The 112,852-nt window shown below is 33.5% G+C and carries 138 protein-coding genes (2 of these 138 cut by a window edge); 99 read left to right on the top strand and 39 right to left on the bottom strand.

Features of this window, described 5'->3' with window-relative positions:
* Positions 1 to 319 carry the 3' portion of a TetR/AcrR family transcriptional regulator gene (locus BAU23_RS10255; RefSeq protein WP_000108279.1) on the top strand. It extends 224 nt beyond the left edge of the window, so 319 of the gene's 543 nt are visible here — the last part of the coding sequence; its start codon lies off the left edge, out of view; the stop codon is at positions 317 to 319.
* Positions 320 to 386: 67 nt separating this feature from the next.
* Positions 387 to 812 carry a WapI family immunity protein gene (locus tag BAU23_RS10260; protein ID WP_001010971.1) on the top strand — a complete coding sequence of 142 codons (426 nt, stop codon included), beginning with the start codon at positions 387 to 389 and terminating at the stop codon, positions 810 to 812.
* A gap of 44 nt (positions 813 to 856) precedes the next feature.
* Here the strand turns inward: BAU23_RS10260 and BAU23_RS10265 are convergent, their stop codons facing one another.
* A complete protein-coding gene (locus BAU23_RS10265) occupies positions 857 to 1,684 on the bottom strand; it encodes a peptidoglycan-N-acetylglucosamine deacetylase (RefSeq protein ID WP_000551426.1) in 828 nt (275 codons plus the stop codon).
* Between the two features lie 218 nt (positions 1,685 to 1,902).
* On the opposite strand from BAU23_RS10265, the gene BAU23_RS10270 reads away from it, so the two are divergent.
* The 18 genes from BAU23_RS10270 (at position 1,903) to BAU23_RS30560 (ending at position 15,554) form a co-directional block, all read left to right on the top strand.
* Positions 1,903 to 2,559: an aspartate/glutamate racemase family protein gene (locus BAU23_RS10270; RefSeq protein WP_000731639.1), complete on the top strand. Its 657-nt coding sequence runs from the start codon at positions 1,903 to 1,905 to the stop codon at positions 2,557 to 2,559.
* Between the two features lie 148 nt (positions 2,560 to 2,707).
* The gene (locus BAU23_RS10275) at positions 2,708 to 3,391 is read left to right on the top strand and encodes a DNA alkylation repair protein (protein WP_071734338.1); all 684 of its coding nucleotides are present in this window, start codon (positions 2,708 to 2,710) and stop codon (positions 3,389 to 3,391) included.
* A gap of 14 nt (positions 3,392 to 3,405) precedes the next feature.
* Entirely contained in the window at positions 3,406 to 4,107 is a 702-nt protein-coding gene (locus BAU23_RS10280) for a nucleotidyltransferase domain-containing protein (protein WP_071734340.1), read from the top strand.
* Positions 4,108 to 4,122: 15 nt separating this feature from the next.
* Positions 4,123 to 4,668: a GNAT family N-acetyltransferase gene (locus tag BAU23_RS10285; RefSeq protein WP_071734342.1), complete on the top strand. Its 546-nt coding sequence runs from the start codon at positions 4,123 to 4,125 to the stop codon at positions 4,666 to 4,668.
* Positions 4,669 to 4,701: 33 nt separating this feature from the next.
* On the top strand, positions 4,702 to 5,202 hold the full coding sequence (locus BAU23_RS10290) for a GNAT family N-acetyltransferase (protein ID WP_016129715.1): 501 nt from the start codon (positions 4,702 to 4,704) through the stop codon (positions 5,200 to 5,202).
* Between the two features lie 87 nt (positions 5,203 to 5,289).
* A complete protein-coding gene (locus BAU23_RS10295; RefSeq protein WP_071734344.1) occupies positions 5,290 to 6,228 on the top strand; it encodes a DMT family transporter in 939 nt (312 codons plus the stop codon).
* A gap of 61 nt (positions 6,229 to 6,289) precedes the next feature.
* Positions 6,290 to 6,691, top strand: a complete 402-nt coding sequence (locus BAU23_RS10300; protein ID WP_000941880.1) for a GNAT family N-acetyltransferase — start codon at positions 6,290 to 6,292, stop codon at positions 6,689 to 6,691.
* Between the two features lie 248 nt (positions 6,692 to 6,939).
* Positions 6,940 to 7,740: an AAC(3) family N-acetyltransferase gene (locus BAU23_RS10305; protein WP_130783278.1), complete on the top strand. Its 801-nt coding sequence runs from the start codon at positions 6,940 to 6,942 to the stop codon at positions 7,738 to 7,740.
* A gap of 12 nt (positions 7,741 to 7,752) precedes the next feature.
* The gene (locus BAU23_RS10310) at positions 7,753 to 8,442 is read left to right on the top strand and encodes a phosphopantothenoylcysteine decarboxylase domain-containing protein (protein ID WP_000676690.1); all 690 of its coding nucleotides are present in this window, start codon (positions 7,753 to 7,755) and stop codon (positions 8,440 to 8,442) included.
* Between the two features lie 179 nt (positions 8,443 to 8,621).
* Positions 8,622 to 9,095, top strand: a complete 474-nt coding sequence (locus BAU23_RS10315) for a tetratricopeptide repeat protein (protein ID WP_071734346.1) — start codon at positions 8,622 to 8,624, stop codon at positions 9,093 to 9,095.
* Between the two features lie 12 nt (positions 9,096 to 9,107).
* Positions 9,108 to 10,163 (top strand): hypothetical protein, encoded by a 1,056-nt coding sequence (locus BAU23_RS10320; RefSeq protein WP_016129713.1) that lies wholly within the window; start codon positions 9,108 to 9,110, stop codon positions 10,161 to 10,163.
* On the top strand, positions 10,156 to 10,641 hold the full coding sequence (locus BAU23_RS10325; RefSeq protein WP_016129712.1) for an NUDIX hydrolase: 486 nt from the start codon (positions 10,156 to 10,158) through the stop codon (positions 10,639 to 10,641). The genes BAU23_RS10320 and BAU23_RS10325 overlap by 8 nt, the downstream gene beginning before the upstream one ends.
* Positions 10,642 to 10,808: 167 nt before the next feature.
* Positions 10,809 to 11,321, top strand: a complete 513-nt coding sequence (locus BAU23_RS10330) for a ribonuclease FAU-1 family protein (RefSeq protein WP_071734348.1) — start codon at positions 10,809 to 10,811, stop codon at positions 11,319 to 11,321.
* A 181-nt stretch (positions 11,322 to 11,502) separates the two neighbouring features.
* Entirely contained in the window at positions 11,503 to 12,258 is a 756-nt protein-coding gene (locus BAU23_RS10335) for an ABC transporter ATP-binding protein (RefSeq protein ID WP_000218588.1), read from the top strand.
* Between the two features lie 18 nt (positions 12,259 to 12,276).
* Positions 12,277 to 13,263, top strand: coding sequence for an aliphatic sulfonate ABC transporter substrate-binding protein (locus tag BAU23_RS10340; RefSeq protein ID WP_016129710.1), 987 nt, complete (start codon positions 12,277 to 12,279; stop codon positions 13,261 to 13,263).
* Positions 13,264 to 13,279: 16 nt separating this feature from the next.
* The gene (locus BAU23_RS10345; RefSeq protein ID WP_016129709.1) at positions 13,280 to 14,128 is read left to right on the top strand and encodes an ABC transporter permease; all 849 of its coding nucleotides are present in this window, start codon (positions 13,280 to 13,282) and stop codon (positions 14,126 to 14,128) included.
* 76 nt (positions 14,129 to 14,204) lie between these two features.
* Entirely contained in the window at positions 14,205 to 15,317 is a 1,113-nt protein-coding gene (gene ssuD / locus BAU23_RS10350; protein ID WP_016129708.1) for an FMNH2-dependent alkanesulfonate monooxygenase, read from the top strand.
* Positions 15,318 to 15,461: 144 nt separating this feature from the next.
* The gene (locus tag BAU23_RS30560) at positions 15,462 to 15,554 is read left to right on the top strand and encodes a putative holin-like toxin (RefSeq protein ID WP_001289319.1); all 93 of its coding nucleotides are present in this window, start codon (positions 15,462 to 15,464) and stop codon (positions 15,552 to 15,554) included.
* Between the two features lie 228 nt (positions 15,555 to 15,782).
* Here the strand turns inward: BAU23_RS30560 and BAU23_RS10355 are convergent, their stop codons facing one another.
* Positions 15,783 to 16,604 carry an HNH endonuclease gene (locus BAU23_RS10355; protein ID WP_000189681.1) on the bottom strand — a complete coding sequence of 274 codons (822 nt, stop codon included), beginning with the start codon at positions 16,602 to 16,604 and terminating at the stop codon, positions 15,783 to 15,785.
* A 149-nt stretch (positions 16,605 to 16,753) separates the two neighbouring features.
* Here BAU23_RS10355 and BAU23_RS10360 point away from each other — a divergent pair, with 149 nt between their 5' ends.
* Complete coding sequence (locus BAU23_RS10360) at positions 16,754 to 17,839, top strand: AI-2E family transporter (protein ID WP_016129707.1); 1,086 nt, start codon at positions 16,754 to 16,756, stop codon at positions 17,837 to 17,839.
* 232 nt (positions 17,840 to 18,071) lie between these two features.
* On the opposite strand, the gene BAU23_RS10365 is transcribed toward BAU23_RS10360, so the two are convergent.
* From BAU23_RS10365 to BAU23_RS10385, 5 genes are read right to left on the bottom strand one after another with little or no spacing between them, the layout of a single operon-like run.
* Positions 18,072 to 18,212, bottom strand: coding sequence for a YrzI family small protein (locus BAU23_RS10365; protein ID WP_000668492.1), 141 nt, complete (start codon positions 18,210 to 18,212; stop codon positions 18,072 to 18,074).
* A gap of 27 nt (positions 18,213 to 18,239) precedes the next feature.
* Positions 18,240 to 18,380: a YrzI family small protein gene (locus BAU23_RS10370; protein WP_000669808.1), complete on the bottom strand. Its 141-nt coding sequence runs from the start codon at positions 18,378 to 18,380 to the stop codon at positions 18,240 to 18,242.
* 26 nt (positions 18,381 to 18,406) lie between these two features.
* Positions 18,407 to 18,550, bottom strand: coding sequence for a YrzI family small protein (locus tag BAU23_RS10375; RefSeq protein ID WP_016079413.1), 144 nt, complete (start codon positions 18,548 to 18,550; stop codon positions 18,407 to 18,409).
* A 29-nt stretch (positions 18,551 to 18,579) separates the two neighbouring features.
* The gene (locus tag BAU23_RS10380; protein WP_000142722.1) at positions 18,580 to 18,723 is read right to left on the bottom strand and encodes a YrzI family small protein; all 144 of its coding nucleotides are present in this window, start codon (positions 18,721 to 18,723) and stop codon (positions 18,580 to 18,582) included.
* Positions 18,724 to 18,750: 27 nt separating this feature from the next.
* The gene (locus BAU23_RS10385; RefSeq protein WP_000156189.1) at positions 18,751 to 18,891 is read right to left on the bottom strand and encodes a YrzI family small protein; all 141 of its coding nucleotides are present in this window, start codon (positions 18,889 to 18,891) and stop codon (positions 18,751 to 18,753) included.
* Between the two features lie 440 nt (positions 18,892 to 19,331).
* On the opposite strand from BAU23_RS10385, the gene BAU23_RS10390 reads away from it, so the two are divergent.
* From BAU23_RS10390 to BAU23_RS10415, 6 genes are all read left to right on the top strand, one after another.
* Positions 19,332 to 19,925 carry a DUF4825 domain-containing protein gene (locus BAU23_RS10390; protein WP_071734350.1) on the top strand — a complete coding sequence of 198 codons (594 nt, stop codon included), beginning with the start codon at positions 19,332 to 19,334 and terminating at the stop codon, positions 19,923 to 19,925.
* Between the two features lie 169 nt (positions 19,926 to 20,094).
* Positions 20,095 to 20,475: a GntR family transcriptional regulator gene (locus BAU23_RS10395; RefSeq protein ID WP_000805182.1), complete on the top strand. Its 381-nt coding sequence runs from the start codon at positions 20,095 to 20,097 to the stop codon at positions 20,473 to 20,475.
* Entirely contained in the window at positions 20,472 to 21,344 is an 873-nt protein-coding gene (locus BAU23_RS10400; RefSeq protein WP_016129705.1) for an ATP-binding cassette domain-containing protein, read from the top strand. The genes BAU23_RS10395 and BAU23_RS10400 overlap by 4 nt, the downstream gene beginning before the upstream one ends.
* A complete protein-coding gene (locus tag BAU23_RS10405) occupies positions 21,341 to 22,003 on the top strand; it encodes a DUF4052 family protein (protein ID WP_016129704.1) in 663 nt (220 codons plus the stop codon). Before BAU23_RS10400 ends, BAU23_RS10405 begins: the two co-directional genes overlap by 4 nt.
* 45 nt (positions 22,004 to 22,048) lie before the next feature.
* A complete protein-coding gene (locus tag BAU23_RS10410) occupies positions 22,049 to 22,528 on the top strand; it encodes a CcdC family protein (RefSeq protein ID WP_016129703.1) in 480 nt (159 codons plus the stop codon).
* A 119-nt stretch (positions 22,529 to 22,647) separates the two neighbouring features.
* A complete protein-coding gene (locus BAU23_RS10415) occupies positions 22,648 to 23,157 on the top strand; it encodes a 2'-5' RNA ligase family protein (RefSeq protein ID WP_001259216.1) in 510 nt (169 codons plus the stop codon).
* 15 nt (positions 23,158 to 23,172) lie between these two features.
* Here the strand turns inward: BAU23_RS10415 and coaW are convergent, their stop codons facing one another.
* The 8 genes from coaW to BAU23_RS10455 form a co-directional block, all read right to left on the bottom strand.
* Positions 23,173 to 23,994 (bottom strand): type II pantothenate kinase, encoded by an 822-nt coding sequence (gene coaW, locus BAU23_RS10420; protein WP_001246775.1) that lies wholly within the window; start codon positions 23,992 to 23,994, stop codon positions 23,173 to 23,175.
* A 27-nt stretch (positions 23,995 to 24,021) separates the two neighbouring features.
* Positions 24,022 to 24,420, bottom strand: coding sequence for a 3-hydroxyacyl-ACP dehydratase FabZ family protein (locus BAU23_RS10425; RefSeq protein WP_001021823.1), 399 nt, complete (start codon positions 24,418 to 24,420; stop codon positions 24,022 to 24,024).
* A gap of 55 nt (positions 24,421 to 24,475) precedes the next feature.
* On the bottom strand, positions 24,476 to 25,675 hold the full coding sequence (locus BAU23_RS10430) for an LL-diaminopimelate aminotransferase (protein WP_071734352.1): 1,200 nt from the start codon (positions 25,673 to 25,675) through the stop codon (positions 24,476 to 24,478).
* Between the two features lie 175 nt (positions 25,676 to 25,850).
* On the bottom strand, positions 25,851 to 26,219 hold the full coding sequence (locus BAU23_RS10435) for a hypothetical protein (protein WP_000713877.1): 369 nt from the start codon (positions 26,217 to 26,219) through the stop codon (positions 25,851 to 25,853).
* Positions 26,220 to 26,398: 179 nt separating this feature from the next.
* Positions 26,399 to 26,701 (bottom strand): hypothetical protein, encoded by a 303-nt coding sequence (locus tag BAU23_RS10440; RefSeq protein WP_000120186.1) that lies wholly within the window; start codon positions 26,699 to 26,701, stop codon positions 26,399 to 26,401.
* A 164-nt stretch (positions 26,702 to 26,865) separates the two neighbouring features.
* Positions 26,866 to 28,068, bottom strand: coding sequence for an MFS transporter (locus tag BAU23_RS10445; RefSeq protein ID WP_000269256.1), 1,203 nt, complete (start codon positions 28,066 to 28,068; stop codon positions 26,866 to 26,868).
* A gap of 292 nt (positions 28,069 to 28,360) precedes the next feature.
* Complete coding sequence (exsC, locus tag BAU23_RS10450; protein WP_000148815.1) at positions 28,361 to 28,795, bottom strand: exosporium protein ExsC; 435 nt, start codon at positions 28,793 to 28,795, stop codon at positions 28,361 to 28,363.
* Between the two features lie 170 nt (positions 28,796 to 28,965).
* Complete coding sequence (locus tag BAU23_RS10455) at positions 28,966 to 29,118, bottom strand: YqbF domain-containing protein (protein ID WP_071734354.1); 153 nt, start codon at positions 29,116 to 29,118, stop codon at positions 28,966 to 28,968.
* A gap of 484 nt (positions 29,119 to 29,602) precedes the next feature.
* Between BAU23_RS10455 and BAU23_RS10465 the strand changes: the two genes are divergently transcribed.
* From BAU23_RS10465 to BAU23_RS10500, 8 genes are all read left to right on the top strand, one after another.
* Positions 29,603 to 29,971, top strand: coding sequence for a hypothetical protein (locus tag BAU23_RS10465; protein ID WP_071734356.1), 369 nt, complete (start codon positions 29,603 to 29,605; stop codon positions 29,969 to 29,971).
* A 214-nt stretch (positions 29,972 to 30,185) separates the two neighbouring features.
* Positions 30,186 to 30,971 carry a class I SAM-dependent methyltransferase gene (locus BAU23_RS10470; protein WP_000085736.1) on the top strand — a complete coding sequence of 262 codons (786 nt, stop codon included), beginning with the start codon at positions 30,186 to 30,188 and terminating at the stop codon, positions 30,969 to 30,971.
* 69 nt (positions 30,972 to 31,040) lie between these two features.
* Positions 31,041 to 31,229: a DUF3970 family protein gene (locus BAU23_RS10475; protein ID WP_000621876.1), complete on the top strand. Its 189-nt coding sequence runs from the start codon at positions 31,041 to 31,043 to the stop codon at positions 31,227 to 31,229.
* 84 nt (positions 31,230 to 31,313) lie between these two features.
* On the top strand, positions 31,314 to 32,279 hold the full coding sequence (locus tag BAU23_RS10480; protein ID WP_016129696.1) for a nucleoside hydrolase: 966 nt from the start codon (positions 31,314 to 31,316) through the stop codon (positions 32,277 to 32,279).
* A 123-nt stretch (positions 32,280 to 32,402) separates the two neighbouring features.
* The gene (locus BAU23_RS10485; protein WP_000638425.1) at positions 32,403 to 32,645 is read left to right on the top strand and encodes a GlsB/YeaQ/YmgE family stress response membrane protein; all 243 of its coding nucleotides are present in this window, start codon (positions 32,403 to 32,405) and stop codon (positions 32,643 to 32,645) included.
* Between the two features lie 79 nt (positions 32,646 to 32,724).
* The gene (locus tag BAU23_RS10490) at positions 32,725 to 33,120 is read left to right on the top strand and encodes a hypothetical protein (protein WP_000834882.1); all 396 of its coding nucleotides are present in this window, start codon (positions 32,725 to 32,727) and stop codon (positions 33,118 to 33,120) included.
* A gap of 256 nt (positions 33,121 to 33,376) precedes the next feature.
* Positions 33,377 to 34,222: a DUF5700 domain-containing putative Zn-dependent protease gene (locus BAU23_RS10495; RefSeq protein WP_071734358.1), complete on the top strand. Its 846-nt coding sequence runs from the start codon at positions 33,377 to 33,379 to the stop codon at positions 34,220 to 34,222.
* Between the two features lie 27 nt (positions 34,223 to 34,249).
* Positions 34,250 to 34,951, top strand: a complete 702-nt coding sequence (locus BAU23_RS10500; protein WP_071734360.1) for a YjgB family protein — start codon at positions 34,250 to 34,252, stop codon at positions 34,949 to 34,951.
* Between the two features lie 15 nt (positions 34,952 to 34,966).
* Here the strand turns inward: BAU23_RS10500 and BAU23_RS10505 are convergent, their stop codons facing one another.
* Entirely contained in the window at positions 34,967 to 36,172 is a 1,206-nt protein-coding gene (locus BAU23_RS10505) for an MDR family MFS transporter (protein ID WP_071734362.1), read from the bottom strand.
* Between the two features lie 62 nt (positions 36,173 to 36,234).
* Here BAU23_RS10505 and BAU23_RS10510 point away from each other — a divergent pair, with 62 nt between their 5' ends.
* From BAU23_RS10510 to BAU23_RS10530, 5 genes are all read left to right on the top strand, one after another.
* A complete protein-coding gene (locus tag BAU23_RS10510) occupies positions 36,235 to 38,010 on the top strand; it encodes an ABC transporter substrate-binding protein (RefSeq protein ID WP_083583330.1) in 1,776 nt (591 codons plus the stop codon).
* A gap of 159 nt (positions 38,011 to 38,169) precedes the next feature.
* On the top strand, positions 38,170 to 38,793 hold the full coding sequence (locus tag BAU23_RS10515; protein ID WP_016129692.1) for a YhbD family protein: 624 nt from the start codon (positions 38,170 to 38,172) through the stop codon (positions 38,791 to 38,793).
* A 13-nt stretch (positions 38,794 to 38,806) separates the two neighbouring features.
* Positions 38,807 to 39,517 (top strand): bactofilin family protein, encoded by a 711-nt coding sequence (locus BAU23_RS10520; protein ID WP_016129691.1) that lies wholly within the window; start codon positions 38,807 to 38,809, stop codon positions 39,515 to 39,517.
* 18 nt (positions 39,518 to 39,535) lie between these two features.
* The gene (locus tag BAU23_RS10525; RefSeq protein ID WP_000401025.1) at positions 39,536 to 40,243 is read left to right on the top strand and encodes a polymer-forming cytoskeletal protein; all 708 of its coding nucleotides are present in this window, start codon (positions 39,536 to 39,538) and stop codon (positions 40,241 to 40,243) included.
* Between the two features lie 23 nt (positions 40,244 to 40,266).
* Entirely contained in the window at positions 40,267 to 41,802 is a 1,536-nt protein-coding gene (locus BAU23_RS10530; protein WP_071734366.1) for an MDR family MFS transporter, read from the top strand.
* Between the two features lie 55 nt (positions 41,803 to 41,857).
* Here the strand turns inward: BAU23_RS10530 and BAU23_RS10535 are convergent, their stop codons facing one another.
* On the bottom strand, positions 41,858 to 42,178 hold the full coding sequence (locus BAU23_RS10535) for a hypothetical protein (RefSeq protein WP_001062735.1): 321 nt from the start codon (positions 42,176 to 42,178) through the stop codon (positions 41,858 to 41,860).
* A gap of 228 nt (positions 42,179 to 42,406) precedes the next feature.
* On the opposite strand from BAU23_RS10535, the gene BAU23_RS10540 reads away from it, so the two are divergent.
* Positions 42,407 to 43,186, top strand: a complete 780-nt coding sequence (locus BAU23_RS10540; RefSeq protein WP_071734368.1) for a BC_2878 family exosporium-associated protein — start codon at positions 42,407 to 42,409, stop codon at positions 43,184 to 43,186.
* Between the two features lie 366 nt (positions 43,187 to 43,552).
* Here BAU23_RS10540 and ycaC read toward each other — a convergent pair whose 3' ends face one another.
* Entirely contained in the window at positions 43,553 to 44,188 is a 636-nt protein-coding gene (gene ycaC / locus BAU23_RS10545; RefSeq protein WP_016129688.1) for an isochorismate family cysteine hydrolase YcaC, read from the bottom strand.
* A 322-nt stretch (positions 44,189 to 44,510) separates the two neighbouring features.
* Between ycaC and BAU23_RS10550 the strand changes: the two genes are divergently transcribed.
* The 3 genes from BAU23_RS10550 to BAU23_RS10565 all read left to right on the top strand — a co-directional run bounded on the left by BAU23_RS10550 (position 44,511) and on the right by BAU23_RS10565 (position 47,900).
* The gene (locus tag BAU23_RS10550) at positions 44,511 to 45,281 is read left to right on the top strand and encodes a GNAT family N-acetyltransferase (RefSeq protein WP_016129687.1); all 771 of its coding nucleotides are present in this window, start codon (positions 44,511 to 44,513) and stop codon (positions 45,279 to 45,281) included.
* A gap of 626 nt (positions 45,282 to 45,907) precedes the next feature.
* Entirely contained in the window at positions 45,908 to 46,603 is a 696-nt protein-coding gene (locus BAU23_RS10555) for a CsxC family protein (RefSeq protein WP_001295001.1), read from the top strand.
* 142 nt (positions 46,604 to 46,745) lie between these two features.
* Positions 46,746 to 47,900: a BC_2427 family protein gene (locus BAU23_RS10565; protein ID WP_071734370.1), complete on the top strand. Its 1,155-nt coding sequence runs from the start codon at positions 46,746 to 46,748 to the stop codon at positions 47,898 to 47,900.
* 232 nt (positions 47,901 to 48,132) lie between these two features.
* Here the strand turns inward: BAU23_RS10565 and BAU23_RS10570 are convergent, their stop codons facing one another.
* The gene (locus BAU23_RS10570) at positions 48,133 to 48,564 is read right to left on the bottom strand and encodes a GNAT family N-acetyltransferase (protein WP_000027147.1); all 432 of its coding nucleotides are present in this window, start codon (positions 48,562 to 48,564) and stop codon (positions 48,133 to 48,135) included.
* A 224-nt stretch (positions 48,565 to 48,788) separates the two neighbouring features.
* Here BAU23_RS10570 and BAU23_RS10575 point away from each other — a divergent pair, with 224 nt between their 5' ends.
* Positions 48,789 to 49,649 (top strand): DegV family protein, encoded by an 861-nt coding sequence (locus tag BAU23_RS10575; protein ID WP_000538290.1) that lies wholly within the window; start codon positions 48,789 to 48,791, stop codon positions 49,647 to 49,649.
* A gap of 67 nt (positions 49,650 to 49,716) precedes the next feature.
* Here the strand turns inward: BAU23_RS10575 and BAU23_RS10580 are convergent, their stop codons facing one another.
* Positions 49,717 to 49,920: a hypothetical protein gene (locus tag BAU23_RS10580; protein WP_016129684.1), complete on the bottom strand. Its 204-nt coding sequence runs from the start codon at positions 49,918 to 49,920 to the stop codon at positions 49,717 to 49,719.
* A gap of 454 nt (positions 49,921 to 50,374) precedes the next feature.
* Between BAU23_RS10580 and BAU23_RS10585 the strand changes: the two genes are divergently transcribed.
* The 4 genes from BAU23_RS10585 (at position 50,375) to BAU23_RS10600 (ending at position 55,485) form a co-directional block, all read left to right on the top strand.
* On the top strand, positions 50,375 to 51,643 hold the full coding sequence (locus tag BAU23_RS10585) for a helix-turn-helix domain-containing protein (protein WP_071734372.1): 1,269 nt from the start codon (positions 50,375 to 50,377) through the stop codon (positions 51,641 to 51,643).
* Positions 51,644 to 51,937: 294 nt separating this feature from the next.
* A complete protein-coding gene (locus BAU23_RS10590) occupies positions 51,938 to 53,527 on the top strand; it encodes a M3 family metallopeptidase (RefSeq protein WP_071734374.1) in 1,590 nt (529 codons plus the stop codon).
* Positions 53,528 to 53,559: 32 nt separating this feature from the next.
* Positions 53,560 to 54,951, top strand: coding sequence for a 5'-methylthioadenosine/adenosylhomocysteine nucleosidase (locus BAU23_RS10595; RefSeq protein ID WP_071734376.1), 1,392 nt, complete (start codon positions 53,560 to 53,562; stop codon positions 54,949 to 54,951).
* 81 nt (positions 54,952 to 55,032) lie between these two features.
* A complete protein-coding gene (locus BAU23_RS10600; RefSeq protein ID WP_071734378.1) occupies positions 55,033 to 55,485 on the top strand; it encodes a GNAT family N-acetyltransferase in 453 nt (150 codons plus the stop codon).
* Between the two features lie 304 nt (positions 55,486 to 55,789).
* On the opposite strand, the gene BAU23_RS10605 is transcribed toward BAU23_RS10600, so the two are convergent.
* Together BAU23_RS10605 and BAU23_RS10610 are read right to left on the bottom strand one after the other, a co-directional pair.
* Positions 55,790 to 56,113, bottom strand: a complete 324-nt coding sequence (locus BAU23_RS10605; RefSeq protein ID WP_071734380.1) for a hypothetical protein — start codon at positions 56,111 to 56,113, stop codon at positions 55,790 to 55,792.
* 284 nt (positions 56,114 to 56,397) lie between these two features.
* A complete protein-coding gene (locus tag BAU23_RS10610; protein ID WP_071734382.1) occupies positions 56,398 to 56,814 on the bottom strand; it encodes a hypothetical protein in 417 nt (138 codons plus the stop codon).
* A gap of 121 nt (positions 56,815 to 56,935) precedes the next feature.
* On the opposite strand from BAU23_RS10610, the gene BAU23_RS10615 reads away from it, so the two are divergent.
* The 3 genes from BAU23_RS10615 (at position 56,936) to BAU23_RS10625 (ending at position 60,885) form a co-directional block, all read left to right on the top strand.
* Positions 56,936 to 57,583: a response regulator transcription factor gene (locus tag BAU23_RS10615; RefSeq protein ID WP_000865956.1), complete on the top strand. Its 648-nt coding sequence runs from the start codon at positions 56,936 to 56,938 to the stop codon at positions 57,581 to 57,583.
* Entirely contained in the window at positions 57,576 to 58,952 is a 1,377-nt protein-coding gene (locus tag BAU23_RS10620) for a sensor histidine kinase (protein WP_071734384.1), read from the top strand. The genes BAU23_RS10615 and BAU23_RS10620 overlap by 8 nt, the downstream gene beginning before the upstream one ends.
* A gap of 136 nt (positions 58,953 to 59,088) precedes the next feature.
* Positions 59,089 to 60,885: a Xaa-Pro dipeptidyl-peptidase gene (locus tag BAU23_RS10625; RefSeq protein ID WP_071734386.1), complete on the top strand. Its 1,797-nt coding sequence runs from the start codon at positions 59,089 to 59,091 to the stop codon at positions 60,883 to 60,885.
* Positions 60,886 to 60,965: 80 nt separating this feature from the next.
* On the opposite strand, the gene BAU23_RS10630 is transcribed toward BAU23_RS10625, so the two are convergent.
* Complete coding sequence (locus BAU23_RS10630) at positions 60,966 to 61,247, bottom strand: hypothetical protein (RefSeq protein ID WP_071734388.1); 282 nt, start codon at positions 61,245 to 61,247, stop codon at positions 60,966 to 60,968.
* Between the two features lie 200 nt (positions 61,248 to 61,447).
* Between BAU23_RS10630 and BAU23_RS10635 the strand changes: the two genes are divergently transcribed.
* From BAU23_RS10635 to BAU23_RS10655, 5 genes are all read left to right on the top strand, one after another.
* On the top strand, positions 61,448 to 62,209 hold the full coding sequence (locus BAU23_RS10635) for a class I SAM-dependent methyltransferase (protein ID WP_071734390.1): 762 nt from the start codon (positions 61,448 to 61,450) through the stop codon (positions 62,207 to 62,209).
* A 225-nt stretch (positions 62,210 to 62,434) separates the two neighbouring features.
* Positions 62,435 to 62,698 (top strand): hypothetical protein, encoded by a 264-nt coding sequence (locus BAU23_RS10640; protein WP_000426648.1) that lies wholly within the window; start codon positions 62,435 to 62,437, stop codon positions 62,696 to 62,698.
* Between the two features lie 194 nt (positions 62,699 to 62,892).
* Positions 62,893 to 63,108 carry a hypothetical protein gene (locus BAU23_RS10645; RefSeq protein WP_000789309.1) on the top strand — a complete coding sequence of 72 codons (216 nt, stop codon included), beginning with the start codon at positions 62,893 to 62,895 and terminating at the stop codon, positions 63,106 to 63,108.
* 208 nt (positions 63,109 to 63,316) lie between these two features.
* On the top strand, positions 63,317 to 63,808 hold the full coding sequence (locus BAU23_RS10650; protein ID WP_071734392.1) for a transglycosylase SLT domain-containing protein: 492 nt from the start codon (positions 63,317 to 63,319) through the stop codon (positions 63,806 to 63,808).
* A gap of 172 nt (positions 63,809 to 63,980) precedes the next feature.
* Positions 63,981 to 64,211, top strand: a complete 231-nt coding sequence (locus BAU23_RS10655; RefSeq protein ID WP_000789035.1) for a hypothetical protein — start codon at positions 63,981 to 63,983, stop codon at positions 64,209 to 64,211.
* A gap of 254 nt (positions 64,212 to 64,465) precedes the next feature.
* On the opposite strand, the gene BAU23_RS10660 is transcribed toward BAU23_RS10655, so the two are convergent.
* The gene (locus BAU23_RS10660) at positions 64,466 to 64,897 is read right to left on the bottom strand and encodes a cytidine deaminase (RefSeq protein WP_000942287.1); all 432 of its coding nucleotides are present in this window, start codon (positions 64,895 to 64,897) and stop codon (positions 64,466 to 64,468) included.
* 205 nt (positions 64,898 to 65,102) lie between these two features.
* Between BAU23_RS10660 and BAU23_RS10665 the strand changes: the two genes are divergently transcribed.
* Together BAU23_RS10665 and BAU23_RS10670 are read left to right on the top strand one after the other, a co-directional pair.
* Complete coding sequence (locus BAU23_RS10665) at positions 65,103 to 65,594, top strand: ankyrin repeat domain-containing protein (RefSeq protein WP_000681817.1); 492 nt, start codon at positions 65,103 to 65,105, stop codon at positions 65,592 to 65,594.
* Positions 65,591 to 66,187: a DJ-1/PfpI family protein gene (locus tag BAU23_RS10670; protein WP_000607100.1), complete on the top strand. Its 597-nt coding sequence runs from the start codon at positions 65,591 to 65,593 to the stop codon at positions 66,185 to 66,187. The genes BAU23_RS10665 and BAU23_RS10670 overlap by 4 nt, the downstream gene beginning before the upstream one ends.
* A 47-nt stretch (positions 66,188 to 66,234) precedes the next feature.
* Here the strand turns inward: BAU23_RS10670 and BAU23_RS10675 are convergent, their stop codons facing one another.
* The gene (locus BAU23_RS10675) at positions 66,235 to 67,161 is read right to left on the bottom strand and encodes an aldo/keto reductase (RefSeq protein WP_000559366.1); all 927 of its coding nucleotides are present in this window, start codon (positions 67,159 to 67,161) and stop codon (positions 66,235 to 66,237) included.
* Positions 67,162 to 67,449: 288 nt separating this feature from the next.
* Here BAU23_RS10675 and BAU23_RS10680 point away from each other — a divergent pair, with 288 nt between their 5' ends.
* From BAU23_RS10680 to dltD, 7 genes are all read left to right on the top strand, one after another.
* Positions 67,450 to 67,806, top strand: coding sequence for an FtsB family cell division protein (locus BAU23_RS10680; protein WP_001228734.1), 357 nt, complete (start codon positions 67,450 to 67,452; stop codon positions 67,804 to 67,806).
* Positions 67,745 to 68,020, top strand: a complete 276-nt coding sequence (locus BAU23_RS30925; protein ID WP_033656601.1) for a hypothetical protein — start codon at positions 67,745 to 67,747, stop codon at positions 68,018 to 68,020. Before BAU23_RS10680 ends, BAU23_RS30925 begins: the two co-directional genes overlap by 62 nt.
* 88 nt (positions 68,021 to 68,108) lie before the next feature.
* Positions 68,109 to 68,435 carry a DUF3870 domain-containing protein gene (locus BAU23_RS10690; protein WP_071734394.1) on the top strand — a complete coding sequence of 109 codons (327 nt, stop codon included), beginning with the start codon at positions 68,109 to 68,111 and terminating at the stop codon, positions 68,433 to 68,435.
* 68 nt (positions 68,436 to 68,503) lie between these two features.
* Positions 68,504 to 69,550 (top strand): dipeptide epimerase, encoded by a 1,047-nt coding sequence (locus BAU23_RS10695; RefSeq protein ID WP_000704547.1) that lies wholly within the window; start codon positions 68,504 to 68,506, stop codon positions 69,548 to 69,550.
* A 45-nt stretch (positions 69,551 to 69,595) separates the two neighbouring features.
* Entirely contained in the window at positions 69,596 to 70,597 is a 1,002-nt protein-coding gene (locus tag BAU23_RS10700; RefSeq protein ID WP_000755432.1) for a C40 family peptidase, read from the top strand.
* Positions 70,598 to 70,617: 20 nt separating this feature from the next.
* Positions 70,618 to 72,240 (top strand): peptide ABC transporter substrate-binding protein, encoded by a 1,623-nt coding sequence (locus BAU23_RS10705; protein ID WP_071734396.1) that lies wholly within the window; start codon positions 70,618 to 70,620, stop codon positions 72,238 to 72,240.
* 319 nt (positions 72,241 to 72,559) lie between these two features.
* Positions 72,560 to 73,741 (top strand): D-alanyl-lipoteichoic acid biosynthesis protein DltD, encoded by a 1,182-nt coding sequence (gene dltD / locus BAU23_RS10710; protein ID WP_000782284.1) that lies wholly within the window; start codon positions 72,560 to 72,562, stop codon positions 73,739 to 73,741.
* 41 nt (positions 73,742 to 73,782) lie between these two features.
* Here the strand turns inward: dltD and BAU23_RS10715 are convergent, their stop codons facing one another.
* The gene (locus tag BAU23_RS10715; RefSeq protein ID WP_000558714.1) at positions 73,783 to 74,007 is read right to left on the bottom strand and encodes a hypothetical protein; all 225 of its coding nucleotides are present in this window, start codon (positions 74,005 to 74,007) and stop codon (positions 73,783 to 73,785) included.
* Positions 74,008 to 74,156: 149 nt separating this feature from the next.
* Between BAU23_RS10715 and BAU23_RS10720 the strand changes: the two genes are divergently transcribed.
* Complete coding sequence (locus BAU23_RS10720) at positions 74,157 to 74,657, top strand: DinB family protein (protein ID WP_071734399.1); 501 nt, start codon at positions 74,157 to 74,159, stop codon at positions 74,655 to 74,657.
* 26 nt (positions 74,658 to 74,683) lie between these two features.
* On the opposite strand, the gene uptA is transcribed toward BAU23_RS10720, so the two are convergent.
* Complete coding sequence (uptA, locus tag BAU23_RS10725) at positions 74,684 to 75,289, bottom strand: undecaprenyl phosphate transporter UptA (protein WP_000952917.1); 606 nt, start codon at positions 75,287 to 75,289, stop codon at positions 74,684 to 74,686.
* Between the two features lie 307 nt (positions 75,290 to 75,596).
* On the opposite strand from uptA, the gene BAU23_RS10730 reads away from it, so the two are divergent.
* Positions 75,597 to 76,106, top strand: coding sequence for a GrpB family protein (locus tag BAU23_RS10730; protein ID WP_033656760.1), 510 nt, complete (start codon positions 75,597 to 75,599; stop codon positions 76,104 to 76,106).
* 126 nt (positions 76,107 to 76,232) lie between these two features.
* Here BAU23_RS10730 and BAU23_RS10735 read toward each other — a convergent pair whose 3' ends face one another.
* Entirely contained in the window at positions 76,233 to 76,997 is a 765-nt protein-coding gene (locus tag BAU23_RS10735; protein ID WP_000447223.1) for a DUF1836 domain-containing protein, read from the bottom strand.
* 257 nt (positions 76,998 to 77,254) lie between these two features.
* On the opposite strand from BAU23_RS10735, the gene BAU23_RS10740 reads away from it, so the two are divergent.
* Both BAU23_RS10740 and BAU23_RS10745 read left to right on the top strand, forming a co-directional pair.
* Positions 77,255 to 77,704, top strand: coding sequence for a hypothetical protein (locus tag BAU23_RS10740; protein ID WP_000913423.1), 450 nt, complete (start codon positions 77,255 to 77,257; stop codon positions 77,702 to 77,704).
* Entirely contained in the window at positions 77,692 to 78,000 is a 309-nt protein-coding gene (locus BAU23_RS10745) for a YxcD family protein (RefSeq protein ID WP_000447768.1), read from the top strand. Before BAU23_RS10740 ends, BAU23_RS10745 begins: the two co-directional genes overlap by 13 nt.
* A gap of 24 nt (positions 78,001 to 78,024) precedes the next feature.
* Here BAU23_RS10745 and BAU23_RS10750 read toward each other — a convergent pair whose 3' ends face one another.
* The 4 genes from BAU23_RS10750 to BAU23_RS10765 all read right to left on the bottom strand — a co-directional run bounded on the left by BAU23_RS10750 (position 78,025) and on the right by BAU23_RS10765 (position 81,744).
* Entirely contained in the window at positions 78,025 to 79,260 is a 1,236-nt protein-coding gene (locus BAU23_RS10750) for an NAD(P)/FAD-dependent oxidoreductase (RefSeq protein WP_071734401.1), read from the bottom strand.
* Positions 79,257 to 79,589 (bottom strand): (2Fe-2S)-binding protein, encoded by a 333-nt coding sequence (locus BAU23_RS10755; protein ID WP_071734403.1) that lies wholly within the window; start codon positions 79,587 to 79,589, stop codon positions 79,257 to 79,259. Before BAU23_RS10755 ends, BAU23_RS10750 begins: the two co-directional genes overlap by 4 nt.
* Positions 79,586 to 79,858, bottom strand: coding sequence for a (2Fe-2S)-binding protein (locus tag BAU23_RS10760; RefSeq protein ID WP_000182285.1), 273 nt, complete (start codon positions 79,856 to 79,858; stop codon positions 79,586 to 79,588). Before BAU23_RS10760 ends, BAU23_RS10755 begins: the two co-directional genes overlap by 4 nt.
* 224 nt (positions 79,859 to 80,082) lie before the next feature.
* On the bottom strand, positions 80,083 to 81,744 hold the full coding sequence (locus BAU23_RS10765) for a sigma-54 interaction domain-containing protein (protein ID WP_071734405.1): 1,662 nt from the start codon (positions 81,742 to 81,744) through the stop codon (positions 80,083 to 80,085).
* Positions 81,745 to 81,925: 181 nt separating this feature from the next.
* Between BAU23_RS10765 and BAU23_RS10770 the strand changes: the two genes are divergently transcribed.
* The 7 genes from BAU23_RS10770 (at position 81,926) to BAU23_RS10800 (ending at position 89,611) form a co-directional block, all read left to right on the top strand.
* A complete protein-coding gene (locus BAU23_RS10770; RefSeq protein WP_071734407.1) occupies positions 81,926 to 83,101 on the top strand; it encodes an NAD(P)/FAD-dependent oxidoreductase in 1,176 nt (391 codons plus the stop codon).
* Positions 83,098 to 84,135, top strand: a complete 1,038-nt coding sequence (locus BAU23_RS10775; RefSeq protein WP_001257535.1) for a proline racemase family protein — start codon at positions 83,098 to 83,100, stop codon at positions 84,133 to 84,135. The genes BAU23_RS10770 and BAU23_RS10775 overlap by 4 nt, the downstream gene beginning before the upstream one ends.
* The gene (locus BAU23_RS10780; protein WP_071734409.1) at positions 84,132 to 85,073 is read left to right on the top strand and encodes a proline racemase family protein; all 942 of its coding nucleotides are present in this window, start codon (positions 84,132 to 84,134) and stop codon (positions 85,071 to 85,073) included. The genes BAU23_RS10775 and BAU23_RS10780 overlap by 4 nt, the downstream gene beginning before the upstream one ends.
* 22 nt (positions 85,074 to 85,095) lie before the next feature.
* A complete protein-coding gene (gene dapA, locus BAU23_RS10785) occupies positions 85,096 to 85,992 on the top strand; it encodes a 4-hydroxy-tetrahydrodipicolinate synthase (RefSeq protein ID WP_071734411.1) in 897 nt (298 codons plus the stop codon).
* Between the two features lie 18 nt (positions 85,993 to 86,010).
* On the top strand, positions 86,011 to 87,495 hold the full coding sequence (locus tag BAU23_RS10790) for an aldehyde dehydrogenase family protein (RefSeq protein WP_000958344.1): 1,485 nt from the start codon (positions 86,011 to 86,013) through the stop codon (positions 87,493 to 87,495).
* 157 nt (positions 87,496 to 87,652) lie between these two features.
* Positions 87,653 to 89,143 carry an alanine/glycine:cation symporter family protein gene (locus tag BAU23_RS10795; protein ID WP_000437005.1) on the top strand — a complete coding sequence of 497 codons (1,491 nt, stop codon included), beginning with the start codon at positions 87,653 to 87,655 and terminating at the stop codon, positions 89,141 to 89,143.
* 102 nt (positions 89,144 to 89,245) lie between these two features.
* Complete coding sequence (locus tag BAU23_RS10800; protein WP_000399729.1) at positions 89,246 to 89,611, top strand: carboxymuconolactone decarboxylase family protein; 366 nt, start codon at positions 89,246 to 89,248, stop codon at positions 89,609 to 89,611.
* 145 nt (positions 89,612 to 89,756) lie between these two features.
* Here BAU23_RS10800 and BAU23_RS10805 read toward each other — a convergent pair whose 3' ends face one another.
* Positions 89,757 to 90,053 carry a P-loop NTPase family protein gene (locus BAU23_RS10805; RefSeq protein WP_000398781.1) on the bottom strand — a complete coding sequence of 99 codons (297 nt, stop codon included), beginning with the start codon at positions 90,051 to 90,053 and terminating at the stop codon, positions 89,757 to 89,759.
* 107 nt (positions 90,054 to 90,160) lie between these two features.
* Between BAU23_RS10805 and BAU23_RS10810 the strand changes: the two genes are divergently transcribed.
* The 5 genes from BAU23_RS10810 to BAU23_RS10830 all read left to right on the top strand — a co-directional run bounded on the left by BAU23_RS10810 (position 90,161) and on the right by BAU23_RS10830 (position 95,334).
* Positions 90,161 to 90,664, top strand: a complete 504-nt coding sequence (locus BAU23_RS10810) for a GNAT family N-acetyltransferase (protein ID WP_001180588.1) — start codon at positions 90,161 to 90,163, stop codon at positions 90,662 to 90,664.
* 207 nt (positions 90,665 to 90,871) lie between these two features.
* Positions 90,872 to 91,387 carry a DinB family protein gene (locus BAU23_RS10815; protein WP_071734413.1) on the top strand — a complete coding sequence of 172 codons (516 nt, stop codon included), beginning with the start codon at positions 90,872 to 90,874 and terminating at the stop codon, positions 91,385 to 91,387.
* A gap of 437 nt (positions 91,388 to 91,824) precedes the next feature.
* A complete protein-coding gene (locus BAU23_RS10820; RefSeq protein ID WP_071734415.1) occupies positions 91,825 to 92,490 on the top strand; it encodes a lytic polysaccharide monooxygenase in 666 nt (221 codons plus the stop codon).
* 151 nt (positions 92,491 to 92,641) lie between these two features.
* Complete coding sequence (gene ppaC / locus BAU23_RS10825) at positions 92,642 to 93,571, top strand: manganese-dependent inorganic pyrophosphatase (RefSeq protein ID WP_000416870.1); 930 nt, start codon at positions 92,642 to 92,644, stop codon at positions 93,569 to 93,571.
* 107 nt (positions 93,572 to 93,678) lie between these two features.
* Positions 93,679 to 95,334, top strand: a complete 1,656-nt coding sequence (locus BAU23_RS10830; protein WP_000469289.1) for a M3 family oligoendopeptidase — start codon at positions 93,679 to 93,681, stop codon at positions 95,332 to 95,334.
* Between the two features lie 29 nt (positions 95,335 to 95,363).
* Here the strand turns inward: BAU23_RS10830 and BAU23_RS10835 are convergent, their stop codons facing one another.
* Complete coding sequence (locus tag BAU23_RS10835) at positions 95,364 to 95,552, bottom strand: DUF4017 family protein (protein WP_000789862.1); 189 nt, start codon at positions 95,550 to 95,552, stop codon at positions 95,364 to 95,366.
* Between the two features lie 317 nt (positions 95,553 to 95,869).
* Between BAU23_RS10835 and BAU23_RS10840 the strand changes: the two genes are divergently transcribed.
* Both BAU23_RS10840 and BAU23_RS30565 read left to right on the top strand, forming a co-directional pair.
* A complete protein-coding gene (locus BAU23_RS10840) occupies positions 95,870 to 96,319 on the top strand; it encodes a DUF6884 domain-containing protein (protein ID WP_000824889.1) in 450 nt (149 codons plus the stop codon).
* Positions 96,320 to 96,449: 130 nt separating this feature from the next.
* Positions 96,450 to 96,635 (top strand): hypothetical protein, encoded by a 186-nt coding sequence (locus BAU23_RS30565; protein WP_071734417.1) that lies wholly within the window; start codon positions 96,450 to 96,452, stop codon positions 96,633 to 96,635.
* Between the two features lie 53 nt (positions 96,636 to 96,688).
* Here BAU23_RS30565 and BAU23_RS10850 read toward each other — a convergent pair whose 3' ends face one another.
* The 4 genes from BAU23_RS10850 to BAU23_RS30170 form a co-directional block, all read right to left on the bottom strand.
* Positions 96,689 to 97,141: a hypothetical protein gene (locus BAU23_RS10850; protein ID WP_000877564.1), complete on the bottom strand. Its 453-nt coding sequence runs from the start codon at positions 97,139 to 97,141 to the stop codon at positions 96,689 to 96,691.
* 137 nt (positions 97,142 to 97,278) lie between these two features.
* Complete coding sequence (locus BAU23_RS10855) at positions 97,279 to 97,635, bottom strand: hypothetical protein (protein ID WP_000606238.1); 357 nt, start codon at positions 97,633 to 97,635, stop codon at positions 97,279 to 97,281.
* Between the two features lie 128 nt (positions 97,636 to 97,763).
* A complete protein-coding gene (locus BAU23_RS10860) occupies positions 97,764 to 98,387 on the bottom strand; it encodes a hypothetical protein (RefSeq protein WP_000287718.1) in 624 nt (207 codons plus the stop codon).
* A 684-nt stretch (positions 98,388 to 99,071) separates the two neighbouring features.
* Complete coding sequence (locus BAU23_RS30170; RefSeq protein WP_000842437.1) at positions 99,072 to 99,233, bottom strand: hypothetical protein; 162 nt, start codon at positions 99,231 to 99,233, stop codon at positions 99,072 to 99,074.
* A gap of 233 nt (positions 99,234 to 99,466) precedes the next feature.
* Between BAU23_RS30170 and recQ the strand changes: the two genes are divergently transcribed.
* The 9 genes from recQ (at position 99,467) to BAU23_RS10905 (ending at position 108,582) form a co-directional block, all read left to right on the top strand.
* On the top strand, positions 99,467 to 101,584 hold the full coding sequence (recQ, locus tag BAU23_RS10865) for a DNA helicase RecQ (protein WP_000494248.1): 2,118 nt from the start codon (positions 99,467 to 99,469) through the stop codon (positions 101,582 to 101,584).
* Between the two features lie 25 nt (positions 101,585 to 101,609).
* The gene (locus tag BAU23_RS10870; RefSeq protein WP_000274896.1) at positions 101,610 to 101,993 is read left to right on the top strand and encodes a gamma-glutamylcyclotransferase family protein; all 384 of its coding nucleotides are present in this window, start codon (positions 101,610 to 101,612) and stop codon (positions 101,991 to 101,993) included.
* Between the two features lie 193 nt (positions 101,994 to 102,186).
* Positions 102,187 to 102,930: a class I SAM-dependent methyltransferase gene (locus tag BAU23_RS10875; protein ID WP_071734419.1), complete on the top strand. Its 744-nt coding sequence runs from the start codon at positions 102,187 to 102,189 to the stop codon at positions 102,928 to 102,930.
* 117 nt (positions 102,931 to 103,047) lie between these two features.
* Positions 103,048 to 105,117 carry a HelD family protein gene (locus tag BAU23_RS10880; protein WP_000065191.1) on the top strand — a complete coding sequence of 690 codons (2,070 nt, stop codon included), beginning with the start codon at positions 103,048 to 103,050 and terminating at the stop codon, positions 105,115 to 105,117.
* Positions 105,118 to 105,204: 87 nt separating this feature from the next.
* A complete protein-coding gene (locus BAU23_RS10885) occupies positions 105,205 to 105,537 on the top strand; it encodes a DUF952 domain-containing protein (RefSeq protein WP_000629073.1) in 333 nt (110 codons plus the stop codon).
* Between the two features lie 168 nt (positions 105,538 to 105,705).
* On the top strand, positions 105,706 to 106,053 hold the full coding sequence (locus BAU23_RS10890; protein WP_000380299.1) for a PadR family transcriptional regulator: 348 nt from the start codon (positions 105,706 to 105,708) through the stop codon (positions 106,051 to 106,053).
* Positions 106,040 to 107,041: an HAAS signaling domain-containing protein gene (locus BAU23_RS10895; protein WP_071734421.1), complete on the top strand. Its 1,002-nt coding sequence runs from the start codon at positions 106,040 to 106,042 to the stop codon at positions 107,039 to 107,041. The genes BAU23_RS10890 and BAU23_RS10895 overlap by 14 nt, the downstream gene beginning before the upstream one ends.
* Positions 107,042 to 107,119: 78 nt before the next feature.
* The gene (locus BAU23_RS10900) at positions 107,120 to 107,632 is read left to right on the top strand and encodes a GNAT family N-acetyltransferase (protein WP_071734423.1); all 513 of its coding nucleotides are present in this window, start codon (positions 107,120 to 107,122) and stop codon (positions 107,630 to 107,632) included.
* A gap of 164 nt (positions 107,633 to 107,796) precedes the next feature.
* Complete coding sequence (locus tag BAU23_RS10905; protein ID WP_071734425.1) at positions 107,797 to 108,582, top strand: serine hydrolase; 786 nt, start codon at positions 107,797 to 107,799, stop codon at positions 108,580 to 108,582.
* 218 nt (positions 108,583 to 108,800) lie between these two features.
* Here BAU23_RS10905 and BAU23_RS10910 read toward each other — a convergent pair whose 3' ends face one another.
* Complete coding sequence (locus tag BAU23_RS10910; protein WP_071734427.1) at positions 108,801 to 109,523, bottom strand: hypothetical protein; 723 nt, start codon at positions 109,521 to 109,523, stop codon at positions 108,801 to 108,803.
* 306 nt (positions 109,524 to 109,829) lie between these two features.
* On the opposite strand from BAU23_RS10910, the gene BAU23_RS10915 reads away from it, so the two are divergent.
* The 6 genes from BAU23_RS10915 to BAU23_RS10940 all read left to right on the top strand — a co-directional run.
* Positions 109,830 to 110,246 carry a GNAT family N-acetyltransferase gene (locus tag BAU23_RS10915; protein WP_000649735.1) on the top strand — a complete coding sequence of 139 codons (417 nt, stop codon included), beginning with the start codon at positions 109,830 to 109,832 and terminating at the stop codon, positions 110,244 to 110,246.
* 39 nt (positions 110,247 to 110,285) lie between these two features.
* Complete coding sequence (locus BAU23_RS10920) at positions 110,286 to 110,690, top strand: GNAT family N-acetyltransferase (RefSeq protein WP_000288954.1); 405 nt, start codon at positions 110,286 to 110,288, stop codon at positions 110,688 to 110,690.
* A 15-nt stretch (positions 110,691 to 110,705) separates the two neighbouring features.
* Complete coding sequence (locus tag BAU23_RS10925; protein ID WP_000994618.1) at positions 110,706 to 111,059, top strand: MmcQ/YjbR family DNA-binding protein; 354 nt, start codon at positions 110,706 to 110,708, stop codon at positions 111,057 to 111,059.
* 92 nt (positions 111,060 to 111,151) lie between these two features.
* Positions 111,152 to 111,538, top strand: coding sequence for a ribosomal maturation YjgA family protein (locus BAU23_RS10930; RefSeq protein ID WP_001093427.1), 387 nt, complete (start codon positions 111,152 to 111,154; stop codon positions 111,536 to 111,538).
* 26 nt (positions 111,539 to 111,564) lie between these two features.
* On the top strand, positions 111,565 to 112,494 hold the full coding sequence (locus BAU23_RS10935; protein ID WP_071734429.1) for a phosphotransferase enzyme family protein: 930 nt from the start codon (positions 111,565 to 111,567) through the stop codon (positions 112,492 to 112,494).
* Positions 112,491 to 112,852, top strand: the 5' portion of a protein-coding gene (locus BAU23_RS10940) for a DNA topology modulation protein (RefSeq protein WP_000720539.1). 157 nt of this gene lie beyond the right edge of the window; the window shows 362 of its 519 coding nt (coding positions 1–362); the start codon lies at positions 112,491 to 112,493; the stop codon falls past the right edge of the window. Before BAU23_RS10935 ends, BAU23_RS10940 begins: the two co-directional genes overlap by 4 nt.

Raw genomic sequence — 112,852 nt, forward strand, 5'->3', positions numbered from 1 at the left:
TAAAATTGTTGATTTAATACATGCAAAAGATTTATCAGAAAAACAAAAGCTAATACAATTGCTTGATTATTTATATAACCACCGAAATTATTTATTTATATTATTTAAAATGAATCAATTTGAGGAGCAACTATTTTTATTTTTAAAGCAATTAATAGAAACGAGAAGAGAGAATACGAAAAAGGATTTACCAGACGAATATGTTGCAGTTGATATTAAAACAGCTTCATTAGTAGGTATCATCATGTGGTGGATAAGGAATGGACTTCACTTTAGTTCAGATTATATCGCAAATCAAATTTATTTCATGTATAAATAATGATTTTAAGTATCGCAATTAATAAAACTTTATAAAACAAAAGGTTCCGAGAAAGAAGGGGATAGTCATGAATTTTCAAAACGAAAAAATATCATTACATTTAGAGGTTGTAAATTACCAATATAAAGATGCAAAAGAAGAGTGTGATAGAAATTGGTTAAGAGTAAAAGCGAAACTATCAGAAGAAAATAAAGTTTTTGAAACGATGGATCCTTTTTTACAAACATCCGACTTACAGTACATGATAAAATGGTTTCAATCATTACCAAACCCTACATATAACGAACTAGATTTCATCGAGCCGAATTTAGCGTTTGAATTTATGGGGGAAAAATCAGGGGAGTTTAACATTGTTATTCGCTTATCGCTGGAACTTAACCCCGCATGGTGTAAGGAAGAAGAGTACGAATTTTCTATCGGTATAACTCAAGATGATAGGGAGAATATTATTCGTTCTATTGAAGAGCAACAAAGGAAATTCCCAAAACGATAATAAAAAGACTTGATAACCTACTAGAGGAAATCAAGTCTTTTTTATTAAATACGATTATCATGCCAGAAGTTTAATGGGAAGTGTTCGTTCTCATGGTAGGCTTCTAATTCATATCCTCTTTCTTTCAGTCCTTTAATAATTCCAGGTACTGCTTTAACTGATTGTGGATGAATATCGTGCATAAGGATAACTTCTGTTGGATTTGTAGCACCAGCTAGAACGTTTTCTACGATTTTAGCTGAAGCAGCGTCAACTGGCATTTTGTTGTATTTCCAGTCTAATGAATCAATTGTCCAATCCCATACTTTTAAACCATTCTCAACAACTTTGTTTCGAAGAGCTTCATTTAACCCTGGCATTGAGCCGTAAGATGGACGAGTTAATACTGGTGATTTGCCTAGAACTCCAGCGATTAAGCCTTGGTCTTCTTTCATTTCATCAACGTAATGACCTTCTGTGTAAAGTTTCTTGTAGTTATGAGTCATACTGTGCATCCCAACATAGTGGCCTTCAGCATCTTCACGTTTTACAAGATCAGGGAAAGCTTTTACGTTTGAACCAATTAGGAAGAATGTTGCTTTTGCATTTTCACTCTTTAACATATCTAAAAGTTCAGCTGTGTATTTTCCAGGACCATCGTCAAATGTTAAGTAAGCGACTTTTCTAACTTGCCCGTTATATTGCTTTGGAGCTTCTTTTGGTGCAAGGGACGTTTGAATTTCACTTACAAGTTGAACAGATTTCGCTTCATTCTCTGTACTTGCTAGAGCGATATGTGTTGATCCGTAAGCAGCTTCGTATGTAAATAATACCCCAGCGCAAATCAACAGAGCCCTTTTCACTAAAGTTGTCATCCGAATTCCATTGTGCATAATTTTCCTACTCTCTATAAAAGTTCTACTCTACTATATTAGCAATTTTAGAGGGGGAAATGCAAAAAAACTTTTTTACAAGCGCAAAAAAGTTTGTTAAAAAGTATGCAAGATTTTACTGTTTTGCAGGTTTGAAAAAATGAAACAAGAATTAAGTGAATGGAACTGCATGTAAAATGGTTCATTCATGTTTTTTGTTTTAGAAAGGGAGGATAAGTATGAAAAAATTAGCTTGTTTACATGCTCATCATTCAAATATTGAATACATTGACCGAGTGTTGCAATCTTTTGAAATAGAAATACTCCATTTTGTAGATCCAATCTTATCACACAGACTAAAAATAGAACGAGAACAAGCACGAAATAATTTAAAAGATATTATAAAGTATATAGCTGAAAGTGATATAGATACACTTTTAATAACTTGTACAGATTATATCACGTTATTAGATGAGAATTTTAAAATAGACATACCTATATTGAAAATTGATGAGCCATTCTTTAAAATGATTTGTCAGGTTGAAGAGTCACAGACCATACTATTTACAAATAACCGTACTGTTTCAGGAACGATGGAACGTTTAAAACTATACGCTCAGCAGAATAATAAATCCATACAGGTAAAAGTAGAAGTGATAGAGGGGATATTTGAGTTAATTATGCAAGGTCGTAAAGAAGAGCATGATGCTAAATTAGAACAGTATTTATATGAAATTATGAAAGATAGAAACGAAATGCTTTCAGTAGCACAATTATCAATGGTAGACGCTGCTACAAGGGTAGAAAATATAATAGGAAGGAACATAATAAATCCGTTGCATGCGCTAGTGGAATATTGTATACAAAGTGTCAATGAACAACCGTGTGAAAAATAAAGAAGAGGATGTTTTTTGTTTTAAAGAACATCAATAAAAATTTCACATACCGTATTTAAAAAATAAATATAGGAAAACCAAAAAATAATGTAGAATATATCGTACATACATATATGACGTCAACATAAAACATAAAAGAGGTGGGCATATGTTACTTGAAGAAGTAATGCAGCAACTAGAAGAGTATGGGACAGAACAAACTCGTAAGACGTATAGAAACCACGGAGCGAAAGAGCCGTTATTTGGAGTTAGTTTTGCGAATTTAAAATTGTTAAAAAAGAAGATAAAAAAAGATCATGATTTAGCAATTTCATTATGGGAAACAAAAAATATGGATGCAATGACTTTAGCGACAATGATTTTAGATCCGAAGAAACTAACATCAGAACAGCTAAATAGGTGGGTTCAGGATGTTGATTATTATTGTTTAATGGACGTTCTTATGACAGCTATATGTACGTCGCCAATCGCGATAGAAAGAATGGAAGAATGGACAAAGTCTGATGATGAATGGATTGGAAGAGCTGGTTGGTCATTATTAGCGAATATTGCAATAAAAAATAAAACGTTAGACAATGACTTCTTCTTACCGTATTTAGAGGGGATTAAAGTTCATATACATAATGAAAAAAACAGAAAAAGAGAAGCAATGAATAGTGCATTAATTGCAATAGGGATTCGAAATGAAGCTTTAGAGCAACAAGCAATTGAAAGTGCACGTGAAATTGGAAAAGTAGAAGTTGATCATGGTGCAACGTCATGCAAAACTCCAGATGCAGAACCATATATTAAAAAGGCACGAGAAAGAGCTGAAAAAAGGAAAGTAAAATAAGAAGGGGTAAGATTATGAAACCAATTGAAGCGGCACAAAGCATAATTACATCACAATTTTCGAATTGTGATGTTGCTTTACTAGGGGGAAGTAATGCTAGAGGAGAGGCTACGAAAACATCTGACCTTGATATTGTAATATTCGATCAAAGTTTGTCATCTTGTTATAGAGAATCTTTCTATAGTTATGGTTGGCCTGTTGAAGTATTCGTACATAATTTTGAAACGTATAAAACCTTTTTTAAAATGGATTGTGATCGCGGGAGACCTTCGTTACCACAATTAGTTTCAGAGGGGATTGCATTAAAAGGTAAAGATGAAATTATAGCAGAACTAAAAAGAGAAGCGAATGAACTATTAAATAAAGGTCCGGAAAAATGGTCAGAAGAAACGATGAAGCAGAAGCGATATTTTATTACGGATACTTTGGATGATTTCATTGGTGCAACAAAGAGAGAAGAAGAATTATTTATCGCCAATTTATTAGCTGATTTAATACATGAATATGTATTAAGGGTAAATGGACAATGGCTTGGAAATTCAAAATGGTTTATTAGAGTGTTAAAAAGATATGACGAACAATATGCAGACCAATTTGTAGCAGCTTTTGATCATTTTTATAAAACAGGAGATAAAAATGAATTAATTAGTTTTATAGAAAAAACGCTAGATCAGTATGGAGGAAGAGTGTTCGAAGGGTTTTCTATCGGGAAATGAAAAGGGGATAGCAAAATGAATGTACCATTCGTTCAATTAAGAGAATTGACACTAGACGATGTAGAAGACAGATATCAATGGTCATTAGATAAAGAAGTAACAAAACATTTAGTTGTACCAGATCAATATCCACCGTTCACTCGTGAAGATACGAGAAGATGGATTGAAGTATGCATAAGTCGAGAGAATGGTTATGAACAACGAGCTATCGTTACAAAGGAAGGTTTACACATTGGATGGATAGACCTGAAAAACTTTGATCAAACAAATAAAAATGCTGAACTAGGGATTGCCATTGGAAATAAAGAATACTGGGGTAAAGGATATGGAATGGCAGCACTATACAGTATGTTACAAATTGGCTTTTCTGTATTCGAATTAGAAAAAATATGGCTACGAGTAGACGAAGATAATTTACAAGCTAAAAAGAGTTATGAAAAAGCAGGATTTGTTTGTGAAGGAATAATGAGAAATGATAGATTACGTCATGGTAAATTCATTCATCGCTATCGTTATAGTATGTTAAAAGAAGAATATCAATCTTCATTTAATAGTCTATAAAAATATTATGTAAACTTAAAGGGGATGGGAAAAATGATTCGATTACTTACGAAAGAAGATGCAGAAAAATATTGGGGCTTACGTTTACAAGCATTACAAGTAAATCCAGAGGCATTTGTAACAACTTATGAAGAGGCGATTCGCCAGGAAAATCCTATTAAGCGAGTGGAAAGTAATTTAACAGCTACTACTAGTTGTACATTTGGTGCATTTAATGAAGAAAATCATTTAGTTGGAGTTGTCACTTTACTAACAGAAGAGAGAGCGGCGTATAAACATAAAGGTCATATCGTTGCGATGTATGTAGATGCACAAAATAGACGTAATGGACTGGCACGTGAGTTAATTGCAAATGCAATTCAAAGAGCGAGAGAAATAAAACTTGAGCAATTGAACTTAGGTGTTGTATCTACAAACGAACCAGCAAAAAGATTATATGGATCAATGGGCTTTAAAACTTACGGAATTGAAAAGAGAGCTTTAAAGATAAATGGTGTGTATAGTGATGACGAATATATGGTGTTGTTCCTTTAAAGAATACATATATAATAAAAATTTTGAATTTTAATTATATTTATTTTGTTGTATAGTATAACAAGAAACTAAACAAGGGGTTTTATAATGAAAGCTATTGCAGTAGGGATATTGGCATCGTTTTTCTTTGCCTTTACCTTTGTGTTAAACCGGTCGATGGACTTAGGAGGCGGGAGTTGGATTTGGAGTGCATCATTACGGTATTACTTTATGGTTCCAATGCTACTAATTATTGTTCTGTATAGAGGGAACTTAAAACAACTCTTTCAATATATGAAAAGTAATCCGAAAGAATGGTTGTTATGGAGTATTGTTGGATTTGGTCTCTTTTATGCACCGCTTAGTTTCGCGGGTGCGTTTGGACCGGGGTGGCTTGTCGCTTCGACTTGGCAAATTACAATAGTTGCAGGGATTTTGTTAACACCATTTTTTGCGGTAGACCCATTACATAAAAAACTACCAATGAAGGAATTAGTAATGTCAGGCATTATTTTATTCGGTGTTGTTCTTATGCAAGTAGAACACGCTTCTTCTTTAGGGATTCGTGAAACCATTTTATGTGTAGTTCCTGTACTCATTGCTGCGTTTGCATATCCACTTGGAAATAGAAAAATGATGCAAGTATGTAAGGGCGAATTAGATGTCTTCCAACGAGTTCTCGGTATGACATTAGCAAGTTTACCATTTTGGTTTTTACTTTCGGGTTATGAAGCATCTACAAGCGGTTTACCGTCAAGTAGTCAAGTTTTTCAATGTTTTATTGTAGCGATTAGTTCAGGTTTAATTGCTACAGTATTATTCTTCTTTGCGACAGATCTTGTAAAAGATGATCCGCAAAAATTAGCAACAGTCGAGGCGACACAGTCTGGTGAAGTTTTATTTGCATTAGTAGGAGAGCTGATCTGGTTATCGGCTCCAATTCCGTCTTCTTTATCGTGGGTTGGAATGAGTCTTGTAATTGTCGGAATGATACTTCATAGTTATGTAGCTGTAGTTGTGAAAAAAGAAGAGAAAATAACGGCGTAAAAAGATTAGCTCTTTTTCAATAAAGAGCTAATCTTTTTTCATGAGAAAGGATGGAGATAGGATGTTACAACGTGTTGAGCATTTAGAAATAGATCCCATTAAAAAAGTATTAAAGCATGCAATCGGTCCGAGTGAAGCAAGCTTATTTAAAGCAGTTTCAATGTATAAAAATGATCAGGCGGTGCTATATAAATATGGGAATAAGGGTTGCATAGGTATAGTGCTAATTCATACAAATAGAGCGAGAGTGTGTCACATAGCTGTTGATGAAAAATATCGCAATCAAGGAATTGCACTTCAAATGATTAAAGAAATAATTAAGGAATATGAGTTAACATATATTGAGGCTGAGACAGATACAGAGGCAGTCGAATTTTACAAGAAATGTAACTTTAAGATTGAAAGCTTGGGAGAGAAATACCTAGGAGTAGAGAGGTTTTATTGTTATTTAGAGAATGAATAAAATAAATAGCTCATCATTTGTGATGGGATATTTCGTATTAGTATAAATTAAGATTGCTAGATTGAAAGTTTTTCATTGCGTTTACCTTACTATATTTATTTCGAATTAATATACCATAATTTAACTGTTTCCGATATGATAAAAACGATAGACGTATAGTAATCGAAATGATTAAGTTAAAAATTAAGAAAAATATGATAATATATGTATGTATTAGTTTAAAGCAAAATGGGGGAACAATCGTGAAAATGAATGAAATAGTGGCGAGTACACAACTTCCAAATACAATCGAAACAATTACAAATGATTTAAACGCATTAGGGATAGAAAAAGGAATGACAGTTATTGTTCATTCATCATTAAGTTCGATCGGTTGGATATCTGGTGGGGCAGTTGCCGTAGTAGAAGCGTTAATGAAAGTTGTTACAGAAGAAGGAACGATAATTATGCCAACCCAATCTTCGGATTTATCCGATCCAAAACATTGGTCAAGACCACCTGTACCAGAAGAATGGTGGCAAATTATCCGGGATAATGTCCCCGCATTTGACCCACGTATAACACCAACAAGGGCAATGGGAAAAGTAGTTGAATGTTTTCGTACATATCCAAATGTATTGCGCAGTAATCATCCGCTCAGTAGTTTTGCAGCATGGGGGAAACATGCAGAGGAAATTATAGCGAATCATTCACTTTCCATAAGTTTTGGGGAAGAATCGCCCTTACGAAAAATATATGATTTAGATGGATACATATTATTACTTGGTGTCGGATATGACTCCAATACGTCCATACATTTATCTGAGGTACGTACAGGTGCACGGGAGTTAATAAAGGTAGGAGCGCCTATTATAGAAGAAGGTGTAAGAGTATGGAAAGAGTTCGTTGAAATGGATTACGATTCTGACACGTTTGTAGAAATTGGAGTTGAATACGAACGGAAAGGAACAGTTACGCGTGGGAAGATAGGGAATGCGACGTGCCGCTTTATGAGGCAACGTGATGCAGTTGACTTTGGAACAGAGTGGTTTCGTGCGAAAAATCAGTAAGGGATGGTTATGATGAAGGGGAAAAAAGTATTAATTACGAGCGGCGGTTGCCTAGAAAAATGGGATCAAGTACGTGGACATACAAATTTAGCAAAAGGTACGATTGGAAGAATTATTGCAGAAGAGCTAATGACAAAAGGAGCAAATGTAATATATTTGCATGGCTATTTCGCTGAGAAGCCAATGGATGTAAATAACCAATTAGAATTGCATCCATTTGAGGGGATTATTGATTTACAAGATAAGATGAAAAGTATTATTACACATGAAAAAGTTGATGCGGTTATTATGGCTGCTGCTGGCTCAGATTGGGTTGTCGAAAAAATTTGCGATCAAGATGGAAATATTCTTAATATGAACGGAAAGATTTCCAGTGACATCGCTCCAATTATTCATTTTCAAAAAGCACCAAAAGTATTAAAACAAATAAAGAGTTGGGATCCAGAAACGACACTCGTTGGCTTTAAACTGGAAAGTGACGTAAATGAAGCAGAACTCATTGAAAGAGCGAGCAAAAGGATGGAAGATGCGAAAGCGAGTGTAATGGTAGCAAATTCACCACATTCATTATATTCTCGCGGCGCTGTGCACCATGTTATTGGACAAGACGGTAATGTGAAATTATGTAATGGGAAAGATGAAACTGCAAAAGAAATTGTCATTATGTTAGAGCATTTATGTAATCGTATCACTTCTATGTAAATTTAAGCTTTTAGAAAGAGATCCAGTCGCATAGTATGTAATGGAGTTAATATTAAATTAGTGAGGGAACTTCTCCCTTACTGATTATTAAATCGAATCAATGGAATAGGCCATTAGCTGCTCGTAAATGTGTAATACATGTTATATGCATAATGAACATTTTGTGAGGAGTGGATTTTATGGAACATTTATTGAAGCAAGCTATTAAACTTAGAAATGAAAAGAAATATGCACAGTCTAAAGAGATACTTATAGGATTAACAAATTTTACGAGGGATGCAGAAGTACTATATCAATGCGCTTGGATACATGATGTAATGGGTCTTGAAACGGAGGCAGTTCCGTATTATGAACAGGCAATTGCGAACGGACTTGATGGTGAATCCCTTTGCGGTGCATATATCGGTCTTGGCAGTACGTATCGTTGTATAGGAGAATATGATAAAGCGATTACTGTATTAGAAGCAGGGATAAAGAAGTTCCCGGAACATGACGTGATGAAAGTGTTTTTATCACTAGCAAAATATAACGTAAACGATCATGAATCCGCGATGAAATTATTGCTGGAAACGGTCGTAAAAGTAGAGGGAGTAAAAGAATTTGAACGTGCCATTTTATTTTATAAAGACCGTTTAAATGAGGTTTTTGAATAGAGGAGTGAACGTATGAATGTCACCATACCCCGGAAGAGAATAGGTGTTTGGTTTGGGCTTGTATCTCTAATTATGTTGTCAAACTATTTATTGTATACCCTTCCAATTGTAGCAGCTGCTCCGAAAGAAGTAGTGCTTGGTTCGTTATTAGATTTTATGTTTGTAATTCCAGTCATCACATATTTCTTTATTATACGGAAAAGGTATTCATTAACGTATATGTTTCCTGTAGTTATAGCAGGATACGTGTTCGCAAGATTTATAATTCCTAGTGATTATTTACAAGCTTTTTCATTTGTTTCGTATGTAATAGTTGCTGGAGAAATTTTGTTCGTATGCTTTGAACTGTTTCTGATATATAAAATTATTAGAGTTCTACCTAAAATAATAAAACGATATAAAGAATATAGAAGTGAGTATTCTTCATTTTCTTATGCGATTGATCAAGCATTTGATGATACTATGAAAAGAAGTAGGTCAGTAAATATCATTCTTACAGAGTGTAAATTATTATATTATGCTTTTTTATCGTGGCGTGTAAAAGTATCAGAAAGTGAATTCACATACTCATATCATAAAAAGACCGGTGCAATAGGTGTTTATATCATGATTATTCATGCAACTGTAATTGAAAGTATCGGTTTTCATTATTTACTTCATCAATGGAATCCAGTGATAGCTTGGATTTTACTTATCTTAAACATATATGCGATGTTTTATTTTTTAGCTGAAATACAAGCGATGCGTAAAAATCCAATTATCGTTTCAGAAGAAAAAGTAATTATTCAAATTGGATTAGGAAAGAAAATCGTTATACCATTTACACAAATTGATAACATTGCGTTTTATAAAGGCGAACCTTTAAAGAAAGAAGAAGAGAAAGAGGTTCTTGACGCAACTGTTATGGAATTTATAAAGGAACCTCCAACTTTTGAAATAAAGTTAAAGGAGCCAATTAAAGCGCAGTTGTTATATGGATTTTCTAAAACAGTAAGTCGTGTTCACTTAAATGTAGATGATGAACGGAATTTTTATGATGTAGTTAAGGAAAAGTTAAAACATGAGTAAAGCTCTTAAATATCATCGTGTGTTTGGTGTATACGGTATTTGTATCGAAAATAATAGCATATTAGTAATCAATAAAATTAAAGGGCCATACAAAAACCGATATGATTTACCTGGTGGTAGTTTAGAAGATGGGGATTCATTATTATCCGGACTTCATAGAGAAATTGAAGAAGAGACTGGGCTGAAAGTGAAAGTAGTAAAACAAATAGGCACAATTGACTTTCAATTTCCATCAAAATTCAAGGGATACACACATGTACATCATATCGCAGTACTTTACGGCGTTGAAAAATGCGAAAGTGAATTCATAGCACCTGAACAATTTGAAGGACAAGATTCATTAGAAGCGAGATGGTTCCCTATAGAAAGCGTTACAGAAGAGAATTCATCCCCACTTGTGTGTAGTGCTGTTGAGTGGTTAAAAGAACGGGAGTTTTGTTTAGAAGTAAAGACTTATCCATCGTGGGTTATAAAATAATAATGGTATTGGAGTTCCTTCTAATTTAGAAGGGGCTTTTTTGTGGAGCAGAAATGAGATGAAATGGATTTTAACTTTAAAAACAAGAAACGAATTCACTAAACGGCTTCTTAGTGGAAAAATAAAGGGTTATAATGAAAGAACTAAAATAAAAGGGGAAATACAAAATGAGTTTCTTACGTCCAACAGGGATTGAAATTATTGAAAGAAAAATCCGATATGATGCTACAACTGTAGATCATATTTGTTTATTAATAGAAGCACAACCAGAAAAAATTGTTTTATATCATGAAGTACAGTACTCTTTTACAATGGCAGCGAACGATAAGAAGTTAACGATCCCGAAAGGAAGTTATACAGCTGCATACTACTGGAGGAATCGTCCATATAATTTATACGTTTGGAGAGATCAGGATGGGAGTTATCTAGGTTCTTATTTTAATATTGTAAGGAATACATATATAACAGATGGAGTGGTATCCTTCGAAGATTTAATCCTTGATATTATGGTACTTCCAAGTGGGGGATATTTTATATTGGATGAGGATGAATTAGATGAGCCGTTAGAACAATTTGAAGACGGATATGTAGAAAAAGCTCTTCATACAGTCAAAAATATAATTCGAGAGTCGCTTCCAAAAATCATTTTAGAAACTGCTAATATTTTTAAAAGTAAATAACGTTCATTAAAACCTAGTTGACTTATCGGAAATGTTTGTATAATATATAGTTAATTCTATAACGTATTGCTGATTGGAGAAACCAAAGGCATTTTATCTATTGATAAAATGCCTTTGGTTTTTTTATTATACAAATGCTGGATCTGTTCATTTAGATGAATCATTTCAAGGAGGGGAAGAAGTGACTGTTTCAATTGATGGAGTATCAAAATATTTTTCGAAACAAACTGGTACGGTTCAAGTATTGGAAGATATTAATTTTCAATTAGAGAAAGGGGATTTTATAACTATAATCGGACCGAGTGGTTGTGGGAAAAGTACGCTTTTAAAAATTGTTGCGGGGTTGGATAACGAATTTGAAGGTAAAGTTATCATTGATGGGGAGCAAATCGTAAAACCGAGTAAGAAACAAGGGTTTATTTTTCAAGAACACCGCTTGTTTCCATGGTTAACAGTTGAAGAAAATATTGCTGCAGATCTGTCGTTAAAAGATAAGTATGTAAAAGATAAGGTTAAGGAATGGGTTGAAATCGTTCGATTAGATGGTTTTGAAAAATCATATCCGAAAGAAATTTCAGGCGGGATGTCACAACGTGTTGCGATTGCGAGAGCTTTATTAAGGGATCCAAATGTATTATTACTTGATGAACCATTCGGAGCACTTGATGCTTTTACTAGAAGTCATTTGCAAGAAGTACTGTTGAATATTTGGGAGCAGAAGAAAACGACAATGATATTTGTTACTCATGATATAGACGAAGCGATATATCTTTCAAACCGAATTATCATCATGAGTGCAAAGCCTGGAAAAATACATAAAGTGATTGAAAATAATTTACCTTATCCACGTAGTAAAACTTCGGAATTATTCCAAGAAATTCGCACGAAAATATTGCAGCAGTTTGAACACGGGGGATTGATTCAAACAAGTATATAGGAAAAGGGTGAATTATATATGTATAAAAAAAGTAAGATTCTTTCTTTTGCATTAGTTATATCTTTATTTTTATTAGGATGCGAAAAAAGCACAGCAAGTAGTAAGAAAGAAGAGGTAACAATACAAATTGGTATACAGCAAGGATTAAGCCCGCTCTTACTGGCACAGAAAAAGGGATGGTTTGAAGAGGAGTTTAAAAAAGATGGAGTTAAAGTGAAGTGGACAGAGTTTCAAAGCGGGCCTCCTTATTTTGAGGCAATCGCATCAAATCGGTTGGATTTTGGTGAAGTTGGCAACTCTCCAGTTATTTCAGCACAAGCAGCAGGTATTGAATTTACCGAAATTGCTAATACAAGTTATGCGAGGAAAGGAACTGGAATTCTTGTACAAAAAGATAGCAAGATTACGAGTGTAAAAGATTTGAAAGGTAAAAAAATTGCAGTAGCAAAAGGAAGTAGTGCATTTAATTTATTATATCGGGCACTAGATAAAGAAGGTATTGATGCAAAAGGTGTAAATGTCATTCAATTACAACCAGATGAGGCGCAGCCTGCATTTGAATCTGGTTCAGTAGATGCATGGGCAATTTGGGATCCTTTCATATCGTTACATACGGTAAATAAAGGAGCGAAGGTGATTGCAGATGGTGAAACGTTAAATGTCTCTTCACCAGAATTTTTAATTGCGAGAACAAAATTTGCGAAAGAGCATCCAGAATTAGTTGAGAAATTCCTTAAGGTGTATGAAAAAGCACGTGTATGGCAAGAGTCAAATTTAGATGAAGCAATAAAAATATACACTGCTGCAAAGAAAATAGATGCCGAAATTGTAAAAGAAGTGTTTAATCACGACAAACCAATTTTAGTTCCAGTAAAGAAAGAAATAATAGTGGAACAGCAAAAGACAGCGGATTTTCAATATAAGCTCGGTTCTATAAAGAAAGAAATCAAGACAGATAAAGTAGTAGATAATTCTTTCGTAGAAAAAGCATTAAAGGCGAAATGAAAAGAGGTTTTGTAAATTGGAGAATACGAAAGCTGTTATGAAACCAACGAGTATAACGATTGGCAAAAACGATGTAAAGAAAGTGCGAAAGACGAATGTAAAAGTGTTAGTAAGAGCAATTATGATACCGATTATCGTATTAATTATTTGGCAGCTAGCTGGCGTATTCGATTTAGTTTCTAAAACAGTTTTACCAACGCCATTAGATATATTTCTAGCTTTTCAAGAACTTATAAAAACAGGAGAGTTATTCGGTCATTTAAGTATCAGTGTATTCAGGGCTGCGGTTGGTTTCTTTATTGGCGGGAGTTTAGGAATTATTTTAGGAGCGATTGTTGGATTTTCAACGAGAAGTGAGCAATATTTAGATCCGTCTGTACAAATGTTAAGAACTGTACCTCATTTAGCTGTTGCACCGCTTTTCGTATTATGGTTCGGTTTTGGAGAAACATCGAAAGTGTTATTAATTGCGGACGGTGCATTTTTTCCTTTATACGTAAACGCCTTTTTAGGAATACGTGGTGTAGATTCAAAGCTATTTGATGTTGCACGAGTGTTAGAGTTTAGTAAACGAAAGTTAATTACGAAATTAATTTTACCGGCTGCATTGCCGAACCTTTTACTTGGAGCAAGATTATCTTTAGGAGTTGCATGGGTAAGTTTAGTAGTAGCAGAACTGATGGGATCTACAGAAGGTATTGGCTATATGATTATGGATGCAAGGCAATTTTCCAATACAGACATCGTATTTGTCGGCATAATTATCTTTGCATTCGTTGGGAAGTTTTCTGATTCACTCGTACGTTTACTAGAAGTAAAGTTTTTAAGGTGGCGAGATAATTTTAAAGGTGGGAAAGGGAATTAACATATAAATTATTAGGGGTAATTTATATAGAGTATTTTAGTATACGTTTCAAAATAAATAAGGGGTGTGTAAAGGTATGGAATTATTATGGTTTATTCCGGCTTATGGAGATGGTCGATATTTAGGAACGACAAAACGAGGAAGAGCAGCTGAATATGGTTATTATAAACAAGTTGCACAGGCAGCTGATTATTTAGGATATACAGGCGTTTTACTTCCAACTGGTCAAGGATGTGAAGATCCATGGGTATTAGCGTCAGCTCTTGCAGCTGAGACAGAGAAATTAAAATTTTTAGTAGCGGTTAGACCAGGACTTATGTCACCGACAGTTGCAGCGAGGATGGCATCAACATTTGATAGAATTTCAGACGGGAGACTACTTATAAATGTCGTAGCTGGAGGAGACCCGGTCGAACTGCAAGGAGATGGACTGTATCTTGAACATGATGAAAGGTATGAAGCAGCGGATGAATTTTTAAAAGTTTGGAAATCGACCTTGCAAGGAGAAAGTATTTCTTTAGAAGGAAAACATATTAAAGTTACAGATAGTAAAGTCGTGTTCCCGCCAGTTCAAACACCGTATCCACCAATTTATTTCGGGGGATCTTCCGCTGCAGGTAAAGAAGTTGCAGCTGAACACAGTGATGTATATTTAACGTGGGGGGAGCCGCCAGAGCAAGTGAAAGAGAAAATAGAAGAAGTAAAAAAACTTGCGGAAGAGAAGGGACGTAAGCTGCGATTTGGTATTAGGTTACACGTTATTGTAAGAGAAACAGAAGAAGAAGCATGGGAAGAGGCTGAAAAGTTAATTCAATATGTAGATAACGAAACAATTGAGCTTGCCCAACAGACATTTGCAAGATATGATTCAGTTGGTCAAAAGCGGATGACACATTTAAATAAAGGAACACGGGATTCGTTAGAGATAAGTCCTAACTTATGGTCTGGCATTGGACTTGTAAGAGGTGGTGCAGGTACTGCACTTGTAGGAGATCCACATACAGTAGCGAAAAGGATAAAAGAATATGAAGCGTTAGGAATTGAGACGTTTATTTTATCGGGATATCCACATTTAGAAGAAGCGTATGAAGTAGCAGAATTATTATTCCCACTATTGAAAGACGAAAAGAAACAAGAAAATAAAATTGTTGGTGAAATGATTGCTGATGCATATGCACTAAAAAAATAGTGAAAAATAAAAAAACTCGCAGCTCACTAGCTTGCGGGTTTTCGTCGTAAACAATTAAAAAATATGGTAAAATTAAGAGGTAACTTAAGGTGTGGTTGGTTGTTCAATTATCACTTCTCCAAAGTAGAAGGGGGGTGATAATTCGTGAGTGAAATTGCGTTGCTGCTGCAAGGTGGACTGTTTCTCGTTGCATTGTTAACGTTTATTGTCGTCTTAATTGACAAGCTCAAAAAATAACAACCCAGCTATGCCTATAGAAAGTGGGTTGTTGTGTTTGTACGAAACAAATAGGATAAATGAACAATCCAATCTGCTAAGTTACGTGGACTAGTGTGTAGCCGCACACTAGTCTTTTTTATTTATATACAGTTTTTAATTGTTTTATGTGATTGTATTGTTCTTTTCATACTCATTATAACACAGTGTCTTTTCATGAAGAAAGGAGACCGTATGTTCTGGTGTGGATTAAATAGAAGATGTAGTTTCTTTAAATAGCCCGTCCATATACTGTTTTAAGTTTTCTACAAAAAATCCTTTTTTGTCTACATTATTTACACCGACAATTGGTGATGGAAGATCGTACCTTTTTTCTGATAAATGAACAACAACATCAAAAATATCAAAAAGGCGAATGAAGCAGAATAAACCGTCTTTATCACTAAGTAAAATAAAGTAATGGTTTTCACTCGTTGTATTTAATGTATTCCATAAAGAGCTTTTGCTTAAGTCACGTACGATACTCTTCTCCTTTAATTCCATGAAATCGGCATTTAATAGAATGTTAGAAATATCAATCGCATCTGGATCGTCAATGTAACCATCAATTGTTTGTGCAGCAAAAGTATAGGCCATTTTTAATACACTCATTTTATATTTACGGTTATCTAAAAGCAATTCACGTTGAATAGAACTAGCTACTTTTGTTACACGCTCTTCTTTCCAAATTTCATTATGTAGTGAAATATCGTGCTTTTTACATAGTTTCATAATTAATGCATTAGAATAAAGTATTTCATCACTTATTTCGACAACATCCGTTTCAGCGGCCGCCAGCTCCTCACCATGTTCATTCGTATAGAGAGGGGAGTCGATTTGTTTTTTCATTTGCTCAATCTTATATTGACTTAGCTTATGCCTAATTAAAGGACGGTCAACATTTGTTGTCATATGTTCATGACAGGAATCACAAATGGAGTTTGTGAAATAATATCCACATAATATCTCTGGTATGACATATTGTTCACTAAGTTCTTTCGTATCTTTTCTGCAAATGATGCATTGTGTCATATTTATCACCTTTACCTACAAATTTGTATGTAATCTCATTGTAGTGTATTTAATGGTATTTTGGAATATTGTAAAGGAAAATATTATGTAAAATTCGTGTTTATTTTGGTACAATGAAAAGAAGTGCTAGTTTAAAGGAGGATGTTTTTTTGAAATCGAAAGTGCACTTTTGGACATTAGAAGTGCTAATGGTTGTAGGAATTATATTTATTTGCACAAAAATATCGTTTCTATTTCAACCGATTGGTATCTTCATATCAACATTATTTTTCCCAATTTTAATCGCGTTATTTTTATACTTCATTTTTAATCCATTGTTAGTCTTTTTGGAGAATAAAAAAGTACCGAGAGGTTTAGCGATTTTACTATTGTATCTTTTTATCATCACATTAACTGGAGTTGCTATTGGAGTAGTCGTTCCAACCATCTCACAGCAGCTAATGGATTTAGTGAAAAACATGCCGACTTATATAAAAGAGGGAAAAGTATACATACAAGATCTATCCCATCATAGATTATTTGAATGGCTATCTACACAAAACTACGTTTCCATTGAGACAATTGAGAAAAATGCAATTGAATACTTAAAGGAAATACCAAACACAATTACGTCGAGTGCAACGGCTTTATTTGGTATTATCACGAACGTGGCATTAGTTATTTTTACAGTACCGTTCATTTTATTTTATATGTTTAAAGATGGACATGCATTTCCAGGAAAAGCCGTTAGTGTATTACCAGAGTCTTACCGTGAAGAGGGACTTCGTATCATAAAGGAAACGAACGAAACATTATCTGCATATATTCAAGGGCAAGCGCTCGTTTGTATGTTTATTGGTGCCTTTACATTTACTGGTTATTTAATCATCGGTTTACCGTATGCATTCGTTTTAGGGATTATCGCAGCACTTACAAACATTATTCCAAATTTGGGCCCGTTTATCGGAGCAGCACCAGCTGTCATTGTAGGTCTGTTCGTTTCTCCAATGCAAGCTCTGTACGTAATTATTATTGTAACGATAGTACAGCAGTTTGAAAGTAACATCATTTCACCGCGTATTATGAGCTCGAAATTAAACATTCACCCGTTAACGATCATTATTCTTATTTTAGGGGTAGGTAATTTCGCGGGAATCATCGGAATGATTTTAGCAGTGCCAGTTTATGCGGTAACGAAAACAGTTGTTTCGAACTTAGTGAGATTGTTTAAGACGAAACGAAGTAATCGGAAATAGAAAAAATTAGGGAAGATACACCGCTGAAAAAGTGGTGTATCTTTTCAAATTTTTAGAGTGTATGAAATGCGTATTATTATATATTTTTTACACATCAAATTAACTGCAACGCATGTATAAATTATTCCTGCTAAACTACGTGGAATCCCTCTGAACTATCCAAATCATTTCTTTACACTGCGTTATTAACATCATAATCGACTCCTTTCGTTTCTAATATAATTTCAAATAATTATAGGTGAGTGTAGTACTTGCTTCTACGATCACGAATTTCATCTATAATCTTTTTATATTGTTTCTGTTGTTTTACTTCATCTGCAGATATAGTTTCTTTTTGAATCGTAATGGTTAAAAAGAAAAGGTGAAACTTCATACATGAATTCCTCCTTTCAAATCGGAATTACAGGTGACTACAATAGTGACTTTGTCGTTCTTTGACGTTGTCCATAGCCTGTTCAATTTGTCGGTCATGAAGCGTATCAGACTCAGATAGTTTGTTTTTTTGAATCGTAATAGTTAAAAAGAATACTTTGAATTTCATTGGATTTTTACCCCTTTATAATTTATTTAGTAAAGACGGTTGTAATAAGAGGACTGTCGTTCTTTTACTTCGTCCATAATATTTTTAATTTGTTGTTCGTGAGAAAGTTCATCTTTTGAAAGTTTACGTTTTTGAATGGTAATCGTTAAAAAGAAAGCTTTAAATTTCATTAGGATATTGCCCCTTTAAAAATATATTTTTAATACATTTGCGTATAGTATGAACTTTTAATGTCAGTTATTTTATCAGTCATTTGTTTTAATTGTTGTTTACGAATGATTTCATCTTCAGATAAAGTGTTTTTCTGAAGTACAGTCGTAAAAAAGAAAATATGAAAAGTCATAAATGAATTCCTCCTTTGGAAAAGGAATTACAGGTGATCACAATAAAGCGCTTGGCGCTCCTTAACATCATTCATAGCTTTTTCAATTTGCTCATTATGGAAAATTTCATCTTTGGAAATTGTATTTCTTTGAATCGTAATACTTAAAAACAATACGCTAATAGTCATCGAATGTTGCTCCTTTCTTAAAAAAATAATGTAAGAGACTAAAAAATCGCACAAAAAAGCCACAGGAAGATATAGTTCTCCTATGGCTAGGCGTGAAAAAGCCACAGGAAAGTATACGACCTCCTGTGGCGAATTTATGAATTAATAGAAATAAAGTACGATTTTCAATTCTCCGTTAGGGTGGTCGAATTCATATTCAATTGTCCGAAAAACAAAGGTGCAGTTAACGCTAATGTTAAAGCATGTAATTGTAATTTCATCATTTCCTTCGACCTCCTTTTAGAATATTTTTCTTACGTTAGTAATTATATACAATTAATGGATAATTGTAAACATAAAAAGTGAAAATTTTTAATTTTGATTAAAATGCGTATATTTTAAAGGGTTTTGAGAAGAAGTATTGTAATGAACGAAATATCGATAAAAATGGGGGATGCTAAATGAAATATATGCATCGTAATGTGGTTGTTATGCTAACAATTTTTTTATTTATTACTGCTTGTTCTAGCGGAGAAAGAATAAAAGAAATATCTGATATTGAACCTGGTGCTTTTAAGAAATATGCTGGGACATATGTTGGTAATAACTCAGATGTGGTTGCAATTGTTAATCATTTACCCGGTGGTGAAACATTTCAAAGTATAAGTTTAGAGAATGAAAGTATAAAGGTGAACTATGGTGCACGAGGGAATGGAGCCCTTACAGAAGATATGGTTGAGACGTATTGGTTTGATGGTAAGGATACGATGAAGAAGAATTTTCTCTTTAATACTATTTATCTTGCGGTTTTAGTACCGAATGCGAAAGGGTATGAGTTTCAGATTGAAAATCAAAGCTTTACATTAAAAAGAGAGGAACTTTTACCCATACTGTATAAAGAACTTAATGATTTACCAAGGGATGATCTTATATGGAATATGGGAATCGTAATGAATTTCTTTTACGGTAATCAAGAAAAAATAGAAAAGCTAGTTAATAATAAAGATTTTCGAAAGCAATTTTTTAATGAACATCCTGTGCGTGAATCTAAGTGATATGGAGGAAGAGGTGGTTATTTAACGATTGAAAATAAGGACATTTTTTAAAGGGGGTCATTCAGTATCGAATGATTCTTTTTTTGATGAAAATTATGGAAAAAAATATAACGTTGTGCTATGGTTAATTACATAAGTAATGAACCTATGAACCTAAGGTGGTGAAATCGTGAAACCTACTCTAGAACAAAATAAGTTAATATACATACAAATTGCAGAAACAATTGAATCTGATATTTTAAAAGACATATTACTTGAAGAAGAACAAGTTCCGTCGACAAATCAATTTGCGAAGATGTTACAAATTAATCCGGCTACAGCTGCAAAAGGAGTAAATCTACTAGTAGATGAGGGGATTTTATATAAAAAGAGAGGGATCGGGATGTTTGTTACAAAGGGAGCAAAAGAAGTCGTACTAAAAAAAAGACAAAATACATTTATGACCGAGTATTTACCTAAAGTGTGGGAAGAAGCAAAAGTACTAGAAATATCAAAAGACGAATTGATGGACATGATACACAAAATTACGAAGGAGGGGAAAGAGGGATGATTGCACTTGAAACGAAAGATTTAACGAAAAAATATAAAAAGAAACTAGCTGTAAATGAAGTAACAATTTCATTGGAAGAACATAAAATATATGGTTTGCTTGGAAGAAACGGAGCGGGGAAAACAACATTATTAAACATACTTGCAGGTCAAATTATTTCAAGTAGTGGAAGTGTATCTATATTTGGTGAAAATGTTTTTGAAAATAGTAAAGCGATGCGAAGCATTTGTTTTGTTAGAGTGAAAGAAGAAGGGCATTTAAGTAATAAAATTAAAGAGATTTTTGAGCTATGTAACATGTTTTATAAAAATTGGGATCAGAAATATGCTGAAGAACTGGCAGGGAAGTTTCAGCTTAATATGAAAGAGAAATACCATAAATTATCACACGGTATGCAAACAGTCGTAGGAATTATTCAAGGATTAGCAAGTAGGGCACCAATTACTATTTTTGATGAGCCGACCACCGGTTTAGACGCAGCACATCGTGAGTTATTTTATAGTTTACTATTAGAAGATTACGGTGAGTATCCTCGAACAATTATACTATCAACACATTTAGTAGAAGAAGTGACCCATGTTATTGAAGATGTAATCATCATAAAAGAAGGAAGATTAGTCGTTCAATCATCAGTGGAAGATTTATTACAACAGGGGCATATAATTTCAGGAATAAAAGATAAAGTAGATGAATTTTCGATAAATAAAAAAATTATAAATCGAGAAGTCTATGGAAATAAAGGCATTACTGTTATATGGGAAGAACTTTCTAATGAAGATTATTACTCTCTTGAAAAAGAAGGTTTAGTAATTGATAGAATTACATTACAAAAATTATTTATTCACATAACTGGTGGTGAAGTGAAATGAAGATGTTAATGAAGCAGTTGAAGTTACATATTAATTTTCATTATAAAGCAATTTTAATATTTTGGATTGTAGCTTTATTAATAAAAGGGGCTTTAAATGCTGCTCATTTAAATGAATTGAAAATTAGTTATCTACCCGAAATTATCAATAACCCTTCAATAGCAATTATGATGTTTATAGTAGTCAGTACTTTCAATATACAAGATGATTTATTTCGTTTAGCTATTTCATTTGGTGTAACGAGAATTCAATATTTCATCGGAGCGATTTGTTATATTGTACTGCAATCTGCGTTATTTTCATTTCTTCAAGTTATACTTTTACAAGACATAAAATATAATTTAGGGAATGTTAGCATTGGAGAACAATTAACACAACAATTTATTTTACAATTTTTGTTTTATGTTACGACAGCATGTTTCTTCCAAGTAGTAGTAGTTTTTAAACAAAGATTTCAGTGGATTGGTCTCATGATTGGTGGAACGCTTTTCTTATCAACAAACAGTTTGCTTTATGGAGAAGTAGGGATAAACGGTTTATTATTTACGAGTGATGTATCTTTAATAGATATTCCCTATTTTACTGTAATTTCAATTGGATTAACTAGTCTTTACATCATAACTAGTAGTATATTTATTCGTAAAGTTTCATTCGAGTAAACGATTTGAAATATTGTTAGATTATTATAGAGAGAAGGAAAGTAAATGGGAGACACATCTTCACTAATTACGGTCTTTTTATGTATTGCACTGCTAATTTTTTGGCGACGATATCGTTCTATGTATAAGCCGATAAAGGGAACGGGAAAACGTATTTTGTGGCCATTACTATTTTTAACACCGGGGATAATATGGTTTTTTGGACCCGTACATCCAGCACTGTTACAAGTAGTTATAGCAGCATTCATTGGGGGGCTTTTCGCCGTACCACTTATAATTCTAACAAACTATGAGCGAAGAGATGATGGGAATATTTATACAAAAAAAAGTGCAGCTTTTTTAATTACTTTTATTGCACTTGTCGTTTTAAGATATGGTTCAAGACAATTTATTGTTGATTTAGATCAAAAAACGATTGGTTTATTATTTTACGTCGTTGCAGTATCGTATATTATTCCGTGGAGAATTGCTTGTTATATAAAATTTAGGAAAGTTTTGAGAGAAAATAATAACCATGCCATATGAAAACTTCTCATTTGAGAAGTTTTTTATTTTTATATGCAAGCAAATTAATTTGTTGAAGTTCACGCTACCATACAATATGATAAATATAAAAAAATTGAGAGGGAGTAGGGGATATAAAAGTGCGTACAATTCTACTGTTTTTACAAAACATGCCCATAGATGAAATAGAGAGTATGAGAGAAAAGCACGACCCTTTATTCGGATTAATCCCTCCTCATATAACAATTGTATTCCCGTTTGAAAGTTCCATTTTAAATGATGAGCTGGAATTACATATTTTGAAAATGGCGAAAGGGGTTCATCCGATTGAAATTGAGTTTGCTAACCGGATAAGTAGCAAGGGAGAGTATCTATTTTTGGAAGTGGAAAGAGGGAAAGAAAAGATAGAAGAATTACACGATAGATTGTATACAGGTCCTTTACTGCAATTTTTGAGAACGGATATTCCATACATACCACATGTAACAGTTGGGAGAAAAGAAAGTGCCGAGTTAGCAGCTAAAGTAGTAAAGGATATGCCTAGTTTTCATGAGAAGTTAAATTGTGTAATTGATAGAATTAGCGTGGAGCGAATTGGAGAGAACGGGGAATCAATTATTGAATTTGAAGTACCATTACAAAAAAGCTGACAAAAGTCAGCTTTTTTATTTCGAACTATGGAGTAAAGCACCAATTGCACCACTATAACCGCCGTCTTGTAAAAAGACTGGTATTTTGTTTTGATATTCTGTATAGCTACTAATAATATTTTGAAGATGTACGTTATTACATAGAGTAGAACCGATGTAAATGATATGGTCAATATTTTTTGCTTCGGCGAATTGAAGACTTAATGCTGTGACGACTTCACCGACAAGTCCTTGAACGGTAGCTAGTATATCTGAACTACTATAATTTGAGTCTGTAATGGCCGCTTTTCCAAAATTGCTAGCAGTTAAGTTGTTATCAATAGGGGAGAGAATACCGCCATAAATATCTCCAACCGTAATATCTAGACTTTTTCTTGATCCTATATTCGTAAGCGGTAGCACATCTTCAAAATGATCTATATTTGTTAATAGTTTTGAAAGACCCATAATTGTTCCGCCGCCAACTCCAGTTCCACCAGCGCGAATGTATTGTTTGTCGTGAACGTAGTGAATGGAAGTACCTGTACCGATATTTGTTAGGACAAAGTTCTGTATAGCACGTTTTTCTTCTTTTAGTATGAATCGTACTCCCCCTAATGTAGCTTCGAACTCGTTTAATTCTACTATTTTAAATGAACCTGAAAGTAGTTCTTCTAACTGTTTAGCTTTGCCACCTGTAATGCATAATTGTGTAATTGAATTATGACTTTGAAGCCATTCTTTAACTCTTTCTTGTTCATATGAATAAAATTTTTCGAAAACTAATTTGTTCATTTCGTTAAAGTAAGCAATTTTTGTTAATGTTCCCCCAGCATCAATACCAACAACATTCCGCATTTTCCTACCCCTTACTATGTGATCTGTTTAATCAGCTTGATATATTAATAGCTTTTCAATGGTAACGATTGATTGACCGTTTACAGAGGCAATTCCTTTCCCAAGAATAAAACCTCGTCTGTTACGTGTTAATTCATAATGTAAGTCAAGTTTATCACCGGGATACGCATTTGCATGAAATTCCACCCCATCTAATGAGGAGAGGAAACCAAGTCCTTCAGATTCACCTGTACTGACAAAGGCACTAAGTTGCGCTAGTGCTTCTACAATTAACATATGAGGCATATAGTTTTGATTGTTATTAATAAACCACTCATTATTTGTAATCAGTTTGTATCCTGTAGCTGATTGAGATTCTGTAACGCTTGTAATTTTATCGATCATTAAAAATGGATAGCGATGGGGAAGAGTATCTTTAATATTCATATCGTACCTCCAGGAATAATAATACCCCTGCTACAGTTAAGCAGGGGAGTTATCATTAATTTTTAACTAATTCATTTACTTTTTCAAGAGAAAAAATACCACTATTTCTAATGTTTTCAACAACTTGTTGTAACACTTCTTTATCTTGAACGAGTGCAATACGTACAAAGCCTTCTCCGTGAGGTCCAAATGCATGACCTGGTGTAACAACGACATTCGCACGATCCATTAATGCATAAGCGAAATCTATAGAAGTCCAGCCTTTCGGAATTTCAGCCCAGACGAACATACTACCAGCTGGTTTATCAACATTCCAACCAAATGTTCGGAATCCATCAACTAAAGTATCTCTACGTTCTTGATAAATACCGCGATTTTTTTCGCAAAACGAAGCGCCATTTCTTAGTGCAGCTGATGCTGCTTTTTGAATTGGTAAAAACACGCCGTAATCTGTATTTGATTTAAATTGAGTAAGTGCACGAACAATTTCTTCATTTCCAATCATATAACCAATACGGCTACCTGCTAAACTATAACTTTTTGACAAAGAGTTGATTTCTATGCCAACTTCTTTAGCCCCAGGTACAGAGAGGAAGCTAATTGGTTTATTACCATCAAAATAAAATTCAGCATAAGCAAAATCATGGACGACAATAATATTATGCTTTTTCGCGAATGCGATTACCTCTTTAAAGAAATCTTCATGAGCCATTGCTGGAACTGGATTTCCTGGGAAGTTCAAAATCATCATCTTCGCTTTATCGGCAATTTCTTTAGGGATAACTTCTAAGTTAGGTAAGAAATCATTTTCTTTCTTTAAAGGCATGTAGTAAGATGTTGCGCCGGCCATTTGAATTCCTGTTTCATAAGCCGTATATCCTGGGTCAGGAACTAATATAATATCTCCCGGATTTGCAAAAACCATCGGTAAATGAACGAGTCCGTCTTGTGAACCCATTAATAATAAAACTTCTTTATCGGCATTTAAAATAACGTTATGAGTGTTGTTGTAATATTCAGTTACAGCTTCGTGAAATTCTTGTATGCCTGTTAATGTGTATCCATAGCTTTCTTTTTCACTCGCCGTATGTACCATTGCTTCTCTTACGAAATCAGCAGGAGGCATATCGGGATTCCCGATACTTAAATCAATCATTTTATGACCTGCTGCAATTTTCTCTTTTTTATAGGCCCCTAATTCACTAAATATAGAAGATTGGAATGCTTTCATTCTAGTTGCTAACGTGTAAGTCATCAAAACCCCTCCTAAAAACAGTGTTTTCTTTCTGCGTTTTTAATTATTCTGAAAACACATGTTAACATTTTATCATTTTTTTATGAAAATTAAAACGATTGACAAATTTAGAGGGAGGATAATAAGGGGAAAATAAAAATAACGCAGAAAGTATTTTCTACGTTATAAATGACAATTATTTGTTTACTTTTTTGTATGTACATGTTTTTTCAGTTGTAAAAAAGTATACATTTAATTTATTATCGACAACTTTTAAAGATTGATCCGATGTAAACGAGTTACCATAATCAATACGATACACGTTAGAATTTTTAACAAACGATCCTTTAAATAAATCCTCTTTTTTATTTGTTGTTTGCATTTCCACTAAATTGTGAACAACCTTTTCTTTCTTTTCCTCTTTTACAACTGTTTCAAATTTATAATATACAGGGCATTCACCTTTTTTATTATCAATGACCTCCCAAGAGCCGTATATATCATTATTGCTACATCCACTAAGTAGAACGATTAATATAGGGAAAATAAATAGAAACTTTTTCATTGTGTACTCCTTTCTTATTCGTTTTTATAAACGTGCGAATACGATAGGAATATTGTAAAAAATAAAGTTTAAATTTTTATAAAGAATTATTAAATTTCACATAAAAATTTGGAGAAAGGTGAGATTTTTAAAATAAAAAGGCATGAATCTAGTGTAATGCTAGATTCATGCCTAGTACTCTATCTTATGTTATGTTTTTTGAGGATAAATGAAGCGGAAAGAAGAATGACAATTCCATTTACAATATATACATTTAAAATAACGAAGACTAGGTTAGCTACTCCCAAACCACCTTTATCGAATATAGAGGTGAGTGCTGTAGTAGTCAAAAAGATAATGGGAGTTAACAATAAAAATAGAAAACCTGCAACAATCCTTCTTTTAAAGTTATTTTGAGATAAGGAAATGGCTAAAAAATTAAGGACGCCAAACATGACCAATGAAAAAAGAAGGATAATTAATAATTGGATGCCATAAGACATTTCCACAGCTCCTTTTTGAAAAACTATAATTTATTTTATTCGAAAGTAGTAGGGGATACTCCTTTAAATATTTGAACTACATAAAGAAAATAGGTTTTAATCCTTGAAATTCAAAAAGAATGGACCCAGTAAAATACGGGATCCATTCTTAAGAAGTATTAGTTTTATATATTCGCAGATTGTGACGTTTGTTTTTTAAATTGTTTCTGCTTAGATAAGGAAATAAAAATAATCAACAACGAAATAACTCCGAAGATGAGAACCATATATTGTAACCCAATCGTATCTAAGAAGAAGCCAGTTCCAAGTAAGACAATTTGGAACATAACTCTCTCAAACATATTACGGAATGAGAAGAGGCGACCGTGATAGCTTTTTTCTACTTTCGTTTGGAAAATTGTCGACATAATAGGGAAGAAACAGCCGACACTAAAGCCAAACAAACCAAACGATGTAAGAGCCATCCATTTTATATCGCTAAAGAACAATGAAAGGTGTGCAAAAGCGGTACAAACAGCGAAGAAATATAACAATTTTTCAGGTTTGAAATGGTCAGATAAACGTTTAATAACGAAGGCACCTAACATAAATGCGACACCTTCAATTGTATATATAAATCCTTTAATCGTTGGATCATGTTGCATTTCGCTAATGTTAATAACCATTAAATTGAATCCAGCTATAAATAATAGAGGGATAATACTTAATATAAGTGCTGTAAAAGCAATAGGAATTCCTTTTAAAATACGAAATACTTCCATAAAGCTATTATCTTTAGCTGATTCTTTACTTGAAGTAGTTGACTTTTTATCCTCAAATTGTAGGAAGAAAGTTGAGAGGAATAATAAAGCGTATGCTGCCATTGAGAAGGCATACATATATTGTAAACTCATTACAACTAAAAGAATTCCACCTAGTGAAGTACCCGCAATACGAGCGATTGTACCAACATTCATATGTACACCGTTCATCTGTAATAACTCATGCTCACGAACGATTAGAGGAATTACAGATTGTAATGCAGGGAAATAAAATGCAGCTGAAATTTGAAGTGCAACCATAAATGCAATCATGAATGCGATACTTTCATATTGAATGGCGAAAAACATGAAAATAACACTAATAACACGACCGAATCCAGCGTATAGAAGAACTTTCTTTTTTTCATATTGATCAATGACACGCCCAGCCATTGGGCCAACTAGAACACCAGCTAACAGTCCGATAAATAATATAACGGATTTCATAAAATCAGAAGGGACGTATTTTTGCATAAATTCAAGATTACCAAGAATACCAAGCCATAACCCTAGACCAGCAATAAACTCCCCAATTAACACAATCCAAACATTTTTATTACGCCACATAATGTAAAACCTCTCCGTCTTTTAAAATGAAAAACTCGTATATAAAACCTCCTTATTTTATGTATTATTTTTAACGAACTTTTATAGAGTCAGAGTCTATATTACGTGTTTCATTAATTGATTTCAATCTTTTTGATTTGTAAAAAAATGATGAATTAAGTGATACAATGGGTAACTAAAAATACAAAAATTCACAAGTAAATTCAAAGGGAAGGTAAGTGTGTGGAAAATAAAAAAAGTAAGAACGCAGATAATACGTCTTACTTTTCTCAAAAAACCAAAATAGATTAAATTAGCAACACTTATGATCTTGTCCAATAGCTAAACCGCTAAAAGACAGAGGACCAACAATGTCTGCACTTGCACCACTAGTAAGGTTTTCTACAGTTAATGAATACTCGTGAGTCCCGCAGCTAACATTTTGATCTATAGCTTGAAATGTTTGTGCGTAAAATTGCTCAGAATCTGTAGATTCAATCCCTACTTGAGCGTTGAAGATTTCTGTATTGTCACGGAAAATTCGGAATAAAACTTGTGAAATCTCAGTTATACCTTTAACCCCAACTGTAGCAATTAATTCTACTCGATTATTACGTGAGTCTCTTCTTGAAATTTTTAATTTAATACTTGCTAGAATTGCTTTTTCTGGGGAATGGGGAATTGCAAAAGTTGTTTCACCGGTTTTATTTAAAGGTTGAGTAGCTTGATAATCAATGATATGAGTCATATTCGTCACCTCCTCATATACTAAAATATGAAAATAACGATGAATTAGCTTGGACATATACTATAAGATTTTAAGAGAATTGAGGAGTAATGTTGAATAAAGGGAGATAATATAAAAGCATCAAGAAAAAATCCCAATTATGAGAGTCATTTATTGATGCTTTTCATACTTTAGGCAGAATATTCTTCTTTACGTACTTCGAAGAATTCATTTCGGCGTAAGTAATTAAAAATTTTTTCCGAAACCTCTTCTTCATAAGACACTAAGAATCGATGATCAAAAGCATAGAAAGATTGACCTTTAATTAGTTTTACGTAGTATATTTTACACGCCTCCTTTAAATTAGGATTCTTAAATACTTTATATTATGATGACCTATCTGGTTGTTAATAATACTTAAAATTTCAAAGGGGAGAAGTATAAATTCAAAAAACATTGAAATAGCTTACAAATATGTAATGTTTTTGTCACCTTTGCCGATAGTTAAAATTAACTAATATCTCCTATAATACAAATAAGTTCCATTAAACAAGGGGGTAGAAAGATGGAGGAAGTAATTGGAGAAGTTGTAGCAGGGATTTGTGAATTTGTAGTTGAAGTAACGGCAGATGCTATTGGAAATTTAGTATCCGGAAATGATGAGGAAAAAGAAACATTATAATAGTTTGTAAAAATATAAAGATGATCAAAAAATAAAGGCTGATTTCTAAAGAGAAGTCAGTTTTTTTATTTTTTACATTATATTAATTTTATTTGAATATTCATTTGTTATTATGTTTATGAAACTCATAAAGGAGGTGAATAAATATGTCGAAATTACGGTCTGATTTATCTGATTCTCGTTTGATTGTGGTGAATGTGGAGGAAAAGGAATATCACTTTGTTGTTCGTGAACATCCCATTGTAGGGAAAATTATATCGCTATTTGAAAATGGAAAAGAATATGGCTTAATAGATAAACAAATCGCTAATAAAGATAAATTTATTAAATCGGAGCTTACTAAATTAGATTATTTTAACATAGATGTTCTATATTATACACCTGGATGGATATGGATCGGCATGGATCAATTTGGTTTACATGCTCGTGAGGCTACTTATAACGAAGTAGAAGTTATTATGAAGTTGAAAGAGGATTTATATTATATAGATATATATGAAAAAATAAAAATGTAATAGATATTAAGTAAGGTTAGGGGACAAGTTCCCGTAGCCTTTTTTGTTTAATGGTAAAACGTAAAATTAATATTAATATTAATATTAATATTCTGTTAATGATGACAGCGTTATAAGAAGTGAGTGGAAAAGAGGATTTGAAAATATATAAAGAGAATTTTAATTATTATATGAATCCTGTATATTTAAATACCAATAGAAAGAAGATGATAAAATGAGTAGAGAAGAGCTTGTGAAACAACAGTTTGGTAATAATGCGGAAAAATATGTGAAAAGTAAAATTCATGCAAAAGGACCAGATTTACAATATGTAGTTCAACAAGTAGCGTCTCGTCATAATAATCGTCTTCTTGATATTGCTACTGGTGGTGGACATGTTGCTAATCTGTTAGCCCCAATGTTTAAAGAGGTAGTCGCTCTTGATTTAACAGAAAAAATGTTAGAAAAGGCAAAAGGTTTTATAGAAGGGAACGGGCATGAAAATGTATCATTTGTAGCAGGACATGCAGAAAGGTTACCATTTGCTGAAGAATCTTTTGATACAATTACATGCCGAATTGCAGCACATCATTTTGTTGACCCTTCGCAATTTATTTTTGAAGTACATCGAACGTTAGAGGATGAAGGATTATTTATATTAATAGATAATGTTTCACCAGAAAATAATGAGTTTGATACATTTTATAATTTTATCGAAAAAAAACGTGATCCAAGCCATGAACGAGCTTTGAAAAAAACAGAATGGATTACTTTATTAGAAAAACATGGTTTACAAATGCAGTCATGTCTTACTTTTGACAAAAAATTTGATTTTGACTGGTGGTGCGATATGATGGATGTGCCTGTGCCAAAGCGCGTAAAGTTAACAGAATGTATGATGAAAACATCAAACGAAATGCAGGAATTCTTCAACATTCACTTTGATAATAATAAAGTAGAGTCGTTCTATACTGAGATGGCACTGTTTGTCTGTAAAAAAAGTTCAACATTAAAAAGATAAATTTCTTGCAGAGTTTCTGAAGTACGATATACTTAGTACAGAGAAAATGAGAATTGAGGAATAGTAATAATGATTCGTGTACGTATTGAAGGAACTGAGGAAGAAATGCTTGAATTTTTGCAAAGAATGCCTGATATTCCTGGGTTTGAAAAAACACATATGAGAGAACCGAGAAAAGGGAATAATCCGAAATATGATTCAAGCAAAAGTGTACTAGCATATTTATCTTATAAAAAGATTGAAGTCGCCAATAAGTAATAAATAGGCGGCTTTTTTAATTATCTCTGTTTCACCGCCTTGTCTTTTTCGCATAATAATGATAGTAGATTATGCTGGAGAGGGGTGAGGAAAGTTAATAAAAAAATAATCTTTTTCGGAGATTTTGGAATTGATGATGCGGTAACGTTAATTTATGCGAATAAAACATGCCAATTAGATATTTTAGGTATTGTTGCAGAGTATGGAAACGTATCAAGAGAAATTGTTACCGAAAATGTATATTTTTTAGAAAGATACTATGCTACAAAAGTAAAGATTATCGAAGGTGCCAGTAGACCGATGACAGCTGAAGAACCTTTATTTTTCCCTGAAATTCATGGGGATCACGGTTTAGGTCCAATTATTCCACCGAAAATGAGAATTTGTGAAAGAGAAAATTTTTGTGAATTGATTAAATTAATTGAGCCTTGTCCAGAAGATATTATTATAGTGGCGACGGGACGATTAACAACACTTGCAACATTATTTTTATTGTACCCCAATTTAATGAATCGAGTATGTTCTTATTATATAATGGGTGGTGCTTTTCTTTTTCCAGGAAACGTTACACCAGTATCGGAAGCTAATTTTTACGGCGATCCAATTGCGGCGAATATCGTTATGAAATACGCGAAGAATGCTACTATATATCCGTTAAATGTAACGCAGCGCGCTCTTATTACGCCTGAAATGGTCGATATTATTGATAAAGAAGGAACCGGACAGGCGAAACTTATTAAACCAATGATTGATTTTTATTTTGAAAACTTTTATAAAAAAGAATACCCAGGTATTGCTGGGAGTCCGATCCACGATTTACTTCCGTTCATTTCTTTTATAAATGATAATATTTTTGAATATAAAAAATCAGCAGTTTGGATTAGTACGACGAATGATGTAACGAGAGGTCAAAGTGTAGCTGACTTTAGAAAAATTGCTGAGCCAACACGATTTGATAATCGCCCGATACAAAGAATCGCCGTTGAATTTAATTATCAAGCGTTTAAAGACGAATTTATGAGAACAATATTGAAGCCAGATTGCCCTTAATTGGTTGAGCAGATTTGAATGATTTTCATAAGACGAATAACTTACGAAAAATGTAACATAACTAATGGTAAGCAATTGTTTCAGATTTTATTTATATTGGTTAAATATACAGGAGGTTATCATATGATTTGGTATTTAATCGTCGGTGGTATATTAGGATGGTTTGCAAGTTTAATTACTGGAAAGGATGTGCCGGGCGGTGTAATTGGTAATATTATTGCTGGTATTATCGGTTCTTGGCTTGGTTCGTTATTACTTGGTAAATTCGGTCCTGTTATTGGTGGCTTTGCAATTATTCCAGCTTTAATAGGTGCGATTATTTTAATCTTCATCGTGAGTTTTCTGTTACGAGCAATTCGGAAATGAAGATAGGTGGACTGTTTACATTTGTAAGCAGTCCATTTTATATGTTATGCTACTGTTATACAATCAGGAGGTGTCAGCATTGAAATCATTCACAGTAAATTTCCATCAAGAAGATAATGCAAAAGCGACAACAGTACATAAATTAAGTGAAGAGGACTTCGATAAAGCAACAGAAAAAGGTACTCGTCATCTATTTGATTTAGATACAAACGTTGGTTTCTTCGTATTCTTTGATGCTGAAGATGCAGAAGGTAATGATCAATACTTAATGTTACAATATGAAGGAGATCATGAAGAACCAAGTGCTTGCTACGGATTTGATTTAAAACTATACTATCAATTTTTAGCATTATACTTAAATGATCTTGAATTCCAAGGTGAAACAAATGAAGAAGAGGAAGAGTATGGTCCAATTCATCATTTAGCTCACTTACTTTACCATATCGTTGAAGACGGTAAATCAATCGAAGTGTAAATATACATATTTTGAAGCTGTCCTTAAATAGGACAGCTTTTTTAATTATATAAATTGGCAATCTTAATGGAGTTCTGATGGCGACAAATGGTTTGAATAAAATATAGAAAGAAAAAATATTAAACCAGCAGGGAATGAATATTTACTTCCAGCTGGTTATTTGCATTTAAATGAGCTTTTGTGACAGTTTATTTTAAGTTATTAATGAAGGATATAAAGAGCATGGAGAGAAGGTGTATACAAGGAGATGAATAAGATGATTAACAATACAATTCCAAGGTTTTTGAAGGTTTTGGAAAGCGATGATATAGGATTACATGATTTGAACAATTATTATGATATGTATCCAGAAGCATTCGAAGAATATTTTAATTATCATTGTCCTAAGACAGACGAACGTCTTTCTAGTGCAATTAAAAAATATCCTGAAAAACTAGAAGACATTCGTATTATTTCGGAAACTTTACCATCTATTATTCAAGAAATGAGTGAGGAGTATCGCATTCAATTTGGTTTTAATATAGATTTAACTTTTCATCTATTTGTAGGTGGATTTGGTTCTAATGCATTTGTAGAAAGAGATATTATTGGGGATATATTTCTTGCGGCAGAAAAATTATCTCCTGCAAGGGAGCATCTTCGTGTTATCGTTGCCCATGAAATCGGACATATATATCATAATTTCGTATTGCAAGAAAGTGGAATGGATTGGACTAAAGCACAATGGACTGATGCAGCGGTTAGTTTATATCGTGAGGGAGTCGCGACATATTTATCGCAAAGAATAGCTAAAGGATTAAGTAAACCAGTCTATTATTCATATGATAATGATGGAGACGACTGGTTGTTTTGCTATGAAGAACATAAAGATCAAATTAAGAAACATTTTTTACAAGATTATGTTAAAGGATGGACGGATGAAAAAGAGAAAGAATGGTTCCGTTTATCAGGAGGGAACTATTTCGGATACAACCGACTCGGTTATTTTTTAGGAACATCATATATAGAGTATATGGTCCGTACTTTCGGAGAAACCGAAGCACTTACTTTTTGGGGGGGAAATAATTTGAGGAGTAGTGTTATGGAATGGTTACAAAAGTGAATATGATGAAAAGGGAGGCTGAAAAGTATGAAAGTATATATAAAAACATTTATATTTTTTTTAACTTTAACATGTGTAGTGATATTAACAGCTTGTACTAGTGCTGAGGAAAAGAAACCTACAGGTCCAACACCAGAAAATAATACAGAAATAAAAAATGATAAGCCGGAAGCGAGTAAAAAGAGTGAGGACACCACTCCAAAAACAGAGAAAGAACCTGTGGAAAAACCCAAAAATCAAGATTCAGCAAAACCTACAGCAAATTCTAATTCGAACAATACAGCAATAAATCAAAAATCAATTAATCATATTAAAGATTTATTTGAGCAAGCGAAAGTAGGTAAAGTACCTAATGTTCCATATGCGGCGCATACAGGTGATATAGAAGAAATAGAGAAGGCGTGGGGGAAAGCTGATAAGACGGAGCAAGCAGGAAACGGGATGTATGCGATGTTTACAAATAAAAATGTTGCATTTGGCTTTAATAAAGGATCACAGGTCTTTGACGTTCGATCTTACCATTCAGAACTTAAAGTGATTACGTTACAAGAGATCGAAAAGGCTTTAGGAAAACCAGTGTCTGTTAAAGTCAACGGTAATGATAAAATATACAATTATAAAGTAAATAATCAGTTTGAGTTGAAATTCGTTATTCCGAAATCTACTGGTAAAGTAGATCACATTTCTGTGTTCTCACCGGAGGATAGTATTAATAAAATGGCAGGTTAAATAAAAGAGCTGTTCCTATAGGGACAGCTCTTTTGTTTTGTTTCTTTCTAACGATTGAACAAAAAAAGCTTGAATGATACCACCGATTATTAATAAGAAGGCACAAATATAAAATAGAGTACTACCGCTTAATTTACTTAATAACAATGCACCTACAAAAGGCCCGCAAGTTCTTGAAATATCCCAATGTATACCGTATATAGAAAAATATAATCCGCGTCTATGACTTGGAGCGATTTGTGAAACGAATCGTAGTAAGTGATTCAAAGCTATACTTTGCCCAATTACTAAAAAGAGCAATGTGAAGAATAATGACCATATTGTTGTGGCATAACCGTAGCCAATCGCAGCTAACGTATAGCAAGTATAGGAAATAACAATTATTTTAGGCATAGAAAATCGTTCAGACCATTTCACAAGGGAAATTTGGAGAATCACTTCCATGACTGCTTTACAAGTTGAGATAAACACGAGTACAAATAGAAAATTTGGAAATACACTTTCGGCGAATATACGATAATTCGATTCGGTTTGGGCGTAGAAAAAACTAATCGGTAGCGTAGAAACCATAAGTCCAAACACAGCGTAATGCTTTGAAATAAATTGTTTTGGCGAATATACTTCTTTCGTTTTATTAACGTTTTTCATGAGTGGAGCTGTTTCAGGAAGCTGCGTCCAAACGAGAATAGCATATAGCGTAAGGGCTACACCTTGCAAAATAAATAAATACTCAGGGTGACTAGTATAGAAAAAGGCGCCGATTAATGGGCCAATTACAGAGCCGATTGCTCCCGTAGTATGAAGAACAGCAAATATTTCTGCCTGTTGTTCTTCCTTCGTTAAGTCAGCGATTTGAGCGCGCTGTGCCGGAATGTATAAAGAGCGGCCAATACCATTTATGACATATAATAAGGCGAAAAAGGCGACGGATTCAGCAAAAACGAATCCGCTTACGGCAAAAGCTTGTAAAAGTAATCCGAGTAACATGATTTTCTTACGACCGTATTTATCTGTTACACCCCCAGCGATTAATGTAAATACAATATCAGCGAGTGGCTGTAATCCGAAAAGAAGCATTGTAACTATCACATTACCATTTAAAGCTTTATTAACGTGAACAATAAAAATGATAGCTAGCATCGCTTCAGTCGTTCGGACTAACAATTCACCGAACAACCGAATGAGGATGGGCTTATTATAACGTTTTAAAAGATGATTCATTTTTAATTCCTCCTCTCTATATTGAAATGATAAGATGGAAGCTAGAAATGAAAAAGGGTAGAATGAAAGAGGAAGATTTTTCATCTTTTAGGGGGCGTTTTATGATTATTTTGGAGCAATATATGCACCTATGGATCCAGTATGGAAAAGGGAGAGCAGAGGGAGATAAATTTGAAGTAACAATACAAAATATATCTGAAACATTATTTTGTACAGAGCGAAATAGTAAACTCATCATAAAAAAATTAGAAGAATTAAATTGGATTATGTGGTTTCCAGGCAGAGGGAGAGGCAATCGTTCAAAGTTGTTATTTCAAAAACATCCACTTTCTTTAATTTTAGAAAGAGGAAAAGAAATAACGAAACAAGGGGACGTAAAAAGCGGAAGTGCATTTATTGAAAGATATAGCTCGCATTTTCCATTACTGCAAACGCAATTTCAAACGTGGATTGATTCGATATTCGGTTATCAAGTCGAAAGGACATCTAAAGGGAGAAGAGATGTGCTACGTTTGCAAGTCCAAATGAACCTAGATATTGCATTAGACCCTCTATACGCTACGATGCGTTCGGAATGTCATATGGTAAAACATATATACGACACATTAGTGTATGTAGACGGAAATACAAACAGTGTAGAGCCAAGACTTGCGTTTTATTGGGAATATGATGACCAGAAATATATGTGGACCTTCTACTTACGAAAAGGTGTTACATTTCATAATAGAAAAGAACTAACCGCTTATGATGTTGAACAGACATTTAAACGATTTATGAAAGTGAAAAATAATCCGCATGCTTGGATGTTACAACACGTTGAAAGTTTACATATTCTTGATGACTATATTGTGCAGATTCGTTTATCTACAGATAATAAGTTGTTTTTATATGCTTTAAGTACAGAACAGTGTTCTATTGTAAATGAAGATGAAGACGGGAAGTTAATTGGTACTGGACCGTTTCGGTTATGTGAAAAGAATGAGGATGTATTTGTACTAGAAGCACATGATTATTATTTTCGAGAGCGACCTTTTCTCAACCGAATTGAATTATGGAATGTAGAGCACAGTGTTAATACGTACGATGTTTTAGCGAAAGCACGATATAAAGATATAGAAAAGCATCATAAAGAACTAACTCGACTTGAGTCGAATGTAACATACATTACGTTAAATACTGCAAAAGAAGGACCTATGCAAGATATGATATTTCGAAAAGCTTTATATAAAATCATTCATAGCAAGGCGATCGTTGCGGAATTACAAGGATCACGCGGAGAGATAGCCGAAGAATTAGTGCTAACAAAGAGTGGTACAATACATATAAATGAGGACATAAATACGCTTATTAAAGAAAGTTCTTACCGTAATGAAACATTGCGACTATACACATTTACAGGACAAGATCATGTTGAAGACTCAAATTGGATACAAAAAGAATGTGCGAAATATGGAATTATAATTGATATTGAATTTCTTGAAACAGAAGAGTTATTGCAAATTAGTACGATACAAAAGGCTGATATTATGCATGATAGTGCGACAATTAGCGAGCGTATTGAAGAGAGTTTACTATACATGTTTCTTACAAAAAACAGTTTTATTCATCAGCAAAGCAATATAAACTTTAACGAAACATTACAGCCGTACTTTATGGAGAGTAAAGTAGAGAAACGAGTTGCACTGTTACGCGATATTGAGGATACACTGTTACGTCAAATTCATATCATTCCTTTGTACCGTAACAAACAGCAAGTAAGTTCACACGAAAAAATACAAAATATAATAATTAATTCACAAGGTTGGATTGATTTTTATGAAATATGGTTTAAACCATGATATATAAGGGTTCTTACGCATTTTTTATGAGATGTGTAAGAGCCTTTTTTGTGTGCAAGTCATGTTTGTTTTACGCATTGTTACGCTATTTGCGATAAAAGTCTATTTACAGCGTAACAGTGTTATGTTACATTGTTATCGGGAAGGAGTGATATACAGTTGAGTACAGATTTGATTTCAAAAAAAGATTTATTAGAACTAACTGGTATTTCATACGGACAGTTATATAGGTGGAAGAGAAAAAATTTAATACCGGAAGATTGGTTTGTACGGAAGTCAACGTTCACAGGCCAGGAAACATTTTTTCCGAAAGAAAAGATATTAGAACGTATTGATAAAATCCAAACGATGAAAGAGGATTTATCACTAGATGAATTAGCAAATATGTTTTCACCGAGCGTGACAGAAATTCATTTAACAAAGGATGATTTGTTACGTAAGGGTATTGCATCAGAAACAGTTTTACAATTCTTTATAGAACAAACGAATAAAACAGCAGAATTTCAATTTATAGATATTCTTTATGTGTATATGTTAGAAGAATTACTACAATCGGGAGAGATTAGTTTAGAAGAAGGAAAAATGGTCTTGCAAGTTTTACGTGAAAATTATGAAGCAATTAAACATAAAACTTGTGACTTAATCATCGTCCGAAAGTTAGGTATTTCTACATGTTTCTTAGTTTCAAATGTGGACGATTTAATTTTTGAAAAAGGCACCAAAATTGTTTTACGCGAAGCGATTATGAAATATACCGAAGCATTAAAAACTAAACTGTTGTAGTGGAGGAGAAATAATGCGTACAGAAAATTTAATTATAAACGGATATGGTTCATCGAACGGTGGAGAGTTTCATAAAGTGCAGCTAAACGGAAAAGGAACTGTTAACGGAAACGTTGAATGCGACCAATTTGAATGTAATGGTTACGGAACTGTTACTGGTGATTTGAAAAGTGGCAATGCGAGAATTAGCGGATCAGGCAAAGTTGAGGGTACAGTTAGTGCAGAAACGATGCGAATCGATGGGAAAGGGACAATTACACAAGATGTAAAGGCAACCACTTTGAAAATTGCAGGAAAAGGGACGATAGGTGGTAATGTAACTGGTGAAGAATTTAAAATCAACGGTCAAGCGACGATTGATGGTAATTGCGAGGTTGATATTTTTTCTTCAGAAGGGCAATTTACAGTTGGTGGATTATTAAGCGCAGATGAAATTAATATAAATATTCACGGTACATGTAGAGCGAAAGAAATTGGTGGCCAAACCATTAAAGTAAAACATAGATTAAGTGCTTTTAGTAGACTTTTTAAAACAGTATTTGGCTTACAGTTAGAAGCTGAATTGTTAGAAGGTGACAATATCGATATTGATTATGCTCACATAAAAACGGTAAGGGGAAACAATGTCACAGTAGGACCGAACTGTGAGATAGAACTTATTGAATATACTGGTGTTCTTACTGTTGATAAAAGTGCAAATGTAAAAGAAATTAAGCAGGTTTAAAGGAAGGGAGAAATGAGTATGGAACATCAACATAGTCTTACTGTAAATGGTTCTGGTAGTTCAGCAGGCGGAGATTATAATAAAGTAAAGATACGCGGTGAAGGAACAATTTCTAATGATATGAGTTGTAATGAATTTAAAACGTACGGCACGAGTGATGTACGCGGTAATATGAAAGTTAAAAACTATATCGTATATGGGGATAGTGAAGTACAAGGAAACGTAGATGCGGAATGTATAAAAATATATGGCAATACACAAATGCATGGTGATGCTCATATTGAAAAAACAAAAGTAAGAGGTATGATTGAAGTAAAAGGAAGGTTTTCAGGTGATTTCGTAGATGTGAAAGGTGCTTTAAATGTGAAGGGAGATATTGAAGTAGAAGAATTATCACTAACTGGTGGTCTTGAAAGTGATGGATTACTTAATGCTGAAAATATTGAAATCTCAATTCGTTATGAAGGAAGTAAAGTGAGAGAAATCGGTGGAAAAAAGATTACAGTACGTAAAAAATCGAGATTTATTCCTTTTACAAGTCATACAGGAAGCCTTCAAACATCAATTATTGAGGGGGATGATATTTATTTAGAACATACAATAGCAGACGTAGTAAGGGGAAATCATGTTATAATAGGCCCTGGCTGTGAAATTAGTGTTGTAGAATATCATACTAGTTTTAATCAGAAAGGTAATACAGTCGTAAAAGAACATAAACAAATATAAGTAGTATGAGGGAGAGCAAGATTATGGTTGAGAAAAATAATAAACTCGGCTTCGTTGTTGCCGGTTTATTGCTGGGTATTTTAATGGCATCAATGGATAATACCATTGTCGTAACAGCGATGGGAACGATTGTTGGTGACTTAGGAGGCCTTGAAAACTTTGTATGGGTCGTTTCTGCCTATATGGTCGCAGAAATGGCAGGTATGCCGATATTCGGTAAACTATCAGATATGTATGGTAGAAAAAGATTCTTTATTTTCGGTTTAATCGTCTTTATGATTGGTTCGGCACTTTGTGGTACTGCTGAAAATATTACACAGTTAGGTATTTATCGTGCCATTCAAGGTATTGGCGGCGGGGCATTAGTGCCGATTGCGTTTACTATCGTTTTTGATATTTTTCCTCCTGAAAAGCGTGGGAAAATGGGTGGTTTATTCGGAGCAGTATTTGGTTTATCAAGTATTTTCGGGCCATTACTTGGCGCATATATTACGGATTATATTAGCTGGCACTGGGTGTTTTATATTAACTTACCACTTGGCATTTTAGCACTTATTTTTATTACATTCTTTTATAAAGAGTCACGAGTTCATAGAAAGCAAAAGATTGATTGGTTTGGCGCAATTACTTTAGTTGGTGCAGTAGTTTGTTTAATGTTTGCCCTAGAACTAGGCGGACAAAAATATGATTGGGATTCTAGCTTTATTTTAAGTTTATTTGCTGGGTTCGCTATTTTAGTAATTGCTTTTATCGTTATTGAACGAAAAGTAGAAGAACCAATCATATCATTTGAGATGTTTAAACAACGTCTATTCGGAATGAGTACAATTATTGCATTATGTTACGGGGCTGCATTTATGTCAGCAACTGTGTATATTCCGTTATTTATTCAAGGCGTATATGGTGGTAGCGCAACAAACTCAGGATTATTACTTTTACCGATGATGTTAGGATCAGTCGTAACAGCGCAATTAGGCGGGTTTTTAACGACGAAGCTTAGCTACCGAAACATTATGATTATTTCTGCGGTTATTATGCTAATTGGACTATTTTTATTAAGTACGTTAACGCCAGAAACAAGTCGTATATTATTAACGGTTTATATGATTATTATTGGATTTGGAGTCGGTTTCTCATTCTCTGTACTAAGTATGGCAGCTATTCACAACTTCGGTATGGAACAGCGCGGATCTGCAACTTCAACGAGTAATTTCATTCGTTCATTAGGAATGACACTAGGTATTACAATCTTCGGAATGATCCAAAGAACAGGTTTCCAAGATCAATTAGAAGAAGCATTTAAAGGGATGAGCGGGGGAATGAATACAAACGCTTTAGGAGATTCAAGAGCTATTTTATCAGAATCGGCAAGATCTCAAATCCCGCCGCAAATATTAGATAAAATTATTGACGCTCTTTCTAGTTCAATCGTTCAAACATTTATGTGGGCGTTAGTACCAGCAGGGTTAGCATTCGTATTCATTTTCTTTATGGGAAATGAGCGCATGGTAATTAAGAAAAAACAAAACAAGGTAAAAAGTGAAACATCAAAAGCGTAAAGAAAAAGCTCCTTTCAATTTTGAAAGGAGCTTTTTTCATATGTACGGATTCAGATTAGCCTTCGATAATTTCGTATTCTTCGTCTGCTAATAATAAAATTTGCGTTTTCTTACCTTTGTTTTGAACTTCGATTACATCATATGTACCTAAGTCTCTTAGTTTGCTTTGAGAAGCGTTAACCATAACTTCCATAGAATCAATTAAGATATCTTCTTCAATGTATGATTCAGGCAATGCCATATCTTCAGTTTCTAATACACATGCGTATAGATTTTGTAAGTTTTCAGCAGTTGGATTTTGTTCCTCAACATCAATGATGTTTTTTACTGCTTCCATATTTTCTTCTTTTGCTTGGTACACTTTAATTTTAGCCATTGTTTTAATCTCCTTTATAACGTAATCGTAGAGGCTACACCTCATTATAACGCTTTTTCATTGAAAGATGAAATTGTTATATGTATTTATAGTAAAAATTATGTGTTATTGGTGTTATGAGTAAATAATTATATCCTTACGTTAAAATTATATTGTCCAAGCTTTTCTTATATCCCGTTCATATTATGTGTATGAGATAAAAACATAAAGGGAAGGGATTGAATGTAAGTGGATTGCAAGCCGAAACAAAATTGTCAATGTTGTCAAAATAGCATATGTGAATTTTTACAAAGTCTAGAACCTTTTACTAAGGTTGAGAGTATCGTAATAGCCGGAAAGGAAAGTGTTGTATCCTATTTTCTTTCATTTAACAAGATGAAAGGTATCGTGTCATTTGTACAAGAGGACAATGATGTTATTTTTGTAGATTGTTCAAAGATTGATGCGGTTCGAATAGGAAAAGTGTGTAATTGTAAAGCGAAAGTTAAATTTATTGAAGAGGATTTTAGTCTCCTTGGAAATGTTTGTCCACAGTGTTTAACGGAGGGAAGTACACTCTTTTTCGACTTTTATAATTCTGAATTGAATTTATCTCTACAAGCAAAAACAATTGATGCGCCTAGATGTATTGAATTTACAGATGAACTTGGGAATGTAGTAAAGCAAATTACAATAGTAGGTGAAGCGATTGTTTCTAAAGATTTTGTTCAAGTGCCAGAACTATTAGATTTTCGATTGATATTATCGGATATGGCTACAAATCCTTTGAACTTCGGATTACTGTTCATTAATTTCCCTGATATTACGTTTATTATTCTTTTCGCATCAAGTGGATATCTTAATATTTCGAACTGCTTAAAAATAGAGAGTGGAACTGGTAACGTAGAAATAGAAGAGATGAAAAAGATGGTAACGAATGACAGTAATACGTACAAGTCAATTATTAAGTTGACTAAAATATATAAAAATGGTGCTACAGAATCCTTTATTTCTAAGAAGGAAATATAACGTATTTAAATTGATTAACCCTCCTACAATATAATGAGGGTTTTTACATATACTAGGTGGATTGTAATAAAGCAAAAATCACATAGTTAATATGAAAGTTAGAAGTATATAGAGCGGTTAGTTGTACGATTAATTGCAATGTGTAAATTCCTATCATGATACGTTCTTTTACAACAAATTATGAAAGTATCCATAACAGTAAAACTAAGAAATATTATTTAAGTATTTTTAAATGTAATGAAAGAGGTCATATAATATTTGTAAAGTAATTAAGAAAAGGGCGATTGAAGTAGCCCTTTTCTTAATTATGTAAATTGCTATTGGTAGTCATTATTGAGTTTAAATAGTTATTTAAACTTGAGTAATTTATTTACTAAATTCTTTTTGAGCTGCCCTATAACTTCCGATGATATTTTGATAACTTGGAAGATGCTTAGCAAGTAAAGCTCCAAAGCCCTCAATATCATTTCGCCAGTCGCGCTGTAATTCAGCTGCAACGCTAAACCAGTTCATTAGTTGCACCCCTCCATGAGCCATACGCATAAGAGCGGCATCAGCAACTGGTTTACTAAAAGTTCCAGATGCATCCGTTACAACAAATACCTCATACCCTGCATTTACAGCTGATAGCGCTGGGAACGAAACACAAACATCAGTAACTACGCCTGCGATAATTAGCTGTTTTTTACCCGTTGATTCAATAGCTTTTACAAATTCATCATTGTCCCATGCGTTAATTTGTCCAGGACGCGCTATTTTAGGCGCATTTGGAAATAGTTCAATTAATTCCTGCATGAGTGGACCATTAGGACCATCTTCGAAGCTAGTTGTTAAAATAACCGGTAAATCAAAAAACTTAGCGGTATTAGCAAGAGCTAAAACATTATTCTTGAACTCATCAACACCATAGTCACGCACTAGGCTGGAAATAAGACCAGTTTGATGATCCACTAGAAGAACAGCGGCATCACTTTTTGAAAGACGAGAATAGAAATCAGACATTTTATTATCCCCCTTAAAAAGCTTATTTATAAAGTAATCTTACAGTTATTTAGATAGATTTGGTATACGTATAAAATTTTATCAACAAATATGCTTTATTTAGATGAAAAGATGTGTGTTTTAAAATCAAAAAAAAGTAAATTTTTCTTTTTTGAATAGATGTTATAATAATTTTATATTTGTGAATAATTTATAATTATATGAAGTTTAAGTGTAATAGGCGTTTGCTTATATGACGAATAAACGGATGAGTAAAAAAGTTATTTAAGTTGATTCATAAAGATATAGAGTTATATTGATTTTATAGAAAGCGGGAATGTAAATGATATATGAAGCAAATATACATACTAGAAAAAAATTAGTTTCTATGTTTGAGGATTTTAATAATGTTGTGTTATTTTCTTATTTACAAGGACATATGGGCACCGCTTGGGTAAATGATCTTGAAAATCCGACAGTAGCGCAAGTTACGGTAGGGATTTTCACATTTTATACTGGAGATCCAAATGCAAAAGAGACAAAAGAGTTATTACGTAACATCCCTGAAAGAATTTTAGTAATCGTAAATAGTGATCAATGGAAAAAGCGTTTAGAAATATTCCACGAAAGAAAAATAGATAAGTTTTTACGATATAAATTTAAAAGAAATTCAGAAGTGTTTAATCATACAAAATTACAATCTTTTATATCGGCACTTCCAAAAGGATATGAATTAAGAAAGGTAGATGAGCATATTGCGAATAACCCATCATTACACAAGGTTTCTGAAGATTTTATAAGCCAATTCCGTTCAATAGATGATTATGTAAATCGAGGTATAGGTTATTGTATTTTGTATAATGGAGAAATCGTATGTGGTGCATCATCATATAGTATTTATGATGATGGTATTGAAATCGAAGTTGCTACTGAACCAAATCATAGAAGAAAGGGATTGGCAACTGTAGTTAGTGCAGCACTAATATTGGATTGTTTAGAAAATGGGAAATATCCAAATTGGGATGCAGCGAATAGCACTTCTGCTAAACTAGCTGAAAAGTTAGGATATGTTTTTGATAAAGCGTATGATACTTATTTTGTGAATAATAGGTAAATGAACGGTGTGTGTACAAATTATACAATGTCATAAGGCTAGCTAACCTTATTAAATTAATGTTTATTAGACTTGTTTTCTATAATCGCAAATATAAACTATCCGAAGGTGATTTTACCAAAGTTAAAGGCATTGAAACAGATGTTAATTAATGAAGTTAAGGGAAAGAATGACAATCGGATTGGTTCTATTAGAAGAATTGATAAATTTGAAAAAAAAACAATATCAATGGTAAGATTGAGGGAGTTCGCAAAATTTTGAGTATAAAAACCGACTTTTTTAAGTCGGTTTTTATTTTTTTACTAATAGAGTACCACCAATATTAATTTTTTGTTGTATAGATAGTATTAAATGAAAAAAATCCTATTCCATTACTATTGAATATAATTAACCCATCAGTTCCTACTTCCACTATGAGGGTTCAGAAATTCTCTTTTTGTATAGGTAGATAATCATAAAGGCTCAATATATTTAGTTTTGTGTGTTTTAACTAGCAAAAAATTGCTATTTTTTTGTAAATGATGAAAGTAACTATTACAGGAACCCACGCATTAATAGAAGAGATACATATACAGTATAGAGAGTTAAAAAACTCTAAAAACTTGTATAAAAGGAGATTATAAAATATGAGTGAACAATGCCCAATTAATGTACCATGTCAGGTAGTAGGACAAACTCAAACACCATTAAGTGATGCACCTGTAACGCCAATTACTACGCCAGGAACACCGATTGTAAAAATACCAGTTGTATTAGCAGAAAGAACGATTCAAATTGTTGTAGAATCTGATATTTCATTAGATCCTCCAGCAGTTGAAATTAAACGTATCTTAAAAAATGCATTTTTAACACAATGTAAGTTAGTTCCTGTAGCATTTACTCCAGTACCAGGTACAAATTACCGCCGAGTTACAAGAGCAAAATTATTTGTACAAGGATATATTCGTAAAAACATTGAATATGCAAATGACGAGTGTAATGGAGTGCTATATGACCGCATTGCTAATGTTCCATTTTCTGGTTTTGCTGATTTAACAGCTGGTGATTTTCTATCACAAGCTATAGTAGCTGCTTCCTCAGATACTACTTCTCACTTTATTAATCCTAAAAATGGTGATCTACCACGTTTAGACAAATACTTCTTCGAAAATACAGTTTTTTACAATGAACAACCGTATTGCGAATTAGTCAGCGCTCAATTTTTCGAATTAGACTTTTCCCCTTGTCCAACAGAATTAAATGAGCCATTTGAAACTCTTCGTGAAAAAATTGTACTAGATCTTACTTTAAAAGTTTTACAAGTACAACAAGTACAAGTATAACAAGTACAAGTATAAAACTAAAAAAGCATTGTCTTTGATAAAAAGACAATGTCTTTTTTATTATTATACAACATATATAATGATGAAATGGTCACGTACAAAAAACATATTTTTTTGAATTTCATCAGATGGGGGGATGGTGATGAATAAGCCATGGGTTGGTAAGGAAATATGGAACAAAGTATACAAGTGGAAAATGCTGAATGTTCAAGATGATTCGCGCGAAATAAGAGAAAAAAAGGAAAGTAAAGAAACTGAATCAGAGAAAGAAAGTAAAGAAACTGAATCAAAAAAAGAAGATAAAGTAATTAAATCAGAGAAAGAAAGTAAAGAAACTGAATCAAAAAAAGAAGATAAAGCAATTGAATTAAAGAAAGAAAGTGAAAAAACTAGATCAGCAAAAGAAGATAAAGCGAATGGATTAAAGGAAGAAGAGGTGAAAATTAAATCAGCAAAAGAAGATGAAGAAACCGAGTCAGAGAAAGAAGAAATAGTAATTGCATCAAAGAAAAAAAGTGAAGAGACTGAACCAGCAAAAGAAGAAGTAGCAAATGAATCAAAGAAAGTAAGTATAGATTCAGGATCAAAAATAGAGACTTCAGTGAGTTCAATAGTAGTGAAGACTCCATTTTCTATTATTTCGGATGTGACTAGTTTTATAAAATTTCCTAATATTAATGTAAAAAAACAAGAAGTATTTGTATTTCGTAATGAAAAAAATGCTAGGGGTCGTGAACTGGATGCTAAGTTATTAACGACAGTGCAACATTATCATGGAGAAGTTAATTGTAATTTAGTTTCTTCAAACCTTCATGAAAAGAGAGTACTTTTAGAATTTCCTAATCAAAAAATAAAAGGTAATACTAAAGAGAATTGTATAGGAACATCTTCGTGGATCCCTATACACGGTATAATTTTAGAGAAGGAAGATGAAGGAGGAGTAAATAATTACATACCTGCGAAATTACCAATAGAAATAGGGAAGTATAAAGGTGAAATTAATTTACGAGAAAAAGTGGTATTTAAAGAAAAAGTTATAGAAATAAAAGAGGTGTCACAGGAAATTATTTTAACAAAAAAAGAATTCTTAGTGCCAAAAATAATAAAGAAAGGAAATAATCCATCTATAATTGAAAAAGGGAGCTTACTTGTAGAAGGTTATATTTCTCAATGTATTGAATTTATATCGGAACGAAGTACACCACATGATAACACTTATCAATTAATGCAAAATATTGTATTGGAATTAACTATACAATTATTACAAGAACAGGAAGTGTTGGTGCGGATTAAATAAATGATCATCCCCATTAACTAGTTAAAAATTTCCTCAGGAATATGTAATAGGGAAACTTAAAAATAGTGCTAGCAAGTTTGTAAACGAGCTAGCTAATAAGCGTTTGGGAAAGATGTGAAATACAACTGATGGATCGATTTAAAAAACTAGGTACTTAAATTGATGAAAGGCATAAATCTTTATTAAAACATGTGGTGTAATACAAAGTGTATCCACTCCTATTATAGAAAACTCACAACTTAAATAGTAATACATGTTTATCATAATTTTTCAAACACCAATTATATTTTTTTAGAATAATTGGATGGACAACCTCTTGCGTAGTATCGACTTCAGTAAAACCGTATTTTTTATAAAAGCTTTTTAATTCTTCGAAAGGGAGACAGAATACATGTTGCATATATGATTCCTTTGCTGTTTGCACTAAAAATGAAACGAGTTCTCCTGCTAATTGTAACCCTCTAAATTTAGGTGCTATGAAAATCCCCCCCATTTCCATAGTTTCTCCATCGATTTGGACTAAACGACCTACACCTGCATACTCATCGTTATATGTAATGATTGCAACTTTATCCCGCTTTAAATCACTTGGTAAAAAACCTATTGATTCGTATTGTTTATTAATCCATTCTAAATCTTTAGGAGTAGCTAGTTGTATACTCATAAGAACCTCCTTTGGAAGAGTATTAATATTCTAATTATATATAGCTCTATAACTGGTGAAAAGAGGATGAATTGAAATCATTTTACTTTATAGTTCAAGTTTTGAAGAATAGAGCATACAATATAAAGTCTTTTCCTTTCTTCATTTAAGTTTTACGTATATAATTTAAAAGTACTATTTTTATTTTATATTTTTTATATTTATAACAGAATAGAGGTTTAAAAATGGGTGTTAAAATCATTACGGATAGTGCGGCGGATTTACCGGTAGAATTGCTGCAAGCATATGATATTGATTTAATTCCACTCCGTGTATATGATGAAGCAGAAACAGAGTATTTAGATGGGGTTACATTAAAATCAGTTACTTTATTGCAAAAAATGAGAGAAGGTGCAGTTTATAAAACGTCATTGCCTTCACTTGAAACATTTCAAGAAAAATTTGTTTCTTATGCAAAAGAAGGTAATCCTTGTATATATTTAGCTTTCTCATCTGAACTGTCTGGTACATATCAATCGTCAGTTCTCATTAAAGAAGAAGTGAAAGAAACATACACTGATTTAGATTTAGAAATTATTGATACAAAATGTGCCTCACTCGGTCAAGGTATTGTCGTATTAGAAGCTGCTAAAATGGCGAAAGACGGCGCATCAAAAGAAGATATTTTAAAACGGGTCGCTTTTCTAATGAACCATATGGAACATATCTTCACTGTAGCTGACTTGCAGTACCTAGTGAGAGGTGGGCGTTTAAGTAAAGTAGCTGGTTTTATTGGTGGTTTATTAAACATTAAGCCAATCTTAAATGTGGATGAAGGAAAACTTGTACCACTTGAAAAGGTAAGAGGGAAAAAGAAAGTATTAAGCCGCATTGTTGATATTATGGAAGAGCGCGGAAAAGATCTTAAAGGTCAAACAATCGGTATGACTCACGGTGATGATTTAGAAACTGCCGAAGCATTAAAAGCATTAATTACCGAAAGATTCGGTTGTGAAGTATTTATCGTAAATACAATTGGAGCTGCAATCGGAGCGCATACAGGACCAGGTGCGTTAACATTGTTCTTCTTAAATGAAGTAGAGTAAAGGATTGATCTTTTGATCAATCCTTTTTTAATCTAATTTAATTGTTTTATGTGAATAAAATATATAATTATTTATTAACTTTCTCTTTAATAGGTAAGAAGGTAGATAGGAAAGTAATGATAACTAGTCCAAAGCTGACTCTTTCAGTTTGATCAATTACTAAGTCATTTTTCCACTGATAAAGGAAAGAAGCGATTATTAAAAGTAAAGCAGCGCCTCCAACATACCTTACTATTTTTCGTGCGGATTCATCTTTAAATCTTACAATCATGTTTATCATCCTTTCGTTTTTATTGAATAATTCGACAAACTAATTTCTAGGATTTGATATTAATAATTCATCTATTAAATTTATTTGGTTTATAATAGATATTTTTTATGTATTAGGTAAATATAATGAACTATAACTATCTAAATGAAGAATGATAGCTTACATGTAGTTAAATCTTTTTCATTAAGTTTATCGTAATTCAAGTATATGATTCTGTGTTTGTTAATAACAAGTAGTAAAATTACATGAAAAAAATGGACGGAAAATCTAAATTTTAACCATTAAATTTAACAAAGTATCTAGAAATAATCATAGTATGAATGTAAAATTAAAATGTATGATACATTTTTTTACATTTTTAAAGTTATGCATTTTCTTAGTATGAAAGATTAAGCAATACATAATGGCTTATTTAGTAAAAAGTATGAAATGGTTAAGCAGGGAGAGTAGAAAGATGGAAATAGGGGAACGTATTCGGCAAGTTCGTATGCATAAAGGATTGACACAGGGGGAGCTCGTATCAGAAATATGCTCAGTAACCTATTTAAGTAGAATTGAGAGTGGGAAAATCAAACCATCATCTTCTTTTTTAAAACAAGTTTCTAAGAAGCTAGGTGTTGATTGCGATTTTCTCATAGATGGCAATAACGAGGAGATAAAGCTTACTATTCTTGAAATATGTGATAAATATAAAAAAGATAAAAGTATAACTGAAGCTCAATTATCTTTGTTAGAATTATACGTTCGTGAAGTGGACGCAATTCCTTTATTATTAAAGACGTATGGCGTCATCATATACTATCATGTCCGAAATAAAAACTTATTATATGTGAAGTTATTTGTAGATCAAGCTTGGCAAATGATTCCAAGTCAAGTGGAAATGCAAAATAATGAAGATTATATATATTATTTAAGAGCTCGAGGTCTTTATTTTTCTAATAAAGGGGAGTATTTTACAGCATATGAAGTTTACAAAAAGATAGAAAATATGTTGGAATCCGAAGAAACCGAGTTGCACGCTGATACGTATTACAATATAAGTATGGTAAGTCAGCATCTTAATAAAGATCTAAGTGTTAGTCGCATATACGCAAAAAAAGCATATGAATTGTATAAAAGGTTTAATATAGAACAATATAAAATTTATGCGTTAATACTTCTTGCGATGCAATATAACAAAGATAAACAGTATGAACAAGCATTTGAAACTTTAAAACAAGTAGAAGATGAATCAAAGATGGAAAATGATCCATTAAATTTATGTTTTGTGAAATATAATTACGGGAAAATTTATCAAGCATTAAAAGATAATAAAAATGCAATAAAATGTTACGAAGAAAACTTGATTCTTTGTGAGTATTTACCAAACAAAGCAGATAAAGTATATACAATCCGGAATTTAATAGAAATTTATATGGAATTAAAAGATTGGAAAAAAGTAACTAAACTTATAGATGAGGCATTTGAAATTTTGTCAATTTGTGATGTACCTTATGCACATGTTCAACTATATGGGTTTAAAGCAGAAAAATCTAAAATATGGGCAGATTATAATGGATATGAGAAGAATATGAAACAAGCAATTGAGATGGGGATTGAAAAACAACAATATAGCTTGGTTGCTGAATTAGCTTATAAATTAGGGGATTATTATTATGAGAATCGTTCCTATAAATTATCTGCGAAGTATTTTAAAATATCAGCTGAAAATAAAATAGATTAAAAGCAAAGTTTGAAGTATTTATGAATTTTAAAATTAAAGTGGTTATTCAAAAAGTAAAATGTTTTATACTTTTTGAATAACCTCCTTTTATTGGGTGATTGATATTTATTCCAGTGGCTGTATCATTCATGTGCTTATGTTATATGCGTTTCAGTAGCATAAGCAAAGAGTCTAAATAAGAATACGTTTATATAAATCTAAATATTTAAAGATATTAAAATTTTCTTGTTTCATATATAATTGTGTAGGGAGAAATATCTGTAACTATTTGTAAAAATAGGAGGCAGCTAAAAAATGAATGAAATTGCTAGATGGGATTTAGATCGATTGTATCCGAGTGAGGATATTCTAACTCCAATATTGGGGTTGAAAGAACAATATTATATGACAAAAGATGTAGGAATCCTTTCAAAGCTTATACAAGCTATTGAAAAAGCAGAATACTATTTGTATTGCCGATCGGCTGAAGAAAGTATTCCAACTGATCTTTCTGTATTGACTATTACAGTAAAAGATTTGAAAAGAGAAGTACAGCAAGTAATACAACAAAGTGAAGTGCAAACGTCCGATAATATTAATACTAGGTTAATAAAAGATGAACTTAACGCATGGGAAAATATGTACATACAATTAAGGAATAAAATAGAAATAGAGCACGATAATAAGCAATTATCATTTGGCCAAGCAAATAATATTGCAATGAATAGTGATAATGAAAAGGAAAGATTAGAAGTATTCGAGTTATTAACAAGGGCCTTACACAAGGAAAAAGAAATCTTCGCTACTGTCTTAAATCAAATAGGGAGATTACGCAATGCAAAGAGTAATGAATTAGAAGATAGAGAGATGTTAACTCAATCTCTACATGCGAATGGTATTTCTGAAACTGTATTATTACAAATGTGGAATGCAACAGAAGAAAATCTTGATACATTAGTAAGTGCTTTAAACGTGTATAAGAAGGGGGAAGCTTCGATTACATGGCATGAACTTATGACGGTAAAGGAAAATAATGAGGCTATTATCCCTTTTTCAGTAGCAGTACAAAACATATATGATGCATTAAAAGATATTGATGAAGAATTAGCAGAATTTGCAAGTAATGCAATAGAGAGTGGATGGGTAGATACGGAACCGAGAAATAATAAACCACCTGGTGGATTTTGTGCTCCTTTCTTCAGTGAACTAGAATCACGAATCTCTATGCGTTATGACGGAAGTATCGATAGTGTAAGGATACTTGCGCACGAACTAGGACATGCTTGGCATTTTTATAATATGAGTTTTGAGCAATCTACATCTTTTTTAGATGATTATTTGCCAATGAGTACGGCTGAATCGGCGTCTATTTTCTTTGAAACTGTGCTTATAAACTATTTAATTCAAGCAACAGATAGTATAGATATGAAAAAGTCATTGCTTAGTTGGAAAATAAGAAACTGTTTTAATTATGTAATGGCAATTCGAGCATCATTTGAATTTGAGAAGAATTTTCATGAAAAGTGTAAAGAAGGTTCATTAAGTGCTGATGAAATCGAGAAATTATCTATAGCATCGCAAGAAAAAGCATACGGGAATGCATTATCAGAATATCAGCCGTTTGTTTGGATGAAATATGTTCAGTTTTATATAGCAGATGTTCCTTTTTATAATTATCCATACACATTTGGTTATTTAGCTAGTTTTAGTTTATTAGAAATAGCTCAAGAAAGTAAAAGTACTTTTCATTCGAAATATAAAGAGTTTTTACGAGAAACAGGAAAAGCCCCAGTGGAAGAGCTTATGAAAAAACATCTTGAAATAGATATAACAAAATATGAATTTTGGAATAAAGCTTTTCTTCAAATGAATAAAGATATTGATGAATATTTGCAGATTATATAGGGGAGAGCAATTAGATAAAGGGGACTACATACATGAACAGAATCGGCATTATCGGAGCAATGCAAATTGAAATAGACTTACTTTTAGAAAAACTACATATAAAAGAGAAACATACAATTGCGGGAATGCCTTTTTACATTGGCGAATTCATGGGAACAGAAGTAATTATTACACGTTCTGGTGTAGGGAAAGTAAATGCAGCGGCATGTACGCAAACCTTAATTCATAAATTTAATGTAGATGCTATCATCAATACGGGTGTTGCTGGCGGGTTACACCCGGATGTAAAAGTTGGTGATATCGTTATTTCAACGAATGTTACCCATCATGATGTAAGTAAAACTCAAATGAAAAACTTATTCCCGTTCCAAGAAGAATTTAATGCAAGTAAGGAATTAATAGAGTTAGCACGTAAAGCATGCAATAGTAGTAGTTTACATATGGAGGTTCATAAAGGAAGAATTGTCAGCGGTGAATGTTTTGTTGAGGATTCAAAACTAAAAGCGAAACTAATAGACGAATATGCACCTCATTGTACAGAGATGGAAGGTGCAGCAATTGGACATGTTGCTTACATAAATGAAGTACCGTTTCTCGTTATACGATGTATTTCAGACAGCGCAGACGATGAAGCACAAGTCTCTTATGATGACTTCGCGAAAACTGCCGCAAATTATTGTTCGGAAATTATTGTTGAGATGCTGAAAAATATATCGAGTAATACTTATAGTTCAAAAGGGGAGAATGGAATGTTACAAGCATTAATTTTTGATATGGACGGAACATTATTTCAAACAGATAAAATTTTAGAATTATCGTTAGATGATACATTTGATCACTTAAGATCACTACAATTATGGGATACGGTAACACCTATTGATAAATACCGTGAAATCATGGGTGTGCCTTTACCAAAAGTTTGGGAAGCTTTATTACCGAATCATTCTCTTGAAGTAAGAGAACAAACAGATGCATATTTTTTAGAAAGACTAATTGAAAACATTAAGAGCGGAAAAGGTGCTTTATATCCGAACGTAAAAGAAGTTTTTACATATATAAAAGAAAGTAATTGTTCAATATATATTGCTAGTAATGGTTTAACTGAATATTTACAAGCGATCGTATCTTATTATGCTTTAGGCCAATGGGTTACTGAAACGTTTAGTATTGAGCAAATTAACTCACTTAATAAAAGCGACTTAGTTAAAAGTATTTTGAACAAATATGATATAAAAGAAGCAGCTGTAGTTGGGGACCGGTTATCTGATATAAACGCAGCTAAAGATAATGGCTTGATTGCGATTGGATGCAATTTTGATTTTGCACAAGAAGATGAACTTGCGCAGGCGGATATAGTAATAGATGATTTAATGGAGTTAAAGGGAATATTGTCTGAAGTGCAGAATACGCATGTTACGAATTGAATAAAGTAACAATCATAAAAATGCTCAGAATAAATAATTCTAGAGCATTTTTATGTGTTTTCATATTAAGGGGGAATTTATTTGAAAGATATACATATTCAACAAATTGAAGATTTAATGATATATGAACACGATTATCTTGTTCAAGAAAGCAAAGACGAAGGATTTAATTTCCTAATAAAACTAATAAGTGATTATGAAAATAAAATAAACACATTTAATAAAACTGGAGAATGTTTATATGGTATCTTTCAAGGGGAAAAGTTAATTGGAATAGGAGGACTAAACCAAGATCCATATACAGAAAACAATAAGATTGGCCGATTAAGGAGAGTTTATATTTCAAAGGACTATCGTCGTATAGGGTTAGGGAACTTGTTATTAAACCGGCTATTATCTCATTCGGAAAAGTATTTTAAAGTGGTTGTTTTACATACTGATACAAAGCAAGGCCATGCGTTTTATACTACAAATGGATTTGTGAAGGGGGAATTATTTAAAGGGTCTAGTCACTATAAAGTGTTAAAGGAGTAGCTGTCCAAAAAAAAGTTTTGGACAGCTACTTTAGTGGTTATTTTTATCTGTAAATCCAAATATTCAGATAAAATTGAATACGTGTAGATTTTCTTACTATCTCAAAATACACAATCATGTTTTTGTTTTTGAATAGTAACGAAAATGGCTGAGTGAAATTTAAACTGGAGTTCGAGACCTATAAAAATCTGTAAGGCCAGGTATATTGGTAACAGGGATCGATCAAGGTATTGATGATTTTTGAGGGGAGTTAGAATAGTCTCCGTCGAAGCAGTTTCTATGTTCAGTCGTGAAGTCGTCCACTCTATAGTATTGAGGATGTAGGGCGAAGGGAAGTTACTATAGTACTATAGGGTTCCAAACGAATTTGTACATTTGCTCCGGCGTTTGCTAGTTGCGTTACGGCATTCAAAATAATGTTGCGCTTACCTGATCTAACGGCTTTATTATAGGACGCGATTAGTGGGAGAACTGGATCAGTAGGAATATATTGATTGAGGTTAGTCACATGATAAATGGTTTTAGATAATACAGTTGCAGTCAGCGTAATACCATTTTTAATGACGCCAGTCAGTGTTGTCCCGTCAAATGAGGTGAGTTTGCATGTAAGTATACGATGGTGTTTCATATTTGTGCCTCCTTTATAGTAGATTTAATTTATTTTATGCTTGTCCAACAAATCAGTGTAGACAATTAAATCATTATATAAGTATTTTAAACTTAAAAAAGTGAGGTTTTTAAATAAGTTTAAAACCTAGAGATACCGGCGTATTTGTGAATAAAAGTAGCTGTCACTTTTTTGAGTTTAAATATCGGAATCAACGTTCATATAATTTCATTTACCGAATTAATAGTACAAAAAAAACCCCAGCAACTAAAGTTCAGTTTGCGAGGTAAATTCTCTGCAGTCAATTACTTTCTAACCTTCATTTGTTTTAATAATCCCTTCGGATCACCTTTTACATAATAAAAATGTGGATTATTCTCATCATCGTAAAGCATAATATAAGGTTTTTCATTAAGTGGGAGAAGGATGAGTACTTCATCGATTGTTGTATGTAACCATTGATTTGTAATAGGAACAGGTTTTGATAACGGGATTTTTATCATATGACCATCTTTCGGAACGACATTTAAGTTTTTAAATGGACCAGTAATTGATTTTGCGTATTGAATTGCTTCTTTTTGAATGGTTGCATCTAAAGATTGTTTTTGGACTACCATTTCTTTTTTACAATCAAATACTTCAATTTGTTTATTTGTATTTGCGAACGCATTTGTTGATAATAAAAAGAAGAGAAGAGTAATGACTCCTATTTTTTTGAACATGAAATAACACCTCACACTTACTATACCCTCAAACGTTATAAATATTTTTATGTCACATTGATGTAACAAAGAAGTTGTATGATAAAATTGATATTTGTTTATAAGTAACGGAGGAATTGTAATGAAAGTATTAATCGCGGATGATGAACAAGATATGCTGAAAATTTTAAAAGCGTATTTTGAAAAAGAAGGCTTCGAAGTTTTATTAGCAAAAGATGGAGAGGAAGCACTTCAAATATTTTATGATGAGAAAATTGACTTAGCTATTTTAGACTGGATGATGCCGAAAAGTAGTGGTATCACTGTCTGTCAGGAAATAAAAAAGAATTCGAGTGTAAAAGTATTAATGCTTACTGCGAAAAGTGAAAGTGAAGATGAATTAGCAGCTCTTCAAAGCGGGGCAGATGAGTATGTGAAAAAACCGTTTCACCCAGGAGTGCTAATTACGCGAGCGAAAAAGCTTGTACAGCATGATGATATTATTCAAGTTCAAGATTTAAAAATAGATTTCACTAAAAATAAAGTATATAAAAACGAGAAAGAATTAGATATTACAAAGACAGAATTACAATTAATAAAGTGCTTTTTAAATCATAAAGGCACGATTTTAACGCGGAAAAAGTTGTTAGATATCGTTTGGGGATTTGATTATTTTGGGGAAGAGCGAACGGTTGATACGCATGTAAGAAGGTTGCGTAAAAAAATAGGAGAAAATATTATAAAGACACATCGCGGTTTAGGGTATAGTTTGGAGGAAGAGTGTGAATAAACTCGGTAAAAAGTTATTTTTCAGCATCTCTTTAACAGTCATCCTTATTTATACGGTCTCTTTATTATTAATTAACTATTTTTTACCCAAATATAATGTGCACAAAACACGCGAAAGCTTAGAAGGCATTACAGCGCAAATACAGTCAATACCGCGTAAAGAACTGGATGATGCTATAAATCGTATCGAAAATGAAGGTAATGTTACGATTGCGTATACATCAATAAATAATTCAGAAGATGCTATTAATGAAGAATTACGCATGCAACTTACAAAAAAGAGAGTTGCATTGAATAAACTTTGGATTACAAAAGAAGAAATTACGAAAGTGAAGAACCTCGGACAATCGAATAAAATATATGATCAAGAAAAGATAAAATCTAGTTTTTTTGCGAAATACATTGCGAAAGATGATATGTTGATTTTAGTAGGAGTTTCTATCGCACATTCTAATGAAGTAATTAAAACGCTTAACTCATTTTATTTATACATTTTGGGATTCTCACTATTTCTTATTATCGTACTCGTCTGGATTTTTTCAAAAACAATCACTACACCACTGAATGAATTGAGTGATGTCGCAGAAGATATTTCACGTCTGAAATTTAAACGCACGAAAGTTAAAACGAATGATGAAATAGGTGATTTAGCAAATAGTATAAATATTATGAGTGATAAATTACATGAAGCACATCAAGATCTAACAAATCGAAATGAACATTTAAAACGATTTATGGGCGATGTAACTCATGAATTAAAAACACCAATCGCATTAGTAAAAGCATATTCTATGGGAATAAAAGACGGTTTAGATGATGGTACATATGTTGATACAATCATTAAACAAACAGATCAAATTTCAAATTTAATTGAAGAGTTATTGCGATTTTCTAAACTAGAAAGAGATATTTTACAAAAAGAAGAATTCCCTATTGAACCACTAGTCCAAAGTATAATAGATAAGCATAAGATTGAACTGGAGTTGAAAGAAATCAATTTACAAGTGAACTATAATGCTGGTGACGCGATTGTTTATGCGGATTTAAATAAAATGAGAATGGTCTTTCAAAATTTAATCTCTAATGCGATAAAATATACAACGAATCACAATATAAAAATCATATTAGAAGAGAAAAATGACGTTGTATATTTTCAAATTCAAAATGGTATTGCCGCTGAGGGCAGTAAAGAGATAGATAAAATTTGGGAACCTTTTTACGTATTAGAATCTTCTCGTAGTAAAGAAAAATCAGGTACAGGATTAGGACTAGCGATAGTAAAAAGTATTTTAGAAAGGCATGGATTTGAATACGGGGTTTCGGTAGTAGATGGGGAAATACAATTCTATATGTATATAGAAAGGAACTAATTGTTATTAGTTCCTTTTTTTATATGATAATATTTGATAGTTCTACAAATTTCTCAACTTTTTATATAAAATATAAACTGAATTTTCTGTGTTTTTGATGTATAGTAAAAGAAGGAATATATGGGGAGGGAAGGGCATGAAAAAAAAGAAAATAGCAATTACACTATCGACTATATTATCTTTAACAATTACTTCAGGAGTTTCTAGTATGACTGCACATGCAGAAAATAATGAAGGGAGCTCCGTAAAAGACAAAAATGTTATGTTAAATGGTCAAATTTCAGAGGATTTAATGTCAAATACGAAAATTGAATTAGAAAATGGGATGACGAAGCCAATCTATTCACTTGATGAAGCCATCGTAGAAAATCTATTTGTAGAGACAGAAGTTGATAGTGATCGAGATGGTAAAAAAGATCGTGTATCAGTAAAGGTTATGCGTCCAAAGACAAATCCAGATGTAAAAGTCCCCGTTATTTATGAAATGAGTCCATATCGATCTGGATTAAAAGATATTCCTGTTTATAATGTTGATGAAGAATTGAATGCATATGGAGGAAAACCGTATGGAGCTGTTAATCTTGGTTCATACGGAAATTATTACGTTCCAAGAGGATATGCAGTCATTTTAGGTGAAAGTATCGGAACTGGGAAATCAGATGGATGTCCGACCACTGGAGATGAGCAAGAAATATTAGGGACTAAGTCTGTCATTGATTGGGTAAATGGTCGTGCAAAAGCATATACAGAGGATGGTAAGGAAGTAAATGCAAATTGGTCTACGGGAAATGTAGGGATGACAGGAGTTTCTTATAATGGTACTTTACCGAATGCTGTTGCGACGACAGGTGTTGAAGGTTTAAAAACAATTATTCCAATTGCAGCGATTAGTAGTTGGTATGACTATTATCGTGCAAATGGTGCAGTAATTGCGCCGGGAGGTTACCAAGGAGAAGATACAGATAATATGGCTGAAGCAGTACTAACAAGAAAGAATCCTGAAGTTTGCGGGCAAATTATTAAAGCACTAACAGCTGGACAAGATCGTAAAACAGGCGATTATAACGATTTTTGGGATAAACGTAACTATGTAAAAGATGTGAAAAATGTAAAAGCTAGTGTGTTTGTTGTTCATGGACTAAATGATTGGAATGTAAAAACGAAGCAGTTCGCACAGTGGTGGGAAGCTCTTGGCGAAAATAATGTTCCTCGTAAAATGTGGTTACATCAAGGTGGACACGGCGGAACATCAAGTAATAACTGGCAACAAACGCAAAATAAATGGTTTGATTATTGGTTATATGGAATTGAAAATGGAATAATGGATGAACCAATGGTAGATGTACAACGTGAAAATAAATCGTGGCAAAAAATAAAAAATTGGCCAGATCCTGCGGCTGTACCATCAAAAGTCCGTATGTATTTAAGTAATAAAGCCACCAATCTACCATTAAGTATGGGATCAGTAAACAATGTTTTCTCATTAGTAGATGATGCAAAAATAAAATCGAATCAATTAGTAGAAAACCCAGAGCTAGAAATAGCGAACCGATTAGTATATACAATGCCTGTACTGCAAAAAGATATGCGAATAAGTGGGACGCCGAAAATTTCAATAACAGGTAATATTGATCGGTCTGTTTCAAATTTAACCGCCTTACTCGTTGATTACGGCGGAGCGAAGCCTGAAATTGTAACGAGAGGTTGGATGGATCCGCAAAACTTAAATAGTATAGAAAATTCAACGGCGCTTCAACCCGGTAAGAATTATACATTTACATGGGACATGCAGCCAGATGATTACGTGTTTAAAGCAGGGCATCAAATAGGAGTCGTCTTAATCGCAAGTGACTACGATTATACAATTAGACCGAAAGCCGGAACAAAGCTAGCGGTGAAATTAAGTGAAGTAACATTGCCGATTGTGAAGTAAATAGTTATTAATAAAGAGCTTACTACATAGTAAGCTCTTTAAATTTTGAAATATAAATGCCTACAGATATGGGGAGTTTATTATGAATTTCTATTGGTAGATACAAAAATGCTTACAACAAATAAAAAAATTGCATTCAAGATCAATAGACCACTAAAGGTAAGCCCAGCAAAACCTCCAGCGAATCCATCTCCTACTTTTTCACCAATTACATGCAAAGTGGCAAAGAAAACAATGGGGGAAGAAAGAATGAAAATACCACTGGCTATTTTCCATATTTGTTTATATTTCTTTGCTATAAAGAAAATCAGTGTATTAAATGTGATAAGAAGAAAAACAAATCCAATTAATGAATTCATCATATCCTCCTTTCGGTATAAGTCTGAATTTTGATTTCTATATGTTCATTTTTAAGGAAATATTATACAATATGATTATATTCTATGGAAAGCGAGTGATATATTATGACAGTCAGCTCTTTCGAATTTGTATTAAAAGTAAAGGTGCAGGAAGATTAATTGAATTGAAATCTTCCGTACGTAAAAAACGGAGGAGAAAATAAATGTTTAGTTTTTATAGTACACTTTGTACGGAACTTTATGATTACACAAAACCTGTTGGTTATTCTTTAAATGGTGATATTGAGTATTACCAAAAACGTTTAAATAATTGTGAGGGCAGCATACTCGAAGCAGCAGTAGGATCAGGGCGTGTCATTATACCACTTCTTGAAGCTGGTTTTAAAGTTGATGGGATAGATTATTCACCTGAAATGCTAGATTCTTGCCGTATGCGGTGTAAAGAGAGAGGCTTGCATCCTAATTTATATGAAGGAAGCTTACAACAACTTTCACTGCCACATAAATATGGAGCGATAATAATTCCTACTGGCTCCTTTTGTTTAATTGAAAATCGTGATGATTCTATAAACGCTTTGAAATGTTTTTATGAACATCTTAATCCAGGTGGGCGTTTAATTGTAGATCTTGCGCTTCCATATGACTGGAAGACGGGTGAGATTCATACATCGACTTTTTCCTTACCAAGCGGAGACGGGATTACATTAGAAAATAAATCAATTGAAATAGATTGGCTTAACCAAGTAACTGTATCATATTTAAAATATGAAAAATGGAGTAAAGGACAGTTAGTACAAACAGAACTACAACGTTTTGCAATGCGGTGGTATGGAATAGAAGAGTTTAGACTCCTTTTAGAAAGTATAGGTTTCTCTAACATTACTTGCTCTGCTGACTATGTTTATGAAAAGCATCCGTCAAATGCAGACCAAATTGTTACTTTTGAAGCTGTACGAAACGAATAATGTAGGAAATATTTATGAAAATAAGGCAGTCGATGTTGTGTCGATTGCCTTATTTTTAATTTAAGGAGAAGTTTCGATTGTAAAATTTAAAATGTTGTTACGTTTTCATTGTCCAAGCATTCTCTTGAAAACCACATATACTATTTATATTCAAGGTGGTCACTATTTTTATTGGGGCTGTTTTTTTAATATAAATGATACTTTAGGGAAGTAGGGAGATTAAATTTGGAAAACGAAGAACAAGGAAGAATTGAAAATCAAGTGTATTCTAATCGGGTTGTAAGATCAGAATTTGATAAGCATTGGGAAACTTGTATTTCAAAAAGTGGTTATGTAATCTATGTAGCGACAAGTGATCATGCTGAAGTAATAGTACTACTTTCAGATGGTTCAAGTAAATTGTTAATCTTCAAAAAAGGCGGTAAAGTAATAGTAGGTGGCGGTGGAACGAGTCACTACAGCAAACCACATATTGCAAGAAATATTTAATGTAAAAAATGATAATCGAGAAGACGCTGACAACCGTATAGTCTTTAATTTGTATATGGAAATACGTATCCTAAAGTGAGTTTTTGTTTTAGATTCTGGCGGTTTTAGTAATAAAAATAAGATGAAAAAGATCTTTAACGTATAAAGGTCTTTTTGTTTTTTTCACAAATAAAATTAATGGAGGTGAGCTAATAATGAAAAATATTGGAGTAATCTATGTTCTTTCGGGAGTTCTCCTATTCGGGCTTACATATATAACTTCCGCAATTTACGCGGGTTCATTAGAAATTTGGGATAGACCAAGCGGGAAATTCTTTACTGCATTTTATGAAATTCATGGTACAACTTTATCGATAATTTCAATTTGTTTTATATTAGTGGGGATATACTATATACATAAAAAAGGGTAGTGAACAAAAGTCAGCCTTTCATGTACTATACATGAAAAGCTGACCATTTTTATGTATTTAATGAGTCTTCTAGAAGAACTGCAGTTTTCAGATTGATAGTTAAAAATGTAACGACTTAGTATAATTAAAATCATTTCGTCAAATGAATGTCACATAAAAGTTTTATAGTAGATGTAGAAAGTGAAACATATACAAAGCAGGAGATGAAATGATGAAAAAAGCGCTACAGTATATATTCATATTACTTCCGCTATTTACTTTAAGTTATGTAATTTATACTAACTACGAAAAGCAGAAAGAGATTAAAAATAATAAACAAGTAATTAGTGAAGTTGCAAAGAGGTATGGTATTCCAGAGTGGATACCATTATCTATTGCTGATCATGAAACAAAATTTGAACGAAAAGCAATAGGGGATAAAGGGACATCTTTCGGTCTGTTTCAATTACATCGTGATGGTTTAGCACCAGCGCAATTATCGGAAGAGAGCTTAATGGATCCACAAATAAATGCAACAATAGCGATTTCTAATATGGTTAAATCGTATAAATGTGGTGTGCAAAAAGGATTAGTTGATTGGGAGTTACTTAAATATGTTGCCAATACATCAGGATGGCCAGGAAACTTAGGGGGAGAATGGACGGACAATAATACGAAATATAATATAGGGCTAGAACAATCATACCAATTATATAAGTAAGAGGGAGAAATATAAAAGGCATTTCCAATTTGGGGAAATGCCTTTTATATGTTATAGTATAATAGTGTTTAAATGGTATGTTATTTCGATATATCTTCAAATTTGTTATGTAGTATTTTTATATTAAATAACTACTAATATCATTTTTTTATAAGGAGTAAGTAGTAGGAATATGAAAAATATAGATTTTATACTAGAAAGTGATGAAACATTAAAACCGTCAGAAAGATTAGTACTACTATTATTAGAGAAGCATAGAATGTTATATACGAACGATCTATTAGCTCTTTCAAATTTATCATATAAAACATTAACAGATTCACTAACAGCACTCGTTTTAAAGTCTTATGTTTTAAAGGATACAGGTAAGGGAAGAAGGCAGAATTGTTATAGATTAGTATGATAAGATTAGTAACTATAGATATTTTACATATGTTTTTTCAAATGTAAGGTAAAATTCTTTTTTTATTTTCGAATGAAAAAAACTACTATAGAGTATACATATATTTAAAATACATTTTTTTATTGTATTTTTCTAATGATAGAAACAAGAAAAAATAAACTGTATAAAAATGAAATATAAAAAACAATCCATTTTAAAAACGGATTGTTTTTTTATTGGAATAATATTATTTGATAAAATGAAAGCATGAATGATTATTCTACTTCACTTGTATACTTTTCAGGTAATAATTCCATTACGCTACATTTTACAAGTTCACCATTATAAGAAAGTATAACGTTCGTATTTTTTCCGTAATCACTTATTAATTCTCGGCACATACCACATGGAGCGACAACCCAGCATTTTTCTATATCTTCATGAGGATGTGGGTGAGCAACGGTTACAATGGTATCAAATTCATGATCACCTTCTGAAATAGATTTTCCGATTGCCATAGCTTCACCGCATACTGTTATTCTTCCAACATTTTCTTTAACATGTACTGCTGCATACACATTACCTGTTTTGGTTCGTACAGCTGAACCGATATGATGACGACCATATTTATAGTTTTTTTCGATTACTTTTTCAGCGGCTCTAATTAAATCATAGTCTTCAGTGTTTAAAGGCATTACTTGTAACATAGTCTCTCTCCTTTATTAAGCATAATACGACTATTTTGACAGGAAATTTAAATATTAAAAATAAATAATTAAGTTCAATCGCTACTATCAAAAAATCAACCAAATAACATTATTATGTAAACTATTAATTTGAAAAGGAAAATATAATAATGAATAGAACATATAGAAAGGGATACTCAAATAATTTGAAAACTGGGGGATTATTATGAAACATTTACAATCAATATCACAAGCTGTCATAAGCGGCGACAAGGAAAAGGTAGAGGAATTAATAAAGATGGATCCAAGTGTTGTTAACGAATTTAGTGAAGATGGCTGGACACCACTTCATTTAGCAGCTTATTTTGGACAGAAAGAACTAGCAAGCTTTCTTTTGGAACAGGGTGCAGATATACATATTAGAGCAAAAAATGAAAATGAAAATACGCCACTTCAAGCAGCAATTGCGAACAAACAAAGCGAGCTTGTAGCTTTGTTAATTGAAAAGGGATCAGATGTGAATGCAGTTCAAAGTGGTGGTTGGACAGGACTTCATGAAGCTGCTTTATTAGGAAATGAAGAAATAATTATATTATTACTTGAAAACCGGGCTAATAAAACGATTAAGAAAAGTGATGGGAAAACAGCGTACGATATTGCATTAGAGAAAGGGCATGAGCATCTTTTACATCATTTGCAGGGGGAAGTGAGTTTATGATTAATCACTGGAATGTAGGGATTTTTCTATTTAATGAAGTGGAAGTGTTAGATTTCGCGGGGCCGTTTGAAGTTTTTTCCGTTACTACAATGAATGGTGAACAACCATTTACTGTACATACCGTTAGCCAAGATGGGGAAATGATTATAGCGCGGAACGGATTAAAAGTACAACCGGATTATAGCATTGAAAACTTACCTCCAGTTGATATTTTAATTATTCCTGGTGGATTAGGTGTTAGAGAAAATGAAGTGAAAAATGAAATTGTAATAAATTGGATTCGTAAGCAGATGAAAGAAGTGAAGCTAATGACTTCTGTTTGTACCGGTGCGCTTTTACTTGCGAAAGCTGGATTACTCGATGGCTTAAAAGCGACAACGCATTGGGCTAGTATTGAAAACTTTAGAAATGATTTTCCGAATGTTGAAGTATTAGAAAATGTAAAGTTTGTAGATGAGGGGCATATTATTACGTCTGGTGGAATTTCAGCCGGAATTAATATGTCATTTCATATTGTGAAAAATTTGTTAGGTGCTCGGGTTGCTGAAGAAACAGCGAAGAGAATGGAATATGATATTGATTTACAATATTAAAAGTAAAACAAGACCAGCAGTTGAAAAATCCAACTGCTGGTCTTGTTTTATATTGACTGAATATACGCTAATTCCTCATCTGTAAGGATCGGGCGGGTAGTTGCATCTGCATTTTCTTTCGCTTGTGTTTCTGTTTTGGCGCCAGGAATTGCGACCGATACTGCTGGATGGGAGAGGACGTAGCGAAGTGCAAGTTGTCCTAATGTCTGATTTTTATTTGAGAGTAACCTTAATTTTTCTACTTTTTGTAAATCTTCCTGAAACCACTTTTCTTTTGGCCATTCTTTGCGTAAATCTCCGTCAGGAAAAGTTGTTTTATTTGTAAACTTTCCAGTTAATATCCCCATTTTTAAAGGTCCGCGTATAACAGCTCCTAAATTGTTCTCTTGTAGGTAGGGCAGTATGTCGTTTTCTGGTTTTCGGTTTAATATGTTGTAATCAAGTTGCACAACATCAATTTCATTGTTTTTATTGAAATGTTTTATATATTGTAGGTCGTGAGTTGAAACACCAACAGCTCTTACTTTTCCGTCCCTTTTTAATATTTCAAATGCGCGTAAAAATGCTTCTGTTTCTTCTTGTTTATCCCACCAAATGTGACAGAAATAAACATCAATATAATCTGTTTCTAAGCGCAGTAAGCTAGTTTCAAATACTGCGATTACTTTTTCGGCAGTATTATAAACAGGCTCTCCACTTGGATCATAGTGATGCCCAATTAAACCGCCTTTCGTTGATAAAACGATATTGTTACGGTGCTTTCTTATTGCTTGAGTTACTAACCTTTCACTATGTCCTAAACCGTATACATCAGCAGTATCAATAAAGTTTACGCCGCATTCAATTGCTTTCTTCATAGCGGTTATAGATTGTTTGTCGTTAACAGGACCCCATTCATCGCCGCCAATCGCCCACGCTCCAAAGCCAATTTCAGAAACAGTAATTCCAGTTTTACCTAATGTACGGTAGTGCATCATTTTTCCTCCTTGTAAGCATGTTATAACATCGGTATGCAAAACTGGAATTTATGTGTGTAAAAATGTTTTCTACAATTGGGGAAAAAGAATAACATAAACTACTATTTTATAGCAGCATAAATAAAAATTTTCATATCAAATACGGAAATGTCGTCGAACGCTATCTCTAATTGGTTAATTTGTGAGATTTTTTTGTGAAGGAGCTTATTTTATAAGGATAGAATTTAAGTTAGTAAGAGGATCGTGCCGATGGTAGTGAAAAATATGGGTTAGGGGGATTTGAAAATGAGGAAACTCAAAAGAGTAAATGTTCCTAATATACCAGAGCAACTATCACAGTCTAATGACAATCGAGCAATAAATAAAAAGAAATTAAGGCGATTTATATTCATGTTTATTTTTGTCGCTGCAACTACTTTGTACGTTCAATATATATTGACGAAACAACAAGAAATAATAAGTGAAAAAAAAGATACAATAACGAATCAAAAGAAACAATTAGTTTCATTAAAGAAGGATCAAGGTTCTTTAAAGACTAGCATCGAGAATTTAACGGATAATGAAGAAGAAATTTTAAAGTTTGCGAGAAAAGAGTATCAATTTTCTAAGTCAAACGAAACAATATTCGTATTGCCAAAGTGAAGTGGTGGAACAGTTAGCGATAGCTAACTGTTTTTTGATGTATGAGGGAAAAGGTGTTTGTAGTATGAGTGTCATGGTACAAGGAGTAATGACATATTGTAAAAATGAGAAGTTTGAACCATTTTTAATTGTTGAAATAGATTTTCATAATTGTGGAATATACGTTAAAATAAATATTGTTAAAATTCCGTCAATTGTATATAATACAAGGTAAGCGGATACATTTTTTAATCAACGTTGAGTTAACAGCTCATACGTCTGTTAAGAAAACCATTATCCTCGTATAAGAAAGGAAGATAGCTGTGTATGCTTCAAATACAATTTATGTCGTAGGGGATGCGAAAGCGCCTCAAAATAATCCCATTACTGAAAAGTTTAAAAGCTATTTTGTAGCATTTGTACTTGTGAAGGAGACGGGGGAAATTGTAGATGCAGATTGCTCAGCGACAATTGCATTAACATCTCAATTCGTTAAATATTTATTTCTACATAAAAATATTAATGCTCCAGCGCTAGTAACAGAGATAAAAGATCGTTATTTCGGTTCAACTCAAAAGGCACTACTTGTAGCGCTAAAAGATGCGCAAAAAAAATATAATCAGATTGCTGCTTTGTCTACTCAATCATAGACAAAATCCAGCCGTAAGGAAGTTCTTGCGGCTGGATTTTTTTATTGGACAACGAAAGGATGAGCGAAATGAAAATAACGGATATAAAGGTGAAACGTCGTTGTGTAAAGCTTCATACTCCATTTAAAACCGCACTTCGTACCGTAACTGAAATTGAAAGTATTGATGTGTTTATTCATACAGATGAAGGAATTGTTGGAAAAGGAGCTGCGGCCGCAACGCCGGTTATTACAGGGGATTTCACTAGTGGGATTGAGGAAGCAATTTTAGGACCGATGCGCTCACATCTAATTGGTCAAGATATAATTCAATTTCAGCAGTTATTACAGCATATCCAAATGAGTTGTATTGGAAATACAAGTGCGAAAGCGGCGGTTGATATCGCTTTATATGATGTGTATTGCCAATATCAAAACGTTCCTCTTTACGCATTATTAGGTGGTAAGAAAGAAATCTATACAGATATTACAGTAAGTGTAGATGATCCTATTATTATGGCAAAAGAGGCAAAGCAACATGTAGAAAAAGGATTTCAAACTTTAAAAATTAAAGTTGGTAAATCTGCTCATTTAGATTTAGAACGTATTGAGGCGATTCGAAATAGCGTACCCAAAAATACGACGTTACGATTAGATGCAAATCAAGGATGGAATCCAAAAGAAGCGGTTTCTATTGTTAAAGAGATGGAAAATCGTAATTTAAATATAGAATTCATTGAACAACCAGTACACGCGAAAGATTGGGATGGATTAAAGTACGTGAAAGAAAATGTACAAACGCCTATTATGGCTGATGAAAGTATCTTTTCAGCAAGTGACGCATTAAAACTCGTTCAAGGAAGATATGCGGACTTAATTAATATTAAATTAATGAAATGCGGTGGTATACGTGAAGCGTGGCGAATTGCGGATATTGCAGAAGCGGCAGGTGTGAAATGTATGGTTGGCAGTATGATGGAATCTTCACTTTCCGTTAGTGCTGTAGCACACTTTGCTGCTGCACATCCGAATATTCATTATTTCGATCTTGATGCACCGCTATGGTTAATGGAAGAACCGGAAGGAATGACTTACTCCGGCTCAAAGGTAAACCTTCATTCCAAAGTGAATATGTAATCTTAGAAGAAATGAATAGTAACTTATCTTTTAAGGAGGATATATATGAAAAAAGTAGGAACTGCATTTTTAACAACTTTATTTATATTTTCATCGTTTACATCGGCAAATGCTGAAGAGAAGAAAGATAGCAAAGCGTTTATCGATGTATCTGCCGCAACACTCTGGACTGCACCTGATTCATTACGGCCAATTGATGCACCGAGCGCAACAAATCCAGTTGATTTATGGAAGTGGACGAAATCAATGACGCTCGATGAAAAATTATGGTTAACAAATGCAAATAAATTAGAAACGCAAGCGCTATTAGGTCAAGAAGTAACGGTTGTTGATAAAAAAGGTGACTGGGTGAAAGTGTTAGTCCATGGTCAGCCAACTCCACGAAACGAAGAAGGCTATCCAGGTTGGATGCCTGAAAAACAATTAACATATAATCAAGAATTTGCAGATAAAACAAACGAACCTTTCGTTTTAGTAACGAAACCGACAGCCATTTTGTATATTAATCCTTCTGAAAAACATAAATCACTTGAAGTCAGTTATAATACGCGACTGCCGCTATTAAGTGAAGATACGATTTCATACCGTGTATTGTTGCCAAATGGTCAGAAGGCATGGCTACGAAAAAATGATGGAACGGTTTATCGTTCGCAAAATGATATTCCAAAGCCGACAGCTGATGATTTAATAAACACGGGAAAAATGTTTTTAGGATTACCGTATATATGGGCTGGTACAAGTGGATTCGGATTTGATTGCTCTGGATTTACACATACGCTTTATAAATCGCACGGTATTACAATTCCGCGGGATTCTGGTCCACAATCGAGAAATGGAGTTGCAGTTGATAAAGAAAACTTACAAAAAGGAGATTTAATCTTCTTTGCACATGAGCAAGGAAAAGGTAGTGTTCACCATGTTGCTATGTATATTGGTGATGGAAATATGATTCACTCACCGAGAGCTGAAAGATCGGTAGAGATTATACCACTAAATACGCCAGGATATATAGAAGAATACGCTGGTGCTCGTCGTTACTTACCTTAAAAAATAGAGGGGGTTTTCAAATGAAAAAAGTTGTTCGTTACTCATTAGTTAGTACTCTATTAGTTTCTTCATTCTTAGTTGGCTGCGCAAAAGAAAAAACAACTACAAAGCCGAAAGATGAGAAAAAAGTAATACAGCTACTAGAAACGGGTGAAATTCCGTCATTAAATTCAGGGAAAGTAACAGATGCGGTATCGTTTAACGTGTTAAATAACGTAATGGAAGGGTTATTCCGTTTATCGAAAAATGATGAAGTGATTGAGGCTGGGGCACAGAAATATGAAGTGAGTAAAGACGGAAAGACTTATACATTCCACTTGCGTGATGCAAAATGGTCTAACGGTGATCCAGTAACAGCTCATGATTACGTATATGCTTGGAAGCAACTTATTAATCCAGATACAGTCTCTCAATATGCATATATCGCGTACGATGTGAAAAATGCGGAGAAGATAAATAAGAAACAATTAGGCTTAGAAGAATTAGGTGTGAAAGCAAAAGATGATAAAACGTTCGTTGTTGAGTTAGAACATCCAGTACCGTATTTTACGAAACTACTTATTTTACCGTCTTTCTATCCAATTAATGAAAAGTTTGCAAAAGAGCAAGGCGATAAATACGGGTTAGAAGCAAATAAAGCGATATATAATGGGCCATTCACATTATCAGAGTGGAAGCATGAAGCAAGTTTTACAATGAAGAAAAACGATAAATATTGGGATAAAAAAGAAGTGAAATTAGATGAGGTAAACTATCAAATTGTTAAAGAAATTTCAACTGCGGTAAATTTATATGAAACAGATAAAGTAGACAGAGCAGTTATTTCTACAGAATTCGTAGATAAATATAAAAATAATAAAGAACTGAAACAATATACAGATCCAGTTATGTATTTCTTCCGTTTCAATGAAAATGTACCGATTCTTAAAAATAAAAACGCCCGTCTTGCATTAAGCACAGTTTTTGATAAGAAGGGGCTCGCAACTTCATTTTTAAATGATGGTTCCGTAGCTGCGAACTATTACGTTCCGAAAGGGTTTTTAAAAGGGCCAGACAAGAAAGACTTTAGAAGTACGGCAGGTGAGTTTAATAAGACTGATGTAAAACAGGCGAAAGAATATTGGGAAAAGGCAAAGCAAGAAACGGGAACAAATGAAGTAACGCTGGAGTTATTAAACTATGACTTAGAAAACTTTAAAAAAGTAGGCGAGTATATTAAAGAACAGCTTGAGAAAAATTTACCAGGCTTAAAGGTAAATGTGAAATTACAACCACATACACAAAAACTAGCGCTCGAGAAGAAAAAAGAATATGAAATGTCGTTATCACGTTGGTTACCTGATTATCCAGATCCAATGACATACTTAGAAGTTTTCCTTTCGGGAAGTACCGTAAATAATACAGGATATGCAAATCCAGAGTATGACACGTTAATTAAGAAGATTAAAACTGAATTAGGTAATGATGAAAAAGCTCGTTGGAAAGCACTGCAAGATGCTGAAAAAATGCTTCTGGATGATGCAGTAATTGCACCAGTATTCCAGCGCGGTCTATCTTACTTACAAAAACCATATGTGAAAGACTTATATGTGCATCAATTCGGTCCAGCTACAAGTTTAAAATGGGCAGATGTACAAAAATAAAGTGATGGAGAAACAGACTTCACGTAAGTGATAGTCTGTTTTTTCTTATAGCTTCAAATGAGTTATAGACATTTCAAATGTTTTCTCGCCGTTTGAAAATAAAATTATTACATAAATTCCAGTGTGAAATTTATGTAGAATCTTGTATAATTAACGTGTTTCTTGTGCTATTTGTATAGGACTTAATAGAACAAGGAAGGAAATACATACATGTATAATAGATAAATAGAATGGAACATGTATAGAGAAAAAGGAGAGAAATGATGACGTGTCAAAAACAAGGGTTACAATTTATTCGTAATAGAAAGAGGAATAACCAATGAAGATGAAGCATGCTTTTGGTCCAATTATTATAGCATGTCTACTCTTTTTCATTGTCGTGCTTATTCCGTCTAAAAGTTTAGTATCACTAATTAGCGATAAGAAAGTTGAAGATGCGGCAACTTCTTTGCAAAAAGAGAAATTGCAAAGTGTTTTCTTACAGCAAAAAATGTTAGAGAATTCGCAGTATTTACCGATGTATGGTTCATCAGAATTTTTACGAATGGATGCATATCATCCGTCTAATTATTTTAAAGTAAATCCGGCAGGCTTTACTCCATTTTTAATCGGGACTGGTGGTACGCAAAGCTTGGCTCATATTTTAAATATGACGTCTACAATGGATGATTTAGAAGGTAAAAAGGTAATCTTTGTTCTTTCACCACAATGGTTTACACAAAACGGTGTATCACAAGGGGATTTTACAAATAATTTCTCCAAACAACAAGCCTATCACTTTATTTTTAATGACGAAATAAATCCTGAAATGAAGAAAAAAATCGCGAAGCGTTTATTAGATTACAAAGTTGTTCGTAAAGATGCGATATTAAGTAGTTCTCTAGAAAGTATTGTATATAACGATACAAAACATAACATAAAAGCTGGATTAGCTAAACCGCTAGCGTATATGTATCGGAACATTTTAGATCATCGAGATTTATTTAACTCTCTATTTAAGATCGAACCGATGAAAGAGAAAACGAATATGGGATTACGTTCGCTTTCTTGGGAAGATGCACGTAAACATGCGGAGCAAGAAGGTAAAGTGGGATCCACAACAAATACATTCGGAATTGAAAATCCATATTACTATAAACATAATTTAAAGAAAAAATTAAAAGGTTTAAAAAACTTTAGAGCAAATGAATCGTATGATGATTCACCAGAATATGATGACTTACAAATTGTTTTAGATCTTTTCAAAGAAAAAAATATAAAACCACTCTTTATTTCTGTGCCTGTAAACGGACCGTGGTATGATTACGCTGGTTTTCCGAAAGAACGTCGTGATGTGTATTATAATAAGGTTCGCGAGCAAGTCGAAAAAGCGGGATACCCAGTAGTCGATTTTTCTAGCCATGAATATGATAAGTATTTCTTAAAAGATACGATTCATTTAGGCTGGAAAGGCTGGATTTATTTCGATGAAGCAGTGCAGAAGTTTTACTCTGAGACATAACAACTTAGGAACAGGAATGGCAATTAAGCCGTTCCTGTTTTTTAGTATAAAGGATTTTGGTGTGGACAATTTGGAAAGGCGTGTATATCTTGAATTTGTCTAAAATCATAATGTTTCATTGCAAATTGAGCTTGGTAAAGGTATTCATAAACAAATAATTGATTATTTTGTACGCCGCATAAAACGCCGGATGTCCCTTGCCCATTAATGAGAGAAACACCAACAGGGCGTCCAATTAAGTATGATACTTTTTGCTGCCAATGCATAGGGGAAATCACTCCTTTTGAGTTACTATACGAATTATATGACTGAATGGTTGCTTATCCACGTAAATCTTAAACTGGAGGGGTTTTTATGTAATGTCTAGAAGTTATATATGAATCGATTATTAGTGTGAAAGAGGAAGGAATGAATTATGGAGAAAGAAAGTATTCTAGAAGAAAAGTTAAGACTAATAGAATGGTGCCAAACATTGAAGTGTGTAACTAATGATGTATGGTTTAAACCTTTTAGAAAAGGTTCATGGGGAATTGCGGATGTGATTTCACATTTAATCGTTTGGGATGAGTTTTTAATGAAGTTTAGAATTCCATACTTTATAAGTGGACAATCTGTACCCAATGTTCCAACAGGTGTTGAGGAAATGAATGAGGGTGCAATAAAATATGCGAGATCCGGTATTTCAAAAGAAGAACTATTAGATCAATTCAGCTTTACTTGTAAACAATTAGTTGATCAAATTAATCAAATTTCTTCCCGGAATTTTAAAGATGATTACCAATTCGGCACGAAAAGAGTGAGATTAGACAATTATTTTTCATCACTCATTCAACATGATTTAAAACATAAAGAAGAAATTATACAATTTATAAAAGATAATCAAGTTAATAATAAAAACCGCTATAATTTCGATTGAATTAATAGCGGTTTTTGTTTAGAAATTTAAGCGAGTTTTTTACGTTTTTTTGACCATTTTTTTATCATGAAATACAAAATAATAAGAACAACCCCGCCAACAGCGAACGATTTCACATATGGTCCAGCAACGTCATTTATATTACCCCAGTTTTCTCCAAGTTTTTCACCTAAATAAATGAAAATGATAGACCAAGGAATAATCGCAAGTCCTGTTAAAGTAATGAAACGTGAAATTGGCATTTTTGTAATCCCGGCAGGAATTGAAATCGCGTGGCGAACGACAGGAATGAAACGTGCTGTGAAAATTACGCCAGTTCCGTAACGATTAAACCAATCTTCAGCAGCATCAATTTGTTTTTTATGAATAAAAATATACTTTCCATAACGTTCTAATACAGGGCGACCACCGTATCGTCCAATCCAATAAATAAAGATTTGGGCAATAACCCCGCCAATTGTGCCGAATATGACTGCACCTACAAATGAGATACTGCCATTTGAAACTAAGTACCCCGCATAAGCAAGGACAATTTCACTTGGGATAATCTCAATCATAAGTCCAAGCATAATGCCCCAATAACCTAATCCTTCAAAAAACGTTAATACTGAATGAATAAAACTACTTAACATTGTTGCACCTTCTAGTTCATGAATTTTTGAATATATTCCTCTTTATTTAATAATATAAAAGGTTCACTATATGTAGATTATACCTTATTTATATAGGGGATTGCTATTCCAAGACTTTTATGTCTCGTATATGTTTTATCGTAAAGGATATAAGTTGGATTTTCATGAAGAGAGAATGAAAGGAGTATTAAAAATTTCTCATTTTGTATGTAGTAAAAATAAAAGGATTTGTATGTTATACGATAAAGATCGAATGTTTAGAATTCAAGGCTGTAAAAATGGGTTAAATGAAGGAGGAGTTAATCGAATGTTAGGATTACCACGTGGTGAAGTTTTTTTAGTTCCATGGACTGAGGAATGGGAAGTCGAATTTTTAAAAGAGAAACAATTAATTGAAGACCAAATTAGAGAATATATTTTGGCAATACACCATATTGGAAGCACTTCTATTCCATACTTGAGTGCAAAACCTATTATTGATATTGCAATTGAATTGAAAAATTTTGAGAATGGTGTGAAATGTATTGCTAGGTTAGAGCATTTAAAATATAGGTATAGAAAAGATGTATTACCTGAAAGATATTATTTTAATAAAGGAGAGCCGAGAACACATCAAATTCATATGTATGAAAAGGGGAATAAATATTTAATTGAGCAATTGTGTTTTAGAAACTACTTAATAAATAATAAAACTGCTCGGATTGAGTATGAGCAGTTAAAGATGAAATTGTCACAGGTTAACCCCAATAATAAACATAAATATGCTGATGATAAAACAGGCTTTGTTAAATCTGTATTGGATAAAATAAACAATTGAAAAAGGAGGCTATGTGAAACTATTGGCATTCCTAAATTAAATAAAACTATTATATACATAGAAACATCGATATAATCGTATCTTTTATAATGACAAAAAGAGGGGCCATAATCTATGGCTCCTCTTTTACGGCTTCACATCTAAATTTTGTAAAAATAACGTTGCTGTCACATAACGTTTCGCTAACATTTGTACATATGCGGTATGTACAGATAGTGTAGCGATAATAATAGCGTTACGAATTGCTTCGCGTTGTTCGTTATTTATTTGATCGAACTTGCTTGCGATTTTATCCGCTTTTTCTTTTACAATATTTTCAATCGTATGAATTGTATCTGTTGCATTTAGTTGTATGCAATTCCCTTGATTTAGTTCTTCAAATAAAGAGGAGTAAGCAACATATAAATGAACAGGATTAATTAAATCATCACTTCGATCGGCCGGGTCATTTACGATGAGTCGTAATAGTTTACGAATAGATTCAAAATCAAGCGCTGTTTTTAAATCTTCAACAATAAATAGTAAGGCTGCTTGTTCGATTGAGTATTTCTTCCCTTTTTGAGGGGAGCCAATCATTTCTTTTATATCTCGTTTCACCCAGTTTTGCATAGCAGTTACAGAGAAACTTGTGTTTTCAATCTGATTACCAAGCGCAACTATTTCATTTAAAGAAAAACCGACATCCGTATCATCGATTTTAATTAATTTTTCAAAAATAGGTGAAAGTGCGGTTGTAATAAAAGCTGTAACGCTTTGTCCGCTTTCAATATCTTTTTTATGTGACTTTGCCCAAGCTTCTTGTAAAATGCTAAGAGGCTTTTTCGGATTCCATCCTCTAAGTGATAGAAGGAGCGTGGCCATTTCGTTTCGTGTGAGATGAAATGTTTCCATCTTTTCACCTCCAAAATTATAAAAAGTTCTTATGAACTTATAATATGTTTTGTTTCATTTAAAGTCAATTCTGTTTTGCTTAATTTTTCCTATGTCATAAATTTGTCGTAAGTAAATAATACTTGCATATTTCGACAAAAGTTCATATAATAAGTTCATAAGAACCTTTAAAAAGGTTTTAAAATAAATCTATCATTCTTATTTTAAAAGAAAGGTAGATTTCACATATATCTATATAAAAGGAGAATGGATATAATATGTTGAAAAAATTTGTAGCAGTAATGACAGCATTCATGGTTATCTTTGGAGCTAGTAGCTTTATGTTCGTAAATCACGCGGAAGCGAAAAGTTACAAATCTGGTAAAAAATCATATACACCAAGTTCTGGTCAAAATTCAAAAGTTGATTTAAACAAAAAAGATTCTAATGTAAATTCACAAAAAACGACAACAGATTCAAAAACAAAAGCAACAAACACAGCACCAAAAAGTAATAAAGGTGGCTTTATGAAAGGTTTATTACTAGGTGGTCTTGGTGGTTTACTAATGGGTAGCTTATTTGCAAATATGGGAGCTCTTGGTTCTGTATTAGCGTTTATGGTAAATATGTTAGTAATGGCTGGTATCGTAATGTTAGCAGTTCGTGCATTTAAATACTTCAAAGATCAACGTAAGAAGAAGGCAGATGAAGTAGCATGGAAACAATAAAAATTTCTGAACAAGAATTAATAAATGCACTTTGTGTATATATCGCTGAAAAAAGACAAGTTGGTCCAGAAGAAGTTTCAGTTGAACTAATGTATGATGATGACTATGGTTTCTCTGCAGAAGTAGAGGTAAATGGTCGCCAGCAAATTTTAATTCAAGCAAACTTAATCGAAGCACTACGCTTGTTGCTAGATAGAGAATACAATGTCAATTCATTTGCAGCAAGATTGCAACTTGAATTAGATGATGAAGAAGGCATTTACGCATTAGCGAAATTTAATAACTCAGAAGAATAGTGAAAAGAGCTGTTGAGAGTAATCTCAGCAGCTCTTTTTAGTATGTGCATATGTAGAAGAATAATCACGCCAAATTTCATTCATCTTCCGTCTACCAACATCAATCATTGGATTAAATTGAATTGCTGCTTTTTGACGAACAGAGTGAACGTTTTGCATTGCTTGTTGTAATTGTTTCTCGACTACGTCACGTTTCTCACTTGCATGTTTAGCAATAGATAGACCTGCAACCTTTCCTTGTGCCATCGCGATTTTCCCGCTTTCAATTCCAGTAATATTTCCAGCTACAAATAAACCTGGAAGAGGGGTTTCCATTTCTTCTGAATGAAGTGGGACATGTCCGCCTAATTCCGGAATGTAATGGAAAGGGCATCCTGCTACAGCGGCAAGCTCAGCAAGCGGATATAAACCTCCAGCGATACAAACGAAGTCTGCCTCATATATCTTTTCTGATCCGTTAATAATATTCCCTTTAGAGTCAATGTTAGCAACACGTACACCCTCAACTTGATCTGTACCGATAATTTCAAGTGCAGCTTTACGGAGATGGAGTGGTGTCCTGTTTATTTTCATTCCATTATTTGGATAGAAGGTTAATCCAGCTTTTCGAATCCAATCATATTTCATAAAACGGCTACCTATACGCAAAAAAGCAGAAGGAGCGAGGTGAGCCGCATTTAAAAGAGAGTTCAAAACTTCTTCTGGTTCACCAGCTTTTTGGCTTAACTCACTTTTTTCGGGAAGTACAATATGATCCACATTAATTCCAGCTAACTGTAGTTCATTTAAAATAGCGAATGACAAAATGTTAGCACCAATAATGATTCCTTTTTTTCCAACTTGCACGCGATGAACATTTGTCATAACTTGAGCTGCTCCTATTGACATAACTCCTGGAAGTGTCCAGCCAGGAAGGGGAATAGAATACTCAGCAGCCCCAGTAGCAATGAGTACGAACGGTGCTTCTAATGTACCGATATTAGTATGTATGAGCCAAGAGTCCTCATCTTTATCTAAATTAAAGACAGAAACACCGCACCGAATATCGACTGAAAGTGATTTTGCTTCTTTGTGAAGGCGTTTGGATTCTTCTATGCCGTTCCACCATTCTCCAGTAGGTTCTTGATGCAATTGTCCGAGCAACCTCCCGCCAGGCTTCATAAATTCATCAATAACAAGTACGTTAAGTCCAAAATGGGCACAAGAGATAGACGCTGATAATCCTGCTGGTCCTGCGCCAATAATAATTACATCGATCATCGCTTTTTCACCATCTCTCTCACGATATTCGGACGCTGTTTTCCACTTTCAACAACCATATTGTCTTCTACAACAGTTAAGCATGCTCTTACGTTCGTTTGATTATTTACTGTCACGCGGCATTCTGAGCAATGTCCGATATTACAATAAATACCTCGTGGTGTCCCGCTATCTTCATGGACCCTTAACGTTCGTATTCCGTTTGCTAGCAGGGCAGCAGCTATCGTTTCGTGTCCATAAGCTTCGTATTGTTGACTGTTAAATTGAAAAGTGATGCGTTCACTATTATTTAAACTACCTAAAATAGGGTGATCTGTAATTCTACTCATTTACTTTCACCTACCGCTCCAAAAGTAACCGCACGTATTGGTGGTTGATATTTTAAAGGTATTTCATTAGGTGTTAAGTCAGGGTTTGCATTTTCAATCATTCGATCTATCATCATTCTACATGTGCGGCCACCGCAAAATCCCATGCCAGCACGTGTTCTTAGTTTTAATTCTCTTGCCGAGCATTTATATTCAGCAATTGTTGATTGAAGTTGTCCGTATGTAACTTCTTCACAACGACAAACAATTAAGTTCTCTTTATTCGTCATATGTATTCCTCCTCTAGTTCGGTTTGCACAAATTATTATGCAAAAACTATGCCAATATAGAGGAGGAGGGGTTATCCCGCTATTTGTGGGCAGTAAGACCCCGCCTCAAAATTCAGTGAAAGCAAAGAAGTTAGGTGGGGGTCGGGCTGCCCGGAAAAGCCCGATTGGTGAGGGCTGATAATCAAGTGGGGATGAACAAAACCCCCACTGATTAAAGTTTCACTTTATTGTAACCCCAGTCTTTTTAAACGGTTATATAAAGTGGCCCTCGTTACGCCGAGTTGTTTCGCACATTCTAATTTATTACCATCTAAAATGCGTAAAGCTCTTTCAATTACCTTCTTCTCGTGCTCATCCATTTCTTCTTGTAAAGAAAGAATCGTATTATTGTTGCTGAGTAATAGGGATTGAGCTGTATGATTGTCTAAAGTTTCATTTGTATGAAATGGTAAATATTCTTGTTTAATAATGCCGTCTGTCGCAAATACGACGAGTCGTTCAACTACGTTTCGGAGCTCGCGAATATTACCAGGCCAATTGTAATGAAGTAGTTCATGCATAATATTTGAAGGTAAGTCTCGAATTGGTCTGTTATAGTTTATTGAAAAATCGTTTAAGAATGAGTATGTTAATTCGATAATATCCTCTCGTCTTTCGCGTAGTGGCGGAATATGCAAGCTAACTACATTTAAGCGATAGTATAAATCTTCTCGGAAAGTTCCTTTTTTCATTTCTTCTTGTAAATCACGATTTGTAGCAGCGATAATGCGGAAATCAATATTTATTTCTTTTTCTCCACCAACTCGGTAATACTTTCGTTCTTGCAGTACACGCAAAAGTTTCACTTGCATATCGAGAGGCATTTCGCCTATTTCATCAAGGAATAAAGTACCGCCTTGCGCGAGCTCAATTTTCCCTTTCTTACCTTTACTATTTGCACCAGAAAACGCCCCGCGCTCGTAACCGAATAGTTCACTTTCAAATAACGCTTCTGGGATTGCACCGCAGTTGATCGAAATGAAAGGGGCATTTGCTGTCTCACTTGCTTCATGAATTGCTTTCGCAAATACTTCTTTTCCAACACCGCTTTCACCAAGTATTAAAACCGTTGATTTTACCGAACAAACCTTTCTAGCTAATTGAATCGTTCTTTGTATAACAGGGCTTTTTCCATTCATCGCTTGGAAAGGATCAGATGTATCTTTATATTTTGCTACTTCTTGCTCTAATCGGTGCATTTCATGTGACATATTAAATAGTTTTTCATTCAATACAACTTGATTTGTCACATCTGTTTCTGAAACGACTGCTCCTATAATTTCATCGTTACAATAAACGGGATTTGAATTAATTAATACGAACAAGTCCGGCCGAGGCTGATGGAATTGAGCGATTATGCTTTTTCCGTCATGTAATGATTGTAAAATTTCTAAATCTTTATAATCAAAAAATCGAGTGATTGGTTGCCCGATAATTTCATTATGGTTGACTGAAAAAATTTTTTCGGCGCCATCCGTCCAAGTGCGAACGCATTCTTTATCATCGATGACTGTAACAGAGGAATCAGTTGTTTGAATAACAGTATTATAAAAAGCTTGTAGTTCATTGTAATACTTATAAAGAAACGGAATCATTTGCTGAGCAGTTATACAGCATATAGGTTCTTGAGTTTCGTTTATAATAACGACCGCTGAATAGCTAGAAAAGGCTTCGATTAAAGCATTGAAAGAGTCATTTTCATATATAACTGCACAACTCCATTCTTCAGTAGATGAATGGATGTAATAAAATTTGTCACCTACCTGTTTCATGCGTTTAAACATACTTGTACGATCGATTGATAAAATTTTTATAAACTCTTTTATTGTTGGAAATGAAAATGTCATAATGTCCTCCTGATATGTAAAAAAATTTAGACAGTGATAAAAAAATAATACACCTATTTACGATAAATTTAAAATATTTTTACAAATAAAAATTATTTCATATAAATAGTTCTGCATGTAGAGTTGGCACACCATTTGCATAAATAGAAAGTGAGAGATTTAGGAGAAAGGGGGGTGCTATGTGAGACACTGTGACGTTTTAATAATAGGCGGTGGTATTATAGGCTGTTCTATCGCGTATTACACATCAAAATACGAAAGAGACGTAACAATCATTGAAAAAGGAGAATTTGTTAGTGGGACGTCTTCACGGTGTGATGGTAACATTTTGGCTATTGATAAAGACCCTGGGTTTGATAGTCAAATGTCATTAGTAAGTCAAAAATTAGTAACAGAATTAAGTGAAGAATTGGAGCACTCATTTGAATATAGGGCGCCAGGAAGTATTCTCGTTTGTGAATCAGACGAAGAGATGGAGGCAGCGCAGCAATGGGTGAATCGTCAAAAAGAAGCTGGTTTACCGTTTCGAATGCTTGATCGGCAAGATATAAGAGAAGAATCGCCATTTTTTGCGGATGATTTATTAGGTGGTTTAGAATGCGCAACCGATTCGACTGTAAATCCATATCTTCTTGCTTTTTCACTTCTTGCAGAATCGAAGAAATTTGGTACGAAAGCTTTTAATCATACAGAAGTAAAAGAAATGAAAAGAGATATAGACGGTTCCTTTATTGTAGAAACGACAAATGGGACGTTTACTGCGAAGCAAGTGGTGAACGCAGCCGGTGTGTGGGCTCCTAAAATCGGGCAAATGTTAGATGTAAATATCCCAATTGAACCGAGAAAGGGGCATATTATTGTAGCTTCCAGGCAACAACACGTTGGCTGCCGTAAAGTAATGGAATTTGGTTATTTGATTTCTAAATTTGGCGGAAAACGAAAAGTGGATGCTTTAACTGAGAAATATGGGGTAGCTCTTGTATTTGAACCGACAGAAAGCCAAAATTTTTTAATTGGTAGTAGTAGAGAGTTTGTAGGGTTTCATACGAGGATAAATAACGAGGTCATTAAATGTATTGCAAATAGAGCAATTCGTTTTTATCCGAAAATGGCAGATATGATGGTGATTCGTTCATATGCTGGATTACGCCCTTGGACAGAAGATCATTTGCCGATCATTTCACGTGTGGAACATATTCCGAACTACTTTATAGCAGCAGGACATGAAGGTGATGGAATTAGTCTTGCGGCAGTTACTGGGAAAGTGATTGAGGAGTTATTAAATGAAAAAGAAACAATCATTCCTATTGAACCACTTCGTTTGAGTCGTTTTACAGAAAGGGTGTTAAACGGATGAGGTCACAAAGAGTCTTTACGACGATTGATACACATACGGGCGGGAATCCTACGAGGACATTAATTAGCGGACTTCCTAAGTTAATTGGAGAGACGATGGCAGAGAAGATGTTACATATGAAAAAGGAGTATGACTGGATTCGCAAATTGTTAATGAATGAGCCACGTGGTCATGATGTAATGTCAGGAGCACTATTAACAGATCCGTGTCATCCTGAAGCTGATATAGGTGTTATATACATAGAGACAGGTGGATATTTACCGATGTGTGGCCACGATACAATCGGTGTATGTACAGCTTTAGTTGAATCAGGTTTAATTCCAGTAATTGAACCGGTTACTTCTTTAAAGCTAGATACGCCAGCTGGCTTAGTTGAAGTGGATATTTCTGTTCAAGATGGGAAAGCGAAAGAAGTCTCCTTCTGTAACATACCGGCTTTTTTACTGAAAAATATTTCTGTACACGTCGAAGAAATTGGAACTGTAGAGGCGGATATTGCGTATGGAGGGAATTTTTATGCCATTATCGATGCGAAGTCAGTAGGTTTAGAGTTAGTACCAGAAAACGCATCTACAATCATTGATAAGGCGATTCATATTAGAAATACAATTAATGAGAAGTTTGAAATCATTCATCCAGAGTATTCGTTTATAAGAGGATTAACACATGTTGAATTTTATACAGATCCTACTCATGAAAGTGCGCATGTGAAAAATACAGTTGTTGTTCCGCCAGGAGGAATTGATCGATCTCCATGTGGCACAGGAACATCAGCGAAGTTAGCTGTATTATACGCTCATAAAAAAATTGATATCGATGAAGAATTTGTTCATGAGAGTATTGTAGGTTCTTTATTTAAAGGGTGTGTTATGAATACAACATATGTAGAAAATATTGAAGCTGTAGTCACGAAAATTACGGGATCAGCTTGGCTTATGGGTATGCATAGATTTTTTTACAATGAAAAGGATCCACTTAAAGAAGGCTTTTTGCTAATTCCGCCGATGGAACATGAAACGGAGGATGTAAAATGAACATTCAAAAAATGTATACAGCAGTAGACGTACACGTAAATGGCGAGGCATTTCGTGTAATGAAAGACGTACCATGTAAATACTACTACAGTTTGGAGCAATTAAATGAACAATTTTCAGGTGAATTAGCAGAAGAAATGAAGCTTTTATTAAATGAACCACGTGGTTTCATCGGTTTAAATGGATGTATTGTCGTTCCTTCTATTCATAATGAAGTGGATGCAGCTGTATTGTTTTTTAATCATGAAGGATCCATTCCTCTTCATTACGGAGGCATTGTCGCAGTAATAACGATGTTACTAGAAAGCGGGTATTTAAAAAAGAGAGCGTCAAATCAATACAAAATCGAAACGCTATCTGGCATATTTTCAGTGGATGCATATGTAGAGAATGATGAAGTTGTATCTGTTTCGTTTGAAAGCAAACTATGTTATATGATTGAGAAAAATTTAAAGGTTGGTAATTTAAATTACTCTCTCATACAGGCAGATAAAGTATATGCAGTTGTAGAAAAGGATACGTATTCGCCAGAAATCAGTATTGAAAACATCTCTAAATTAAAAAAATGGGGTGAAGCTACACTTCAAACTATACAAAAACAGTCATTAATAAAAAGACTTATTTTAGTAGATTCTATGCAAAAAGAAAAGAACCATATAAAGTCGATTACATTTCATGAAGATAACTTTATAGTGCGTTCACCAGGTTTTGTTTCTACTATTGTGTCTTATGTTCATGCTTTATTTAAAAATGAATATATAGCGGATAAACCTTTTAAAAATGAAAGTATTTTTAATAGCTTTATAACAGTAGAAAAAGTGAAGAAAGAAGAACTCGGATACATTTTTCGATTTGAAAGTAGAGGGTTTATTACAGGTATGCAAACATTTATATTAGATCCTACAGATCCGTTTCCAACAGGTTTCTTATTAAAATAATATGTTAAAGGGAGAGATAAAGATGCAAAATATTAAAGGGGCATTTCCAGTATTAATAACACCAATGGATGAGTTTCAAGAGGTTGATTGGAAAGGTGTAAAGCAAAACGTAAACTACTTTATTGAGAAAAAAGTAGCTGGAATTATTATTAATGGAAGTACGGGAGAATTTGTTAGTTTATCAAAAGAAGAACGATTTAACATGGTAGAAACAGTATTAAAAGAAGTTGATGGCCGTATTCCAGTTATTGTTGGAACTGCTGCGGAGACGACGAAAGAAACGATTGAATATACGAAACATGCAGAAGCGCACGGAGCGGATTGTGCATTAATTATAAACTCTTACTATTGTAAACCGAAGGAAGAGGAGATTTATTTTCATTTTAAAGAAATCTCAAACGCTGTAAATATACCAATTATGCTATACAATAACCCATTTACTTCTGGTGTTGATATGAGCGCAGAGCTAATGCTCCGTATTGGAAAAGAGTGTGAAAATGTTACACATATTAAAGAATCTAGCGGAGATATTCGAAAAGCGAGAGATTTAGTAAGACAAGGCGAAGGTGCTTTTCAAGTTTTCTGCGGATCTGAAGATTTAGTTATGGAATCTTATTTAGTTGGTGCCTCGGGATGGGTTTCAGTAGCAGGAAATATCGTTCCAGGTCTCGTTACGAAAATGTATGAGCATTTTCAAAATGGTGAATTAGAAAAAGCATGGGAAATAAATGATGCTATTTTACCTCTTTGCGAGTTCCTTGAAGGGTCAGGGAAATATGTACAAATCGTTAAACGCTCAATGGAATTACATGGGCAAGTCGGGGGACCTTCACGTTATCCGAGACTCGGATTAACTGAAGAAGAAGATCAAAAGCTTCAAACGATTTTATCAGAAATTGCAGCTCATGCAGCTGTTTAAATAAGGAGGAGAGTATATATGTTAACGACAAACATTAAGCTGAAACCAAAAGTGAAAGCGTTTTTAAATGAAGAAATTAAAATGTTTATTAATGGCGAATTTGTTCCTTCTATTAGTGGGAAGACATTTGAAACATACAATCCAGCGACAGAAGACGTTCTAGCGGTCGTATGTGAAGCACAAGAAGAAGATGTTGATATCGCAGTAAAAGCGGCAAGATTTGCTTTTGAATCAGGCCCGTGGGCAGAGATGACTACTGCTGAAAGAGCACATCTTATTTATAAATTAGCAGATTTAATTGAAGAGCATAGAGAAGAATTAGCACAGCTAGAAGCTTTAGATAATGGAAAACCATATCAAGTAGCACTTGATGATGATATTTCAGCGACTATAGAAAATTACCGCTATTACGCGGGATGGGCTACAAAAATTATTGGGCAAACCATTCCAATTTCAAAAGATTATTTAAATTACACACGCCATGAACCAGTTGGCGTTGTAGGTCAAATCATTCCGTGGAATTTTCCGCTCGTTATGTCTTCCTGGAAAATGGGTGCTGCACTCGCGACAGGTTGTACGATTGTATTAAAACCAGCAGAGCAAACACCTTTATCTTTACTATATACAGCGAAGCTTTTTAAAGAAGCTGGTTTTCCAAACGGTGTTGTAAATTTTGTACCAGGTTTCGGCCCTGAAGCAGGTGCTGCAATTGTAAATCATCATGATATTGATAAAGTAGCTTTCACAGGTTCAACAGTTACAGGGAAATATATTATGCGTCAATCTGCAGAAACAATTAAACATGTAACGTTAGAACTTGGTGGTAAGTCACCAAATATCATTTTAGAAGACGCTGATTTAGACGAAGCGATTAACGGTGCATTCCAAGGCATTATGTATAATCATGGTCAAAATTGTAGTGCAGGATCCCGTGTATTCGTTCATCGGAAGCATTATGAAACTGTAGTAGAAGAGCTTGTAAAAAGAGCAAATAATATTAAACTTGGAGCCGGGATGGAAACAGATACAGAAATGGGTCCACTCGTATCTAAAAAACAACAAGAGCGTGTGCTGCATTACATTGCACAAGGAAGAGCTGAAGGCGCTACTGTTGCAGCTGGCGGTGAACGTGCATTTGAAAAAGGTTATTTTGTACAGCCAACGGTATTCACAAATGTTACTGATGATATGACAATTGTAAAAGAAGAAATTTTTGGACCAGTTGTCGTAGTACTTCCATTTGATTCAACAGAAGAGGTAATCGAAAGAGCAAATCGCTCTTCATACGGACTCGCTGCGGGCGTATGGACACAAAATATTAAAACGGGACACCAAGTTGCCAATAAATTAAAGGCAGGAACAGTGTGGATTAATGATTATAACTTAGAAAATGCAGCTGCACCATTTGGTGGATATAAACAATCAGGTATTGGACGTGAGTTAGGTTCATATGCGCTTGATAATTATACAGAAGTGAAAAGTGTTTGGGTAAATATAAAGTGAAACGCTATTCAGTGAGGAGTTTTACTGCCAGCAAATAGCGGGATAATAAAATCATGAAATATAGTAAGAGATGCGGACAACTGGAAGGTATGAAAAAGGTTGTCCGTTTTCTTATATATAAAATTGCTTTTTCAAAAGAATGATAAGGGGGATTTGGATGGAGCAGTTAGTAGAATGGTTAGTAGGGCAAGTATGGAGTATTGGTTTAGTTGTTTTCGCATTAGGAGCAGGGGTGTATTTTACAATTGCCACTCGTTTTTTACAAATTCGTTATTTTAAAGAGATGATTAAACTATTATTTGAAGGGAAGAGCTCGGAGACGGGAATATCATCCTTTCAAGCGTTTTGTTTAGCCTTATCAGGTAGGGTTGGAATAGGTAATATCGCAGGAGTAGCGACAGCTATCGCTTTTGGCGGACCTGGAGCTGTATTTTGGATGTGGGTAATGGCTTTGTTAGGGGCAGCTAGTGCTTTTGTTGAATCAACATTATCTCAAGTGTATAAAAGTAAAGTAGGGAATGAATACCGCGGTGGTACACCATATTTCATTGAAAAAGGCTTAAAAATGAAATGGTTTGCAGTCATTGTAGCGGTCGTTGTAACACTTTCATATGGTGTTTTATTACCAGGCATTCAATCTAGTAGTATCGCAGTTGGATTTGAAAACTCTAATGGTATTAACAAATATATAACTGGTATATTATTAGTCGTATTATTAGCAGCGATCATTTTTGGCGGCGTAAAGAGAATTGCGGGCGTTTCGCAAATGCTAGTTCCATTTATGGCAATTGGTTATGTAATTGTTACATGTATCGTATTAGTTGCGAATGTAACAGAAATTCCAAGTATGTTTGCTTTAATTTTCTCAAGTGCTTTTGGTGTAAATGAAATGTTTGGCGGCATCGTTGGTGCAGCTATTGCATGGGGCGTAAAGCGAGCTGTGTTTTCAAATGTTGCTGGTGTTGGAGAAGCGACGTATAGTTCCGCTGCTGCTGAAGTATCGCATCCTGCAAAACAAGGGTTAGTTCAAGCGTTTTCTGTATATATCGATACAATTGTTGTATGTACAGCGACAGCGCTTATGATTTTAATAACAGGTATGTATAATGTAATACCTGAAGGGAAAAGCGCTATTGTAAAGAATATAGGGAATGTAGATGCAGGTCCAATCTATACACAACAAGCAGTTGAAACTGTTATGACAGGATTTGGTCCAATATTTATTTCAATCGCAATCTTCTTCTTCGCATTTACAACTTTACTCGCGTATTACTATATCGCTGAAACGACACTCACTTATTTAGATCGTGAGCTTAAACATAGCTGGTTAAAACCAGTTTTGAAAATTGGATTTTTAATTATGGTTTACATCGGTAGTGTAGAATCAGCGTCGCTATTATGGAACCTTGGAGATTTAGGAATTGGTAGTATGGCATGGTTAAACTTAATCGCGATTCTACTATTAAGTAAAATTGCATTAAAAGTGTTAAAAGATTATGAAGCACAGAAAAAAGAAGGAAAAGATCCAGTGTTTGATCCTAAAAATGTGGGAATTGAAGGTTTAACATTTTGGGAAGAAAGAAGTAAAGAAATTGAAAGGAAAAACTATAAGGAACAATCAGTAGTGGATGATAGTCTGAAATTGTAGCTACAATAAACTGAATATTCGTTCTTTTTAATGAGGTATATTGCCTTCTTTTCATCACATACTACAATAGGTACACATAATTAGAATGGGGGTAAGAATAAGATGGAACACGAACAACATAGTTCAGTAAATGACGTTCTACATCATTATAAAGAAGGTATCGGTAGTTTTACAAACCAAATTCCTGAAATTGCAGAAACATATAATGCATTCACGCAAGCTTGTTTTCAAGAGGGCGCTTTAACAAAAAGGGAAAAACAACTTATCGCATTAGGAATTAGTCTAGCAACGCAAGATGAATATTGTACCGTTTATCATACAAAAGGCTGTCTTGATCAAGGGTGTTCAGATAAAGAAATTCTGGAAGCGTGTGGTGTATCAGCAGCATTTGCTGGTGGAGCTGCAATGAGTCAAGCGGTAACTTTAGTACAAGAGTGTATAAGTGAACTGAAAAATCAAAAGCATTGAATATAAAAGAACGTTTTAAACTTTATGTTTAAAACGTTCTTTTACGTGAGATTAAATTTGAGTATAAAAATTATCTGGTATGTAATGTAATAAAGTAAGGTTTTTAAATTAGTGGGAATGTGAAACCACAACCCTTTATTTAGTTTTAAGATTTTCTAAAAAGTTTTAATTGTTTCATATAATCAATAGCTTTTGTTTTGTTCTTTTGTTTACATACATATTCGAATTCATTCTTATCTCGATAATAACAATTCATTATTTCTTCTGTAAGAATTCCATTTGACATAGCTTTTTTAATTGCGCAATGTGGTTCATTTGTATGAGAGCAGTTAGAGAATTTACATTTCTTAGATATCGCCTCTATATCTTCATATCCAAGATCAAAGTCGTCCTTATGATTTATTAAGTCAAATCCAATTTTGCTAATGGTTAACCCCTCCATCATTCATACATTCTAAAAGTATGTTCTATCTAAATATATATTTCCTTTTAGTAATCTGTTATTCCTTCTATAAAACTTGGTACAATGACACAAAAGGGGGATTAGTAATGCAAAACTTAGTAATTGAAGAAATTCAGCAATTAGAAAATGATATGGAAGAGCTTTCTAAACTTTTGAAAACAGTAGTAGATGATGGGGCGTCAATTGGTTTCTTACCTCCACTGGAACAACAAGAAGCCATAAATTATTGGCAAACCGTATTAGCGCCAGAAGTGATATTATATGTTGCTAAAATAAACAATGAAGTGGCAGGAAGTGTTCAATTACATCTAGTTACAAAGCCTAACGGGACCCATAGGGCCGAAATTTGTAAGTTAATGACTCACCCAAACTTTAGACGGAATGGCATCGGACGTTCACTAATGAAAAAAGCAGAGGAACGAGCAAAGCAAGAAAACAGGTCTCTTTTAGTGTTAGATACTAGAGAAGGAGACCCTTCGAATAAATTGTACAAATCATTAGACTATCGAGAAGTTGGAAAAATACCGGAATATGCAATTTCTCCAAATGGTGAGTTGGATGCAACGGTAATTTATTATAAAATGATTTAGTTTTTTTATTTGAAAAGAAGGATAGTTTCAAACAATGTTTGATATACCCCTGTATAATAGTGTTTTTCTTTTGACCCTTTACCTTCATCTGGAATGTTTAATTTAAAGGGCCAGTCTGTAGAGAGTTTTAACAGTTTTTTTAGATTTTGATTTTGAAGTTATTTGGTGAATATTAAAATGTTAATCTAAAAAATGGAGGTTGTTGTGATGTTGAAACTGTTTCAATATAACTGGCAAGTTCGTGATGATTGGTTTACATTGTGCGAAGATATGTCGGCTGAAGAACTATTAAAGAAACGGGTTGGTGGATTTGGTAGCATCCTACATACCCTATTTCATATTGTAGATGTGGAATATATGTGGATCTTAGGTTTGCGAGGTGAACCAGTGCCTGAGGAGCCATTGTTTGAAGATTATGCTAGCTTGCAAAAAGTGAAAAATCTTTCGGATCAATACCACGAGAAAGTGAAGCCATTTGTGACAGCTTGGACAAATGAAATGGATTCTCGGAAACTTTCAGAAACTGATTTCAATGAAGAACCGATTAGCTCTAGAGACGCCCCAATCAGGCGCCGAGTCATTGAATGTACACACGGAGAGATAATACGTCATGTCATTGTCCATGAAATCCACCATATCGGTCAGTTATCTATATGGGCACGTGAAATAGGAAAGGAGCCTGTTTCCGCAAATCTGAGAGGAAGAGGGCTATTCGATAATTAGAATGCCTTTGCCAATTTCGTAATTTATTTATAAACGAATGGTTTAATTGAGTATATTTAAAGCGTGTTTAGATCAATCTTTTTCAAAACACACTTTTTCTTTGTATTATTTTATCTAGGTTTAAAGAGTTAATGTAATCAAACTTTTTTCAAAGCTACACTGTGATATATAATTGTAAGTAATTATTAACTACTTTAACGCCGCTTGTATTTTCAGACGGTGTTATAAGTATTTAACAGTAAAACGACAAAATAAATAATAGATTTGATAACTGGTAATTAAAATGCGTGAAGAATTGATATTTTTGTAGCTAAAAGAATTTGAGAAAGTTTTTAGAGGGTTATTTTAGTAATGCCCTTCCACTTATAATGGTTGTAGAGAAGATGACTAGGCAACTATAGTTATTTTCGTTTCATTTTTGGGAAGGGGATGAAAGAATGAAAAAGACAAGTTTACAAAAGATGAAAAAGGTTATGTTGAGTGGTGGGATATTACTTACGGGATTATTAACATTTGGATTTTCAGAAAAGGCTTCAGCTCACGGGTATGTAGAATCACCAGCGAGCCGATCTTTTTTATGTAAGCAAGGGGTAAATGTAAATTGCGGTCCAGTTCAATATGAACCACAAAGTGTAGAAGGAATAGGGGGTTTTCCGCAATTAGGACCTTCTGATGGACAAATCGCAGGAGCTGGCCATTTTCCTGCTTTAGACGTTCAAGCAGTTGATAGGTGGAAGAAAGTTACGTTAAACGGTGGGATGAATACATTCAAGTGGAAACTAACCGCTCCTCATAGTACGAAAGAATGGAAATACTACATTACAAAGAAGGATTGGAATCCAAATATGCCTTTAACAAGGTCTAGTTTAGATTTAATGCCGTTCTATGTGAAAAATGATGGGGGAGTTAGACCGGGGACAACAGTAACGCATGAAACAAATGTACCAACTGACCGTAGTGGCTACCATCTTATTTTAGCTGTTTGGGAGATTGCGGACACTGGAAATGCGTTTTATCAAGTTATTGATGTGAAACTTGTGAATAATGGTTTAAATTCTAATTTTGCGTTTAACACTGTAGTGCAAGTTCCTACACTATTTTAAATTAAATATACATTTTGATCATCTAATTCATTTTAGATGATCTTTTTTATGAAAAATATAGAAGAAAGTACAATTATTTATAAAAAATTCGGCTTTAAATATTGTCATATTTGCTTCTTTAAGATATCCTTTTCATGAAGAGGTGGAAAACATGGAAAAAGTACTAGTTTTCGGGCATAAAAACCCAGATACAGATGCAATTTGTTCTGCAATTGCTTATGCAGAATTGAAAAAAGAATTAGGAATGAATGCTGAGCCTGTACGTTTAGGCGAAATCAGCGGTGAAACTCAATTTGCGTTAGACTATTTTAAAGTAGAAGGACCGCGTTTTGTTGAGACAGTTGCAAGCGAAGTGGACAACGTTATTTTAGTTGACCATAACGAGCGTCAACAAAGTGCTAACGATATCGAATCTGTTCGTGTGTTAGAAGTTATCGACCATCACCGTATTGCTAATTTTGAAACAAGCGATCCTATTTACTACCGTTGTGAGCCAGTTGGATGTACAGCTACAATCTTAAACAAAATGTACAAAGAAAATGGCGTTACAATTCGTAAAGAAGTTGCTGGTTTAATGTTATCTGCAATCATTTCAGATTCTTTACTATTCAAATCTCCAACTTGCACAGAGCAAGACGTAGCAGCAGCTCGTGAATTAGCGGAAATCGCTGGTGTAGATGCAGATAGCTACGGCTTAGAAATGTTAAAAGCTGGTGCTGACTTAAGCGGAAAAACAATGGAGCAATTAATCTCTCTTGACGCTAAAGAATTCCAAATGGGTAACGCGAAAGTTGAAATCGCGCAAGTAAACGCTGTTGATACAAACGACGTTCTTGTACACCAAGCGGAACTTGAAAAAGTTATCTCTGCAGTAGTAGAAGAAAAAGGTTTAGACCTATTCTTATTCGTTGTAACTGATATCTTAATTAACGATTCTGTTGGTCTTGCGATCGGTAAAGCAGCAAACGTTGTTGAGAAAGCATACAACGTATCTCTAGAAAACAACACTGCTACTTTAAAAGGTGTTGTATCTCGTAAAAAACAAATCGTACCAGTATTAACAGAAACATTCCAAGCTTAATATTATTGTGAACGGATAAACAGGAAGGACAAGTAGTCATATTGGCTGCTTGTCTTTTTCTATCTCTAAAAAACAGAAAATTGAAATTAAAAACAGGGGGATTGTGTATGTTTATTGATTTGGAAACATTGAAAAGTAAATTACAGGCACTTTTCGAGCGGAATATTACTTCTGTTTTAGAATTAGAGAGTTGGCTTTTGGATGAACAGTGTTTAAACGCTAAAATAGAAGAGGAGTTAACTAATAGTTTAATTGCCACATATAGAGATACAGACGATAGTAATTTACGTGATTTACATATGTATAATCAAAATACAATTCAACCACTTTTAAAAAGATACAATGCAAAATTTGACCAGAAATTTAAAGATTGTCCGTTTGTCGATTTATTAGATGAGCAGAAATATGGATTTATGAAAAAAGCAAGATTGGTGAAAAGTAAAATGTTTAATGAAAAGAACATTGCTCTTTCCATTAAAGAGCAAGAGCTTATAACGAAGTATAGAGAAATAATGTCTAACATAGCTATTCATTGGGAAGGTGAACAAAAGACGTATGCATACGTAAAAGCACAGCTAGATAACCCAAATAGAAATATTCGAGAAAAGGCATGGTATGCTTTATGCGAAGCAAGAAGTGCAGTAAAAATAGAAATAGATTGTATTATGAATGAACTCGTACAATTGCGGAATGAGATAGCTTTACATGCAGGATTTAATAATTATAGTGAATATGCTTTTAAACAAAAAAATAGAGATTATAGTATTGAAGAGTGTTATAAACTTCATGAATCTATAGAAAAGTATGTTGTACCAATTTGGAAACAGTTAGGAAGTCTTTCTAAAAAGAATCTCGGTGTAAAAACGTATCGCCCTTGGGATCTAACGCCTTGTAATTTACCAAAAGCCCCATTTCAAAATACCGTTGATTTATTGGATGGGGTTGAAGAAATGTTACGGAAGACAGATTCGTGCTTTCATGGAGAATTTACTCATATAAGGAAAGCGGGATTAATTGACGTAGAAGAACGAGAAAATAAAGCGCCAGGAGCTGCTTGTTTTACCTTACCTCATAGTAAAGATGTTTTTGTGTATTCTAATTTTAGTCCTTCATTTTATGCAATTAATGCACTAATACATGAAATAGGGCATGCATTACATTTTTATAAACAATTTAACAATGAAAGTAGCATGCAGGAAAGATATCTTCGTGAAGAGGTGGCTGAACTTTATTCCCTTAGTCTTGAGCTACTATTAATGGATAAGCTTAATGTTTTTTATAAGCAAGAGGATGAGTATAAGGAAGTGCAGCAAGTACAATTGTTCCGTACGATGTCTTTATTAATGTCGTCAGTTTCAGGAGATGTATTCCAACACTGGATCTATACAAATCCAAACCATACGCCAGAAGAGCGTGATAAGAAATATGTTGAGCTATGTAAAAGGTATCAATATTCACCAGTCGATATTGCAGGATTAGAGTATGAAATCGGTGCAAGCTGGTTAGAGTCATTTCACTATTTTCAGTTTCCTTTTTATAAAATTGAATATGCAATTGCACAAATAGGAGCAATGCAATTGCTTCAAATTTATCGGGAAGATCCAGAAAAAGCGATTGCTTTCTTTAAAGTGGGAGCGAGTTCAGATTGGAATTTATCTATACAGGAAATATACGGAAATACAGGTGTTAAGTTTGACTTTTCGGAAGAAAGGATAGAAAATACTGCTAGCGCTATTCTGGATCTGATTAACGAATTAAAATAAGGATAGCCTTTAGCTATCCTTAAAAACTTTTATTCATAAGACTTTTTCTTATTTATATAAAATGTGATAATAGCAGCGATAATGAAAATAGGTATTGCGTACGCTTGCCCAACAAAGAATTTCCAACCTACAGTATTATAGCCGTCAGATGCTGGAATGATAATCGCGATGATACAAACGATAATATAAGCTAATAATGCTGGGAGTATATTTTTCATACGTATTCACCTCCTTTTTATAATATATTTGTATATTATACTATTGAATAGCAGTTAGAAGATTTATTGTATTTAATTTTACAAAATCTTCACAAACTCACTAAAGGATGGGGTGTATGCATGCTGTATGAAAGTGACTTTAGTACGGTATGTTTATGTAATAATATATGCTTAATAGACTGCTCTAAAATAAATTAAACCAAATATAGAAGATAATGTAATTTAATCTTTCAAGATTAGTATATAGTATTCTGTAAAAAAATGTACTGAAAAATTGATATTTCATAAGAAAGATAGAAGCGAGGTAAGAAATAACGATGAAAAGGTTATGCATAATTCCATGCGGAAAGAAGAAAATTTGGGATAAGTACCCAGAGTATGGAGAGGCAGAGGCAAAAAATGTATATATTAGTCCATTCGGAAAAGCATGTCAGGCGTATGGAACTATGTTTTTCGAGAATTGGGTTATATTATCAGCGAAGCATGGATTTTTAAGGCCAAATGATATTGTACAGGAAAATTATGATCTTGCATTTGATTCAAAGAGTGATGAGATTATTAGCATTGAACAATTAAAACAACAGATGATTGAAAAAGGCTTACTTCAATTTGATGAAATAGTATTGCTTGCAGGGAAGAAGCATAAAAAAGTTGTGACGAAGCTATATCCAGAAGAAATCATTACATATCCATTAGAAGGGTGTAAAGGCATTGGGTATATGTTGCAGAGATTGAAGGGGGCTGTGGAAGGGCAGCAGGAAATATAGGCATGAATTAGTACTTGATTCAAATTACATCACATTTATACACTTTAAATAGACTATTAAACAAGCCTTTTTACCCTTTTAAACATAGAATATGATGAATTCTATTTTATATTAGGGGGGAATCATATTCATGTGTAATAATTGTGGTTGTAGACGCAGAGATTGTAATAGATTTTGGGATGATTTAATGTTTGGAAGATGTAGACGCAGAGATTGTGATGATTGTCGTTGCAATCGTAAACGTGACTGTGATTGTGATGATTGCCGTCGCAATCGTAAACGTGACGACGATGATGATAAATGTCGTAAGTGGTAATTTTCTTTGAAAGAGTACTTTGAAGTAAAGTACTCTTTTTTTGTATAAACCTTTTAAATTCCATTTTGAACAGATTTCTTTTCGATTTCCCATGAATCTTGCTTTTTAATTTTTAGAGCTATATTCGTACCATTAGATTCTGTATAAAAGATATATCCGTGGTTGGATTTAACGTAAGTTGAAGGTTCACTTGTGCACTCTTTAGAACAAGATGTGTTAATAATTTCGATTAATGATAATTCACTCGGATCAGTTTTACTAGCATCTATAAGTGTATCAAGGTTCGTTTTGCGAAAGCCTTGTAAGTTTACATGGAAATTCTTTTCTATTTCTCCAGTAACGCTAGTATTCATTACTTCAACTGAATTTTTCTTTTCTAAAAGAAAACCATTTCCATAAAGGAATTTTGTATATCCAAGCCACGCGATTAAAAATAGTATAAAAAATACACCAACTGTTCTAATTTTTCGAAGCCGTATACTTACGATTGATTCTGAATATTTCATTCAGCCTAATCCTCCAATGTTTTTATTTTAAAGTATGCTTGGGTACATATATTTAGAAGGAGATGAAAGTTAGCGAGTTACTGATTCAAAAAAAGAAAGCATCTGAAGTTAGGTGCTTTCTTTTTGAATACTGTCCGCTATCTGTTAGTTACTTGTTTCATTAGAGGTCTTATTTCTTTAACAGGTGGTTTTTTATCATAGGCATCAACGTAAGAAAAGTAATAATTTAAGTTTCTAAGAAGTCCCTTTCCTATTTTAGCGCTTAAGAAGGGGAATACTTGTCCAGTATAATCATCGAGAGATTTACAGTAGTATTTTTCATCTAAATATATACTGTATTTACATGTTAGTTCTACTAATGAGTTACCTTCATCATCAATTACTTCTTTAGAATCAATAATGTCTATTAATGCGAATTTTTCATTCAGATAAACTTTTTTCTTTTTCTCGTGCTTATTTGTGAGAATAAATACGAGACCAATTGCGTTAATCAAACTATTTCCTCCTATAAAAAACGGATATTAATAAAATATATCGATATAAGCTAAATGTAAAGAGGAGAGGTTTAAAATGTAAACTAGATAGAAACAATAATAAACCGATTTGAAGACAAATCGGTTTATTATTGAAATACTTGAGGAAATTGTTTTACGATTGCATTTGTTATCATGTCGGCCATTTCTAATGCTTCTTTTTCAATTTTATCGTAAAGTTTTACTCCTGCTTCATAATCTTTATTTAGGAAGGCAAGTGCTTCTGCTTTCGTTAGTGCTAAATGTTCATAAAACATTTTTCTGAATTCTTCTTTATCTATATATGGGTTGATACTGTTAAGAAATTCAGTAATTTCATCACCATTAGCGTACCATTTCTTTTCTATAGCGGCAGCTGCATTTTGATCACCAGCTTTTGCGGCTTTCACAAGATCGGCTGCAATTACTAAATGATCTTTAATTAATGCACTATATTTCTTTACTGCATTCTCGCCATAGAAGGGCTCAAGTGATAGTCCCATATGTGTTGCGTTTTGTAGAAGCCGTCCAACAGTAACATTAACATCTGGTAAATTAAATACAATACTTATAATAGCTAATCTCGTCCAAGCGACGTGTTGTTCCCATAAAGAACGCATAAACCCTTTTAAAAAATTCTCGTTTTTACTAATTCGGTAGTTACGTACGGATAAATCATAGTTTACATAAGGATTATGATAGGGGGAGTAATACGATTGCCAATAAGAATACATAAATAGTAACACTCCTTTGAACATGTATAACTCAAAGTATGATAAAGATTTATTTTTAGTTACGTGTCCTAGATTATTTTCAGGGAATTTGAAATGGAGAAATTCAATGAATAATGTTGTGGTATATATGAATAAATTGAATATAAAGTAAAAGAGGCTCTGCAAGGGAAGTTGCAGAGCCTCAAAAGGGTATTGCCGAGATGTCGGACTCGACTACGTAATATTATCACAAAATTCTTTTAAAAAAACCTGGTAAATGTGTCCAAATGAAAATGGGACTTTAATAAAGTCAAAGGGACCTGCTTCCCGCGGAAGGCCCCATTAACTAGATAATGTAGATGAGCAAAAACTCATCTGGAGTATCTTCATAGTAACAAATGAAATTTACTTTGTGTATTGAGAAAAAATGAATTACTTGTTTGAATGTAAAGGATTTATATTTTGCTTTTGGGAATTATAGTCATTTGTGGAGAATGGAATAGGGTTCTAAAATGGAGAAAAGACTTTTTAATCAGGTTACGATATATCGTGATATACAAGTGTAAAAAGACCTGCTAATTTAAGCAGGTCAACATAAGGGGGTTATCTAACAGATTATTATATATGGTAACAACTGTATTGTAGTAAGTCTATAAGTTTAATGTTGAGAAAATTTGTTTGAATGATATATATTTGGCACATGTATTAACGCCTAAAAAGTTGAGAAAGGAAATTAAATAGTTTTTTATAAGAAAATAACGGCTGATACTTATAAAATGATTCATATTTCCACGCATCATTATTAGAGAATTGGAGTTGTTTATTTGACTCTTTAGATTCGATGGAACTATTGTAACGACTCTTCATAATTTAACCTCCTCAAATTCATATGTATACGATTAGTAGTATTCTAGGAAGGTAAATTAAATGAATATTTATTTTGAGATTCTTTCTTCTTGTGTACTAGATTTGTTTATTTTATGTTGGAAAACGTAGGAAGCAAATAGAACTCAAATACTTATAAAATTCAAAGTGGCGAGAATCAGTTTGATGATATAATGGGAATAGATGAAAGATAAAGAAAAGCAGGTGACTCTTTTTTGTTTACAAAAGCTCAAGAACTTTTAGCGTCTTATTTCGGTTATTCGTCATTCCGAAGAGGACAAGATGAAACAATTAAAAATGTATTAGATGGAAAGGATACGGTTTGTATTATGCCTACGGGCGGTGGTAAGTCAATTTGTTATCAAATTCCCGCACTAGTATTCGAAGGAACGACATTAGTTATATCACCTTTGATTTCACTTATGAAAGATCAAGTAGACACATTAATACAAAATGGTATTTCCGCTACATATATTAATAGTTCTATTTCTATTGCAGAAGCGAATCAACGAATTCAATTGGCGAAACAAGGACATTATAAGTTGCTTTATGTGGCGCCTGAGCGACTTGATTCTATGGAGTTTGTTGATCAACTTATCGATATGAAAATCCCGATGATTGCAATTGATGAGGCGCACTGTATTTCGCAGTGGGGACATGATTTCCGCCCGAGTTATTTACATATACATCGTATATTAGATTATCTTCCAGAAAAACCGCTCGTTTTAGCGTTAACAGCAACAGCAACACCACAAGTGCGTGATGATATTTGTAGTACGCTTGAAATTAATCAAGAAAATACAATTATGACAACGTTCGAGCGCGAGAACTTATCGTTTTCAGTAATTAAGGGACAGGATCGTAATGCGTATTTAGCAGATTATATTCGTCAAAATCAGAAGGAATCTGGGATTATTTATGCAGCTACAAGAAAAGTAGTCGATCAGTTATATGAAGATTTAGGGAAAGCAGGAGTTTCGGTATCGAAATATCATGCTGGTATGAGCGATCACGATCGAAATGAACAACAAGAACTCTTTTTACGAGATGAAATCAGCGTTATGGTAGCGACATCCGCGTTCGGAATGGGGATTGATAAATCGAATATTCGTTACGTAATCCATTATCAACTTCCTAAAAACATGGAAAGTTACTATCAAGAAGCAGGACGTGCTGGTCGTGACGGATTAGATAGTGAATGTATTTTGTTATATTCTTCTCAAGATGTGCAAGTACAACGCTTTTTAATCGATCAATCAACTGGAGAATCACGTTTTTCAAACGAACTTGAAAAATTGCAAAATATGACCGATTACTGTCATACAGAACAATGTTTACAATCATTTATTTTGCAATACTTCGGAGAAGAGCCGGGGGAAGATTGTGGACGCTGTGGTAATTGTACGGACGATCGTGAAAGTATCGATGTGACGAGAGAATCACAAATGGTACTATCTTGTATGATTAGGACGAACCAACGATTTGGGAAACAAATGATTGCACAAGTATTAACGGGATCGAAAAATAAGAAAGTTATTGAATTTAATTTTCATACTTTGCCAACGTACGGACTTTTATCAAATCGTAGTGTGAAAGAAGTCAGTGAGTTTATTGAGTTTTTAATTTCAGACGAGTTGATCGCAGTTGAACATGGTACATATCCGACATTAAAAGTAACGGAAAAAGGTAAAGAAGTACTACTTGGTAAAGAGAACGTTTTACGTAAAGAACGAGTAGAAACACGACAAATTGTTCAAGACCATCCTTTATTTGAAGTGCTTCGTGAAGTGCGTAAAGAAATTGCACAAGGAGAAGGCGTGCCTCCGTTCGTTATTTTCTCTGATCAAACGTTAAAAGATATGTGTGCGAAAATGCCGCAAAGTGACTCTGAACTCCTAACTGTAAAAGGAATTGGAGAGCACAAACTTGTGAAGTACGGTTCTCACTTCTTACAAGCAGTGCAGCACTTTATTGAGGAAAACCCAAACTATGCTGAAACAATTAAGACGGAAGTTGTTTCAGAGCGTAAAAAGTCAGGGAAAGCTTCAGCAAATTCTCATTTAGAAACATATGAAATGTATAAACAAGGTATTGATTTAAATGAGGTTGCAAAGGAACGTGGGTTATCGAGACAAACGATTGAAAATCATTTAATCCGTTGCTTTGAAGATGGTATGGAAGTAGACTGGAACAGCTTTGTTCCAGCAGAGTATGAAGCTCTAATTGAAACTGCCGTACAAAATGCAGAAGGCGGTTTGAAATCTATTAAAGAACAGCTTCCAGATGAAGTGAGTTACTTTATGATTCGTGCTTATTTACAAATAAGAAAGTAGAGACATATAAAGGGGATAGGAATATATGTATCATGTTTTTGTGTATGGCACGTTAAGAAAAGAGCAAACGAATGCTCATTATATGCAAGGTGCAACATGCATCGCAGACGCAGCATGGACGTATGGTGAATTATTTGATACAGGTGAAGGGTATCCTGCAATGATTTGTTCAAACGGGGAAAAGGTATATGGGGAAGTTTACGAAGTAGATGATGAGGTTTTGCAAAAATTAGATGAACTCGAAGAATATACAGGTAATGCAGAGAGTGATTTATATGACAGGATCACTCAAACTATTTATTTTGGGGATAGAGAAATACATGCATATGTGTATGTTGCTCAAGATAGTGAAATGTTAAAGAAAGTTATCATTTCTGGTGATTGGCTGGAGTATCAAAAAGGAAAATAAAAGAAGCTATAGAATGATGTAAAAGCAGATAGTGGAATAATCCATTATCTGCTTTTTGAATTTGTATTTTTAAAATTTTTATTATTATGATAAATTATAAATGTAGGGAAATAATAAGGGGGATTTTTCATGGGTATTAGAAATTTAGTTTCTCACCTGTAGTAGAAAAATCTATTGCAGGAGGAGAATAATAATGAACGAGTTAAACGTGAAGGAATTTTACAAAAAACAATTTGAATTGTCGAATTATGATATAAATACGGAAAACTGGCTAGAGCAAGTTGCTAAAGAGGTGCAAGAACAAGTTGGATATCCGTTTCAAACGATGTTAGAACTTGGTGCAGGGAATGGTGGGTTTGCTAGAGCGATGTCTAAGTTACATGTGAGAATGACAACTGTTGAACTTGTATCAGAGCTGGTTTCTTTTGCAAAAGAACATTCTAGTAGTGATATTGCCATTCATTGTGGAGATTTTTATCAAATTAACTTTGAAGAAAAATTTGATGTAGTAAGTTATTTAGACGGCTTTGGTGTCGGAACAGATGATGAGCAATTGTTTCTACTAAAACAGATTAAAGATTGGATGAAGGAAGATGGATGTGCACTTATTGATATTTATCAACCTTTGTATTGGAAAAAGGTAAGTGGACAAGAAATGCCATTAAGTTCAGCTATGAGAAAATATGAATATGATAGTATAAATGAAAGAATGTTAGATCATTGGTGGAATCCTAATCAGCCTTATGAGATTGTAACACAGTCTTTACGTTGCTATACAGTTGAAGAGATTAGTGATTTATGTACTAAAGCAGGTTTAAGTATTGTAGGATTCTTCCCAGGGGGAGCATATGATTTTGAAAAACAAAAATATAAAGAATTAGCAACTTTAAATGAATGTTTGGCGTATCGAATTAAAGTAAAGAAGAGTAGAGTTTAATCTCTACTCTTTTTTAATTTAGAAAATTCTTACTAAAACTATTGACTTTATGAATGGATTTTTAATACAATTGTATCTCGACTGAAAAAATTGGAACGGACAGGAGGGAATCATCAAATGAGTAACATATTTGAAGAAGAATTACAGAAAATGAAAGATATTTTATGTACGATGGATGAGCAATTAGAGCAACTTGAAAAAATCCCAGTTTATTATGGAGAAGATTTTAAAGAGCAAATTCTTGAAAGTATGAGGGAGTCTAATAGACAAAACTTACGTATTGGTGTACATGAACCGTATTTTGGAAGATTAGACTTTCAGGAGGATGGCAAGGAAGAAGTTATGCCGATTTACATCGGTAAAGTAGGTGTTTCAGATAAAGATACGATGAAACCAATTGTAATTGATTGGCGTGCACCTGTCGCTAGTATGTTTTATTCATTTACTGGTGGTGAAGAATTAGCATTTTATCATTCACCAGACGGGTTAGTAGAAGGTGATGTTTATTTAAAACGAAACATCTCCATCCGAAAAAGAGAACTAGAACGTGTTGTTGATACATATGTAAAAGGAAATGAAGATGTCTCGCATGCTGATGATTTTCTTCTATATCGATTAGGTGAGAATAAAGATAATAAATTAAAGGATATCGTTTCGACTATACAATCAGAGCAAAATGATATTATTCGTGCGGAAAAAAACTTACCATTATTAATTCAAGGGGTTGCAGGGAGCGGAAAAACAACGATCGCTTTACATCGCCTTGCTTTTTTAATTTATGAATATCGTGAACAACTTGAAGCGGAGAGAATGATCGTATTCGCTCCAAACAGTTTGTTTTTAGACTATATTTCAAGTGTACTTCCTGAGTTAGGGGTAGGAAATATTAGTCAAACAACGTTTCCAGATTGGGCATTGCGTCTGCTAGAGGGTTCAGTGAAACTGAAGCAGACAGAAGAAAAATTGAAAGAAGCTTTCTCAATTAATCGCGATGAAAAAAAGGTTATGCTAGGTAAATTGAAAGGCACGCTGGAATTTAAGTCGTTTATTGAAGGAAGAATGATTCAATTTGAAAAAGATTTAGTGCCAACAAAAGATTTTGAGGCATGGGATAAAGCTGTTATTCCAGTAGAAGACGTTAAAAAATGGATGCAGGTTGAATATAAACACTATCCATTAAAGAAAAGAAGAGAACGTTTAGTCGGCCGTATGAAGCGCTGGATTGAAATTGAGCTTAAAAAGTTTGGAGAAACAAACGAGAAAAAATTACTAAAAAAAGAAGCGACAAAGAGATTGAACACATATATGAATTTTTGGCCGAAAATGAGCCCGCTTTCACTATATAATTCAATGATAAAGAGTAAGGAAATACTCGAAGTATTACCTGAAGAACTTGTTCAAGAAACAGAAAAGAATTGTCGTAAAAAAGAAGTGTATGTAGAAGACTTACCAGCTTTAATTTACATACAACATCGCATAACAGGAATTGAAATGGGACAAAAGTTCCATCACGTCGTTATTGATGAAGCGCAGGATTTCTCGCCATTCCAAGTATATGTATTAAAAGAAATTACACTAGGTAATTCTTTCACTATATTAGGTGATTTATCTCAAGCGATTTATGATTATCAAGGAATTGAAGATTGGAATGCTTTTAAGGAAGTATTCCAAGAAACAGGTTATTATGAACTGACGAGAAGTTATCGTTCTACAAAAGAAATTATTGAATTTGCGAATGAAATAATAAGAAATGCAGAAATTCCTGTAGGACTTGCTACACCAGTTTTCCGTAGCGGGGAAGACGTGAAAGTAATTCGGGCAGAGGACCAATTTACTGAAGTTTTAAAGACAGTACAGCATTTGCAAAATGAAGATGTGAAAACAATTGCGGTAATTGGAAGAACAGATGATGAATGCCGTGATATATATGAGAAATTAACAAATGCAGGGTTGACTGTTAACTTCATTGAAGCAGATCAAAGTAAGTATGAAGGTGGCATTTCGGTAGTACCTGTATACTTGGCGAAAGGATTAGAATTTGATGCAGTACTTCTAATCGACGTTGATGAGGAGCATTACAAAAATACAAAACATGATGCGAAATTATTGTATGTCGGATGTACAAGATCGCTGCATGATTTATGGATTTTCTATAGTGGGGAAGTATCTCCGTTAATTAAGAGATAGGAATATATAATAAATTCAAGAGGCTTTTCTAGTAATGAACAGAAGACCTCTTGTTTTTCTATATAAAGATACGGAGGAGAAAATGGAATGATTACAAAAGTAATAACAAAAAGAAATTGGGAAATCGCCAAAACAACTAGAGAGATTAATGAAGCCTCTCTTAAAGATGAGGGGTTCATTCATTGTTCATTATTAGACCAAGCTTTAAAAGTTGCTCAAAAACATTTCAGTCATGAAGAAGATGTATTATTACTTACAATTGATCCATCCCTAGTAAATGCAGAAATAAAATATGAACTTGCTTCTAACGGTCAAGAATACCCGCATGTATATGGAGTAATCAATTTTGAGGCAATTGTAGGTGTTGTTCCATTTCTTAAAGAAAAGGGAGATTTTTTATTACCAGAGGGAAAAAGTTAAGAGTGTTATAGGTATTTAAGTTTGCTAGAAAAGCGCAAATTATATAGTTTGTGCTTTTTATTGTATATATTTTTTGAAAAATTATTGTTTTTGTCACACTAATACTGTACGATACATAGTATAAAACACATACTGTATGACATATAGTAATGAAAATGAGGTGGGTGAATGGATACTTTATTAAATTCATTAATTACTGAGCTAAGGAGAGGGACATTGACATTAGCGGTTTTAAGTCAACTAAGAACGCCGCAATATGGATATTCGCTTGTCCAATTATTGGAGCAATCAGGAATCGTAATCGATCAAAGTACTTTATATCCACTACTTCGCCGATTAGAAAAGCAGGAGCTAGTGACGAGTAGTTGGGATAAAACGGAGAGTAGACCTCGTAAGTATTATGTTTTAAGTGAATACGGATTAGAGATATTTTTGCAGTTAAAAAAGGAATGGATAAAGGATTCGAAAGAACTGTATAACTTATTAAAGGAGGAGGAAAAGAATGAGTTTGATTGATATGTACGTCGAGGAAGTTGCGAAGAGATTACCTGAAAAAAATCGTGAAGATATTACGCTTGAATTACGGTCGACAATAGAGGATATGTTACCTGATGAGTACAATGAGGAAGATGTAAAGAGTGTCCTTGGAAAATTGGGGAGCCCAGTTTCATTGGCTAATGGTTATTTGGATAGACCGATGCATTTAATTGGGCCACGTTATTTTGATGTGTATACGACATTATTAAAAATGATCATACCAATTGCAGCTGTTATCGCACTCATTTCAATGGTTGCAGAAAATTTTATAGGCTATACTGGTGATCAAGCAGTATTAAATGTTATTTTACAATTGATAGGTAAAGGTATTGGGGAAATTATCGAAGTAGGCCTCCATGTATTTTTCTGGTTGACACTAGTATTTGCTGTTATAGAAAGAACGGATAAAGAAAAGGACCCACAACCATTAACAACAAGTTTAAAAAAATGGACGCCAGATGATTTGAAAAATATTTCGTATATCCCGAAGAAAAAGGCGATCTCAAAGTTTGAAGTGTTTGGAGGTTTGATGTGGACTGCAATATGGGCCACACTTTACTTTTATGCGAATCATCTTGTAGGTATATATCATGGTACAGAAAGCGGACTGAAATTTGTCGCGCCAACTTTTAATCAAGATGTGTTACTTCAGTATTGGCCAATCGTTGTAATTATGATCGTATTTGAAATAGGTATATCTCTTTATAAGTTAGTACAAGGACAATGGACGAAAAAGTTGGCAATTTGGAATGGTATTCTTCAAATAGGTGGAACAATAGTATTCATTGTAATTGTAGTAAATCCGCATTTATTTAACGAAGGATTTATTACGTATGTGGCAAATGTGTTTACTACTTCTCCAGAGGAATTTAAAAAGTGGTTAATTGGTGGAGGGATAATTATCTCCATAATATCTGCGGTACTAAATGCAATTGATGGTTTTCGAAAATCTAGAATTCGGTTGTAAAAATAAATTTGTATTATTATTAGGTAGATCAGTTGAAAGAAAGGTACAGAGAAAGATCATTATGAAAGGAAGAAAACAATGATAAGGGAAGCAATGAAAAAAGATGTAACATTTATTTTAGATATTTATAATGATGCAATCCTTAATTCAACAGCTGTATATGCGTATAAACCTGTAACCCTTGAAAATAGAATAGATTGGTATGAACAAAAAAAGGCTGATGGCTATCCAATTGTAGTCTATGAGCTAGATAATAAAGTAGTAGGATTTGCGACATTTGGCCCCTTTAGGGCATGGCCTGCCTATAAATATTCAGTTGAACATTCTGTGTATATTGATAGGGAATATAGAAAAAATGGAATTGGGTCCTCTTTAATGGAAGAATTAATCACAATTGCAAAAGAAAGAGAATATATGACCTTAATTGCTGGAATTGATGCGGAAAATGAAAAAAGCATTGCAATGCATAAAAACTTCGGATTTGTTTATTCGGGAACAATAAAAAAGGCTGGTTATAAGTTCAATGGATGGCTAGATTTAGCTTTTTATCAATTGGAACTTAACGGACCTGGAAATCCTATCGAAGAATAGATGTATTCGTTATGCGCAATAATTAATTTTAAAAGGTAGTGTGAAGAAATTTCATACTATCTTTTTCTTATTGTGTTCATGATTATCATTTAGCAAAAAAGGATTCTTATATTCTATATCGAATTTTGAGAAGATGATAAAACGATATAAAAAGAGGGATGAATATGCAGGCTGTCATTGGAAAAATAAAAGAAATACAAACTGGTCAAGTTGGAATACTTGTTTATTCAACAAAGAATGGAAATATAGTTGCTACCCATAACAATGAGCTATACGTTCCTTTAGCATCAGCAGCAAAAGTGGCAATTGGATTTGCAGTAGCAAAGATGGTAAAGGATAAACTAATTAGTTGGAGTGATACACTTCATCACATTAAGTTTAATCCAAATGAAGATAGTGCGCAGTTATATCCTCACTTACAAGGCAGAGCTACATTAACACTTAGTAAAGCGGCTGAAGTAATGATAGCATGTCACGACAGCTATATTGCTCAGTCAATTGTTATACACTGCGGAGGATGGGATACTGTCAAAGAATATGTTTCAACGAACTTTTCCAAGATTCATATACAGGAAAATCCTAGAGATGAGAAAAATATTGGGGAATTAAAACAAGTTCTTTCGCTTTTATTACATATTTTCCAAGGATATAAATCCGCACCAGAATTATGGGAACCAATTATAAGTGGAATGGTAATGCAACAAGGAGAGTATGAAGGTATACCGTATTATCATTTAGCACATATGACAGGCGGATTATCCACGGCTACAATAAATATTGGTATAATAGGAATGTTTCATGAATTTCCGTTTCTTTATGTAATTGGGGAAAAGGATTTACCTAATCGATTTGATAATAAAGAGGTTGATGAAACAATTCTAGAAGCTTTGAAGTGCTTATATAAAGAATATAAGATGACAAGTGAAACAAACGTTGTAACCGATAATTGAATAAAAACGTTATTTTAATAGCAGGGAGGAGAATAGTGCACCTAAAGGAGTATGCCGTTTACAAAGGTGAATCCCTCATATATATCGAGACTATAAGGTAATGCGCTCAGCATGTGGGAGTGTCTGGTGATTTCTAACATAAAAAGAGAGCACAAAGGCTCTCCTTAATGGTTTTGTGATCCGCCAGCAAAACGAAAAGCTTCAAGTACATCAATACATTAGAAATTTTGTGAACACGAAGTACAAGGTCCACCAGTCGGCTGAAATACAACATTGTCAACAAAAGCTGTTGCGCCTTCTCCGCCTGTAGCAATATTTTGAAAAGCAACACATGCTGTAGTCACACCAGGAGGTATACATACAACAAGAGTATAATGTTGGAAAAGAGATTGCGGTTGATTCATAACAGGTATAATATGTGGAATATTTAATGTACCAAGAGTTGTAAAGAGCGGAGGACATCCATGTCCAGGAAGTTCTGGAAAAGATACAGAAGCTATAAGAAATGCATTATCCCTTACATCCGCAGCAAAAGAAAACGTAAAACAACAGCCTTCGTCAACATCAACTGATTGATTAATACTACCACCGGGTCCAATTGACGCAGCTAAGAGACTAAGTGTCCCATCTGAAAGGATGCGACCACTATGAGCGTTTGGAACACCTACCTCTGTAACATCCCCAATTGGATTCCAACCAGGAACTGGATCGGTTATTATTGGTAGCTCATCAAATCCAGGGTTGTCAAGAACATTAGTACATGGACAACACGCTACTGCTGTTGGTCCTGTTGGTCCTGTTGGTCCTGTTGGACCTGTTGGACCTGTTGGACCTGTTGGACCTGTTGGACCTGTCGGACCTGTTGGACCAATTTCAGGTGGAGGCATAGGGGGACCAAAACATTCGCACGGAATATGAAATTTCTTTTTAAATTCACTCATTTTTACACCATCCTTATCATTCACCCACTTACACTCTATAGTCTATGATTTGGCTAACACTTAAGTATAAGGAAAAAGCCTTTAAAAATAAAAATAAGCATATGCCCTTATGTCACAGATATAAACCTATTCCATTAATTGCTAGTTATATCGACATAAGTTACGCAAGAACAGGGTATGTATCAATGCCGGGGTTAATTAGTTTTTCATGTTTTGTTACATATGGTGGATTTGTATGGATTAGTCTATTGAAATGAAGAAATAAAAATATGTAAACATTATAAGAATTGAAAGGAAGAAGTACATATGAAATGTATAGAGAACGGTACTCGCACTGAAGGAGAATACATTAAAAATAAAGTAATTCAATATAACATGTCTATATTAAAAGATGAAGTAAAGCAACCGATGGAACAAGTAAGCTTCGTAGTGAAAGATGAAGATGGAAAAATCTTTGGCGGGGTAACAGGAACGATGTATTTTTATCATCTTCATATCGATTTTTTATGGGTGGATGAATCAGTTCGTCATGATGGTTATGGTAGTCAATTGCTACATAAAATTGAGGACATTGCGAAGGAAAAAGGGTGTAGACTCATTTTACTAGATTCATTTAGTTTCCAAGCACCAGATTTTTATAAAAAGCACGGATACCGAGAATATGGTGTTGTTGAAGATCATCCTAAAGGGCATAGTCAACACTTTTTAGAAAAGAGATTATAATAATATTATGTATACTAGTTGATGGGAGGGAGAAAGAAAATGTACACGTATAAATTACAACATGAACAACCAATCTGTGTAGAAAAAATAAAGAAACTTTACGATTCTGTAGGCTGGTGGCCAGAAAGAAAAGAAGTCGATATTGAAAAAATGTTAAAAAATAGTATAGCAATTGGAGTATGGGAAGAAAACGAATTAATTGGATTTGCTAGAGTTGTTACTGATGGTGTTTTTCGGGCGTATATTGAAGATGTTGTCGTACATGAAAGTGTAAGAAACAAAGGAATTGGTGAGAAGATGCTAACATTGTTACTGAAAGAGATTTCTCATATTGATATTGTTAGTCTATTTTGCGGAGAGAAACTAATAAAGTTTTATGGTAAACAGCAATTTCAAGCGACGAAGCAAATTGTGATGCATCGTAATCAAATAGTGAAAGAATAAGAGGTGCCAATTAGAATGAATGCAACAAGAGCATATTGTTTATCGAAAAGAAAAGCGACAGAAGATTCTCCAGATGGCTGGAGTGCAACATGTATGAGGTTAAATAATAAAATATTTGCGATAGTGAATCATGAAGAAGGGGAAAAAGCTGCAATTACATTAAAATGTGATCCAGAACTCTCTTTACGAATAAGGGAAGATTACCCGGAAACAATTATTCCTGGATATCATATGAATAAAAAACATTGGAATACGGTGTACATACATAAGGATGTAGGACAAGAACAAATTAATAAGATGATAGATTGGTCGTATGATTTAGTATTACAATCGTTTTCAAAGAAAAAGCAGCAAGAGTTATTGGATTAAATACAAAGTGAAGTCGACTATAAATAGCTAGTAAAATGATTATATTTTACTAGCTATTTGCAGTTTAAAATTATGAATTAGGGGATTTTGAAATGAATACGAAACGAAATAGATTACTATATGCATTGTTTACTATAGTTGTTATTATTTTAGGTCTTAGTTCAAGAAAGTTTGCTTTTGCGTTACCAGATTTGTTAAATGAGTACTTAGGTGATGCTTTATGGGCATTAATGATTTTTACTGGATTCGGATTTTTGTTTCCTAAAATAGAAATGAAGAAATTAGCTTTTATTAGTTTGATATTTTGCTACGGGATTGAAATTAGCCAATTGTACCATGCGGAATGGATTGATAGCATTCGCGCAACGACTTTAGGTGGACTCGTATTAGGTTACGGATTTTTATGGAGTGATTTAGTGGCTTACACAATTGGTGTTGGAGTCGGATTGTTTTGCGAGTATATATTATGGAAGAAATAAGTGACTTTAAAAAGGGGGATTTGTACATGAAGGATATATTAGAAATTGCAAAGTTTTGGTTTCAAGATAAAGATGTCACAGCTACTGAAATACAACCAAACGTAACAAAGATTCATTGTAATAATAAAGCGTATATTTTAAAGGAAAAGGGATCGATAAAACAGTTTCTAGTTGAACTAAATGTATTAGAACAGCTTGATGAAAAAGGAGCTAAAGTACAAAAATTAGTAAAAACGAGAAATGATGAAAGGTACGTATTTTATAAAGAGAAGTATTATTGTTTGTACGAATATGTTGCCGGAAGTGTACTAGAAATAAAAGATACAGAAAAGCTAAAAGTGCTAGGAAGCACAATTGGAGAGGAAATAGCTAATTTACATCACGAACTAAATTTAGTGAATAGTGCTAACGAGTTAATAAAAAGAGAGTTATATAAAGTGGTATACGAATCGGCATTACCGAATTTAGTAAAGAATGAGCATGTTCATCAGGATGTAATTCAAAAAATGGATCAAATACATACAACTTTCAAGGAAACGGTTCACTCATTACCGAAACAAATTATTCATCGCGATATGCACTTATCAAATGTAATCTTTAGAGAAAGTGATTTTCAAGGGTTTATCGATTTTGAGCTTCTAGAAGAAAACGTTAGAGTATTCGATTTATGCTATTGCTGTACAAGTATTTTAAGTGAGATATTTAGTGATGAAACATTAAGAGGGAAATGGTTACAAATTGTAAGTGAAATTTTTAAAGGATATTATAAGCAAAACATTTTAACGGGAGAAGAACTACAATCAATTTGGTATGTAATGCTTTCAATTCAAATTATATTTATTACTTATTTTGTTCAGTTAAAAGATTTACTAAAGTTAAATGAAGAGATGTTTTTATGGATTTTTGCTAATAAGGAAGATATTGAAGAATCTATAGAAAGAATCGTACTCATATGAAAAAAATAATATTAATAGGTTCTGGTGGTTCAGGAAAATCTACATTAGCAAAACAGTTAGGGAATAAATTAAATATTAAGGTGCATCATCTTGATGCACTATTTTGGAAACCAAATTGGGAGGGTGTACCGAAAGAGGAACAAAGAACGGTTCAAAATGAATTAGTTAAAGAAGAAAAGTGGATTATTGATGGGAATTATGGCGGGACAATGGACATAAGAATTAACGCAGCTGATACAATTATCTTCCTTGATATTCATAGAACAATATGTGTTTATCGTGCTTTTAAAAGAATTGTACAATATCGAAATAAAACAAGACCGGATATGGGTGCTGGATGTGAAGAAAGATTTGACTT

This window comes from Bacillus nitratireducens (assembly GCF_001884135.1).
Lineage (GTDB): Bacteria > Bacillota > Bacilli > Bacillales > Bacillaceae_G > Bacillus_A > Bacillus_A nitratireducens.

Excerpts from the sequence above, each read along its gene's own strand:
- BAU23_RS10260 (WP_001010971.1), top strand. The coding sequence starts at position 387 with ATGAATTTTCAAAACGAAAAAATATCATTACATTTAGAGGTTGTAAAT.
- BAU23_RS10265 (WP_000551426.1), bottom strand. The coding sequence starts at position 1,684 with ATGCACAATGGAATTCGGATGACAACTTTAGTGAAAAGGGCTCTGTTG.
- BAU23_RS10270 (WP_000731639.1), top strand. The coding sequence starts at position 1,903 with ATGAAAAAATTAGCTTGTTTACATGCTCATCATTCAAATATTGAATAC.
- BAU23_RS10275 (WP_071734338.1), top strand. The coding sequence starts at position 2,708 with ATGTTACTTGAAGAAGTAATGCAGCAACTAGAAGAGTATGGGACAGAA.
- BAU23_RS10280 (WP_071734340.1), top strand. The coding sequence starts at position 3,406 with ATGAAACCAATTGAAGCGGCACAAAGCATAATTACATCACAATTTTCG.
- BAU23_RS10285 (WP_071734342.1), top strand. The coding sequence starts at position 4,123 with ATGAATGTACCATTCGTTCAATTAAGAGAATTGACACTAGACGATGTA.
- BAU23_RS10290 (WP_016129715.1), top strand. The coding sequence starts at position 4,702 with ATGATTCGATTACTTACGAAAGAAGATGCAGAAAAATATTGGGGCTTA.
- BAU23_RS10295 (WP_071734344.1), top strand. The coding sequence starts at position 5,290 with ATGAAAGCTATTGCAGTAGGGATATTGGCATCGTTTTTCTTTGCCTTT.
- BAU23_RS10300 (WP_000941880.1), top strand. The coding sequence starts at position 6,290 with ATGTTACAACGTGTTGAGCATTTAGAAATAGATCCCATTAAAAAAGTA.
- BAU23_RS10305 (WP_130783278.1), top strand. The coding sequence starts at position 6,940 with ATGAATGAAATAGTGGCGAGTACACAACTTCCAAATACAATCGAAACA.
- BAU23_RS10310 (WP_000676690.1), top strand. The coding sequence starts at position 7,753 with ATGAAGGGGAAAAAAGTATTAATTACGAGCGGCGGTTGCCTAGAAAAA.
- BAU23_RS10315 (WP_071734346.1), top strand. The coding sequence starts at position 8,622 with ATGGAACATTTATTGAAGCAAGCTATTAAACTTAGAAATGAAAAGAAA.
- BAU23_RS10320 (WP_016129713.1), top strand. The coding sequence starts at position 9,108 with ATGAATGTCACCATACCCCGGAAGAGAATAGGTGTTTGGTTTGGGCTT.
- BAU23_RS10325 (WP_016129712.1), top strand. The coding sequence starts at position 10,156 with ATGAGTAAAGCTCTTAAATATCATCGTGTGTTTGGTGTATACGGTATT.
- BAU23_RS10330 (WP_071734348.1), top strand. The coding sequence starts at position 10,809 with ATGAGTTTCTTACGTCCAACAGGGATTGAAATTATTGAAAGAAAAATC.
- BAU23_RS10340 (WP_016129710.1), top strand. The coding sequence starts at position 12,277 with ATGTATAAAAAAAGTAAGATTCTTTCTTTTGCATTAGTTATATCTTTA.
- ssuD (WP_016129708.1), top strand. The coding sequence starts at position 14,205 with ATGGAATTATTATGGTTTATTCCGGCTTATGGAGATGGTCGATATTTA.
- BAU23_RS10355 (WP_000189681.1), bottom strand. The coding sequence starts at position 16,604 with ATGACACAATGCATCATTTGCAGAAAAGATACGAAAGAACTTAGTGAA.
- BAU23_RS10365 (WP_000668492.1), bottom strand. The coding sequence starts at position 18,212 with ATGAAGTTTCACCTTTTCTTTTTAACCATTACGATTCAAAAAGAAACT.
- BAU23_RS10370 (WP_000669808.1), bottom strand. The coding sequence starts at position 18,380 with ATGAAATTCAAAGTATTCTTTTTAACTATTACGATTCAAAAAAACAAA.
- BAU23_RS10375 (WP_016079413.1), bottom strand. The coding sequence starts at position 18,550 with ATGAAATTTAAAGCTTTCTTTTTAACGATTACCATTCAAAAACGTAAA.
- BAU23_RS10380 (WP_000142722.1), bottom strand. The coding sequence starts at position 18,723 with ATGACTTTTCATATTTTCTTTTTTACGACTGTACTTCAGAAAAACACT.
- BAU23_RS10385 (WP_000156189.1), bottom strand. The coding sequence starts at position 18,891 with ATGACTATTAGCGTATTGTTTTTAAGTATTACGATTCAAAGAAATACA.
- BAU23_RS10390 (WP_071734350.1), top strand. The coding sequence starts at position 19,332 with ATGAAATATATGCATCGTAATGTGGTTGTTATGCTAACAATTTTTTTA.
- BAU23_RS10400 (WP_016129705.1), top strand. The coding sequence starts at position 20,472 with ATGATTGCACTTGAAACGAAAGATTTAACGAAAAAATATAAAAAGAAA.
- BAU23_RS10405 (WP_016129704.1), top strand. The coding sequence starts at position 21,341 with ATGAAGATGTTAATGAAGCAGTTGAAGTTACATATTAATTTTCATTAT.
- BAU23_RS10410 (WP_016129703.1), top strand. The coding sequence starts at position 22,049 with ATGGGAGACACATCTTCACTAATTACGGTCTTTTTATGTATTGCACTG.
- coaW (WP_001246775.1), bottom strand. The coding sequence starts at position 23,994 with ATGCGGAATGTTGTTGGTATTGATGCTGGGGGAACATTAACAAAAATT.
- BAU23_RS10425 (WP_001021823.1), bottom strand. The coding sequence starts at position 24,420 with ATGAATATTAAAGATACTCTTCCCCATCGCTATCCATTTTTAATGATC.
- BAU23_RS10430 (WP_071734352.1), bottom strand. The coding sequence starts at position 25,675 with ATGACTTACACGTTAGCAACTAGAATGAAAGCATTCCAATCTTCTATA.
- BAU23_RS10435 (WP_000713877.1), bottom strand. The coding sequence starts at position 26,219 with ATGAAAAAGTTTCTATTTATTTTCCCTATATTAATCGTTCTACTTAGT.
- BAU23_RS10440 (WP_000120186.1), bottom strand. The coding sequence starts at position 26,701 with ATGTCTTATGGCATCCAATTATTAATTATCCTTCTTTTTTCATTGGTC.
- BAU23_RS10445 (WP_000269256.1), bottom strand. The coding sequence starts at position 28,068 with ATGTGGCGTAATAAAAATGTTTGGATTGTGTTAATTGGGGAGTTTATT.
- exsC (WP_000148815.1), bottom strand. The coding sequence starts at position 28,795 with ATGACTCATATCATTGATTATCAAGCTACTCAACCTTTAAATAAAACC.
- BAU23_RS10465 (WP_071734356.1), top strand. The coding sequence starts at position 29,603 with ATGTCGAAATTACGGTCTGATTTATCTGATTCTCGTTTGATTGTGGTG.
- BAU23_RS10470 (WP_000085736.1), top strand. The coding sequence starts at position 30,186 with ATGAGTAGAGAAGAGCTTGTGAAACAACAGTTTGGTAATAATGCGGAA.
- BAU23_RS10475 (WP_000621876.1), top strand. The coding sequence starts at position 31,041 with ATGATTCGTGTACGTATTGAAGGAACTGAGGAAGAAATGCTTGAATTT.
- BAU23_RS10485 (WP_000638425.1), top strand. The coding sequence starts at position 32,403 with ATGATTTGGTATTTAATCGTCGGTGGTATATTAGGATGGTTTGCAAGT.
- BAU23_RS10495 (WP_071734358.1), top strand. The coding sequence starts at position 33,377 with ATGATTAACAATACAATTCCAAGGTTTTTGAAGGTTTTGGAAAGCGAT.
- BAU23_RS10500 (WP_071734360.1), top strand. The coding sequence starts at position 34,250 with ATGAAAGTATATATAAAAACATTTATATTTTTTTTAACTTTAACATGT.
- BAU23_RS10505 (WP_071734362.1), bottom strand. The coding sequence starts at position 36,172 with ATGAATCATCTTTTAAAACGTTATAATAAGCCCATCCTCATTCGGTTG.
- BAU23_RS10510 (WP_083583330.1), top strand. The coding sequence starts at position 36,235 with ATGAAAGAGGAAGATTTTTCATCTTTTAGGGGGCGTTTTATGATTATT.
- BAU23_RS10520 (WP_016129691.1), top strand. The coding sequence starts at position 38,807 with ATGCGTACAGAAAATTTAATTATAAACGGATATGGTTCATCGAACGGT.
- BAU23_RS10525 (WP_000401025.1), top strand. The coding sequence starts at position 39,536 with ATGGAACATCAACATAGTCTTACTGTAAATGGTTCTGGTAGTTCAGCA.
- BAU23_RS10530 (WP_071734366.1), top strand. The coding sequence starts at position 40,267 with ATGGTTGAGAAAAATAATAAACTCGGCTTCGTTGTTGCCGGTTTATTG.
- BAU23_RS10535 (WP_001062735.1), bottom strand. The coding sequence starts at position 42,178 with ATGGCTAAAATTAAAGTGTACCAAGCAAAAGAAGAAAATATGGAAGCA.
- ycaC (WP_016129688.1), bottom strand. The coding sequence starts at position 44,188 with ATGTCTGATTTCTATTCTCGTCTTTCAAAAAGTGATGCCGCTGTTCTT.
- BAU23_RS10550 (WP_016129687.1), top strand. The coding sequence starts at position 44,511 with ATGATATATGAAGCAAATATACATACTAGAAAAAAATTAGTTTCTATG.
- BAU23_RS10555 (WP_001295001.1), top strand. The coding sequence starts at position 45,908 with ATGAGTGAACAATGCCCAATTAATGTACCATGTCAGGTAGTAGGACAA.
- BAU23_RS10565 (WP_071734370.1), top strand. The coding sequence starts at position 46,746 with ATGAATAAGCCATGGGTTGGTAAGGAAATATGGAACAAAGTATACAAG.
- BAU23_RS10570 (WP_000027147.1), bottom strand. The coding sequence starts at position 48,564 with ATGAGTATACAACTAGCTACTCCTAAAGATTTAGAATGGATTAATAAA.
- BAU23_RS10575 (WP_000538290.1), top strand. The coding sequence starts at position 48,789 with ATGGGTGTTAAAATCATTACGGATAGTGCGGCGGATTTACCGGTAGAA.
- BAU23_RS10580 (WP_016129684.1), bottom strand. The coding sequence starts at position 49,920 with ATGATTGTAAGATTTAAAGATGAATCCGCACGAAAAATAGTAAGGTAT.
- BAU23_RS10585 (WP_071734372.1), top strand. The coding sequence starts at position 50,375 with ATGGAAATAGGGGAACGTATTCGGCAAGTTCGTATGCATAAAGGATTG.
- BAU23_RS10590 (WP_071734374.1), top strand. The coding sequence starts at position 51,938 with ATGAATGAAATTGCTAGATGGGATTTAGATCGATTGTATCCGAGTGAG.
- BAU23_RS10595 (WP_071734376.1), top strand. The coding sequence starts at position 53,560 with ATGAACAGAATCGGCATTATCGGAGCAATGCAAATTGAAATAGACTTA.
- BAU23_RS10605 (WP_071734380.1), bottom strand. The coding sequence starts at position 56,113 with ATGAAACACCATCGTATACTTACATGCAAACTCACCTCATTTGACGGG.
- BAU23_RS10610 (WP_071734382.1), bottom strand. The coding sequence starts at position 56,814 with ATGTTCAAAAAAATAGGAGTCATTACTCTTCTCTTCTTTTTATTATCA.
- BAU23_RS10615 (WP_000865956.1), top strand. The coding sequence starts at position 56,936 with ATGAAAGTATTAATCGCGGATGATGAACAAGATATGCTGAAAATTTTA.
- BAU23_RS10625 (WP_071734386.1), top strand. The coding sequence starts at position 59,089 with ATGAAAAAAAAGAAAATAGCAATTACACTATCGACTATATTATCTTTA.
- BAU23_RS10630 (WP_071734388.1), bottom strand. The coding sequence starts at position 61,247 with ATGATGAATTCATTAATTGGATTTGTTTTTCTTCTTATCACATTTAAT.
- BAU23_RS10635 (WP_071734390.1), top strand. The coding sequence starts at position 61,448 with ATGTTTAGTTTTTATAGTACACTTTGTACGGAACTTTATGATTACACA.
- BAU23_RS10645 (WP_000789309.1), top strand. The coding sequence starts at position 62,893 with ATGAAAAATATTGGAGTAATCTATGTTCTTTCGGGAGTTCTCCTATTC.
- BAU23_RS10650 (WP_071734392.1), top strand. The coding sequence starts at position 63,317 with ATGATGAAAAAAGCGCTACAGTATATATTCATATTACTTCCGCTATTT.
- BAU23_RS10655 (WP_000789035.1), top strand. The coding sequence starts at position 63,981 with ATGAAAAATATAGATTTTATACTAGAAAGTGATGAAACATTAAAACCG.
- BAU23_RS10660 (WP_000942287.1), bottom strand. The coding sequence starts at position 64,897 with ATGTTACAAGTAATGCCTTTAAACACTGAAGACTATGATTTAATTAGA.
- BAU23_RS10665 (WP_000681817.1), top strand. The coding sequence starts at position 65,103 with ATGAAACATTTACAATCAATATCACAAGCTGTCATAAGCGGCGACAAG.
- BAU23_RS10670 (WP_000607100.1), top strand. The coding sequence starts at position 65,591 with ATGATTAATCACTGGAATGTAGGGATTTTTCTATTTAATGAAGTGGAA.
- BAU23_RS10675 (WP_000559366.1), bottom strand. The coding sequence starts at position 67,161 with ATGCACTACCGTACATTAGGTAAAACTGGAATTACTGTTTCTGAAATT.
- BAU23_RS10680 (WP_001228734.1), top strand. The coding sequence starts at position 67,450 with ATGAGGAAACTCAAAAGAGTAAATGTTCCTAATATACCAGAGCAACTA.
- BAU23_RS10695 (WP_000704547.1), top strand. The coding sequence starts at position 68,504 with ATGAAAATAACGGATATAAAGGTGAAACGTCGTTGTGTAAAGCTTCAT.
- BAU23_RS10700 (WP_000755432.1), top strand. The coding sequence starts at position 69,596 with ATGAAAAAAGTAGGAACTGCATTTTTAACAACTTTATTTATATTTTCA.
- BAU23_RS10705 (WP_071734396.1), top strand. The coding sequence starts at position 70,618 with ATGAAAAAAGTTGTTCGTTACTCATTAGTTAGTACTCTATTAGTTTCT.
- dltD (WP_000782284.1), top strand. The coding sequence starts at position 72,560 with ATGAAGATGAAGCATGCTTTTGGTCCAATTATTATAGCATGTCTACTC.
- BAU23_RS10715 (WP_000558714.1), bottom strand. The coding sequence starts at position 74,007 with ATGCATTGGCAGCAAAAAGTATCATACTTAATTGGACGCCCTGTTGGT.
- BAU23_RS10720 (WP_071734399.1), top strand. The coding sequence starts at position 74,157 with ATGGAGAAAGAAAGTATTCTAGAAGAAAAGTTAAGACTAATAGAATGG.
- uptA (WP_000952917.1), bottom strand. The coding sequence starts at position 75,289 with ATGTTAAGTAGTTTTATTCATTCAGTATTAACGTTTTTTGAAGGATTA.
- BAU23_RS10730 (WP_033656760.1), top strand. The coding sequence starts at position 75,597 with ATGTTAGGATTACCACGTGGTGAAGTTTTTTTAGTTCCATGGACTGAG.
- BAU23_RS10735 (WP_000447223.1), bottom strand. The coding sequence starts at position 76,997 with ATGGAAACATTTCATCTCACACGAAACGAAATGGCCACGCTCCTTCTA.
- BAU23_RS10740 (WP_000913423.1), top strand. The coding sequence starts at position 77,255 with ATGTTGAAAAAATTTGTAGCAGTAATGACAGCATTCATGGTTATCTTT.
- BAU23_RS10745 (WP_000447768.1), top strand. The coding sequence starts at position 77,692 with ATGGAAACAATAAAAATTTCTGAACAAGAATTAATAAATGCACTTTGT.
- BAU23_RS10750 (WP_071734401.1), bottom strand. The coding sequence starts at position 79,260 with ATGATCGATGTAATTATTATTGGCGCAGGACCAGCAGGATTATCAGCG.
- BAU23_RS10755 (WP_071734403.1), bottom strand. The coding sequence starts at position 79,589 with ATGAGTAGAATTACAGATCACCCTATTTTAGGTAGTTTAAATAATAGT.
- BAU23_RS10760 (WP_000182285.1), bottom strand. The coding sequence starts at position 79,858 with ATGACGAATAAAGAGAACTTAATTGTTTGTCGTTGTGAAGAAGTTACA.
- BAU23_RS10765 (WP_071734405.1), bottom strand. The coding sequence starts at position 81,744 with ATGACATTTTCATTTCCAACAATAAAAGAGTTTATAAAAATTTTATCA.
- BAU23_RS10775 (WP_001257535.1), top strand. The coding sequence starts at position 83,098 with ATGAGGTCACAAAGAGTCTTTACGACGATTGATACACATACGGGCGGG.
- BAU23_RS10780 (WP_071734409.1), top strand. The coding sequence starts at position 84,132 with ATGAACATTCAAAAAATGTATACAGCAGTAGACGTACACGTAAATGGC.
- dapA (WP_071734411.1), top strand. The coding sequence starts at position 85,096 with ATGCAAAATATTAAAGGGGCATTTCCAGTATTAATAACACCAATGGAT.
- BAU23_RS10790 (WP_000958344.1), top strand. The coding sequence starts at position 86,011 with ATGTTAACGACAAACATTAAGCTGAAACCAAAAGTGAAAGCGTTTTTA.
- BAU23_RS10795 (WP_000437005.1), top strand. The coding sequence starts at position 87,653 with ATGGAGCAGTTAGTAGAATGGTTAGTAGGGCAAGTATGGAGTATTGGT.
- BAU23_RS10800 (WP_000399729.1), top strand. The coding sequence starts at position 89,246 with ATGGAACACGAACAACATAGTTCAGTAAATGACGTTCTACATCATTAT.
- BAU23_RS10805 (WP_000398781.1), bottom strand. The coding sequence starts at position 90,053 with ATGGAGGGGTTAACCATTAGCAAAATTGGATTTGACTTAATAAATCAT.
- BAU23_RS10810 (WP_001180588.1), top strand. The coding sequence starts at position 90,161 with ATGCAAAACTTAGTAATTGAAGAAATTCAGCAATTAGAAAATGATATG.
- BAU23_RS10815 (WP_071734413.1), top strand. The coding sequence starts at position 90,872 with ATGTTGAAACTGTTTCAATATAACTGGCAAGTTCGTGATGATTGGTTT.
- BAU23_RS10820 (WP_071734415.1), top strand. The coding sequence starts at position 91,825 with ATGAAAAAGACAAGTTTACAAAAGATGAAAAAGGTTATGTTGAGTGGT.
- ppaC (WP_000416870.1), top strand. The coding sequence starts at position 92,642 with ATGGAAAAAGTACTAGTTTTCGGGCATAAAAACCCAGATACAGATGCA.
- BAU23_RS10830 (WP_000469289.1), top strand. The coding sequence starts at position 93,679 with ATGTTTATTGATTTGGAAACATTGAAAAGTAAATTACAGGCACTTTTC.
- BAU23_RS10835 (WP_000789862.1), bottom strand. The coding sequence starts at position 95,552 with ATGAAAAATATACTCCCAGCATTATTAGCTTATATTATCGTTTGTATC.
- BAU23_RS10840 (WP_000824889.1), top strand. The coding sequence starts at position 95,870 with ATGAAAAGGTTATGCATAATTCCATGCGGAAAGAAGAAAATTTGGGAT.
- BAU23_RS30565 (WP_071734417.1), top strand. The coding sequence starts at position 96,450 with ATGTGTAATAATTGTGGTTGTAGACGCAGAGATTGTAATAGATTTTGG.
- BAU23_RS10850 (WP_000877564.1), bottom strand. The coding sequence starts at position 97,141 with ATGAAATATTCAGAATCAATCGTAAGTATACGGCTTCGAAAAATTAGA.
- BAU23_RS10860 (WP_000287718.1), bottom strand. The coding sequence starts at position 98,387 with ATGTATTCTTATTGGCAATCGTATTACTCCCCCTATCATAATCCTTAT.
- BAU23_RS30170 (WP_000842437.1), bottom strand. The coding sequence starts at position 99,233 with ATGAAGAGTCGTTACAATAGTTCCATCGAATCTAAAGAGTCAAATAAA.
- BAU23_RS10870 (WP_000274896.1), top strand. The coding sequence starts at position 101,610 with ATGTATCATGTTTTTGTGTATGGCACGTTAAGAAAAGAGCAAACGAAT.
- BAU23_RS10875 (WP_071734419.1), top strand. The coding sequence starts at position 102,187 with ATGAACGAGTTAAACGTGAAGGAATTTTACAAAAAACAATTTGAATTG.
- BAU23_RS10880 (WP_000065191.1), top strand. The coding sequence starts at position 103,048 with ATGAGTAACATATTTGAAGAAGAATTACAGAAAATGAAAGATATTTTA.
- BAU23_RS10885 (WP_000629073.1), top strand. The coding sequence starts at position 105,205 with ATGATTACAAAAGTAATAACAAAAAGAAATTGGGAAATCGCCAAAACA.
- BAU23_RS10890 (WP_000380299.1), top strand. The coding sequence starts at position 105,706 with ATGGATACTTTATTAAATTCATTAATTACTGAGCTAAGGAGAGGGACA.
- BAU23_RS10895 (WP_071734421.1), top strand. The coding sequence starts at position 106,040 with ATGAGTTTGATTGATATGTACGTCGAGGAAGTTGCGAAGAGATTACCT.
- BAU23_RS10900 (WP_071734423.1), top strand. The coding sequence starts at position 107,120 with ATGATAAGGGAAGCAATGAAAAAAGATGTAACATTTATTTTAGATATT.
- BAU23_RS10905 (WP_071734425.1), top strand. The coding sequence starts at position 107,797 with ATGCAGGCTGTCATTGGAAAAATAAAAGAAATACAAACTGGTCAAGTT.
- BAU23_RS10910 (WP_071734427.1), bottom strand. The coding sequence starts at position 109,523 with ATGAGTGAATTTAAAAAGAAATTTCATATTCCGTGCGAATGTTTTGGT.
- BAU23_RS10915 (WP_000649735.1), top strand. The coding sequence starts at position 109,830 with ATGAAATGTATAGAGAACGGTACTCGCACTGAAGGAGAATACATTAAA.
- BAU23_RS10920 (WP_000288954.1), top strand. The coding sequence starts at position 110,286 with ATGTACACGTATAAATTACAACATGAACAACCAATCTGTGTAGAAAAA.
- BAU23_RS10925 (WP_000994618.1), top strand. The coding sequence starts at position 110,706 with ATGAATGCAACAAGAGCATATTGTTTATCGAAAAGAAAAGCGACAGAA.
- BAU23_RS10930 (WP_001093427.1), top strand. The coding sequence starts at position 111,152 with ATGAATACGAAACGAAATAGATTACTATATGCATTGTTTACTATAGTT.
- BAU23_RS10935 (WP_071734429.1), top strand. The coding sequence starts at position 111,565 with ATGAAGGATATATTAGAAATTGCAAAGTTTTGGTTTCAAGATAAAGAT.